The organism is Kytococcus sedentarius DSM 20547 (assembly GCF_000023925.1).
In the GTDB taxonomy this organism is placed as follows: domain Bacteria; phylum Actinomycetota; class Actinomycetes; order Actinomycetales; family Dermatophilaceae; genus Kytococcus; species Kytococcus sedentarius.
Genome location: NC_013169.1, coordinates 168,951 through 280,434, shown reverse-complemented (window position 1 = coordinate 280,434; position 111,484 = coordinate 168,951). Strand labels below are relative to the sequence as shown.

Annotated in this window: 114 protein-coding genes, 6 pseudogenes and 1 riboswitch (2 of these 121 only partly in view); of the genes and pseudogenes, 71 read left to right on the top strand and 49 right to left on the bottom strand. The window is 72.0% G+C overall.

What is annotated here, in order from left to right; all coding sequences use genetic code 11:
• Positions 1-216: the start of an ABC transporter ATP-binding protein gene (locus KSED_RS01385; RefSeq protein ID WP_012801785.1), read on the bottom strand. It extends 1,626 nt beyond the left edge of the window; only the first 216 of its 1,842 coding nucleotides appear in the window; its start codon is at positions 214-216; its stop codon lies beyond the left edge, outside the window.
• A 70-nt stretch (positions 217-286) separates the two neighbouring features.
• Between KSED_RS01385 and KSED_RS01380 the strand changes: the two genes are divergently transcribed.
• From KSED_RS01380 to KSED_RS01365, 5 genes and pseudogenes are all read left to right on the top strand, one after another.
• Positions 287-760, top strand: coding sequence for a MarR family winged helix-turn-helix transcriptional regulator (locus KSED_RS01380; protein ID WP_012801784.1), 474 nt, complete (start codon positions 287-289; stop codon positions 758-760).
• Between the two features lie 8 nt (positions 761-768).
• Positions 769-1,986, top strand: a complete 1,218-nt coding sequence (locus KSED_RS13305; RefSeq protein ID WP_169307765.1) for a sensor histidine kinase — start codon at positions 769-771, stop codon at positions 1,984-1,986.
• A pseudogene (locus KSED_RS15600) lies at positions 1,983-2,279 on the top strand (response regulator); the annotation flags it as partial. The gene KSED_RS13305 and the pseudogene KSED_RS15600, both read left to right, overlap by 4 nt.
• A gap of 86 nt (positions 2,280-2,365) precedes the next feature.
• Positions 2,366-2,599 (top strand): response regulator transcription factor, encoded by a 234-nt coding sequence (locus KSED_RS15595; RefSeq protein ID WP_308699672.1) that lies wholly within the window; start codon positions 2,366-2,368, stop codon positions 2,597-2,599.
• 153 nt (positions 2,600-2,752) lie between these two features.
• On the top strand, positions 2,753-3,217 hold the full coding sequence (locus KSED_RS01365; protein ID WP_012801782.1) for a small multi-drug export protein: 465 nt from the start codon (positions 2,753-2,755) through the stop codon (positions 3,215-3,217).
• 54 nt (positions 3,218-3,271) lie between these two features.
• Here the strand turns inward: KSED_RS01365 and ctlX are convergent, their stop codons facing one another.
• The 6 genes from ctlX to KSED_RS01335 all read right to left on the bottom strand — a co-directional run bounded on the left by ctlX (position 3,272) and on the right by KSED_RS01335 (position 9,056).
• Complete coding sequence (ctlX, locus tag KSED_RS01360) at positions 3,272-4,294, bottom strand: citrulline utilization hydrolase CtlX (protein ID WP_012801781.1); 1,023 nt, start codon at positions 4,292-4,294, stop codon at positions 3,272-3,274.
• A gap of 93 nt (positions 4,295-4,387) precedes the next feature.
• Positions 4,388-6,850, bottom strand: coding sequence for a phosphoketolase family protein (locus tag KSED_RS01355; protein ID WP_012801780.1), 2,463 nt, complete (start codon positions 6,848-6,850; stop codon positions 4,388-4,390).
• A 39-nt stretch (positions 6,851-6,889) separates the two neighbouring features.
• A complete protein-coding gene (locus tag KSED_RS01350) occupies positions 6,890-7,180 on the bottom strand; it encodes a GNAT family N-acetyltransferase (RefSeq protein WP_012801779.1) in 291 nt (96 codons plus the stop codon).
• Positions 7,181-7,247: 67 nt separating this feature from the next.
• The gene (locus tag KSED_RS01345) at positions 7,248-7,661 is read right to left on the bottom strand and encodes a GNAT family N-acetyltransferase (RefSeq protein WP_012801778.1); all 414 of its coding nucleotides are present in this window, start codon (positions 7,659-7,661) and stop codon (positions 7,248-7,250) included.
• A gap of 13 nt (positions 7,662-7,674) precedes the next feature.
• Complete coding sequence (locus tag KSED_RS01340; RefSeq protein ID WP_012801777.1) at positions 7,675-8,328, bottom strand: FMN-binding negative transcriptional regulator; 654 nt, start codon at positions 8,326-8,328, stop codon at positions 7,675-7,677.
• Positions 8,328-9,056, bottom strand: coding sequence for a B3/B4 domain-containing protein (locus KSED_RS01335; protein WP_012801776.1), 729 nt, complete (start codon positions 9,054-9,056; stop codon positions 8,328-8,330). The genes KSED_RS01340 and KSED_RS01335 overlap by 1 nt, the downstream gene beginning before the upstream one ends.
• 116 nt (positions 9,057-9,172) lie before the next feature.
• Between KSED_RS01335 and KSED_RS01330 the strand changes: the two genes are divergently transcribed.
• Positions 9,173-9,655, top strand: a complete 483-nt coding sequence (locus tag KSED_RS01330) for a glutathione peroxidase (protein WP_012801775.1) — start codon at positions 9,173-9,175, stop codon at positions 9,653-9,655.
• Positions 9,656-9,716: 61 nt separating this feature from the next.
• Here KSED_RS01330 and KSED_RS01325 read toward each other — a convergent pair whose 3' ends face one another.
• Positions 9,717-10,211 carry a lamin tail domain-containing protein gene (locus KSED_RS01325; RefSeq protein WP_012801774.1) on the bottom strand — a complete coding sequence of 165 codons (495 nt, stop codon included), beginning with the start codon at positions 10,209-10,211 and terminating at the stop codon, positions 9,717-9,719.
• A 248-nt stretch (positions 10,212-10,459) separates the two neighbouring features.
• Here KSED_RS01325 and KSED_RS13300 point away from each other — a divergent pair, with 248 nt between their 5' ends.
• Both KSED_RS13300 and KSED_RS01315 read left to right on the top strand, forming a co-directional pair.
• Complete coding sequence (locus KSED_RS13300) at positions 10,460-10,885, top strand: hypothetical protein (protein WP_012801773.1); 426 nt, start codon at positions 10,460-10,462, stop codon at positions 10,883-10,885.
• Positions 10,886-11,132: 247 nt separating this feature from the next.
• Complete coding sequence (locus KSED_RS01315) at positions 11,133-12,260, top strand: serine hydrolase domain-containing protein (protein WP_012801771.1); 1,128 nt, start codon at positions 11,133-11,135, stop codon at positions 12,258-12,260.
• Between the two features lie 46 nt (positions 12,261-12,306).
• Here KSED_RS01315 and KSED_RS01310 read toward each other — a convergent pair whose 3' ends face one another.
• Positions 12,307-12,804: an SRPBCC domain-containing protein gene (locus KSED_RS01310; protein ID WP_012801770.1), complete on the bottom strand. Its 498-nt coding sequence runs from the start codon at positions 12,802-12,804 to the stop codon at positions 12,307-12,309.
• A 105-nt stretch (positions 12,805-12,909) separates the two neighbouring features.
• Between KSED_RS01310 and KSED_RS01305 the strand changes: the two genes are divergently transcribed.
• The gene (locus KSED_RS01305; RefSeq protein WP_012801769.1) at positions 12,910-13,452 is read left to right on the top strand and encodes a YbaK/EbsC family protein; all 543 of its coding nucleotides are present in this window, start codon (positions 12,910-12,912) and stop codon (positions 13,450-13,452) included.
• Positions 13,453-13,523: 71 nt separating this feature from the next.
• Here KSED_RS01305 and KSED_RS01300 read toward each other — a convergent pair whose 3' ends face one another.
• The 3 genes from KSED_RS01300 to KSED_RS13295 all read right to left on the bottom strand — a co-directional run bounded on the left by KSED_RS01300 (position 13,524) and on the right by KSED_RS13295 (position 16,027).
• Positions 13,524-14,336, bottom strand: coding sequence for an NAD-dependent epimerase/dehydratase family protein (locus KSED_RS01300; RefSeq protein ID WP_012801768.1), 813 nt, complete (start codon positions 14,334-14,336; stop codon positions 13,524-13,526).
• On the bottom strand, positions 14,336-14,767 hold the full coding sequence (locus KSED_RS01295; protein ID WP_012801767.1) for a VOC family protein: 432 nt from the start codon (positions 14,765-14,767) through the stop codon (positions 14,336-14,338). Before KSED_RS01295 ends, KSED_RS01300 begins: the two co-directional genes overlap by 1 nt.
• A gap of 66 nt (positions 14,768-14,833) precedes the next feature.
• Entirely contained in the window at positions 14,834-16,027 is a 1,194-nt protein-coding gene (locus KSED_RS13295) for a neutral zinc metallopeptidase (protein ID WP_012801766.1), read from the bottom strand.
• A gap of 332 nt (positions 16,028-16,359) precedes the next feature.
• On the opposite strand from KSED_RS13295, the gene KSED_RS01285 reads away from it, so the two are divergent.
• From KSED_RS01285 to KSED_RS15720, 6 genes and pseudogenes are all read left to right on the top strand, one after another.
• Positions 16,360-17,319: a DMT family transporter gene (locus tag KSED_RS01285; protein WP_012801765.1), complete on the top strand. Its 960-nt coding sequence runs from the start codon at positions 16,360-16,362 to the stop codon at positions 17,317-17,319.
• Positions 17,320-17,469: 150 nt separating this feature from the next.
• Entirely contained in the window at positions 17,470-17,946 is a 477-nt protein-coding gene (locus KSED_RS01280) for a glutathione peroxidase (protein ID WP_012801764.1), read from the top strand.
• A gap of 391 nt (positions 17,947-18,337) precedes the next feature.
• Positions 18,338-18,988 carry a carbamoyltransferase C-terminal domain-containing protein gene (locus KSED_RS01270; protein ID WP_049758276.1) on the top strand — a complete coding sequence of 217 codons (651 nt, stop codon included), beginning with the start codon at positions 18,338-18,340 and terminating at the stop codon, positions 18,986-18,988.
• Positions 18,975-20,336, top strand: coding sequence for a GDSL-type esterase/lipase family protein (locus KSED_RS01265; protein WP_012801763.1), 1,362 nt, complete (start codon positions 18,975-18,977; stop codon positions 20,334-20,336). The genes KSED_RS01270 and KSED_RS01265 overlap by 14 nt, the downstream gene beginning before the upstream one ends.
• 43 nt (positions 20,337-20,379) lie before the next feature.
• The gene (locus KSED_RS13290) at positions 20,380-21,528 is read left to right on the top strand and encodes an aminotransferase-like domain-containing protein (RefSeq protein ID WP_012801762.1); all 1,149 of its coding nucleotides are present in this window, start codon (positions 20,380-20,382) and stop codon (positions 21,526-21,528) included.
• Positions 21,525-21,875, top strand: a pseudogene (locus KSED_RS15720) (hypothetical protein); the annotation flags it as partial. The gene KSED_RS13290 and the pseudogene KSED_RS15720, both read left to right, overlap by 4 nt.
• 93 nt (positions 21,876-21,968) lie before the next feature.
• Here KSED_RS15720 and KSED_RS13985 read toward each other — a convergent pair.
• A pseudogene (locus KSED_RS13985) lies at positions 21,969-22,364 on the bottom strand (transposase family protein); the annotation flags it as partial.
• Positions 22,365-22,458: 94 nt separating this feature from the next.
• Here KSED_RS13985 and KSED_RS15515 point away from each other — a divergent pair.
• From KSED_RS15515 to KSED_RS01235, 6 genes are all read left to right on the top strand, one after another.
• The gene (locus KSED_RS15515; protein ID WP_115306804.1) at positions 22,459-22,581 is read left to right on the top strand and encodes an Ltp family lipoprotein; all 123 of its coding nucleotides are present in this window, start codon (positions 22,459-22,461) and stop codon (positions 22,579-22,581) included.
• A gap of 43 nt (positions 22,582-22,624) precedes the next feature.
• Positions 22,625-23,287, top strand: a complete 663-nt coding sequence (gene lplB, locus KSED_RS13285; protein WP_012801761.1) for a lipoate-protein ligase small subunit — start codon at positions 22,625-22,627, stop codon at positions 23,285-23,287.
• 28 nt (positions 23,288-23,315) lie between these two features.
• Positions 23,316-23,945, top strand: coding sequence for an HNH endonuclease (locus tag KSED_RS13980; protein ID WP_237699549.1), 630 nt, complete (start codon positions 23,316-23,318; stop codon positions 23,943-23,945).
• Between the two features lie 35 nt (positions 23,946-23,980).
• Positions 23,981-24,322 (top strand): DUF2200 domain-containing protein, encoded by a 342-nt coding sequence (locus tag KSED_RS01245; RefSeq protein WP_012801759.1) that lies wholly within the window; start codon positions 23,981-23,983, stop codon positions 24,320-24,322.
• A gap of 49 nt (positions 24,323-24,371) precedes the next feature.
• Positions 24,372-25,031 carry a maleylpyruvate isomerase family mycothiol-dependent enzyme gene (locus KSED_RS01240; protein WP_012801758.1) on the top strand — a complete coding sequence of 220 codons (660 nt, stop codon included), beginning with the start codon at positions 24,372-24,374 and terminating at the stop codon, positions 25,029-25,031.
• Positions 25,032-25,149: 118 nt separating this feature from the next.
• Entirely contained in the window at positions 25,150-25,920 is a 771-nt protein-coding gene (locus KSED_RS01235; protein WP_012801757.1) for an HNH endonuclease family protein, read from the top strand.
• Positions 25,921-25,924: 4 nt separating this feature from the next.
• Here the strand turns inward: KSED_RS01235 and KSED_RS01230 are convergent, their stop codons facing one another.
• Both KSED_RS01230 and KSED_RS14810 read right to left on the bottom strand, forming a co-directional pair.
• Positions 25,925-26,317 carry a type II toxin-antitoxin system VapC family toxin gene (locus KSED_RS01230; RefSeq protein ID WP_012801756.1) on the bottom strand — a complete coding sequence of 131 codons (393 nt, stop codon included), beginning with the start codon at positions 26,315-26,317 and terminating at the stop codon, positions 25,925-25,927.
• Complete coding sequence (locus KSED_RS14810) at positions 26,314-26,562, bottom strand: type II toxin-antitoxin system VapB family antitoxin (RefSeq protein WP_041290823.1); 249 nt, start codon at positions 26,560-26,562, stop codon at positions 26,314-26,316. The genes KSED_RS01230 and KSED_RS14810 overlap by 4 nt, the downstream gene beginning before the upstream one ends.
• Before the next feature lie 61 nt (positions 26,563-26,623).
• Between KSED_RS14810 and KSED_RS01220 the strand changes: the two genes are divergently transcribed.
• A complete protein-coding gene (locus KSED_RS01220; protein ID WP_012801754.1) occupies positions 26,624-27,436 on the top strand; it encodes a spermidine synthase in 813 nt (270 codons plus the stop codon).
• Between the two features lie 34 nt (positions 27,437-27,470).
• Here KSED_RS01220 and dnaB read toward each other — a convergent pair whose 3' ends face one another.
• Positions 27,471-28,793 carry a replicative DNA helicase gene (dnaB, locus tag KSED_RS01215; RefSeq protein ID WP_049758591.1) on the bottom strand — a complete coding sequence of 441 codons (1,323 nt, stop codon included), beginning with the start codon at positions 28,791-28,793 and terminating at the stop codon, positions 27,471-27,473.
• Between the two features lie 450 nt (positions 28,794-29,243).
• Between dnaB and KSED_RS01210 the strand changes: the two genes are divergently transcribed.
• The 4 genes from KSED_RS01210 to KSED_RS01195 all read left to right on the top strand — a co-directional run bounded on the left by KSED_RS01210 (position 29,244) and on the right by KSED_RS01195 (position 32,202).
• Complete coding sequence (locus tag KSED_RS01210) at positions 29,244-29,558, top strand: hypothetical protein (RefSeq protein ID WP_169307763.1); 315 nt, start codon at positions 29,244-29,246, stop codon at positions 29,556-29,558.
• Positions 29,555-30,799 (top strand): cupin domain-containing protein, encoded by a 1,245-nt coding sequence (locus KSED_RS01205; protein ID WP_012801751.1) that lies wholly within the window; start codon positions 29,555-29,557, stop codon positions 30,797-30,799. Before KSED_RS01210 ends, KSED_RS01205 begins: the two co-directional genes overlap by 4 nt.
• Positions 30,796-31,704 (top strand): ferredoxin family protein, encoded by a 909-nt coding sequence (locus KSED_RS01200; protein WP_012801750.1) that lies wholly within the window; start codon positions 30,796-30,798, stop codon positions 31,702-31,704. Before KSED_RS01205 ends, KSED_RS01200 begins: the two co-directional genes overlap by 4 nt.
• Positions 31,705-31,776: 72 nt before the next feature.
• Positions 31,777-32,202, top strand: a complete 426-nt coding sequence (locus KSED_RS01195) for a ChaB family protein (protein WP_012801749.1) — start codon at positions 31,777-31,779, stop codon at positions 32,200-32,202.
• Between the two features lie 42 nt (positions 32,203-32,244).
• On the opposite strand, the gene KSED_RS01190 is transcribed toward KSED_RS01195, so the two are convergent.
• From KSED_RS01190 to KSED_RS01175, 4 genes are read right to left on the bottom strand one after another with little or no spacing between them, the layout of a single operon-like run.
• Complete coding sequence (locus tag KSED_RS01190) at positions 32,245-33,222, bottom strand: hypothetical protein (RefSeq protein ID WP_012801748.1); 978 nt, start codon at positions 33,220-33,222, stop codon at positions 32,245-32,247.
• Positions 33,219-34,337: a GNAT family N-acetyltransferase gene (locus KSED_RS01185; RefSeq protein ID WP_012801747.1), complete on the bottom strand. Its 1,119-nt coding sequence runs from the start codon at positions 34,335-34,337 to the stop codon at positions 33,219-33,221. The genes KSED_RS01190 and KSED_RS01185 overlap by 4 nt, the downstream gene beginning before the upstream one ends.
• A complete protein-coding gene (locus KSED_RS01180; RefSeq protein WP_012801746.1) occupies positions 34,327-34,839 on the bottom strand; it encodes a hypothetical protein in 513 nt (170 codons plus the stop codon). The genes KSED_RS01185 and KSED_RS01180 overlap by 11 nt, the downstream gene beginning before the upstream one ends.
• Complete coding sequence (locus tag KSED_RS01175) at positions 34,836-36,491, bottom strand: phenylacetate--CoA ligase family protein (protein WP_012801745.1); 1,656 nt, start codon at positions 36,489-36,491, stop codon at positions 34,836-34,838. Before KSED_RS01175 ends, KSED_RS01180 begins: the two co-directional genes overlap by 4 nt.
• Positions 36,492-36,633: 142 nt before the next feature.
• Here KSED_RS01175 and KSED_RS15590 point away from each other — a divergent pair, with 142 nt between their 5' ends.
• On the top strand, positions 36,634-37,389 hold the full coding sequence (locus tag KSED_RS15590) for an MATE family efflux transporter (RefSeq protein WP_308699671.1): 756 nt from the start codon (positions 36,634-36,636) through the stop codon (positions 37,387-37,389).
• Entirely contained in the window at positions 37,383-38,036 is a 654-nt protein-coding gene (locus tag KSED_RS15585; RefSeq protein WP_308699670.1) for an MATE family efflux transporter, read from the top strand. Before KSED_RS15590 ends, KSED_RS15585 begins: the two co-directional genes overlap by 7 nt.
• Positions 38,037-38,126: 90 nt before the next feature.
• Here KSED_RS15585 and KSED_RS01165 read toward each other — a convergent pair whose 3' ends face one another.
• Both KSED_RS01165 and KSED_RS13280 read right to left on the bottom strand, forming a co-directional pair.
• Positions 38,127-38,489, bottom strand: coding sequence for a hypothetical protein (locus KSED_RS01165; RefSeq protein ID WP_012801744.1), 363 nt, complete (start codon positions 38,487-38,489; stop codon positions 38,127-38,129).
• Positions 38,490-38,519: 30 nt separating this feature from the next.
• Positions 38,520-38,634, bottom strand: a riboswitch (SAM riboswitch).
• 143 nt (positions 38,635-38,777) lie between these two features.
• Complete coding sequence (locus KSED_RS13280; RefSeq protein WP_237699548.1) at positions 38,778-39,341, bottom strand: HNH endonuclease signature motif containing protein; 564 nt, start codon at positions 39,339-39,341, stop codon at positions 38,778-38,780.
• 409 nt (positions 39,342-39,750) lie between these two features.
• Here KSED_RS13280 and KSED_RS01155 point away from each other — a divergent pair.
• Positions 39,751-41,008 (top strand): annotated as a pseudogene (locus KSED_RS01155) (IS256 family transposase).
• A 4-nt stretch (positions 41,009-41,012) separates the two neighbouring features.
• On the opposite strand, the gene KSED_RS01150 reads toward KSED_RS01155, so the two are convergent.
• The 6 genes from KSED_RS01150 to hisC all read right to left on the bottom strand — a co-directional run bounded on the left by KSED_RS01150 (position 41,013) and on the right by hisC (position 48,908).
• Entirely contained in the window at positions 41,013-41,834 is an 822-nt protein-coding gene (locus tag KSED_RS01150; protein ID WP_012801742.1) for a hypothetical protein, read from the bottom strand.
• 306 nt (positions 41,835-42,140) lie between these two features.
• Complete coding sequence (locus KSED_RS01145) at positions 42,141-43,352, bottom strand: MFS transporter (protein WP_012801741.1); 1,212 nt, start codon at positions 43,350-43,352, stop codon at positions 42,141-42,143.
• Positions 43,353-43,505: 153 nt separating this feature from the next.
• Positions 43,506-45,395 (bottom strand): dihydrolipoyl dehydrogenase family protein, encoded by a 1,890-nt coding sequence (locus KSED_RS01140; protein WP_012801740.1) that lies wholly within the window; start codon positions 45,393-45,395, stop codon positions 43,506-43,508.
• 21 nt (positions 45,396-45,416) lie between these two features.
• Positions 45,417-46,406: an alpha-ketoacid dehydrogenase subunit beta gene (locus KSED_RS01135; protein WP_012801739.1), complete on the bottom strand. Its 990-nt coding sequence runs from the start codon at positions 46,404-46,406 to the stop codon at positions 45,417-45,419.
• A gap of 4 nt (positions 46,407-46,410) precedes the next feature.
• On the bottom strand, positions 46,411-47,616 hold the full coding sequence (gene pdhA, locus KSED_RS01130; RefSeq protein WP_012801738.1) for a pyruvate dehydrogenase (acetyl-transferring) E1 component subunit alpha: 1,206 nt from the start codon (positions 47,614-47,616) through the stop codon (positions 46,411-46,413).
• A 179-nt stretch (positions 47,617-47,795) separates the two neighbouring features.
• Entirely contained in the window at positions 47,796-48,908 is a 1,113-nt protein-coding gene (hisC, locus tag KSED_RS01125) for a histidinol-phosphate transaminase (protein ID WP_012801737.1), read from the bottom strand.
• Between the two features lie 103 nt (positions 48,909-49,011).
• On the opposite strand from hisC, the gene KSED_RS01120 reads away from it, so the two are divergent.
• Both KSED_RS01120 and KSED_RS01115 read left to right on the top strand, forming a co-directional pair.
• Entirely contained in the window at positions 49,012-49,440 is a 429-nt protein-coding gene (locus KSED_RS01120) for a phage holin family protein (RefSeq protein WP_012801736.1), read from the top strand.
• 98 nt (positions 49,441-49,538) lie between these two features.
• Positions 49,539-51,314: a S8 family peptidase gene (locus KSED_RS01115; protein WP_012801735.1), complete on the top strand. Its 1,776-nt coding sequence runs from the start codon at positions 49,539-49,541 to the stop codon at positions 51,312-51,314.
• Positions 51,315-51,523: 209 nt separating this feature from the next.
• Here the strand turns inward: KSED_RS01115 and KSED_RS01110 are convergent, their stop codons facing one another.
• Together KSED_RS01110 and KSED_RS01105 are read right to left on the bottom strand one after the other, a co-directional pair.
• Complete coding sequence (locus tag KSED_RS01110) at positions 51,524-52,342, bottom strand: fructosamine kinase family protein (RefSeq protein WP_012801734.1); 819 nt, start codon at positions 52,340-52,342, stop codon at positions 51,524-51,526.
• Entirely contained in the window at positions 52,339-52,842 is a 504-nt protein-coding gene (locus tag KSED_RS01105) for a low molecular weight protein-tyrosine-phosphatase (protein WP_012801733.1), read from the bottom strand. The genes KSED_RS01110 and KSED_RS01105 overlap by 4 nt, the downstream gene beginning before the upstream one ends.
• Before the next feature lie 147 nt (positions 52,843-52,989).
• Here KSED_RS01105 and KSED_RS01100 point away from each other — a divergent pair.
• Positions 52,990-53,802: pseudogene (locus tag KSED_RS01100) on the top strand (M14 family zinc carboxypeptidase); the annotation flags it as partial.
• Positions 53,803-53,937: 135 nt separating this feature from the next.
• Complete coding sequence (locus KSED_RS01095; protein WP_012801731.1) at positions 53,938-54,945, top strand: pirin family protein; 1,008 nt, start codon at positions 53,938-53,940, stop codon at positions 54,943-54,945.
• Between the two features lie 8 nt (positions 54,946-54,953).
• Here KSED_RS01095 and KSED_RS01090 read toward each other — a convergent pair whose 3' ends face one another.
• Positions 54,954-56,279: an MFS transporter gene (locus KSED_RS01090; protein ID WP_012801730.1), complete on the bottom strand. Its 1,326-nt coding sequence runs from the start codon at positions 56,277-56,279 to the stop codon at positions 54,954-54,956.
• A 75-nt stretch (positions 56,280-56,354) separates the two neighbouring features.
• On the opposite strand from KSED_RS01090, the gene KSED_RS01085 reads away from it, so the two are divergent.
• Entirely contained in the window at positions 56,355-57,302 is a 948-nt protein-coding gene (locus KSED_RS01085) for an ArsR/SmtB family transcription factor (protein WP_012801729.1), read from the top strand.
• A gap of 94 nt (positions 57,303-57,396) precedes the next feature.
• Here KSED_RS01085 and KSED_RS01080 read toward each other — a convergent pair whose 3' ends face one another.
• The gene (locus KSED_RS01080; RefSeq protein WP_012801728.1) at positions 57,397-58,113 is read right to left on the bottom strand and encodes a M50 family metallopeptidase; all 717 of its coding nucleotides are present in this window, start codon (positions 58,111-58,113) and stop codon (positions 57,397-57,399) included.
• Between the two features lie 65 nt (positions 58,114-58,178).
• Between KSED_RS01080 and KSED_RS01075 the strand changes: the two genes are divergently transcribed.
• The 7 genes from KSED_RS01075 (at position 58,179) to KSED_RS01045 (ending at position 63,215) form a co-directional block, all read left to right on the top strand.
• The gene (locus KSED_RS01075) at positions 58,179-58,511 is read left to right on the top strand and encodes an NIF3 1 (RefSeq protein WP_012801727.1); all 333 of its coding nucleotides are present in this window, start codon (positions 58,179-58,181) and stop codon (positions 58,509-58,511) included.
• Between the two features lie 11 nt (positions 58,512-58,522).
• Entirely contained in the window at positions 58,523-59,197 is a 675-nt protein-coding gene (locus KSED_RS01070; RefSeq protein WP_012801726.1) for a class I SAM-dependent methyltransferase, read from the top strand.
• Positions 59,198-59,248: 51 nt separating this feature from the next.
• Positions 59,249-60,055 carry an aquaporin Z gene (gene aqpZ, locus KSED_RS01065; RefSeq protein WP_115306684.1) on the top strand — a complete coding sequence of 269 codons (807 nt, stop codon included), beginning with the start codon at positions 59,249-59,251 and terminating at the stop codon, positions 60,053-60,055.
• Positions 60,056-60,259: 204 nt separating this feature from the next.
• Entirely contained in the window at positions 60,260-61,108 is an 849-nt protein-coding gene (gene kynA / locus KSED_RS01060) for a tryptophan 2,3-dioxygenase (protein ID WP_012801724.1), read from the top strand.
• Between the two features lie 76 nt (positions 61,109-61,184).
• A complete protein-coding gene (locus KSED_RS01055) occupies positions 61,185-61,472 on the top strand; it encodes an antitoxin (RefSeq protein ID WP_143827321.1) in 288 nt (95 codons plus the stop codon).
• Positions 61,469-61,882 (top strand): type II toxin-antitoxin system VapC family toxin, encoded by a 414-nt coding sequence (locus KSED_RS01050; RefSeq protein ID WP_012801722.1) that lies wholly within the window; start codon positions 61,469-61,471, stop codon positions 61,880-61,882. Before KSED_RS01055 ends, KSED_RS01050 begins: the two co-directional genes overlap by 4 nt.
• A gap of 55 nt (positions 61,883-61,937) precedes the next feature.
• Positions 61,938-63,215: a kynureninase gene (locus KSED_RS01045; protein ID WP_012801721.1), complete on the top strand. Its 1,278-nt coding sequence runs from the start codon at positions 61,938-61,940 to the stop codon at positions 63,213-63,215.
• A 6-nt stretch (positions 63,216-63,221) separates the two neighbouring features.
• Here KSED_RS01045 and KSED_RS01040 read toward each other — a convergent pair whose 3' ends face one another.
• Positions 63,222-63,494 carry a hypothetical protein gene (locus tag KSED_RS01040; protein ID WP_143827320.1) on the bottom strand — a complete coding sequence of 91 codons (273 nt, stop codon included), beginning with the start codon at positions 63,492-63,494 and terminating at the stop codon, positions 63,222-63,224.
• A 164-nt stretch (positions 63,495-63,658) separates the two neighbouring features.
• Here KSED_RS01040 and KSED_RS01035 point away from each other — a divergent pair, with 164 nt between their 5' ends.
• Entirely contained in the window at positions 63,659-64,966 is a 1,308-nt protein-coding gene (locus KSED_RS01035; protein ID WP_012801719.1) for an ISL3 family transposase, read from the top strand.
• A 262-nt stretch (positions 64,967-65,228) separates the two neighbouring features.
• Here KSED_RS01035 and KSED_RS01030 read toward each other — a convergent pair whose 3' ends face one another.
• The gene (locus KSED_RS01030) at positions 65,229-66,536 is read right to left on the bottom strand and encodes an ISL3 family transposase (protein WP_012801719.1); all 1,308 of its coding nucleotides are present in this window, start codon (positions 66,534-66,536) and stop codon (positions 65,229-65,231) included.
• Between the two features lie 80 nt (positions 66,537-66,616).
• Entirely contained in the window at positions 66,617-67,408 is a 792-nt protein-coding gene (locus tag KSED_RS01025) for a hypothetical protein (RefSeq protein WP_143827319.1), read from the bottom strand.
• Positions 67,409-67,649: 241 nt separating this feature from the next.
• Here KSED_RS01025 and KSED_RS15715 point away from each other — a divergent pair, with 241 nt between their 5' ends.
• Positions 67,650-67,943 carry a kynureninase/PvdN C-terminal domain-containing protein gene (locus KSED_RS15715; protein WP_373419161.1) on the top strand — a complete coding sequence of 98 codons (294 nt, stop codon included), beginning with the start codon at positions 67,650-67,652 and terminating at the stop codon, positions 67,941-67,943.
• Positions 67,944-67,949: 6 nt separating this feature from the next.
• Here the strand turns inward: KSED_RS15715 and KSED_RS01020 are convergent, their stop codons facing one another.
• Together KSED_RS01020 and KSED_RS15580 are read right to left on the bottom strand one after the other, a co-directional pair.
• Entirely contained in the window at positions 67,950-68,402 is a 453-nt protein-coding gene (locus tag KSED_RS01020; protein ID WP_143827318.1) for a hypothetical protein, read from the bottom strand.
• Positions 68,403-68,480: 78 nt separating this feature from the next.
• A complete protein-coding gene (locus KSED_RS15580; RefSeq protein WP_012801716.1) occupies positions 68,481-69,680 on the bottom strand; it encodes an NUDIX domain-containing protein in 1,200 nt (399 codons plus the stop codon).
• 214 nt (positions 69,681-69,894) lie between these two features.
• On the opposite strand from KSED_RS15580, the gene KSED_RS14800 reads away from it, so the two are divergent.
• A complete protein-coding gene (locus KSED_RS14800; protein WP_012801715.1) occupies positions 69,895-70,473 on the top strand; it encodes a helix-turn-helix domain-containing protein in 579 nt (192 codons plus the stop codon).
• Positions 70,474-70,482: 9 nt separating this feature from the next.
• Positions 70,483-71,757 carry an MFS transporter gene (locus KSED_RS01005; RefSeq protein WP_012801714.1) on the top strand — a complete coding sequence of 425 codons (1,275 nt, stop codon included), beginning with the start codon at positions 70,483-70,485 and terminating at the stop codon, positions 71,755-71,757.
• On the opposite strand, the gene KSED_RS01000 is transcribed toward KSED_RS01005, so the two are convergent.
• Positions 71,751-72,293 carry a DinB family protein gene (locus KSED_RS01000; RefSeq protein WP_012801713.1) on the bottom strand — a complete coding sequence of 181 codons (543 nt, stop codon included), beginning with the start codon at positions 72,291-72,293 and terminating at the stop codon, positions 71,751-71,753. The two genes, KSED_RS01005 and KSED_RS01000, sit on opposite strands and share 7 nt — an antisense overlap.
• Before the next feature lie 42 nt (positions 72,294-72,335).
• The gene (locus KSED_RS00995) at positions 72,336-72,992 is read right to left on the bottom strand and encodes a TetR/AcrR family transcriptional regulator (RefSeq protein ID WP_012801712.1); all 657 of its coding nucleotides are present in this window, start codon (positions 72,990-72,992) and stop codon (positions 72,336-72,338) included.
• 75 nt (positions 72,993-73,067) lie between these two features.
• Here KSED_RS00995 and KSED_RS00990 point away from each other — a divergent pair, with 75 nt between their 5' ends.
• The 10 genes from KSED_RS00990 to KSED_RS00945 all read left to right on the top strand — a co-directional run bounded on the left by KSED_RS00990 (position 73,068) and on the right by KSED_RS00945 (position 78,925).
• The gene (locus KSED_RS00990; protein WP_012801711.1) at positions 73,068-73,823 is read left to right on the top strand and encodes a VOC family protein; all 756 of its coding nucleotides are present in this window, start codon (positions 73,068-73,070) and stop codon (positions 73,821-73,823) included.
• Positions 73,823-74,626 (top strand): VOC family protein, encoded by an 804-nt coding sequence (locus tag KSED_RS13275; protein ID WP_012801710.1) that lies wholly within the window; start codon positions 73,823-73,825, stop codon positions 74,624-74,626. Before KSED_RS00990 ends, KSED_RS13275 begins: the two co-directional genes overlap by 1 nt.
• Positions 74,623-74,997 carry a VOC family protein gene (locus KSED_RS00980; RefSeq protein WP_012801709.1) on the top strand — a complete coding sequence of 125 codons (375 nt, stop codon included), beginning with the start codon at positions 74,623-74,625 and terminating at the stop codon, positions 74,995-74,997. Before KSED_RS13275 ends, KSED_RS00980 begins: the two co-directional genes overlap by 4 nt.
• A gap of 2 nt (positions 74,998-74,999) precedes the next feature.
• Positions 75,000-75,353 carry an SRPBCC domain-containing protein gene (locus tag KSED_RS00975; RefSeq protein WP_049758262.1) on the top strand — a complete coding sequence of 118 codons (354 nt, stop codon included), beginning with the start codon at positions 75,000-75,002 and terminating at the stop codon, positions 75,351-75,353.
• A gap of 86 nt (positions 75,354-75,439) precedes the next feature.
• A complete protein-coding gene (locus tag KSED_RS00970; protein WP_012801707.1) occupies positions 75,440-76,132 on the top strand; it encodes a dihydrofolate reductase family protein in 693 nt (230 codons plus the stop codon).
• A gap of 3 nt (positions 76,133-76,135) precedes the next feature.
• A complete protein-coding gene (locus tag KSED_RS00965; RefSeq protein ID WP_012801706.1) occupies positions 76,136-76,636 on the top strand; it encodes an alpha/beta fold hydrolase in 501 nt (166 codons plus the stop codon).
• On the top strand, positions 76,633-77,280 hold the full coding sequence (locus tag KSED_RS00960) for a maleylpyruvate isomerase family mycothiol-dependent enzyme (protein ID WP_012801705.1): 648 nt from the start codon (positions 76,633-76,635) through the stop codon (positions 77,278-77,280). The genes KSED_RS00965 and KSED_RS00960 overlap by 4 nt, the downstream gene beginning before the upstream one ends.
• A complete protein-coding gene (locus tag KSED_RS13270) occupies positions 77,280-77,717 on the top strand; it encodes a DUF1428 domain-containing protein (protein WP_012801704.1) in 438 nt (145 codons plus the stop codon). The genes KSED_RS00960 and KSED_RS13270 overlap by 1 nt, the downstream gene beginning before the upstream one ends.
• A gap of 40 nt (positions 77,718-77,757) precedes the next feature.
• A complete protein-coding gene (locus tag KSED_RS00950) occupies positions 77,758-78,081 on the top strand; it encodes a VOC family protein (RefSeq protein ID WP_143827317.1) in 324 nt (107 codons plus the stop codon).
• 424 nt (positions 78,082-78,505) lie between these two features.
• The gene (locus tag KSED_RS00945; protein WP_012801702.1) at positions 78,506-78,925 is read left to right on the top strand and encodes a hypothetical protein; all 420 of its coding nucleotides are present in this window, start codon (positions 78,506-78,508) and stop codon (positions 78,923-78,925) included.
• Between the two features lie 78 nt (positions 78,926-79,003).
• Here KSED_RS00945 and KSED_RS00940 read toward each other — a convergent pair whose 3' ends face one another.
• Positions 79,004-81,352, bottom strand: coding sequence for an excinuclease ABC subunit UvrA (locus tag KSED_RS00940; RefSeq protein ID WP_041291037.1), 2,349 nt, complete (start codon positions 81,350-81,352; stop codon positions 79,004-79,006).
• A 327-nt stretch (positions 81,353-81,679) separates the two neighbouring features.
• On the opposite strand from KSED_RS00940, the gene KSED_RS00935 reads away from it, so the two are divergent.
• The gene (locus KSED_RS00935; protein ID WP_012801700.1) at positions 81,680-83,254 is read left to right on the top strand and encodes a DUF222 domain-containing protein; all 1,575 of its coding nucleotides are present in this window, start codon (positions 81,680-81,682) and stop codon (positions 83,252-83,254) included.
• Between the two features lie 164 nt (positions 83,255-83,418).
• Here KSED_RS00935 and paaN read toward each other — a convergent pair whose 3' ends face one another.
• On the bottom strand, positions 83,419-85,167 hold the full coding sequence (gene paaN, locus KSED_RS00930; protein ID WP_012801699.1) for a phenylacetic acid degradation protein PaaN: 1,749 nt from the start codon (positions 85,165-85,167) through the stop codon (positions 83,419-83,421).
• A 157-nt stretch (positions 85,168-85,324) separates the two neighbouring features.
• Between paaN and KSED_RS00925 the strand changes: the two are divergent.
• The 8 genes and pseudogenes from KSED_RS00925 (at position 85,325) to KSED_RS00890 (ending at position 96,074) form a co-directional block, all read left to right on the top strand.
• Positions 85,325-86,005: pseudogene (locus KSED_RS00925) on the top strand (flavodoxin family protein).
• Between the two features lie 149 nt (positions 86,006-86,154).
• Positions 86,155-87,516, top strand: coding sequence for a 3-hydroxyacyl-CoA dehydrogenase NAD-binding domain-containing protein (locus tag KSED_RS00920; RefSeq protein WP_012801698.1), 1,362 nt, complete (start codon positions 86,155-86,157; stop codon positions 87,514-87,516).
• Complete coding sequence (locus KSED_RS00915) at positions 87,513-88,112, top strand: hotdog fold thioesterase (protein WP_012801697.1); 600 nt, start codon at positions 87,513-87,515, stop codon at positions 88,110-88,112. Before KSED_RS00920 ends, KSED_RS00915 begins: the two co-directional genes overlap by 4 nt.
• 249 nt (positions 88,113-88,361) lie before the next feature.
• On the top strand, positions 88,362-89,801 hold the full coding sequence (locus KSED_RS00910; protein WP_012801696.1) for a cytochrome ubiquinol oxidase subunit I: 1,440 nt from the start codon (positions 88,362-88,364) through the stop codon (positions 89,799-89,801).
• A 37-nt stretch (positions 89,802-89,838) separates the two neighbouring features.
• Positions 89,839-90,900, top strand: coding sequence for a cytochrome d ubiquinol oxidase subunit II (gene cydB / locus KSED_RS00905; protein WP_012801695.1), 1,062 nt, complete (start codon positions 89,839-89,841; stop codon positions 90,898-90,900).
• Between the two features lie 10 nt (positions 90,901-90,910).
• Complete coding sequence (gene cydC / locus KSED_RS00900; RefSeq protein ID WP_012801694.1) at positions 90,911-94,507, top strand: thiol reductant ABC exporter subunit CydC; 3,597 nt, start codon at positions 90,911-90,913, stop codon at positions 94,505-94,507.
• 131 nt (positions 94,508-94,638) lie between these two features.
• Positions 94,639-95,034: a BlaI/MecI/CopY family transcriptional regulator gene (locus KSED_RS00895; protein ID WP_012801693.1), complete on the top strand. Its 396-nt coding sequence runs from the start codon at positions 94,639-94,641 to the stop codon at positions 95,032-95,034.
• A gap of 50 nt (positions 95,035-95,084) precedes the next feature.
• Positions 95,085-96,074 (top strand): M56 family metallopeptidase, encoded by a 990-nt coding sequence (locus tag KSED_RS00890; RefSeq protein WP_012801692.1) that lies wholly within the window; start codon positions 95,085-95,087, stop codon positions 96,072-96,074.
• Positions 96,075-96,109: 35 nt separating this feature from the next.
• Here KSED_RS00890 and KSED_RS00885 read toward each other — a convergent pair whose 3' ends face one another.
• The gene (locus tag KSED_RS00885; protein ID WP_012801691.1) at positions 96,110-96,559 is read right to left on the bottom strand and encodes a hypothetical protein; all 450 of its coding nucleotides are present in this window, start codon (positions 96,557-96,559) and stop codon (positions 96,110-96,112) included.
• Between the two features lie 146 nt (positions 96,560-96,705).
• Between KSED_RS00885 and KSED_RS00880 the strand changes: the two genes are divergently transcribed.
• From KSED_RS00880 to KSED_RS00855, 6 genes are all read left to right on the top strand, one after another.
• Positions 96,706-98,088, top strand: coding sequence for a hypothetical protein (locus KSED_RS00880; RefSeq protein ID WP_012801690.1), 1,383 nt, complete (start codon positions 96,706-96,708; stop codon positions 98,086-98,088).
• A gap of 2 nt (positions 98,089-98,090) precedes the next feature.
• Positions 98,091-99,530 (top strand): adenylosuccinate lyase, encoded by a 1,440-nt coding sequence (gene purB / locus KSED_RS00875; protein WP_041290818.1) that lies wholly within the window; start codon positions 98,091-98,093, stop codon positions 99,528-99,530.
• 110 nt (positions 99,531-99,640) lie between these two features.
• The gene (locus KSED_RS00870) at positions 99,641-101,041 is read left to right on the top strand and encodes an ATP-binding protein (RefSeq protein WP_198479772.1); all 1,401 of its coding nucleotides are present in this window, start codon (positions 99,641-99,643) and stop codon (positions 101,039-101,041) included.
• A 340-nt stretch (positions 101,042-101,381) separates the two neighbouring features.
• A complete protein-coding gene (locus KSED_RS00865; protein ID WP_012801687.1) occupies positions 101,382-102,638 on the top strand; it encodes an IS256 family transposase in 1,257 nt (418 codons plus the stop codon).
• Between the two features lie 443 nt (positions 102,639-103,081).
• Entirely contained in the window at positions 103,082-103,558 is a 477-nt protein-coding gene (soxR, locus tag KSED_RS00860) for a redox-sensitive transcriptional activator SoxR (RefSeq protein WP_012801685.1), read from the top strand.
• Between the two features lie 218 nt (positions 103,559-103,776).
• Entirely contained in the window at positions 103,777-104,283 is a 507-nt protein-coding gene (locus KSED_RS00855; protein WP_012801684.1) for a short-chain dehydrogenase, read from the top strand.
• A gap of 9 nt (positions 104,284-104,292) precedes the next feature.
• Here the strand turns inward: KSED_RS00855 and KSED_RS00850 are convergent, their stop codons facing one another.
• Genes KSED_RS00850 through KSED_RS00840 form a run of 3 tightly spaced genes read right to left on the bottom strand, consistent with a single transcriptional unit; the run spans position 104,293 to position 106,240 of the window.
• Positions 104,293-104,922, bottom strand: coding sequence for an energy-coupling factor transporter transmembrane component T family protein (locus KSED_RS00850; RefSeq protein WP_012801683.1), 630 nt, complete (start codon positions 104,920-104,922; stop codon positions 104,293-104,295).
• Positions 104,919-105,575, bottom strand: a complete 657-nt coding sequence (locus KSED_RS00845; RefSeq protein WP_041291032.1) for an energy-coupling factor ABC transporter ATP-binding protein — start codon at positions 105,573-105,575, stop codon at positions 104,919-104,921. Before KSED_RS00845 ends, KSED_RS00850 begins: the two co-directional genes overlap by 4 nt.
• A 50-nt stretch (positions 105,576-105,625) precedes the next feature.
• Entirely contained in the window at positions 105,626-106,240 is a 615-nt protein-coding gene (locus KSED_RS00840) for a biotin transporter BioY (RefSeq protein ID WP_012801681.1), read from the bottom strand.
• A gap of 206 nt (positions 106,241-106,446) precedes the next feature.
• Here KSED_RS00840 and KSED_RS00835 point away from each other — a divergent pair, with 206 nt between their 5' ends.
• A complete protein-coding gene (locus KSED_RS00835) occupies positions 106,447-108,519 on the top strand; it encodes a P-type ATPase actuator domain-containing protein (protein WP_041290817.1) in 2,073 nt (690 codons plus the stop codon).
• 39 nt (positions 108,520-108,558) lie between these two features.
• Here KSED_RS00835 and KSED_RS00830 read toward each other — a convergent pair whose 3' ends face one another.
• From KSED_RS00830 to serS, 4 genes are all read right to left on the bottom strand, one after another.
• Positions 108,559-109,212 (bottom strand): VOC family protein, encoded by a 654-nt coding sequence (locus KSED_RS00830; RefSeq protein ID WP_012801679.1) that lies wholly within the window; start codon positions 109,210-109,212, stop codon positions 108,559-108,561.
• A gap of 64 nt (positions 109,213-109,276) precedes the next feature.
• On the bottom strand, positions 109,277-110,092 hold the full coding sequence (locus KSED_RS00825; protein ID WP_012801678.1) for a TrmH family RNA methyltransferase: 816 nt from the start codon (positions 110,090-110,092) through the stop codon (positions 109,277-109,279).
• Positions 110,089-110,916: an HAD family hydrolase gene (locus KSED_RS00820; RefSeq protein WP_012801677.1), complete on the bottom strand. Its 828-nt coding sequence runs from the start codon at positions 110,914-110,916 to the stop codon at positions 110,089-110,091. The genes KSED_RS00825 and KSED_RS00820 overlap by 4 nt, the downstream gene beginning before the upstream one ends.
• A protein-coding gene (gene serS / locus KSED_RS00815) for a serine--tRNA ligase (protein WP_012801676.1) crosses the window boundary here: on the bottom strand, positions 110,913-111,484 show its 3' end. 709 nt of this gene lie beyond the right edge of the window; the window shows 572 of its 1,281 coding nt (coding positions 710-1,281); the start codon falls outside the window, past its right edge — the gene reads right to left on this strand; the stop codon is at positions 110,913-110,915. The genes KSED_RS00820 and serS overlap by 4 nt, the downstream gene beginning before the upstream one ends.

The window sequence follows — 111,484 nt, the reverse complement described above, 5'->3', positions numbered from 1 at the left end:
GGCCATCGCCACCGCCGAGGTGAGCACGATGATGGCGGTGACCACGGCCAGAGTGCGGCCGTGGGGGCGGAAGAGCGCGACCACGCGCCCGTACTCCACGGGCCGCTGCGCGAGCTGGGCGCGGTCGGCGCGGCTGATCTTCTGCGGTCCGCGGCGCCCGGGGCCACCACCGCCGGTGGGGCCCATCGCGTGCATGGGGGTGACCGTCACGGGCATCCCTCCGTTCCTGAATTGCTGAGGCTGACTCAGTATGAGGCAACATCAGCATCGGCGCTAGCATTCCCCCATGACCACCCCTCGCGATGCAGAGCCCGTCCCCCCGCGGGCGCGCCCCGGCACCGGCCCCGACAGCCCGGATGCCCTGGGGGAGGTCTTCCTGAGCACCTCCCGGCGCCTGCGCCACCACATCGCCCACTCGTTGGCGCCCACAGGCATGGTGCCCCACCACGCCCGGGCGCTGCGCATCGTCGACCGGGACGGCCCGATGCGGCTGGGCGAGCTCGCCGCGGCCCTGCACGTGGTGCCCCGCAGCGTCACCGACGTGGTGGACGCCCTCGCTGATGCCGGGTGGGTCACCCGCACCCCGGACCCGGCCGACCGGCGGGCGACCGTCATCACCACCACCGCCGCGGGGCGGGCCCGGGCCCGCGAGGTCGAGCAGGTGCGCCGGGCGGCCGGCGACGACTTCTTCGCGAGCCTGCCCGCGGCCGACCGGGCCACGCTGCGGCGCATCCTGCAGGCGCTGGGCGAGGAGGCATGATGGGGGCCGTGTCCCGCGTGAGCTCGTCCCGCGCGCCGGCCCCGCACTTCGCCGCCCCCACCGAGAAGGCGGTGCACAACTTCTCGCTCTACTCGCTGGTGTCGGTGGGCTTCGTCCTGGCGTCCTTCCTACTGCTCGACGGCGCGATGCTCTGGGTCGGCCTACCCACCCTGCGGTGGGTGGGCATCCCGCTGCTGCTGGTCTTCTTCGTCCTGGGGCTGGCACTGACCCGGGGCGCGCTGCCCCTGGGGTCCGGTGAACAGGACAGCCCGGCCGCCGCACCCTGGTGGATGGTCCTGGCCACCACCGGCGTGGCCACGGCGCTGGCCGGGCTGCAGGTCTGGCAGGAACCGGCGTCGGGCGCCAGCATGAGCGCGTACACGATGCTCGTCCTGAGCATGGTGCTGGGCCTGTCCGTGCGCATCCGGCCGGCGAGCCTGCTCACGGCGCTGGCGGCGGGAGTGGTGACCTTGGTGGTCGCCGCCCGTCACCCGGAGCACGCCGTCGTGGTCGCACCGGGCATGCTCCTGGGGTTCGTCGGGCTGGCCATCGGCTACTTCAGCGCGTGGTCCATGGAGGTGGTGCGTCAGCAGGCCCGCAGCCGCCACCTGCTGGCCGACCTCGCCGTCGCCGAGGAGCGCCTGCGCTTCAGCCGCGACCTGCACGACACCTTCGGCCGCACGCTCTCGGTGGTCTCCCTCAAGGCCGAGCTGGGGGCCGAGCTGGCGCGCCGCGGGCGCACCGAGGAGGCCGCGGCGGAGATGGACGGGGTGCGGCAGGTGACGCAGGAGGGCGCGGCCGAGGTGCGGCGCGTCGTGAGCGGGTACCGGAACCTCGACCCGGCAGCGGAGTGGGCCGGCGCCCGGGCGGTGCTCCGCGCAGCCGGCATCGAGGTGGAGGCCACCGGCAAGGAGCTCCTGGAGCGGTGCGCCGCCTGGTCCGACACCGCCCGGGAGGCCGTGGCCTGGACCCTCCGCGAGGCCGTCACCAACATCCTGCGCCACTCCGACGCCCGGCAGGTGCAGCTGGCGCTCGGCGAGCACGACGGCTGGGTGGAGGTCGAGGTCGCCAACGACGGTGGCCACCCCGCCGTCCCGGGACACCGGGGCACCGGCCTGCAGGGCCTGCAGGACCGCGTCACCGCCGCCGGCGGGCACCTCCACCACGAGTCCACCAACGGCAGGTTCGTCCTGACCGCCTCCATCCCCAGTCAGGAGATCCCGTGACCGACAGCCCCATCCGCATCCTGTTGGTCGAGGACGAGACGCTGATCCGCGAGGCCCTCGCCTCCCTGCTGGCCCTGGAGGACGACCTCGAGGTGGTCGTCCGCGCCGGCTCGGTGGCCGAGGCGAAGGCCGTGCTGCGCTCCACCGAGGTGGACGTCGCCCTGCTGGACCTGCAGCTGCCGGACGGCGACGGCATCGACCTCGCGGTGCACCTGGGTGAGGTGCAGCCGCAGGCGGCGAGCCTCATCATCACCAGCCACGGGCGCCCCGGGTACCTGAAGCGGGCGCTGGAGTCCGGCGTCCGGGGGTTCCTGCCCAAGACGGTGGGACGCCGGGCGCTCGGCGAGGCGGTGCGGACCCTCGCGGAGGGGGCCGGTACGTGGACCAGGAGCTGGCGGCCGACGCCCTGGCCGCTGGCGCCTCCCCGCTCAGCGCCCGGGAGGCCGACGTGCTGGAGCTCTCGGCCGACGCCGCGCCGGTGGAGGAGATCGCCCAGCGGGCCCACCTGTCGGCCGGCACGGTGCGCAACTACCTGTCGGCGGCCGTGGCGAAGACCGGCACCTCCAACCGGCACGAGGCCGCGCGGGTCGCCCGGTCCAAGGGCTGGATCTGAGGGCATCCCGCCGGTTCGGCGCGGCCCGTATGACATCCGTCATCCCGAGGGGGTGAGCTCCGGGCAGTGCTTCGGTGGCCGGACTCACCGGGTGCGCGGCCACATCGGGGGCAGGGTGGAGTCATCAGCCAGACCACTCCCCCGGAGGACACCATGTTCGAGAGCCTGCAGAACTTCACCGACAGCCTGCCGGAGGCCCTGCAGTGGGCCGGCGTGGCGCTGATCAGTGCCATCCCCTTCGTGGAGAGCTACTTCGGCTCCACGATCGGCATCCTGGCCGGGATGCACCCGGCCGTGGCCATCCCCGCCGCGATCGTGGGGAACATCGTCTCGATGGTGGTGATCGTCTCGCTGGCAGGCAAGGGCCGCGACCTGGCCGTCGGCGAGAAGGAGGACTCGCCGCGGCGGGCCAAGCTGCGCCGGACCTTCGACCGCTGGGGCGTTCCCGGTGTCTCGTTGCTGGGCCAGACCCTGCTGCCCAGCCAGATCACCTCGGCCATGATGGTCGGCTTCGGCGCGGACCGCCGGCAGGTCATCCTCTGGCAGTGCCTGAGCATCGTGCTCTGGGGCGTGGCCTTCGGGATGCTCGCCGCCGCGGGCGTGCAGTTCATCCGCTGAGTCGACGGTGCCACGGCGCCGCACCGGTGGAGGGGCCGGGGCGGCGCCAGGGCCTCAGTCGTTGCGGACCTCCAGGCCGTCCAGGCTGTGCGGGTGCTCGTCGATGGCCTGCACGGCCTCGGTGAACGGGCGCTCCACGTCCCGGCGCTGGTCCAGGTGGATGCCGGCGATCATGCACCGCACCGACCCACCGGCCAGCTCGATGGTGGGGATGTCCACCGCAACGATGCGGCAGGACTCCTCGATGGCGGCCACCTGGGCGTCCGTGAGCGAACGCAGCGCCCGGGCCGACATGGCCATGATCCGCTCCGGGTTGCCCTCTCCGTCCTTGCCCATCAGCTCGATGGCGTTGCCGGCGAACTCCCGCACCTGCTCCTCGGTGATCTCCACGATCTTGCGCCCGTTCACCGTGAGGCGCTCCCCCACGGCCCAGCGACGCTGCTCGTCGGCGATCATGTCCAGGGCGAACAGGGCCACGTCCGTACCGATCGTCGCGATGACGTTGGTGTGGTAGACCGGCACGCCGGCGGAGTCGACGGCGTCGAAGGCCATCGGCTCGTAGTTGAAGTCCGCACAGAAGCGCTCCAGCACCGTGGTGTCCGCCCGGTGGCTGCGCGCCGTGTAGGCGACCCGCGAGACGTGGTCGAGCACCATGGCGCCGGTGCCCTCCAGGAAGATGCCGTCGGGCTCCAGGCCGGAGTAGTCCACCACCGTCTGCACGCGGTAGGTGCTCTTCAGCATCTCCAGCACGTCGGTGCGGCGCTCCAGGCGCCGGTTGGAGGCGTACATCGGGTAGACCGCCACGTACCCCCCGGCGTGGGTGGAGACCCAGTTGTTCGGGAAGACGCTGTCGGGACGGGTCTGCTCGTCGTCCTCGAAGACGTGGACGGTCACGCCGGCCTCACGCAGGGCGTCGGCGAGCGCGTCCATCTCGGCGATCGCCCGCCGCGAGACCTCGGCGGGCTCCGTGCCCGCCTCCACCTCGGACTGGAAGGCGTTGTCCGCCGCCGTCGAGGGGTTGGGCGTGAAGTTCAGCGCGCGGATGAGGATGACGCTGGAGGGGGCCTGTGCACTCATGGGGCGAAACCTACCCACCCTCGGGCCGGCGGCCCAGCCGGGTCCGGGGCGCGTGCACCCGAGCGGCTGGGCCGTGGCCGGCGCCGTGGGCTCTCAGACGTTGTCGCCGCCGGTGTCCTGACGCACGCTGCCCTGCTGGGCATCGGCCTCGTCCTGGGCGTCACCCCACTGCCACTGGGCGACCTCGGGCAGGTCCTCCCCGTGCTCGTAGGCGTGGGCACGGGCCTGCAGTCGCTTGTCCTCCATGCGCTGGCGGAGCCGGGCGTAGCGCGAACCCAGGGCCGGCACGCGGTCGATGACGTCGACCACCAGCTGGTAGCGGTCCAGCTGGTTGCGCATCACCATGTCGAAGGGCGTGGTGGTGGTGCCCTCCTCGGTGTACCCGCGCACGTGGAAGTGTGATGCGGTGTCGTGCCGGTAGACCAGGCGGTGGATCAGCCACGGGTAGCCGTGGTACCCGAAGACCACGGGTGTGCCGGCGGGGAAAAGGGTGTGGAACTGCGTCTCGGACAGCCCGTGCGGGTGGGCCTTCTCGTCCTGCAGGCGCATCAGGTCCACCACGTTCACGACCCGGAAGGTCAGCCCCGGCACCTCCTCGCGCAGGATCTTCGCGGCCGCCAGGACCTCGATGGTGGGGATGTCGCCCGCGCAGCCCAGCACCACGTCGGGGTCGTCACCGTCGGACTCCGTCCCGGCCCACGGCCAAATGCCGATGCCGCGCACGCAGTGGGCGATCGCCTCCTCCATCGTCAACCACGTGGGGTTCGGCTGCTTGCCGGCCACCACCACGTTGACGTACTGCCGGGAGCGCAGGCAGTGGTCCACCGTCGAGAGCAGGGTGTTCGCGTCCGGCGGCAGGTACACCCGCACGATCTCCGCCTTCTTGTTGACCACGTGGTCGATGAACCCGGGGTCCTGGTGGGAGAAGCCGTTGTGGTCCTGCCGCCACACGTGCGAGGAGAGCAGGTAGTTCAACGAGGCCAGCGGGCGCCGCCACTCGAGCTGGTTGGTGACCTTGTACCACTTGGCGTGCTGGTTCACCATCGAGTCGACGATGTGGACGAAGGCCTCGTAGGAGTTCAGCATCCCGTGGCGCCCGGTGAGCAGGTAACCCTCCAGCCACCCCTGGCACTGGTGCTCCGAGAGCATCTCCAGCACCCGCCCGGCGCGCGCCATCGGGTCCTCGGCGTCGCTCGGGTGGTACTCGGCGTTCCACTGCTTGTCGGTGACCTCGTACACGGCCTGCAGGCGGTTCGACGCCGTCTCGTCCGGCCCGAACAGGCGGAAGGTCTCGGGGTTCCTGCGCATCACCTCCCGCAGGTAGCCCCCCAGCACGCTCGTCGCCTCCGAGAAGGGCTGGCCGGGTGAGGTCAGCTCGACGGCGTGGTCGCGGAAGTCCGGCAGCATCAGGTCGCGCAGCACGCTGCCGCCGTTGGTGATGGGGTTGGCCGACATGCGCTTCTCGCCCTGCGGCGCCATCGCGGCGATCTCGGGCAACAGGGCGCCGTCCTGGGCGAAGAGCTCCTCCGGCCGGTACGAGCGCAGCCAGTTCGCGAGGACCTCCAGGTGCTCGGGGGTGTCACGGGCGTTGGCCAGCGGCACCTGGTGCGAGCGCCAGTGACCCTCGGTCTGCTTGCCATCCACCTGCTCGGGGCCGGTCCACCCCTTGGGGGTGCGGAACACGATCATCGGCCAGGCTGGGCGCGGCGAGTCCGGCCCCGCATCGGCCTTGATCTGCGCGATGAGGTCGAGCGCCTCGTCCAGCACGGCGGCGAACCGGCGGTGGACGGAGAGCTCGTCCTCGTCGTCGAACCCGGCGGTGAACAGCAGCGGCGTGTGGCCGTAGCCCCGCATCAGGGAGACGAGCTCCTCCTCGGGGATGCGGGCCAGCACCGTCGGGTTGGCGATCTTGTACCCGTTGAGGTGCAGCACCGGCAGGACCACCCCGTCGTGCTGCGGGTCCGAGAACTTGTTCGCGTGCCAGGAGGTCGCCAGCGGCCCGGTCTCGGCCTCCCCGTCACCGACGACCGTGAAGGCGATCTGGTCGGGGTTGTCCAGCATCGCCCCGTAGGCGTGCGAGAGCGAATACCCCAGCTCCCCGCCCTCGTGGATCGACCCCGGGACCTCCGGCGCCACGTGGGAGGGGATGCCGCCGGGGAAGGAGAACTGCTTGCACAGGCGCTGCAGCCCGTCGAGGTCCTGCCCCACGTCGGGGTAGGTCTCGGTCCAGGTGCCCTCGAGGTAGGTGGCGGCCACCAGACCCGGTCCGCCGTGGCCGGGCCCGGTGACGTAGCACGCGTTCAGGCCCCGCTGGCGGATGGCGCGGTTGAAGTGCGCGTAGAGGAAGGTCAGGCCCGGGGTGGTGCCCCAGTGGCCCAGCAGGCGGGGCTTCACGTGCTCGGGCGCGAGCTCCTCCCGCAGCAGCGGGTTGTCCAGCAGGTAGATCTGCCCCACGGAGAGGTAGTTCGCCGCGCGCCACCACGCGTGCAGGCGGCGGGCCTCCTCGTCGTCCAGGGGCGTGGCGGGGTCATCGGGCCAGGCGGGGACGGTGATCATCGGCACTCCCGGTGCGGGTGGTTCGGCTGTTGGCGGGTGTCAGCGCTTCTCGGCGAGCAGGTCCTGGTAGTCGGGGTGCTCGCTGATCCAGTTCTCCACGTACGGGCAGGTCGGGATCACCGACAGCCCCTTGGAGCGGGCGTCGTCCAGGGCCGTGCGCACCACCTGCCCGGCGATGCCCTGGCCCTGGTGGCCCGCATCGGTCTCGGTGTGGGTGATCTCCATGGTCTGTCCCGCCAGGCGGTAGTCGGCCAGACCCACGACCTCGCCGTCGAGCAGGGCCTCGTAGCGGCTGGTCTCGGGATTGCTGCGGATGGTCACCTCGGACATGGGTCCTCCTGCGGAAGTCGGTTGGTCCGGCACCGGGTGCTCCCGGCCCCGTCCAGCCTAGGGGCGATCACGGCCGACCGCGCGTCATCCACTGTCCGGGCTCGGGCAGCACCTGCCAGCCGTACCGCTCGTACAGCCCGTGGGCGTCATGCGTGGCCAGGACGATGCGGTTGAGACCCATCGGCTCGCACTCGGCCAGCATCCCCTGGACCAGCTGGTGGGAGATGCCCTGCCCGCGCACGGCCGGGTCGACGTACACATCACACAGCCAGGCGAAGGTGGTGTGGTCGGTGACCAGCCGGGCGTAACCGACCTGCTGTCCGTCCTCGTCGTAGGCGCCGAGGTTGAGCGAGTGGGCGATGGTGGACTCCACCGTCTCCCGCGACCGCCCCCGTGCCCAGTAGGTGTCGGTCGACAGCCAGTGGTGGATGCGGTCGACGTCGAGCAGCGCCGGGTCCGTGGAGAGCGTCACTGTGATCATGGGCACCATCCTGTCAGCGCACGTGGCGCTCCCCCACCTCGCGCAGGCGACGACGCTGCTGGGCGGCCGCCCCCGCATCGGACCCACGCCCTCGCTCCTCCAGGTGGGCCGCGACGCGTTCCCGGTGCTCGGTCGGCTTCTCGTCGTCGTACTTGAACGAGGCCACCACCTCCCGCACCGGCAGGCGCAGGGCGCGGATGGCCGGCAGCATCCGGGCGTAGGGACCGTCGGTGGGCGAGACCTCGGCGTGGCCCCCGTCGGGCTGCAGGTCGGCGAACTGCCAGGTGAGCACCTCGGCGATGCCGGCGGGGTCGTCCACCACCTGCACGCCGCAGCGGAACTGCACGCTGGCGTAGTAGCTGGTCGGCACCCCCTCGGCCGGGGGCACGCCGGGCTTCGCGCGCCAGTCGTTGCGCACGTAGGCGCTGTCGCCGGTGACCACGAAGCGCACCTCGGTGGCGGCCTCCAGGTGCTTCCAGACGGGGTTGACCCGTGCCAGGTGCAGCACGACCTCGTCCCCGGTCAGGGTCGCGTGCGCCGGCACCACCAGCGGTGCCCCCGCGGGGTCGGTGTTGTTGACCGCAAGCGCCCCGAACATCTCGGGGCCCTCCAGCCAGGTCCGCCACTCGGCGGCGTCCACGGGGGCGTTCTCGGGGAAGACCAGCATCAGGCGGCGCTCCTCGTGACGAGGCGACGGGCGGTGCGGATGTCCGGGCCCAGCCGGCCCAGGCGGAGGATGAGGTCGTCGGCGGCGGCGGTGAGCTCCGCATCGGTCAGGGGGTCCAGCGCGTCGAGGATGAACAGCGCCGCGGTGGTGCCCTCGTGCAGGGCGGTGCGGGGGCCCTGGCGCCAGTTCCAGCGGCGGCAGGTGACGCCCGCGTCGTCGCACCACACCACCTCGCCGGGGCGTGGGTGCTCCACGGCCTCCTCGCCACCGGAGACCACGGTGAACGGCTCGTCGCCGGTGGCCCGCACCAGGCGGGCGGTGCCGGCGTAGCGGTCGAGATCCTCACCACCCAGCGGCATGCCGTGCAGCACCGAGACCGCGTTGTACAGGTCGGTGAGCCGGTTGACGCGCGGGAGGCCGTCGGCGGCCGCGCGGCGGAGCAGGGACTCCAAGCTGTTGCGCGTGCGCTGCGGCTTGGCCCCGAACGCACGGTAGGCCCCGCGCCAGGCGGCGACCAGGGGCAGTTCCTCCACCGGCGCGGCGGACAGCTGCTCGGCCGCGTGCGCGTCGGCGCGGGCGAGGAGCTCCTCGGCCTCGGCGTCGGTGCCGCCGGGCTCGATGCCGTCGACCGCCACCAGCATGGCCCGGTAGTCCGGGCGCAGGGCGAACACGTCGTCGTCCACGGAGCACTGCTCGAGGAAGGCCTGCAGCTCGGTCTGGTCGCGCACGGGGTTCCTCCTGGGTCGCGGGGGCCTGCGGGCGCGGGCCCGGTGGGGCGCCGGCCCGATGGCGCGGGCTCACCCCATCCTCCCCGGCGCGGCCCTGCACCCGCCACACTGGGGTGATGACGACCCTCGCGGACTTCTCCGCCACCGCGCTCGATGGCACCGACCAGTCCCTCGCGCAGTACGCCGGACAGGTGGCCCTCGTGGTCAACACCGCCAGCAAGTGCGGGTTCACCCCGCAGTACCGGGGCCTCGAGGAGCTCTACCAGCAGCACCGGGACGCCGGGTTCGTGGTGCTCGGGTTCCCGTGCAACCAGTTCGCGCACCAGGAGCCGGGCAGCGCGGAGGAGATCGCGGACTTCTGCTCGGTGAACTACGGCGTGAGCTTCCCGATGTTCGCCAGGGTGGACGTCAACGGTGCCGGTGCGCACCCCCTGTGGCGCTGGCTCAAGCAGGAGAAGGGCGGTCTGGGGGTGAGCACCGTCAAGTGGAACTTCACCAAGTTCCTGGTGGGGAGGGACGGCCGCGTGATCCGGCGCTACGGCCCCGCGACCGCGCCGGCACGGATCGGGGCCGACATCGAGCGGGCCCTGGCGACCTGAGCCCCGCCCACACCAGAGCCGCCCCGGGCCGGTGGCCCGAGGCGGCTGGAGGGGCAGCGCGTCAGCAGGCGACGGACTTGATGCTGTCCTTGGTGCTCTTGTCGGTGTACTTGCAGGTGTCCACCAGCGAGCCGGCACGGTTGCGGAGGGTGGCGGTGTCGCCGGTGTTGTTCCACACGTAGCTGGTCTTGCCCCAGTAGCGGTGGCCGGGTGTGGTGGCCCCGCGGGCGTTGGTGTTCGTGCCCTTGCCGGTGTGGATGCGGACCGTTCCCTTGGCCGGGATGGTGGTGGTGGGCAGCGTGTAGCGGAAGCCCGTGGCGTCCTTCACGGTCCAGCCGGTGACGGTGCGGGACACCGAGGTGGTGTTCTTCAGGACGATGTACTCCGCGTTGAGGCTGCGGGTGGAGTAGTCGTCCTTGGTGGCCCCGAAGGAGTCGTAGACGATCTGGCTGATCATGACGGCGGGAAGGGCCTCGGCGGCTGGGGCGATGAGCATGGCAGGGGCCAGGAGAGCGGCCGAGGTAAGGCCCCCCAACATGCGAGAGTGACGGTTCACGTACCCAGTCTGCCCTACGGCGGGCCCCCCGGCGACCAGGAACGGTCAGGCCGCCCGGGTGCCGCCGGCGTCCACGATGCCGCGGGCTGTCGCGTCGTCGGCGCACACCCCCATCGGGGAAGGTGCGCGGACACCCCCCCCGCCCGGATGAGGGGGGCTGGCAGAGTGACCGGCACGCACCCCTGCCGGGGCGCGCCGGCCCGGGTGGCCCGTGCGACCGACAGGGGCCGGACGACAGGAGGATCCGCATGGGGCGGATGGGTGGCGTGACGGAAGGCGACGGGTCGGAGCTGACGCCGGTGACGGGGTGGCAGTCGCTGTGGCGGGGGCAGTACCTCACCACCACGCACGGTCACGAGTACGCGCTGGACGTGGACTTCTTCGACGTTGGGGAGAAGCTGCACCTGTACCGCGATGGCCGCCAGGTGGCCGTGGGGCGCACCCAGGCGGTGTTCTTCTCGCTGACGGTGCTGCTGGTGGCCCTGGGGCTCGAGCTGCCGCAGCTGCTGCAGGCGTTCACGCGAGCGGACTGGTGGCAGGAGCTCACCGGGTGGACCTTCCGCTCCCCCATCGAGCTGCCCGAGCAGGTGAACACCGGCCTGTCCCTGGCCGGGGTGCTGGCGGGCCTGGAGCGCGCCCTGCGGATGCAGCACAACGCCCTGCTGGACGAGTGAGCGAGGGGCGTCCCGGCACCAGGTCCCACGCCCTCCCCGGCTGACGGAGGGGGTCGACAGGCCCTCGCACCCGCCCTAATGTGGACGGTGTTCACATATCTCGAGGTCCGTCATCGGACGACCCACCGGAGGCGCCCATGCGCATCATCGTCACGCAGAACATCACGTTGGAGGGCCGCGCGTCCTCGGGCGGGGTCACGGACACCGCCCCGGAGGTCGCCGAGGCCGTGCCGTCCGGCGGCGCCGCATGAGCGCGCTGACCGAGCGCGTGCAGCAGGTGATCGACGCCAGCACGATCCCCGGCGCGGTCACGCTGGTCGCCCGCGGCGGGGACGTCCGCATCGCGGCCCAGGGGGCGATGGCCCACGGTGGTGCGCCGATGCCCGAGGACGCGATCTTCCGCATCATGTCCATGACCAAGCCGGTGCTCACGGTCGCGACCCTGCGCATGGTGCAGTCCGGCCGGCTGGGCCTGGACGACCCGGTCCAACGCTGGCTGCCGGAGCTGGCCGACCGCACGGTGCTGCGCACGCCCACCGCCGCCCTCGATGAGGTGGAGCCCACCCGTCGCCCGATCACCGTGCGGCACCTGCTGACGAACGGCTCCGGCTACGGCATGGAGATGGCCGACACCCCGCTGGCCCGGGGGTACGAGCAGGCCGGCATGGCCGCCGGGCCCGAGCCCATCTCCCCCGGCGCCGACGCCTGGCTGTCCCGCCTCGCGACGCTGCCCCTGGCCCACCACCCCGGCGAGGGCTTCCGTTACCACCACTCGTTCGCAGTGCTGGGGATCCTGCTGCAGCGGGTGGCCGGGGTGGCGCGCCAGGCGCTGCTGGAGCGCGAGGTGCTGGGCCCGCTGGGCATGGTGGACACCGGCGAGCGCGTGGGCCCGGACCAGGCCCACCGGTTGCCGGCTGCGGCCACCTGGCGGGGTGAGGAGCTCGTGGAGCTCGAACCGGCCGGGGGTGGCTTCCACGTGGGGCCCGCCCCCTACGACACGGCCCACGGGGAGCTGGTCTCCACCGCCGCGGACTACCTGCGGCTCGCGCGGATGCTGGCCGACGGCGGCCACGTGGACGGCCAGCCCTTCCTGGACCCGTCCCTGGTGGCCGGGATGCTGCGTGACCAGACCCCTGCCGTGGCCAAGACGCCGGAGAGCTTCTTCCCGGGGTTCTGGAGCGGCACCGGGTGGGGCTGGGGCGGCGCCGTGGTGCTCGAGGGGCACCACGCCGGGCGCTACGGCTGGTCCGGCGGCCTCGGGACGGACTTCTTCGTCGACCCCGACGGCACCATCGGCCTCCTGCTCACCCAGGTGGAGATGGGCGAGCGCACGATGCCCCTGTTCAGCGCGTTCAACGATCTCGCCCGCAGCTGAGTTCCCGGGTGCCCCGCCGCCCGGGCACCGCGGCGCCGCGCCCGCATCAGGCCAGGTCGAACTCGCGGACGTACTCCGGGGTGAGGCCCGCGTACCCGCCCCACGCGATGGTGGACGGGTGGCCCGTCTCGATCGACTCCTGCAGGCGGTCCAGGTAGTACTCCCACCCCGGCCCGACGTCCCGCACCATCTCGCGATTGCTCAGGGGCTGGCTGAAGGTCAGCGCGGTCCCCGGCTCGGCCTCGGTCAACGCGACGTCGATGGTCCACACCTGCGTGGGGTCCTCGTGGACGTTGCGCGCCCGCAGGTGGTGGGGCGGGTCGCACTCCTCGATGACGTAGGGCTCGGTGGGCATGTCCTCCTCGAAGGCCCAGGTCACCTCCACCTGTCCCGATGCGGGGTCGCCCGCCCACGTGGCGAACCACAGCCCCAGCCGGTCGGACTCGGTGAACGCTGCCCACACCTCCTCGACGGGGGCCTCGATGCCGCGCCGCAGCACGAGGTGGTCGGTGCCGTCGATCTGCTCGTGCCGTCCGGTGATCATGTGTCCTCCTGGTGGACCTGCTGGCCTTCCCGGCGGGAAGCTCCTCCAGCCAACTCCTCGGCGGCCGTGGTGTCCACCCCCGCGCCGGTTGCTTACCGTGGGGTCATGGCGACTGCACAGGGAACCCTTGACTGGAAGCCGCTCGGCGAGCACCTCGACCTGGTGGCACCGCCGGTGGCGGACGCGTTCGGCGCCGGCGCCCTGCCGACGGCGCAGGTGTGCGAGATCGACCCAGGGCTGGCCGACACCGCGGCCTTCTGCGAGACCTACGACGTCCTGCCCGAGGCCTCGGCCAACTGCGTGGTCGTCGAGGGGCGCCGCGGGGAGCAGACCACCCGTGCGGCGGTGCTCGTGCTGGCCACCGACCGGGCCGACGTGAACAAGACCGTCCGCAAGCACCTGGGGGTCCGCAAGGTCTCGTTCGCCGACCAGCCCTCCACCGAGGAGGCCACCGGCATGACCTCCGGCGGGATCACCCCCATCGGGTTGCCGGGCGAGTGGCCGGTGCTGGTGGACCAGGCGGTGGCCACGGCCGAGTGGGTCGTCATCGGGGGCGGTGTCCGCGGGTCGAAGCTGCTGGCCTCCGGTGCCGAGCTCGCGGCCCTGTCCGGCGCCGAGGTGCTCGACCTGACGATCCCCGCTGCCTGAGTCGGCCGCCCAAGCCAGCAGCGAGGCCAGACCGGAGGGTCGGCCCCCAGGCCCCCAGGCCGCCAGGGCCCTCAGTCCTCGGGGGCGTCCCCGAAGGCGGGTCGGTTGCTCTGGTCCATCGCGAAGGGACCGCCCACGTGGCGCCCCTCCGCCGCGTCATGCGGGCGGGCCTCGATGCGGTCGGCGTACGCCTCCGCATCGTCCTGCGGCGCGTAGCCCAGGGCCTGCCCGGGCGCCAGGTCCCACCAACCACGCGTGTTCGCACTCACGCCGTAGAGCACCGCGAAGCCGGGGTCCGGGGCGGTGAGGCCCGCCTGCACCATGCGCACCGCATCGGCCGGGGAGAGCCAGGTCGACAGCGCGCGCACGGACGTGGGCTCGGGCAGCATGCTGCCGATGCGGCAGGCCACCGCCTCGACCCCGTACCGGTCGACGTACAGGCTGAGCAGGGCCTCGCCGGCCACCTTGCCGACGCCGTAGAAGGTGTCCGGGCGCGGGGGGGTGTCCACGCCCAGCAGGTCGGTCCGGGGAGTGCGGCCCACCGCGTGGTTCGACGAGGCGTACACGATGCGGCGCACGTCATGGGCGACCATCGCCTCGAGCACGGCGGCCGCGGTGTGCAGGTGCGAGGTGAGGATGGTCGGCAGGTCCGCCTCCACCGGGTGGGCGGCCAGGTGCACCACCGCATCGAGTCGCTCGGCGGAGAACACGTCGTCCACGGCGACCGGGTCGGCGCAGTCGACCGTGTGCCAGGCGACGGCTGCGGGCAGGTCAGCCGGTGCGTCGGCGCGGTCCAGGCCGACCACCTCGTGACCCAGGTCGAGCAGCCCGTGGACGACCACCCGCCCGACCTTCCCCGCTGCCCCGGTGACGAGCACCCGCATCAGGCGCCCTGCCCCGCATCGGCCTGCTCGGCCCCTCCCGCCTCCACCTCGTGCGGCGAGCGCAGGATGCAGAACTCGTTGCCCTCCGGGTCGGCGAGCACCACCCAGCCGGTGCCGGTCCCGTGGATGCCGCGGCAGTCCTCCACCTGGGTGGCCCCCAGCGTGAGGACGCGCTGGACCTCCTCGTCGCGCGTCACCCCATCGCGCGGCCGCAGGTCGAAGTGGATGCGGTTCTTGACCGCCTTGGCGTCGGGGACCTCGAGGAACAGGATCACGTGCCCGGACTGCGGGTCGTGGATGGCGCACTCCTCGTGGCCGGGCTCGTTGGGATCGTCGACGTCCATCTCGTAGGCCAGGAGCTCACGCCAGAACTCGGAGAGCTCGTAGGCGTTGCGGCAGTCGACGGACGTGTGGGAGACGAAACAGGTCATGCCCACATGATGACGGGGATCCCCACCGGGTACCAGTGGGAATCCCCGTCGGGGTGCGGGCGTGGATCAGGCGTCGGGCGCCAGGATCTCCGGCAGCACCGCCCGGAAGGTGTCGCTCACGAACTGGGCCGGGTGGATGTGGCCCTTCTTGCCCTTGGCGTTGGCCAGCTCGTCCGCCCAGCGGGCCGAGGCCTCACGCTGGTTGGGCGTGCCGTGGTGCCCGTCCGAGGTGAACGAGCAGTCCCCCACCTCGCCGAAGGACTCGATGAAGTCCACCACCCGCTGCTGACGCAGGCGCTCACCGCGAGGGTGGCTCAGGTAGTAACCGGCCATCGCGTCGGCCTCGAGCTCGGTCTCGCGGGTGGCCTCGGCGTCGCGGGCGTGGTCGTCGAAGAGGCCCAGCTCGTACTGCACGTGGTGGCCGTACTCGTGGGCCAGGATCCCGCGGGGGCCGACGTCGCCCAGGCCGAGACCCTCCATCGCCTCGATGATGCCGTCGCCCATGATGATCTTGTCCGGCAGACCGAGCTGCTCCTCCTCCGGCGACGGGGCATCGGAGTAGGCGAACGCGTTCAGCGTGAAGATCGGGTGGTCACCGCCCTCGAACTTGGGGTCGGCGAGGAGCTCCTGCACCAAGTCGGCCATCTCCTGGGCATCCGCCTCGGACACCCCATAGAGGACGGTCAGGAAGGGCACGATGCGGGCGTCGTCCATGAGCACGTCACCGTGCATGGCACCCAGCTGGATGTCGGAGCCCTCGGTGTCCCAGAACTTCTGGAGCTTGCCGAAGGTCTTGGTCATCTCGTGGGTGCGCTCCCCGTCCTCACCGAAGGTCTGGGGGCCGTCGGGCTGGAAGAGCAGGGCCTCGTACATCGGCCAGTCCAGGGCCCCGGTGAGCTGCAGGATCAGGATGTCGAAGAGCTCCCAGTCGGCCAGCTGGGCGTCCACCCAGACGTTGAGCTCGGTGGGCCCGCACTCGTACTGGGATCCGTCGATGGCCCGCTGGAGGGCGGCGGCGCGGGCATCGGTGTCGATGTGGAGGCGCTCGGCGAGGGCGTCGGCCTTCGGCGTCTGGGCCGGCACCAGCTCCTGGAGGCGCTCGAGGATCGCCTGCTTGCGGGCCTCGCTCGGGCCGTTCTCCGCGGTCGCCGCAGCAGGGGCCGGGGCGGTGGCGTCGAGGGGCGCGGCCGTCACGGCCGTACCCGTCATGCCCATGGCCAGGGAGAGGCCGAGGGCGGTGGTCATCCACGTGGAGCGCATATGTGTGTGTGTTCCTTTCAGGGGGGCCCACCCGTGCGTGGGCCGGTCCCTTGAGGCCACCACGGATGTGATCTTCGACACAACCAGGCCCGGGGACTTCATACGGAATCGTTACCTGGGACGACTCAGCCCTGCGGTTCGCCGGCCGACCCGACGCCGACGTTGCACCCGCAGTCATGTCGAACTTGTCGGTCAGGTCGCCGTGCATGGAGGCAGGACGCGGCGGGTGGCCGGCGCAGCAGCAGCGCCGATCGGGCGCGTCCCCCTCGTCGACCCCTGACGGCCCTCTGACCCTCCGCCGCCCCGACGAAGCGGTCGGAGACGATGAGGCCATGACCACCCAGGCGACCGCTCCCCCATCGACCACCTCGGGCGCTCCGGGAGGGCGCGCCCTCACCGTGGCCGTCCTCTCCCTGATGGGGGCGACGCTCTTCTGGGCGGGCAACTACGTGGTGGGTGCGGCGGCGGTGGAAACGATCGACCCGGTGAGTCTGGTCTGGCTGCGCTGGGTGATCGCGGTGGTGCCGCTGCTCGCGCTGGCCCAGTGGTTGGAGCGTCCCGACTGGCGCGCGCTGCTGCGGCAGTGGCCGTGGATCGTGGGGCTCAGTGCGTTGGGGATGATCGCCTACACGTGGCTGCTGTACGTCGCACTGGAGTACACCCCGCCCTTCAACGCCTCGCTCATCAACGCGTTCAACCCGGCCCTCATCGTGCTGATGGCGGTGCTCCTACTCGGTGACCGTATGACCGCGCGCAAGGTCGTGGGCGTGGCGCTGGCGCTGGTGGGGGTGCTCGTGGTGATCAGTGGCGGCGACATCGCGGCCGTCTTCAGGACCGGCGTGGGAACCGGAGAGCTGTTCATGGTGTCTGCCGTGTGCGTGTGGACGGCGTACACCATCGCTGGGCGCATGTCCCCGACGCTGCCGCCGGTGAGCTCGACCGCGCTGCAGGCGGTGGTCGCGGTGGTGGTCATGGCACCGGTGACCTTCGCGATGGGGGGACCGACGCTCCCGCCGAGCTCCGGGTCGCTGTGGGCGTTGCTGTTCATCGCGGTCTTCCCCTCAGTGCTGTCGTACCTGTTGTGGAACCGGGCACTGGAGGTGATCCCCGCCAGCAGTGCCGGGGTGTTCATGAACCTGGTGACCGTGTACGTGGCGGCCTTCACGGTGCTCAGCGGTGGGCGGATCACGGTGCCCGAGGCGGTCGGGGGCGTGCTGGTGATCACCGGCGTGGTGCTGACCAACGTGCAGCGGCGGATCCGGCCGGGGGCGGCGACGACGAGGCCGGGCTGAGCAGCGCGACCACCACCCGGAGCCGCGAGGAGTGGTGGAACTCCCCCTCAGCGGGAACTCACCTACTTCTTGGCGACATGGTGGTGAAACTCCCCGCCGGCTGGACCGCCGCCGCCTGACGCGCGCCCGCGACCACGGCAGACTGGGGCCATGAGTACCCTCAAGGACTTCAACGCCACGACCATCGACGGCACCCAGCAGGACCTCGGCGAGTACGCCGGACAGGTCGTGCTGGTGGTCAACACTGCCAGCGAGTGCGGCCTGACGCCGCAGTACGAGGGCCTGGAGCAGTTGCACCAGCAGTACGCCGACCGGGGCCTGGTGGTGCTCGGCTTCCCGTGCAACCAGTTCGGCGCCCAGGAGCCCGGCAGCGACGAGGAGGTGGCTGCGTTCTGCCAGAAGAACTACGGGGTGACCTTTCCGATGTTCAGCAAGATCGACGTGAACGGCGAGGGGCAGCACCCGTTGTTCGCATGGCTGAAGGAGGCCTCGGGCGACACCTCCGACATCGCGTGGAACTTCGGCAAGTTCTTGGTGGGGCGCGACGGGCGGACGGTCACCCGCATCGGGCCGCGGACGGAGCCGGCCGAGCTGACCGAGGACATCGAGCGGGCGCTGGGCGCCTGAGGGCGCTCCCCGCCTCGGCGCCCTTCCCGGCCGCCACCAGCGCGGCGCCGACCACGAGCGCACCGGCCGCCTCGACCACGCAGGAACCGCCTGCGCCGGCCCCGAAGCTGACGACGGGCAGTGCCTCGGCACCCGCCGAGCCCGAGCCGACCACGGCGAAGCCGGCCAAGCCCTCACCCACTGCCAAGCCGTCGCCCAGCACGACCGCGCCCCAGCCGCCGGCGGCTCCGGGGTCCCTCACAGCGGAGCAGGAGAACGCGGCAGCGCAGGCGAGGAGTTATCTGGCTCATCGCAGTTGAGGGTGTAGTTGTGGTCTGAAGCCGCCTGCTTCGAGGAGCGATCGGGCGATGTAGTGGGTCAGGTTGCGGAAGCCGAGAGCGGAGCCACGTAGGTGTTCGAGACGGCCGTCGGCGAGCGGATTCGCTCGACCGCCTGGGGTCCCAAATTCGACGACGACATTGTCGCGAGCACACTGGACCGCTGCGGCATCGCCTACGAGCCGCTCGGGAACGAGGTCGCCGAGGTGACCGCGGCCCATCTCGCCGCCGGCGAGGTCGTCGGCTGGTTCCAGGGCCCAACCGAGGGCGGGCCGCGCGCGCTGGGCGGGCGCAGCATCCTCGCGGACCCTCGCTCGGTGGACCTGCGTGACCACGTGAACCGCGACGTCAAGAGGCGTGAGACTTGGCGGCCCTTCGCCCCGAGCATGCTGTCCTCGGAGGCTGAACGGTTCGTGGACCGGCCGTGGGATGCTGACTTCATGATCGTCGCCTACCTAGCCTCGGAGCAGGCTCGCACCGAGGTGCCGGGTGTCGTGCACGTCGACGGCACGATGCGCCCCCAGTTCGTTGACGACGACGCCGACACCCCGTACGCGCGGGTGCTCGGGGTGTTCAAGGAGCACACCGGCGCCGGGGGCCTACTCAATACGAGTTTCAACAACGAGGCTGAGCCGATCGTGTCCTCCCCGCTCGACGCCATCCGCACCTTTTTCTCCACCCCCTTGGACGTCCTCGCCATCGGAGGTTGCCTTGTCCGGAAGTGATCAAAGCCAGGACGTCGCCGAGCAGCTGCGGTCCAGATTCGGCGACCGAATCGTCGTCGGTGAGGGGTGCACGTTCGAGGAGGGCGTCACGATCGAGGTCCACGAGCGGGGCATGCTCGTGCTCGGCCGGGGCGTCGCTGTCCGGCGGGGGACCACCGTGGAGGTCGGCCCCGATGCTGTGTGCGTCATCGGCGACCACGTCACCATCGGCGAGAACGTCTTCATGTACGTCATGTGCGGCGTGCTGGTCGGCGAAGGCTGTGGCATCTCCAACATGGTCGATATCCACGACCACAACCACCGCGAACGACGGCCCGAGAACCTGCGGACCGGCGCACTCACCCCGTGGGACAGCGGGTTCGACGCCGCACCGGTCGTCATCGACCCCGGGGCCATCATCTCCAACAAGGTGTCGCTCGTCGCCGGCGTGCGCGTCGGGGCCAACACCATCGTCGGCGCCAACGCGGTGGTGTCCCGCTCGCTGCCCCCGAACTCGGTGGCGGTTGGGGTCCCGGCACGGGTAAAGAGCCGGTTCGAGGCCGACGTCGTACTGGGTCTCGACTCGGCGCAGGTGCGCGTCGGCTTCGTCGGGACGAGCATCATGGAGCATTACGAGGCCTACGCGCCGCGGATGTTCCAGCAGTGGAACCTGCCGGCAGTAGGCGAGAGCGTGACGGTGGAGTCGCGGCGCAACCGCGGGTACCCCGAACGGCTCGTCACCGGGCTGGCCGCCGCGTACCCAGACGTGCGATGGAGCACGGTCAACGCCAGCGTCGGTGGCGCGACGTCCCGGGACCTCGTCGCGGTGGCGCGCGATCTGGCCGGGCGTGACCCCCACCTGGACGTGACCTTCGTCGGCTGCGGCGTCAACGACGTTTGGCGGGGATTCCAGGGCCGCTTGCAGGACGCGGTGGGGCTGGAGGAATACCGCGAGAACCTTGAGGAGATCCTGGAGAGCCTCGAGAGCGTGTCGCACCGCTGCGTCGTCATCGGGGAGACGCCCTTCGGCCCCTCCTTGGACCCCAGCGGGGAGATGAACGCGCAGCTCGTGGAGTACGGCGAAGCAGCCCGCGCGATCGCGGCCCGGCACTCGGCCCCCTACATCGACCTCGCCGGGCCCTTCCGGCGGGCTCTCGCCGCGTCGGGCGGGCGGCTCGCTGAGGCAGACGACCTGTGGGGCGACGGCGTCCACCTCAGCGACCTCGGGGACGAGCTCGTGCTACAAGTTCTGCGCGACTGGGACCTCGCGCAGGGTGGGTTCTTCGAGGGTCTGCTCACGGCACCGACGCTCGACCAGCACGACGCGAGGGCGTGGTACCGGCACCGCACGCAGACGTGGACGCCGTGATGAGGACAGTCCACGGGCCCTACCCCCCCCCGCCGCCGTCGCGGTGTCCTCGGGGTTCAGCCCCATACCGCTGCCCGGGGACGGGGGTGCGCCGCTGCACGGCGGCCTGCCGGCCGCCGAGGCCCTACCGGTCGCCGCCCTCCAGGACTCCTTCGCGCAGGCCCTTGCTCGGGGATCCCTCCCGACCGACGAGCTGCAATACGGCACCCCCGCCGGACGGCCCGAGCTGCGCGAGGCGCTGGCGCTTCGGGAGCGGACGAGGACGGGCCGGGTCAGCGTCACGAACGGGGGGCTGCATGGGCTGCACCTGGTGACGCGTTCCCTGGTGGCCCCGGGGGACCTCGTGACCGCCGAGACCCCCACCTACCCCCTGGCCGCAGGGGTATTTCGGGCCGCCGGGGCGCGCACGGCCGTGGTGCCGACCTGCGCAGAGGGCATCGACCTGGACGCGCTCTCCCGGCAGTTGCGCGCCGGCGAGGTCCCCACGTGTGTGTACGTCGTCCCGTACTTCCACAACCCCACCGGGGTCTCGGCCACCGGCGAGGTCCTCACCGAGCTGCACCGACTCGCGGTCCGATACGGGTTCGTCGTCGTCGCCGACTGCGCCTACCGCGACCTCGCCCCGGACCCCACCCGTCCCGAGGCGGTGGCGGGATCGGACCACTGGGTTGAGCTCGGCTCGTTCTCCAAGACCCTCGGGCCGGGGCTGCGTATCGGCTGGGTCCACGGACCCGAGTGGCTCGTCGAGCGGGTCACGGCGGTGCGCGGGGTGGAGGACCAGCACGGCAGCGGTGTCACGCAGGCGGCGGTTGCGCATCTCCTGTCCACACCCGGCCGCTACGACGGCGCCGTGACCCGGGCGGCCGCGCTGTACGCCGAGCGGACCCGTTACGTCGCGCGGCTCGTGGCGGACTCCGACCTGGGCGCTGCCGTCGAGCTCGACCCGCCGGCAGGTGGACTATTCCTCTGGCTCACCTTCCGTGACCCCGCGGTCGACGTCCTGCTTCTCGCCGAGCTCGCCGCGCGGCGTGGTACGAGCTTCACCCCTGGCACCGACTTCGACCCCACGGGCACGGGGCACTACTCAAGTTCCCTACGGCTCGGGGTCGGTAACCAGCCGCGATCGGAGCTGGAGACCGGCGTACGTCGGCTCCTGCAAGCATTCGACGATCTGCGAGGTGTGACCCGATGACGACTGAGACTTTGACTGCCACGGACAACGTGCCCGCTCTGGAGATCGCACAACGGGGTCCGGCCCGGGTGCTGCTCGTCGGCTGCGGGCCGCACGCGCGACGCATCTACCTCCCCGCGCTGCGCGGCGCCGGCGCCGTGCTCGCGGGGGTGGTCGAGCTTGAGAGCACCCGCCAGCAGACCATCGCGAAGGTCGAGGAGTACTTCCCCACGCCGCAGTTTGTGTTCACGACGCCCTTCTCGGACGCGCGGATGCCCGAGGAGTTGCAGGCACGCCTCGACGCGCTGGTGGCGTCCGAGCGCATTGAGGCGGTCGTGATCTCGACCGAACCGCTTGCGCACGTGCCCTATGCGCGCTGGGCGGCGAGCCGCGGGCTGCATGTCCTCATGGATAAACCCATCTCGATGTACAAAGACATGAGCCACTCGCCTGAGGCCGTGCTCCGCTCGGTGGCGGACTTTGAGGTGCTGAATGACCAGGCTGGTCAGGGCCCAGCGCACCGCCGCCCTGGAGAGTTTCGCCCGCGGCTCCGCCGCGGTCGACGTGTCCTGACGCCACACCCGCAGGCAGGTCGCGCAGCGGTAGCGACGCACCCGGACCAGCAGAGTCGTCGGCCGCCACCCGAACGGCTCGTGCGCCAGGCGTCGGGTCACCGTCCCCCGTGGCACGCCTTCGGCGCCGCACCTGCGGCAGAACGCGTCGTCATCGCGGGCGACCACACGACACTCGAGCACCGCCCGGTCGGGTTCCAGGCGCTGCCCAGCCACGACGAGACCGAGCTCGTCCAGGCGCGCGAAGGTCGTCAGATCAGGAGCATCGAAGGTAGCGTCAGGCACGTCGAGGTCTTCCGGATGGGCAGTGTGAGAACTTCCATCCTGGGGGCCTCGGCCCGTCCCCGACCAGTTCAGCCAGCCCGCACTACACCCTCATCTGCGAAGAGCCAGTTATCTCGACGTCTCGGCCTTCTCGCGCTCCGCCCTCATCCAACAGCTGGTCCACGACGGCTTCACCCAGAAGCAGGCCGCCCACGGGGCCACCCAGGCTGGCCTGTAAGGGCCCGCTGCCCGGTACCTGCCCACGGGCATAGGCTCACCGCATGCGTGGTGAATACAAGGTGCCGGGCGGCAAGCTGGTCGCCGTCGAGATCGAGACCCAGGGCGGGGGCACGGGAGACCGCATCACCGAGGCGTTCGTCTCCGGCGACTTCTTCCTCGAACCGGACGAGGCGCTGGAGGACATCAACGGCGCCCTGCTGGGTCTCGGTGTCGACAGCTCGGTGGACGACATCGCCACCGCCATCCGCCAGCGACTCAGTGACGACGTCTCCCTCATCGGCTTCTCCCCGGAGGCCGTGGGCATCGCCGTGCGGCGGGCCCTGGGCAAGGCCTCCAGCTGGGAGGACCACCACTTCGACCTCATCGGCCCGGTGAGCATGGACCCGCGCATGCACGTGGCCCTCGACGAGGTGCTCGCACGCAAGGTCGCCCGCGGCGAGGCCGGCCAAGGCCGCCGGGGACGAGCGGAGCCTGAGCCAACTGCGGAGCGACCTGCACCTCGACCTGCTGCTGGTCGGTCAGCTGCCCTCCGGGAGGGCGCCGGGCCAGGTCGTGGTGCCTGGACAGGTCGTGGTGCCTGGCGGTGCCGATGCAGCCGGCGAGAGCGCCGAACCGGCGGCCCCCGCGACGCCCCAGGCACCGCCGGTGTGCACGAGCTGCGGCGCGGTCTCCAGCGACTACTTCCCCTACCCCACTGTGGGTGACCCTGTCCTTCCTCCCGCCCACTGCACCGTGGTCGTCGGGCTGGACGTGCTGGTCGAGGACGCCCGAGGCCCGACCGACCCGCCGTCGGGCGGCCCGCCGGGCAGCAGCGGGAGTCCGCCTGAGCAGACGGGAAGCCCGCCGGCGGAGATGGGACGCCCGCCGGCCAGCAACGGAAGCCCGCCGGATGAGCCGGGAAGTCCGCCGACCGGCCGCGGCAGCGCCTTGGGCTGGATGCCGGGGTTCGGCTACCTGGATCCCGACCACGTGCGGAAGATCGCCATCCGGGAGGGTTCGGTGTGGCAACGCCTCGTCGCAGACCCGCTGTCCGGGCACGCAGTGAGCGTGTCCCCCTTCACCTACCGCCCCACCGCCAGCCTCGCGCGGTTCGTCAGGGCGCGCGACGGGGTGGCCAGGGATCCCGGTTGCGGGAGCTTCGGTGCCACCGAGGCGGAGCGGTGCGAACTCGACCACATCGTCCCCTTCGATGTGGGCGGCACCACCACGGCCGACAACCTGCAGGCGCTCTCCCGCCGCGGTCATACCCGCAAGACCAAACGCCAGTGGGAGGTGACGGGTGATGCGGGCGGCAGCCTCCGGTGGACCAGTCTGGCCGGCAAGCGCTACACCAGCGATCCCCTGGACTACCGGGACTTCTGAACTGCACCCACCCGCCCGCGAGTACCGTCGGCCCCATGCACAAGATCTTCGCCATGCCCGTCGCCGAGGTGTACCCGCACTACGTCACCAAGGTCGAGAAGAAGGACCGCACGGTCGACGAGCTGCACCAGGTGATCGAGTGGCTCACCGGCTTCGACGAGGCCCAACTGGCCAAGCACCTGGAGGACCGGACGAGCTTCGAGGACTTCTTCGCGGCCGCCGAGCTGAACCCCAACGCCTCCCTGATCACCGGCAGCATCTGCGGGGTGAAGGTGCAGGAGGTGGAGGACCCGCTGATGCAGAAGATCCGCTATCTCGACAAGCTGGTCGACGAGCTGGCCAAGGGGCGCCCGATGGAGAAGATCCTGCGCGCCTGAGGTCCGCGAGCACCGACGGGCGTCCCCCACCACCTGTAGCCTCGATGGGGTGGACCCCCTCAGCTTCCCCCTCCCCGAGGCACGTGACCTGTTCGCAGCCCAGACGCGTCAGCTCCTCGATGCGGTGCACAGCCTGTACGAACTCGACCTGTTGACCCCCTCCCTGTGCGCCGGGTGGTCCCGACTGGAACTGGTGGAGCACCTCCGCATCGGCCTCGACGAGATGGCCGCCGCCGCCTGCACCACCACCGACACCGCCCCGGACCACGACGCAGCCAGCTACTGGGGCAGCTTCGCCCGCGCCGAGGACGAGGACCCCGTCCCCGGCATCATGTGGCTGCGCCGCACCGCCTCGGCGAGCGCCCGCCCCGCCGGTGCCGTGGAGCGCCTGACCGAGGCGGCCGAGCGCGCTCTCGCAGCCGTCACCAGCCAGCGAAACCACCCGGTCCCCTTCCAAAGCAAGGTGTTGGCGGCCGGGGACTTCGTCGGCAGCTGGGTGGTCGAGCTCGCCATCCACCAGTGGGACCTGGACCTGGGCACCCACCCCGCCCCGGTCGGCGCAGTCTGGGCCCGCCGCACACTGGAGGCCCTGGCGGGGTGCCCGCTCCCCGCATCGATGCCGGATGACCTCGCCGTCCTCGCGGGGATGGGGCGTCGCCCCTGGCCCGATGGCATCGAGCGTCCCGCGGCCTTTCCCGTGGCGGTGTGAGCTCACACCCGCGGGACAACACGACGCCCCTGCCCCGTCCCCCGCACCCCGGTCTGCATCCGGCCCCTCGGCGAACCGCACCCTGACGCGCGCAGCCACCGGCCTCACCGTCCTGGTGATGGCGCACTCGCCCGTCACCACCTCGGCCGTCCCGGTTCCCGCCGAGGCCCCCACCAGCGCAGCCCATGTGACGAAGGCGCCCGCCACGCTCGGCGCCACCACCGTCGGGACCGCCACGCTCAGCACCGCGCCCCTGGAGGCCACCCCCATCACGTCGGGCATCAACCCGGACATGGCCACCGTGGCCGGCGCGCGGTACAGCGCCCCGCTGCGCACCGCCATCCGACGCCTGCCCGTGGCCAGGGAGAACAACTCCGGGTACAGCCGCGACCGCCAGTTCGGCACCTGGATCGACGCCCACCGCGACTGCCAGAACACGCGCGCGGAGGTGCTGCTCAGCGAGACCCGCCGCACGGCCACCTATACGTCGACCAAGCGCCGCTGCACGGTCAAGTCCGACCGCTGGGTGACCAGCCTCGACAACCGGGTCCACAGCTCGGCCACCACCGTGCAGATCGACCACCTGGTGCCGGTGGCGGAGGCCTGGGGGTCGGGCGCGCGCCACTGGACCAAGGCCAAGCGTGTGCGCTTCTACAACGACCTCGGCGACGCCCGCACGCTGAGCGCCCAGAGCTGCGCGGTGAACCAGTCCAAGGGTGCCCGCGGACCCGAGGCGTGGATACCGCGCGTCAACAAGTGCCGCTACATCAACGAGTGGGTGGCCGTGAAGATCCGCTGGAACCTGAAGGTGGACGCCACCGAGAAGGCGGCCCTGACCCGGTATGCAGCGAAGTGCCCCAACGTGACCCTGCGGGTGACGAAGGCCTGACCGCTCAGCGGGCAGGCGTGACGTCCGTGTGGATGAAGTCGTCACCCGTGAACAACAAGGGGACCCCATCCTGGACGGCGGCGGCGTAGCTGAGGCAGTCCCCGAAGTTCAGGCGCGCCGGGTGCCCACTCCCCCGGCCGAAGTCCCGGTGCGCCGCCCGGGCGACACGGGCCTGCTCGGCCGTGGTGTCCACCACCTCGATACCGAGGGCCTCCAACAGGGCGTCGTACTGGCGAGAGAGGACCGGGTTTCCCCGCCCGTCCACCACCATGCCCACCTCGAGGTAGGAGGCCGCGGTCATCGCGGCCTCCGGGGCCTGCTGGATGGCCTCGAGGAGGGCCTGGCGCTCCGGCTCTGCCAACAGGATGGCCACGAGGGCCGAGGAGTCGACGATCACGCGGGGAGCCCCCGTTCGTCGTAGAGGCGATCGAGCTCGACGCGCATCGCGGCAGCATCCCCCGGGGCAAGGCTGGCGTCGATGCGGGCGAGCACCTCGTCCACGCGCCGCCCCACGGGCTCGGCATGGTCGGCCAGGTATCGCTCCAACGCCTGCTCGATGACGGACACCTGGGACTGTCCCGAGCGCTGCGCCGCCTCGCGGGCCAGGTCGCACACCCTGTCGTTCTTGATCGTGAGTGCCATGCAAGCATGGCACCTCCTCCCGGTACCCCGGTACCACCGGGACGTGCACCAGACTGGCCCCATGCCCGCCGACCCCGCCGCACCCCCGCCCACCCGCACCATCCAGCTGGGCACCAGCGGACAGCAGGCCCGCATCGAGGCGGACGAGTTGGGCGGCCACGAGCTGTTCATCGGCGGGCACGTGCAGTCCCACGTCGACCTGGCCGACCCCACGCACGTCCGGTACGAGTACCTGCGCCGCATCGCCACTGTCATCGATGAGGTGACGCCCGCGGGCGCCCCGCTGGCGGTCCTGCACCTGGGCGCCGGGGCCCTGACCCTGGTGCGCTACGTGCAGGCGACGCGACCCGCATCGGCCCAGGTGGTGGTGGACATCGACCGTGAGCTGGTCGACTTCGTGACCACCACGCTGCCGCTTCCGGCGGGGACGGACCTGGAGGTCGTGGTGGGCGACGCCCGGGAGGCCGTGGCCGAGCTGGCTGGCGAGCGCTTCGACGTGGTGGTGCTGGACGTGCCGAGCAACACCCCCGAGACCGACCACCTGGCCGGCCCGGACTTCCACCTCGAACTGCTGGACCTGCTCACCGAACAGGGTGTGCTGCTGGTCAACGTGGGGGACGACGACGGGCTGGAGTTCTTTGCCGGACAGGTCCGTTCGCTGAAGGAGGCCGCTACCACCGAGGGGCACGACGGCTGCTGGGTGCTGGCCGATGCGGGCATGCTCGACCACCTGGCGCTCGGCAACGCGGTACTTGCCGTGGGGTCGGGCCTGCGGACAGCGCAGGCCGCGTTGGCCGCCGCGGGGCCGCACCCGGGCGCAGTGCTCGACCCGGCCGGCGCGGCGGCACTGGCCGACCGCATCGAACAGTGCTGAGGCCCGCCCCCGGGCTGGCGTGGACCGACGGGACTCAGAACCCCTGCGCCATGTCCTTGAACCGGCTGAAGTGACCCTGGAAGGCCACCGTGATGGTGTCCGTCGGGCCATTTCGATGCTTGGCGACGATGAAGTCCGCCTCGCCCGCTCGAGGTGATTCCTTTTCGTATGCCTCTTCGCGATGCAAAAGGATGACCATGTCCGCATCCTGCTCGATTGATCCACTTTCTCTCAGATCGCTCATCTGCGGTTTCTTGTCCGTGCGCTGCTCCGGCCCACGGTTCAGCTGCGAGATGGCGATCACCGGCACCTCGAGCTCCTTGGCCAGCAGCTTCAGCGCACGGGAGAACTCCGAGACCTCCTGCTGTCGGCTCTCCACCTTCTTGCCCGAGGTCATCAGCTGCAGGTAGTCGATCACCACCAGCCGCAGGTTGTGCTGCTGCTTGAGCCGCCGCGCCTTGGCCCGGATCTCCATCAGCGACAGGTTCGGGCTGTCGTCGATGAACAGCGGCGCCACACTCAACCGCCCCTGGGTCTCGGCGATCTTCGCCCAGTCGTGCTCGTCCACCTCACCCTTGCGCAGCTTCTGCAACTGGATGGACGCCTCGGCCGAGAGCATGCGCATGACGATCTCGGTCTTGCTCATCTCGAGGGAGAAGATCGCCGAGGTGAGCCCGTGCTGGATGCTCGCCGACCGGCAGATGTCCAACCCCATGGTGCTCTTTCCCATGGCCGGTCGCGCCGCGAGCACGATCATCTGCCCACCGTGCAGGCCGTTGGTCAGCGCATCGAGGTCCGCGAACCCGGTGGGCACACCGATCATCTCGCCGGCACTGCCCGAGGCGTGCTCGATCTCGTCGACCGTCGCGTCGAAGATCTCGCCGATGACCTGGTAGTCCTCGGCGCCCCGCTTGTCGGAGACCGCATACACCTCGGCCTGGGCGGCGTTGACGACGTCCTCGACCTCGCCCCCACCCTGGCCGTAGCCCATCTGCACGATGCGGGTGCCCGCCTCCACGAGGCGGCGCAGGATGGCCCGCTCGGCCACGATCTCGGCGTAGTACCCGGCGTTCGCGGCGGTGGGCACGGCCTGCATCAGCTGGTGCAGGTAGGCCTGCCCGCCGGCCCGCTGCAGGTTGCCGCGCTTGGTCAGCTCGTCGGCCACCGTGATGGCGTCCGCCGGCTCCCCGCGGCCGAACAGGTCCAGGATCGCGTCGTGGATGAGCTCGTGGGCCGGCCGGTAGTAGTCCACCCCCCGCACGAGCTCGAGCACGTCGGCGATCGCGTCCTTGCTCAGCAGCATGCCGCCCAGGACGGAGCGCTCGGCATCGACGTCCTGCGGGGGCATGCGGTCCATGCCCGGGCCGTCGTCCGGCGGCGGTTCGTACTCGTGGTCGCTCACTGGCCATCTCCCTCGTTCGCACCCTCGACAGACCCCCGTCCTGCGGGCGCGCACACAAGGTAAGCCCCACCATCGACAGGGACAAGACGGCCTGTGGACGAACTTGTGGGTACGCCTGTGGATGACCGGTGTGCGTCTCCCCACAGGCTGTGGACGAGCCTGTGGGGAAGCGCGTGGACCACCGGCGCCTTGGGGCTGAGAACCCTTCTGCGACCTGCGCAGACGCCCACGGAACGCTGTGCACGAAAACTCGTGGCCCTCGAGGGCCGTCCCGCTGTTGAAGCTGTCGGTGCCCTGCACCAGACTGGGCGCCTGGCCCCGAGACGCGGGGCCGTCGAGAAGGAGGAACCATGACGGACGCCCCGAAGAACGACGAATTCGACCCGACTCTGGCCGCTGGCGACGGTGGCGCAGACGGTGCTGCCGGCGACGGTGCCGCTGGCGACGGTGGCGCAGACGGTGCTGCCGGCGACGGTGCCGCTGGTGACGGCGGTGCAGACGGTGCTGCCGGCGACGGTGCCGCTGGTGATGGCGGTGCAGACGGTGCCGCTGGCGACGGCGGCGCGGCCGGCGACGGTGCTGCCGGCGACGGCGGCGCAGACGGTGGCGCCGGCCCCGGCGGTGACGGTGGCGCAGACGGCGGCGCCGGTGACGCGGGCGCGGACGGCGGTGCCGACGGTGGCGCCCACGGCCCGGCCGACGGCGGCGCGGTCTGAGTGACCACCCCACCCGCCGGGTCCGCCCCGGCCTCCCAGGACCGCTCGACACTCGGCCGCCTGCTCGCTGCAGCCCCGGCCGACTTCGCCGAGCGGTCCTGGGGCACCACCCCCCGGCACGTCCCGGCCACCGACCGCGCCGGGGACACCTTCACCGACCTCTTCTCCCTCGATGCGGTGGACGATCTCCTCACCCACCGCGGCCTGCGCACGCCCTTCATCCGCATGGCCCAGGACGGCACCACCCTGCCCGAGAACCGCTTCACCCGCGGTGGCGGCACGGGCGCCGGTGCCAGCGACCAGGTGGACGAGGACCGCGTGCGCTCCCTCTTCGCCGGCGGCGCCACCATCGTCCTGCAGGGCCTGCACCGCACCTGGCCGCCCATCGCCGAGTTCGCCCGCGAGCTCGGTGACGAGTTGGGCCACCCGGTTCAGGTGAATGCCTACATCACCCCGCCGCAGAACCAGGGCTTCTCCGCCCACTACGACGTGCACGACGTGTTCGTCCTGCAGGTCCACGGCACCAAGCACTGGACCCTCCACGAGCCCGTGGTCGCCCACCCGCTGCGCGACCAGCCGTGGGACACCGTCCGCGAGGCGGTGGCCCACCGCGCGGCGCAGGACGCTCCCCTCATCGATGCGGTGCTGGCACCGGGCGACGTGCTCTACCTGCCGCGCGGCACGATCCACGCCGCGGCCGCCCAGGGCGAGATCAGCGCGCACCTGACCATCGGCGTGCACACCTGGACGCCCGACCACGTGACCGGCGCCGTGCTCGATGCGGTGCGCTCCCGCCTGCGCGACCAGCCCACCGTGCGGGCGAACCTGCCGCTGGGGGCCCGCCCCGACGACGCCGCCGTCGTCGGCCCCACGCTGGAGCAGCTGCGCGGCGCCCTGCATGAGGCGATCGACTCCCTCGATGCGGAGGAGCTCGCCCGGTACTTCCGCCCGCAGGTGCGCGTCACCCGGCGCCCGGACCCCGCGCCCCCACTGGCCCAGCTGGCAGCTGCCGAGGGTCTCGGCACGGCCAGCACCGTCGCCCTGCGCGGTGGGCTGGAGCTCGGTGACGACCCCGCCCGTCCCGACCGTCTGCACACCCGACTGGGCTGGTTCGACCTGGACGAGGACGCCCGCGCGGTGGTGACCGCGCTGCAGGACGGCCCGCGCCGCCTCGACGCGCTCCCCGCCCCGCTGACTGTGGTGCAGGACCTCGTGCGCCGGGGCCTGGTGGAGGTGCAGCCGTGAGCCCCTCCCCCGCCTTCCGCTGCTCCGACGGCGCACGCGAGCGCGGCGACACGATGGTGGGCACCGCCCCGCCGGCCCGACGCTGGTTCCTGGTGGAGCAGAACGGTGACTGGGGCCGTAGCGCCTGGGAGGGCCTCGACTGCTACGACCGCGCCAAGGAGGAGCTCCGATCCCGCCTGGAATCCGCCGGCGCACGCCTGATGCTGATCCGCCGCCCGGGGGCACGCCCCGAGCCCGGCCACCCCACGCGCCGGTTCTGCCTGGTGGATACCGACCGCCCGCGCCCCCTGCTCTGGGGGACCGCGCACAGCGACGGTGACCTGGTGCGGGCCGTGGAGTCGTTCAACACCTGGCCCGATGCGGAGGCGACCGTGCCGCAGGCCGGCGAACCCGGCATCGTCATGGTCTGCACGCACGGGCTGAAGGACGTGTGCTGCGCGGTCCGCGGCCGGCCGGTGGCCGCTGCGCTAGCCGAGGAGTGGCCCGAGGCGGTGTGGGAGTGCACCCACACCGGTGGCGACCGGTTCGCCGCCAACGTGGTGCTGTTGCCCGACGGGGCGATCTACGGCGGTAGCGACCCCGCATCGGCCACCGCCGACCTGCGCGCCCACCTCGCCGGCGCCGTGGACCCCACCCGCCTGCGGGGCCGCTGCGGGCTGACCCCGCCCGCCCAGGCGGCCGTCGCCGCATCGATGCGGGAACTCGGCCCGATGGGGTGGGGCGAGGTGGTCATGACCGGCCAGTCCGGCAGCGAGGGGGCCTGGCAGGTGGATCTGGTGGTGCGTGGTGAGCCCGTGCAGGTCACCGGCCACACCGTGACCACCGAACCGCACCAGCTGACCTGTCGCGCTGCCGGTCCTGCCCCGATGCGCCTGCCGGTGGTCAAGGACGTTCGCGCCGGCTGAGGACACCCACGGCGCCGGTCAGGCCCGAGCCACCCGTCCCGACCCGTCACCCACGAGAGCCAGGAGGACACGATGCCGAAGACCGGCAAGGACGACCACGCGAAGGACAGCGAGATCCCCGACACCTTGGAGCGCTCTGACCAGAAGGCCCAGGACACCTTCGCCAAGGCCTACGACTCCGCGGTGGAGCAGTACGACGACGAGTCCCGCGCCGCCCGGACGGCCTGGGCCGCGGTGAAGCAGACCCACGAGAAGGTCGGCGACCACTGGGAGCCCAAGCCCGAGAACGGCCCCTCGGACGAGGCCTCCGAGGAGGGCGGCCCGGACCCGCAGGGCGACACCGCCGGCGGTGTGGACGCCAACGCCTCCAAGGAGCACCTCTACGAGCTGGCCCAGGAGCTGGACGTCGAGGGCCGGTCCAACATGACCAAGGACGAGCTGGTCGAGGCACTGCAGAAGGCCAGCGAGCGCGAGACCCGCAAGGCCCGCGAGGACTGAGTCCCCCGGCGACCGGGAGCCTGCCGAGCACCCGGGCGTGCGTCAGCCGAGCGTTCCGGGCCGGGCGGACAGCCGGGCGCTGCGCACCGGACGGGACGCGGGGCGTCCGAGGCGGAAGACCGCGTACGGGGCGGCCCCGAGCGCCCCACCCAGAGCCTCCTGCGTCTCCGGGCAGTCCAGCAGCTGGCTGAGCGGGTGCGCACTCCACCTACTGCGGTCGGCGACCAACCACAGCCGCAGCAGCCTCCGCCCGAGCTCGGCCAGCTCTTCGTCGGACAGGTCGGCCGGGTCAGTGAGCGCCACCACCGTCCCGACCGGGCGCACCGTCGCCTGGCGCGCGAGCACCCGCATCGCCCCGGTGCGGCGCAACCACGGCGCGATGCGGGGGTGCATCGCCCAGCGCAGCCCGGCCGCCTCCGGGCGACTGAGCTCCAGCGCCCGGTCGCTCAGCCCGTCCTGCACGTACCGGGGGTCGGCGCGGTCCAGCCGCAGCCACTGGGCCAGCTCGTCCGCGGCCGGACCCTCCATGCTCCAGCGGTCGGCGACCGGCAGGAGCTCGTCGACGAGGGCGCCGGGTAGCACCACCGCGTCCACCCCCGCGGTTCCGGCCAGCGCCTGTACCTCGTCGGCCGAGGGGTGCTGCACGTGCTGGCCACGGGCGGTGCGCCGCTCCCGCAGGGCCATCAGGAGCTCCCCGGACAGAAGGTCCGCGGACTGGTCGGCACCAGTCAGCACCACGGCGCCGGCCCGGCACGCAGCCCGGTCGACGGCCCAGTCCACGTGCGCGGCGAACCCGAGGTCGGCCGCCACCACCGCGAGCGCCTCGGCCACGCACCCGAGCGACAGCATCAGGTCCCGTCCGGTGGGGTCCCCCAGCGGCAGGGTGCGCGCGGCGTCCCACCCGATGACCAGACGGGCGTCGCCGGTGACGGTCACCGTCCAGGGCTGGGTGTTGTGGGCGCTCGGGGCGCGCTGCCAGTCGGCGCGGCGCGCCATCAACCGCGCTGCGGGAGGCTTCACGCCAGCTCCTTGCGGTAGAAGCACACGTCGTGGAGCGGCCGCCCACCCATGGCCCGAAAGGGCGCCGCGGAGGCCTCGTTTCCCTGCCCCACCTGCGTCACCCGGAGGGTCTCGTAGCCACCGGCCTGCAGGTTGGTGAGCAGCTCGCGGTGCAGCCACCGCATCAGTCCCCTCCCGCGCGCCTTGGGGACCGTGCCCTTGATGATGAGGATCGCCTCGCGCCGGTAGTGCGACCGCGCCACCAGCAGGCGCAGCTGCTGGTACCAGGGCAGGCGGCCACCGGTGTGCTGCACGAAGTGCGAGATGTCGGGCACCACCAGCACGAACGCGACCGGCCTGCCCGCATCGGTCAGGTACATCAGCAGCGACTCGTCCAGCAGGTGCGCCAGGCCGTCGGTCGCGGCCTCGAGCTCCGCGGCGGAGATCGGCGTGTAGTAGGGCAGTTCGGCGAAGCTCGCGTTCAGCATCTGCCGTAGCACGGGGAGCTGGTCGGCTAGGTCGCGCCGGCTGCCGTGGTGCAGCTCCACCCCGGCCGGCAGGGGCACAGCAGCGCCCAGGTCGGCGGTGGCGTCCCGGCGCTGGAGGCCCTCGCAGATCCACGTGGCACCGGGCCACAGCGGGGTGAACCCACAGGCCTCCCAGGCGGCGGGGTACCAGTCGGGATTCCACGGGGAGTCGACGAAGCCGCGCTCGTCGTGGCCGGACGTGATCACACCCCCGGTCTGGTTGGGCAGCAACGAGACCGGCCCCAGCAGCACCGAGCGGCTCTCCTGCTCGGCCCGTTCGGTCGCGGCCCCCACGAGCGCCCGCAGGGCCTGTTCGGTGGCGAACTCCGTCGCCCCCAGCAGCGTGGCCGCAGCCCCCAGGCGGGCGTCCATGCGGTCGTCGGTGTGGACGGTGGTGCGGCCCACCACCGTTCCGGCGGCGTCACGCGCCAGCAGCAGCTCCACCTCGCCGTGGTCGGCCTGCGGGCCCTCTCCCCGGTGCCACGAGCGCACCGTGCTCTCCAGCAACGGCACCGCGAGCTCCCGCGGGTGCAGGTCCACCGGGAAGTCGCAGAAGGCACGCAGGGCGCTCCGCGAGCGCACCGGATCGACGCGCACCTCAGCGCTCACCGGCACCTCCCGGCTCGATGGCGGTGCGCGGCTGACGCCGCACGGCCTCGTCGTCGCGCGGCTGGCGCCGCACGGTGGGCCCTTCGGTCTCGGATGCCACCGGGGTGAAGTGCTCGATGTGGTCCATCAGCCCGTCCTCCGCGCGCCACACACCGTTGGAGTACCCGTGCGGGTCGACCGTGTAGAGGCGGATCCATCCACCCGTGGCGTTGCGCGTGCCGTCGGTGGCCCACTGCATCATCTCCCGGTGGGTGCCGGTGCGGGCGAAGCGCATCATGTCGTCGCGGGTGGCGAACCAGCCGATGGTGCCCAATGTCCACGGCGCCTCCCAGAAGACCTGGTGGCCGCAGTAGCCCGGCATGCGCTTCATGTCCCGCACCATCGCGAGCCACTTCGGGGTCAGGCGCGCCCAGGCCAACGGCCCGTTGTAGCGGGTGGCGCCGATGAACATGGCGGAGGCTTGCGCCTTGGTGGGCGCGGCGCTGAAGTCGGTGGTCCTCATCGGATCTCCTCGGTGGGCTCGGCGGAATCTGTGGGCTCGGAGGGGTCAGCGGGCTCGGTCGGCTCAGGCGCAGCGGTGCGCAGGTAGCGCCGCTTGATGCGGCCGCCGGTGTCGGCGAAGAGGCCGGTCCCCGCATCGTGCACCTCTACGGCGATCTCCCCGGCGCGCTCGCTCTCCTCCAGCGACTCGGCGAAGTCGCGGCTGACGCGCGCCAGGTAGGCCACCACGCCGGTGCGAGCCGACTCGGCGAGGGCCTCCCGCTCCGATGGGGGCAGCTCGGCCCCCTCGCGCAGCTCCAGGTGCAGGACGGGGCGCTGCGCCACCGCGTCGCCGGGCACGGGCTCCAGACCGACGGTGAAGGCTGCGATGGCGGCGGCCCGCTCGGAGTCCTCGTACAGGCCGTTCTCCACGTCCTGCGGGTAGATGTTGGCACCCATGAAGGAGACCGTGGAGTCCGCCCGACCGTAGAGCAGCAGGAGGGGCAGCTTCATCGGCGCCCGCTGGAAGGCCTCGCCGGCCGGCTCGGACCAGCGCGGGTGGCGGCGCAGGATGCGGCGCAGGTCGTGCCAGTCCAGCAGCTTGGCCTCGTCGCCGATGTCGTAGCGCAGCTTCGGGCTGAGCACCGCCGTGGAGGTCAGCGTGCACACCAGGTGGCCGCGGTCGTCCACCTCGAGAAAGGTCTCCAACGGGTTGTACTGGAAGATCATCGGGGTGCGGTCTTCGCCGGGGCCCAGCACGGCCTCGCGGAGCTCGGGATCGTCCACCAGGGCACGGCGCAGCCAAACGGTCAGGTCGGTCTCCCCGCCGATGCCGATGGTCAGGTCCGAGGCGCCGTAGCCCGAGCGGACGGTGGCGAAGCGCTCCTCGCAGTAGTCGCGCAGCCCCTCGGTCATCCCCTCGCCGCCGACCAGGCCGTGCAGGGTATGGGCGTCCCAGTCGAAGCCGTCGGCGTCCAGCCGGTCGCGCAGGTCCTTGAGGAAGGGCGGGTAGGCCGCCACCAGGTAGGTGTAGCCCGGGCCGAAGTGCTCGATGGTGTCGACGATCTTGTCCAGGTCCGGCCCGGTGTTCTTCACCATGCCGATCTTCGCCATCGCGATGCCGGTGTTCGTGCCGGTGGCCCACGCCCCCATCGAGTAGGCGTTGAGGACGAACAGGCGCTCGCCGCGGTGCATCATCGCGGTGAACCCGGCCAGGTTGCGGTGGATGTCGGCCAGCTCGTTGCGGCCCCGCACCCAGTTGAACGGGCGCCCGGAGGAGCCAGAGGATTCGTCCACCAGGGTGCCGAGCATGGCCAGCTCACCGTCGCGGCAGCGGGAGGCCTCGTCGAAGCGCACGACGTAGGAGTCCTTGTCCGTCACCGGGTAGTTCTCCAGGTCCCACCAGCGAAACTCCCAGTCGTGCTCGGCCAGGTACTGCTGGTAGGCCGGCACCCGCAGGTAGCCCATCTGGCAGGACATCCAGGCGTGGAAGCGGGCAAAGTCCCCCATCCACGGCTGGTAGTTGGTGGCCGTGAGGCGCCACGCCGCCGGGTGCACCTTGTAGAGGCTGTAGGTGCGGGTCAGGGCGGCAGCGCCGGCTCGCAGGGTCCCGCGACGGACGGCGGTGGCGGGCGCGGAGAACCACGCCTTGCTGGCAACCTCGCGCACTGACATGACTACTCCTGTCCCGGGGCCGCCGGTCGGCCCGCCCCGGTGATCATGGTCGGCCCGGTGGCCGGGGACAACAGGCCCCCAGGATGACGTGTCCCCTGCCCCGGCGCCCCGAGGTCCTGCCAGGGGGTGGGATCATGGGGGAATGCCTCCGCCCGCCGACGCCGCCGCACCCTCCTCTGGCGGCCCGGCTTCCTCGGGTGGACCGGCCCGCACGACGAGGCCGACGGGCCGGGCCCAGTCCCGGGAGATCCTGGCACTGGCAGTGCCCGCGTTCTTCGCCCTCATCGCCGAGCCGCTGTTCCTGTTGCTCGACACCGCGATGATCGGGCGGGTCTCCACCGAAGCGCTCGCCGGCCTGGGCGTGGCCAGCGCGGCCCTGATGACGGCCGTGGGGCTGTTCGTCTTCCTCGCCTACGGCACGACGGCCGTGGTCTCGCGCCGCCTGGGGGCGGGCAACACGCGCGGGGCGCTGGCCGCCGGCATCGATGGGGTGTGGCTGGCCCTCCTGCTCGGCGGCGCCACCGCCGTGGTCACCGCGGTGTGGGCCCCCGGCATCATCGGCCTGTTCGGGGCGTCCGGGGCTGCCACCAGCGAGGGGGTCACCTACCTACGCATCTCGGCCCTCGGCATCCCGCCGATGCTGGTAACCCTCGCGGTGACCGGCGTGCTGCGGGGTCTGCAGGACACGCGCTCGCCGTTGGTGGCCGCGGTGCTGGGCTTCAGCGCCAACGCGGCGCTGAACGCGTGGTTCATCTTCGGCCTGGGGTGGGGCATCGCCGGGGCCGCGTGGGGCACGGTCATCGCACAGTCGGGGATGGCGGTGGGCCTGCTGGCCCTGGTCTGGCGCCACGTCCGCATCCACTCGGCGCCCACCTCGTTCACGCCCCGGGAGTGCTGACCGCGGCGCTGGGTGGGGTGCCGCTGCTCATCCGCACGCTGAGCCTGCGCGGGGTGATCCTGCTGACCACCTGGCTGGCGGCCGGGTTCGGGGACGTCTCGCTCGCGGCGCACCAGGTGGCGATGACCTTGTGGGGCTTCCTGGCCTTCGCGCTAGACGCCCTCGCCATCGCTGCGCAGGCGCTGACCGGCAAGGCACTGGGCGCCGGGGACACGGCCGGCACCCGTGCGGCCACCCGCACCATGACCCGCTGGGGCGTGTGGGGCGGTGTGGTCCTCGGGCTGCTGATGGTGCTGGGCAAGGACGTCCTGCCGCCGCTATTCACCGACGACCCCGACGTCCAGCGGACCCTGTCCACCGCCCTGGTGCTGGTGGGGCTGGCCACCCCGGTGGCGGGGATCGCGTACGTGCTCGACGGGGTGCTGATCGGCGCCGGTGACGCCCGGTGGTTGGCGTGGGCGCAGACGGCGGTGCTGGTGGCCTACCTGCCGATCGTGTGGGCGGTCCACGAGCTGCCGCCGGCGGGCATCGACCCGGCCACCGCGATGTGGTGGCTCTGGGGGGCGTTCGCCGCGTTCATGGTGATGCGGTCGATCACACTGCTGTGGCGAGCCCGGGGGACGGCGTGGATGGTGACCGGGGAGTAGGTCCCGGCACGGGGCGCCCGCACCGGGACCCCGGGGCGCGGTGCGGGCACACCGCATCGCGCCCCGGGGGTGGGGCCCCGGCTCACCGCATCAGGCCGCCCACTCCACGTGGACGTGCTCGGCGTCGGTGAAGTGCACCGCGCGCACCCGTGGGTCGCAGTCCGGGATGCCGCCCGGCGTGCGGACGACGATCCCGGCCGTGCGCCACACGTCCATCAGCGCGTTCCAGGTCCATCCCGGGAAGTGGCGGTCCACGTAGTCCGCGGTGAGGCCCCGTCGCACCGGGATGATGTGGCCGTAGTGCAACAGGCGGGAGATCTCCTCGCCGGTGCGGCTCTCGGCGTACCCGTGGCCGGACGTGCCGGAGCCGCCGGGCTGGCCGGACGTGCCGGAGCCGCCGGGCTGGCCCGAGCCGGGCGCATCAGGGGTGTGGGGTGTGTTCGAGGTGCTCATGTCAGCTCCCTGGGGAACGGGGGCACACCAGTGCCCGTCTTGACCCCACCGGTTGGCGGGGCCCAGGTCTTCTCCGGAGGGCACCGTGTCGAGCGACGCGGTTGCCGGCCACCACTGTCCGAAGGCGTGGGTGACTCTCTTGACCTGCCCACAGTCTACGGACAGCCACCGACAACCTCCCGGTGAGCGTCGAACCCGGGGCGACCCCTCATCGGACCTGCCGGGATCGCCGAGCCCGGGGCAGCCCCTCATCGGACCTGCCGGGATCGCCGAGCCCGGGGCAGCCCCTCATCCGAGCTCCCGGTAGTCGAACGGGTGGGTGGTGTACCTCCGGCCCGTGAGCGAGGTCCACTCCACCACCCCGTCGGGAGTCATCGAGGCGTCCCACTGCCCCTTGGTCTTGCGGGTGTGGCCCCGCGTGGAGAGGCACTGCAGGTTCTCTGCGACGGTCTGCCCGCCCTCGTCGAACGGGACCACGTGGTCGATCTCGCAGGAGGCAGCACCGACCCCGGACCCCGGGTCCCGAGCCATCCCGTCACGGGCCCGCACGAACCGGGCCACCGATGCGGTCGGGCGATAGGTGTGCGGCGAGACCGCCATCGCATGACCCGACACCGGGTCGGCCACCAAGCGCTGCCACACCGACCCCTCCCGCACCGCGACCGCACGCACGTGCTCAGGGTCCAGGTACCCGAACCCCGGCACCCACCCCAGCGGAGCACCCCGCATCCCCGGCGGAGAGGCACCCGCCGTCGGCGGACTCCCACGGTTCACACCCGCGGGGTCGTCCAGCAGAACATCCAGGCCCACGACCACCGTGACCCGGGCCGGCGGCAACACGGGTTCACCCACGGGCGGCAGCGGGAACCAGTCACTCGAGACCACCCCACACGCTGCACACACCGGGGGCGCCTGGCCGTCGGCGCACTCGCCATCCGAGCACTGACCACGGGAGCCCCCGCCGTCCGCGCCACCGCTACGGGATCCCGCGCCATCCGGGCCCTGGGCAGACGCCACCGCGGCGCCACCGAAACAGCTTCCCGGCAACTGGCCAACGAGCAACAGGTCCAGGTGGAGGTCCGAACGCAGCTGGCTGAGGGTCCGGGGGTCCCCCGCGGCCTTCGCCCGCCGCGCGGCGGAGTTGAGTCCCGCATAGTGGTGTAGCGCGGTGGCCCCGTCGTGATCGTCGCGGACGTGGGCGCGGCCACCGTGTGATCCTTCGAGTGAACCTCTCACAGCACTCTCGAACGGAGTCATCACGATGACCGCTCCTCACATTGTCGACCCTTCCGGCCTGCTTGGTGAAGCCTTGGCCGAGGCGTCCCCGGATCTGATGCGCAGCCTGCTGCAGGACGTGATCAATGCCTTGCTCTCCGCGGACGCGGACGCTGTTGCCGGCGCGGAGTACGGCCGGCCCAGCGCTGGCCGTTCTGCGCAGCGCAACGGCTACCGCCACCGCGACCTCGACACCCGCGTCGGCACGATCGACGTCGCCGTCCCCAAGCTCCGCTCCGGCACCTACTTCCCCGAGTGGCTGCTCGAGCGCCGCAAGCGCGCCGAGTCCGCCCTGGTCACGGTCGTCGCCGACTGCTACCTCGCCGGTGTCTCCACCCGCCGGATGGATAAGCTCGTGAAGACCCTCGGCATCAACAGCCTGTCGAAGTCGCAGGTCAGCAGGATGGCGGAGTCGCTGGACGAGCACGTCGAACAGTTCCGCCACCGCCCCCTGGACGAGGCCGGCCCCTTCACGTTCGTCTCCGCAGATGCCCTGACGATGAAGGTCCGCGAGGGCGGCCGGGTCATCAACGCCGTCGTCCTGCTGGCCATCGGCGTGAACGGTGACGGGCACCGCGAGGTGCTCGGCATGCGGGTCGCGACCAGCGAGACGGGAGCAGCGTGGAACAGCTTCTTCGCCGACCTCGTCGCCCGCGGCCTCGCCGGGGTCCGCCTGGTCACCAGTGACGCGCATGCGGGCCTGGTCGAAGCGATCGCTGCGCACCTGCCCGGCGCGGCCTGGCAGCGGTGCCGCACCCCACTACGCAGCGAACCTCATGGCCGTGACGCCCAAGAGCATGTGGCCGGCGGTCAAGGCGATGCTGCACAGCGTCTATGACCAGCCCGATGCAGCAGCGGTGAACGCGCAGTTCGACCGGCTGCTGGACTACGTCAGTGAGAAGCTCCCGGCCGTGGCCGAGCACCTCGACGCCGCCCGCGCGGACCTCCTCGCGTTCACCGCGTTCCCCAAGGACGTGTGGGTGCAGATCTGGTCGAACAATCCCACCGAGCGTTTGAACAAGGAGATCCGCCGCCGCACCGACTCCGTGGGCATCTTCCCCACCCGCGAGGCGATCGTCCGTCTCGTCGGCGCGGTCCTGGCCGAGCAGACCGACGAGTGGGCCGAAGGACGACGGTATCTCGGCCTCGACGTCCTCGCCCGGTGCCGCCTCAACCTCGTCCCCGACACCAACACCAACACCGAGGAGGTCACCACCAGTTCCCTGCCCGCCCTGACCGCCTGACCAATCAACGAAGGATCGCTACACCACTTCCCGGGACTTGACCCGCGGCGGCATCCAGCCGAGCCGACGCAGCCGACACCCTCGTGGCCTCACCGACCACCGTCAGGCTCCCGGTCCCGTCGTCCCGCGAGGTCGTCCACGAGCCCCGCTGATTGATCGCCTCCGCCCGACGTGCCGCCGCCGTGCGATCGGCCGCATCCGCGGCGCGCACCCTGCGACCGAGAGCCGCCCGGAACGACGGCCCCGACCGCGGCGCACCGTCGGCGCCCCGGGTCAGTACCGCCTCCCCGATCGCGACCGCGTCGTCCGACGACAGGTGGGCGGTCGAGCTGTGCCACTCCAGGACCCGCGACAGCGAGGCCCGGCCGTCGAGGATCGCCGACCGGCCACACTCCGCGACCTCGGCAGCGCGGGTCACCAGACCCACCACCCCGTAGGCCAGCGCCTGGGACTCGCCCGTGGCCGCCACGAACTCATCGACGACGACCGCGGCAGCGTCACCGGGGCGGTAGACCCCGGGCTCGCCCTCGTCCCGCCGACGCTCCAGGTACGACGTCACCTCGCGGTGCAGGGCCGCCATCCCGTCCAGGAGATCCACCTCTGCCCGACGCGACGCGTCCAGTGCCGCGACCACCCGGTCCAGGGCCCTCGATGCGGCAGCGGTGGCCCTGTCAGCCACGGCGCTCCCGGTGTCCATGGCGCTCGGGTTGTCGAGGAGGCCCCCGTCGACCGCGAAGGCACCCGACCCGCCGCTCCCGGTCCTCGCCCGGGCCGCGCCGTCAGCGCCGCTGGGGGCCGCCCTGCCGCCTGCATAGTCCTGCAGCACGCCATCCACCCCCTCGAGCGCCTCGACCCTGTCTTGCGTACATCATCTTGTCCGCCCCTTCCTCGAACTGATGTATTTATGATGCACCAGACCACCGACAACCTCGTCCGCTCATCCACAGGTTCGGACAACACGTTGGCGCACAAGAATTTCGCGCGACTCGAGGGGCGAGGGACGGGGGGCGCGTGCGACGCAGGGGGCGCGTACGACGCAGGGGCGCGTGAACCCGACGTGGGGCGCGGACACCCGACGAGGGGGTGAGCGGTCCACGCGCCGAGCTCCCAGCCCGGCACCGAGTACCCCGCCTCAGCCCGGCCGCCCCCGGGGCACCCACCGGGCGAACGCCGCCGACGCCCCGAACCCGAAGCACGCCGCCACGACGATCGCCGCCCCGAGCCCACCGAGGACCGTCACCCCCGAGATCACCAACGGGCCCGAGGCGTTCCCCCCGTCGGCCAGGGTGCGCATCACCGCGAGGAAGGAGGTCCGCCCCACCTCCGGCGCCACGTCTCCCGACAGGGTCATCACCAGCCCCGAGCCCAGCCCGTTGCCGAATCCGATGACCACCGCCGCCAGCGCCAGGGTCAGCGCCGAGCCGGACAACGGCACCAGCGCGATGCCGGCCCCCAGGATGGCCATGGACGGGATGGCGTTCGCCCGCCGCGAGACCCGGTCCATCAACACCCCGGCCGGGTAGAAGGTCAGCGTCTCCAGCAGCCCGGCCAGTCCCACGATCAGCGAGATCACGCTGTCGTCCACCCCGATGTGGTGCCCCCACAGCGGCATGATCACGGTCCGCGAGCCCCGCGCCGCCGCACACAGCACCACCCCGACCCCGAGCGTGGTGAAGGTGCGCCAGTGCCCGGTGATGACGCCCCGCATCGGCGGTGGTCGGGTGGCCTTCGATGCGGCCTCGCCCGGCAGGCGGGGCAGCCACAGGGTGGTGAGGGTGAGCACGAGCAGGAGGGCCAGCGAGACCGCCACCGGGCCGCGCACGCCCACCTGCCAGATGGCCAGCGCCCCCAGCATCGGACCGACGAAGAAGCCAATGCGGGCCATCCCCCCGAGCGTCGACATTGCCCGCGCCAGCTGCCGCCGCGGGAAGGCCGAGGTCAGGTAGCTCTGCCGGGCCAGCATGAACACGCTCGTCGAGCAGCCCAGCATCACCACCCCCAGGGACAGCACGGCCAGCGAGCTGGTGGTGAGCACCAGCAGCATCGCCAACGCGCTCAACGCCCCCGCGCCGGTCATCGCGCGGCGCTCCCCGATGCGCTCGGTGGCCATGCCCGCGGGGATGCCCACCGCCATCGCCGCCACGCCCTGCAGGGCCACGATGAGGGCGGCCTGCCCCGCTGTCGCACCCAAACGCATCGCGATGAGGGGCAGCACCGGCAGCGTCCCGGCCAGCGCGACCGACCACAACAGCATCGGCGCGTAGGCCGACAAGGCGAGCTGGCGCAGCGTGGGCCCGCCGGGCGTCAACGGGGTACCCCAGTTCTCCAGGCGGGCTGTGGACACCGCGCGGCTCACCAACCCACCACGCTCTGCGCCCGCTGCATGCCCGCAGGCTACGCCGCGGGAGCCCCCACGCGCCGAGCGGGCCCGCCCTCCTCGGACGGACCCGCTCGCAGCGCTCCGGAGGTGGGGCTCAGCACACACCTCCGGTGGGCGTCACCAGATGAAGGCCTTGCCCGGGTCCTCCAGCAGGGCGGCCACGTCGGCCAGGAAGCGCGACCCGAGGTCACCGTTCACCAGGCGGTGGTCGAAGCTCAGGGCGAGCTCGGTCACCCAGCGCGGCTCGATGGTCTCGTTGCCGTCGGCGTCGGTGACCACCCACGGGCGGCGGTTGATCGCGCCGAAGCACAGGATCGCAGCCTCCCCCGCGTTGAGGATCGGCGTGCCGGAGTCGACGCCGAAGACACCCACGTTGGTGATCGTGATGGTGCCGCCGGACATGTCTGCCGGCTGCGTCTTGCCACCGCGGGCGGTGGAGATCAGGTCACCCAGGTCGTTGCCCAGCTCGACCAGCGACTTCTCCTGCGCGCCCTTGATGTTGGGCACCATGAGGCCACGCGGGGTGGCAGCGGCGATGCCGAGGTTCACGTCCGCGTACTGGACGATCTCCTGGTTGGCCTCGTCCCACTTGGCGTTGATCTCCGGGTTGCGCTGCGCGGCGATCACCACGGCCTTGGCCACCAGGAGCAGCGGCGTGACCTTGATGTCCTTGAACTCGCGGTCGGCCTTCAGCTTCTCCACCAGCTCCATCGTGGCGCTGATGTCGAAGGTGATGAACTCCGTGACGTGCGGGGCGGTGAACGCGCTGTTCACCATCGCCTGCGCGGTCACCTTGCGCACGCCCTTGATGGGGGTGCGCTGCTCGCGCTCACCGGCCGACGCGGCGGGCGCACTAGCGGCGGGCGCTGCCTGCGCAGCGGGGGCGGCCGCTGCCACCTGGCCACCGGCCTGCGCGCCGCCGGCCAGGGCCTGCTCGACGTCCTGCCGGGTGATGATGCCGCCGGGCCCGGTGGGGGCGACGGTCCGCAGGTCGATGCCGTTGTCCTTGGCGAACTTGCGCACCGGCGGCTTGGCCTTGGGGCGGTCGCCACCGGAGGCCGCGTGGCCCACGGCGCCGTGCAGCTGCTGCCCGGGGCGGCGCTCGGAGCCCTCGGCGACCATGCGCTGGCCGTAGCCACCCTCCCCCGGCGCACCGGAGAGGGACTCGCCTGCAACCGGGGCCGATGCGGTGGACGCACCCGGCCCGCTGCCGGAACGACGGCGGCGGGTCGTCGAACCGGCGACCGCGCCGTAGCCCACGAGGTTCGCGACGCGCTCCTCACCGTCGTCACCCGCAGCGGCGTCACCGCCGGCTGCCTGGTCACCGCCGGCGGCGGGGGCGGGGGCGGTCGCGTTGCCCGTGCGGACGGCGATGATCGGCGCGCCGACCTCGACCTCCTGGCCCTCCTCGGCCAGCAGCGCGTCGACCACGCCCGCGAACGGGATCGGCAGCTCGACCAGGGACTTGGCGGTCTCCACCTCCACGACGACGTCGTTGACCTTGACCTCGTCGCCCACCTTCACCTTCCAGGCGACGATCTCGGCCTCGGTCAGCCCCTCACCGGGGTCCGGCAGGACATAGTGCTCCACGCCCGACCCGGCGGCGTCGGAGCCGGCTGCGCCCACCTCGGGCGAGGCCGGGTTGCCGGCAGTGGCCTGGGAGGTGGACGACGCACCGGCGGGCGAGTCTGCGGACTGGCCGCTCCCCTCATCGGCACCCATGGAGGACGCACCACCGGAGGCGGCCGGGGCGGACGAGCCACCCTGACCGTCGTCGATGGCGATGATGGGCGCGCCCACCTCGACCTCGTCGCCCTCGGCGGCGAGCAGCTCGACGACGGTGCCGGCGAAGGGCACCGGCAGCTCGACGAGCGACTTGGCGGTCTCCACCTCGACGACGACGTCGTTGACCTTGACCTCGTCGCCCACCTTCACCTTCCAGGCGACGATCTCGGCCTCGGTCAGCCCCTCACCGGGGTCTGGCAGGACATAGTGCTGAATGCTCATATCCGTGGCTCCCTCCCGGCGTCAGTGCGCCAGGACCTCGTCGACGTGGAACAGGATGCGGTCCAGGTTGGGGAGGTACTCCTCCTCGAACCGGCTGGGCGGGTAGGGGATGTTGTACCCGCCACAGCGAGCCACCGGGGCCTCCAGGTGGTAGAAGCACTTCTCGGTCACCTGCGCGGCGATCTCCGAGCCCATGCCCAGGAAGGTCGGGGCCTCGTGCACCACGACCACGCGGCCGGTCTTCTTGACCGACTCGACCACCGGGGCCAGGTCCAGCGGGTTGAGCGTGCGCAGGTCGATGACCTCCAGCGAACGCCCCTCCTCCGCGGCCGCGGCGGCGGCCTGCATGCAGGTCTTCACCATCGGGCCGTAGGTCACCAGGGTGACGTCCGAGCCCTCCTTCACGACGCGGGAGGCGTGCAGGTCGGTGGTCGCCTGCCCGTCGGTGGAGAACTCCACCTCGCCCTTCTCGTGGTAGCGGCGCTTGGGCTCGTAGAAGACCACCGGGTCGTCGCTGGCGATGGCCTGCTGCATCATCCAGTAGCCGTCCTCCGGCGTGGCCGCACAGACGACCTTCAGGCCGGCGGTGTGGGCGAAGTAGGCCTCGTTGGACTCGCTGTGGTGCTCCACGGCACCGATGCCGCCGCCGAAGGGGATGCGGATGACGATCGGCATCTTCAGCTGGCCCAGCGAGCGGGCGTGCATCTTGGAGACCTGGCTGATGATCTGGTCGAAGGCCGGGTACACGAAACCGTCGAACTGGATCTCCACCACCGGGCGGTAGCCGCGCAGGGCCAGGCCCACCGCGGTGCCCACGATGCCGGACTCGGCCAGCGGCGTGTCGATCACGCGCTCCTCGCCGAAGTCGTCGACCAGGCCCTCGGTGATGCGGAACACGCCACCCAGGCGGCCGATGTCCTCACCGAGCAGCACCACCTTGTCGTCATCGGTCATGGCCTTGCGCATGCCGGCATTGAGTGCCTTGGCCAGCGTCATCTTCTTGGCGCTCATCGGTTCAGTTCCCTTCGAAGCCGGCGTGGTACTCGACGAACTCGCGACCCTCGTCGTTCAGGGGGGCGTGCTCAGCGGCGTAGGTGTGGTCGAACATGGTCCCCAGCTCGGGGTCCGGCATGGTCTGGCAGGCCTTGCGGACGCGGGCGGCCATCTCGCCGGCCTCGGCGTCGATCGCGGCGAAGAACTCGTCGTCGCCAATCCCCTGGGCCACCATGTGCTTCTTCAGGCGGTCGATGGGGTCCTTCGCGCGCCACGCCTCGACCTGCGAGTCCTCGCGGTACTTGGTGGGGTCGTCGGAGGTGGTGTGCGCACCCATGCGGTAGGTGAAGGCCTCCACCAGCACCGGGCCCTTGCCGGAGCGGGCGTGGTCCAGCGCCCAGGCGCCGACCGCGAGCGAGGCGAGGATGTCGTTGCCGTCCACCCGGACGCCCGGGAAGCCGAAGCCGGCGGCACGCTTGAAGGGCTCCACCACGAAGTTGCGGTGGGTGGGCTCGGAGATGGCCCACTGGTTGTTCTGCACGAAGAACACGCACGGCGACTTCGCGACGGCCGCGAACACCATCGCCTCGTTGTAGTCACCCTGCGAGGTGCCACCGTCGCCGGTGCACGCGACCACGGCAGTGTCGACGGTGTCGTCACCGGTCGCCCAGGCGCCGTCCAGCTGCACGCCGCGGGCGTACCCGGTGGCGTGCAGCATCTGGTTGCCGATCACGATCGTGTACAGGTGGAAGTTGTTCTGTTTGGAGTCCCAACCGCCGTGGTTCACGCCGCGGAACATGCCCAGCAGGTTCTCCGGGTCGACGCCCTTGGTCCAGGCCAGACCGTGCTCGCGGTAGCCGGGGAAGACGTAGTCCTGCGGCTTCAGGGCGCGGCCCATGCCCACCTGGGCGGCCTCCTGGCCGAGCAGCGAGGGCCACAGGCCCAGCTCGCCCTGGCGCTGCAGGGCGAAGCCCTCGGCGTCCACGCGGCGCACCAACACCATGTCGCGCTGCATCGCCTTGATGGCCTCGGCATCGATCGACTCGAGGTAGCGCGCGTACGGAGCGTTCAGCTCGGTCTCGATGCGCTCACCCTCGGGGGTCAGGAACTGGACCATCTCGGGCCCGCCGTCGGTGACGTCGACCGGCTGGGCGCCGGCGTCCTCCGGGGCGCGGCTGGCGCTCTCCTGCAGCGCGTCCTGCGCGGCCTCGACGTTGGGGTCGCTCACGGTGTCTCCTTGGTGTACAGCGGCGCGCGAACGCGCCGGTCGGACCGCGGGATCACGGTCGTCTGTGGCTCAGGTCACGCTACTACGTGGGCAGCGTGGGTCATCGGGCCCTGCCGGTGGCAGGGCACGACGTCGGTCAGTCGGTCGGGATTGCGCGCAGCGCCCGCGGGATGGGTCGTTCAGGCGGTGCGCTCGCGCCACTGCCGGCAGAGGTCGATGAGGCGGACGTTCGCCTCGTCCTCCCCGATGGTGACGCGCGCGCCCTCCCCGGCGAAGGGACGCACGACGAGGCCGTTCTCCCCGGCGAAGGCGGCGAAGTCCATGGTCTGGTCGCCCAGCGGCAGCCAGACGAAATTGGCCTGCGACTCCGGGATCTCCCAGCCCTGCTCGGTCAGCGCGTCGACCACCTGGCGGCGCTGTATCTTCAGGGCGGCCACGCGCTCGTCCAGCTCGTCCATCGCCTCGAAGCTCGCGAGCACGGCGTCCTGCGCCAGCTGGCTCACCCCGAAGGGGACGGCGGCCTTGCGCAGCGCCTCGGCCACGCGCGGCGAGGCCACGGCGTAGCCCACGCGCAGGCCGGCCAGCCCGTACGCCTTGGAGAAGGTGCGCAGCACCACCACGTTCGGGTGGGCGGCCTGCACCGCGAGCGCGTCCGGGGTCTCGTCGGACTCGTTGAACTCGAGGTAGGCCTCGTCGATGACGACCAGCACGTCGGTGGGCACCTTGGCGAGGAAGGCGTCGAGCTCGTCCGCGCGGACGCTGGGGCCGGTGGGGTTGTTCGGCGTGCACACCAGCACCAGGCGGGTGCGGTCGGTGATGGCGTCCGCCATCGCGTCGAGGTCGTGGCGGGCCTCGGCGTCCAGGGGCACCTGGACGCTCTGGGCGCCGGCCAGCCCGATCACGATGGGGTAGGCCTCGAAGGAGCGCCACGCGTAGACGACCTCGTCGCCCGGGTCGCAGGTGATCTGCACCAGTTGCTGCAGCACCCCCACCGAGCCGGTGCCGATGGCGACGTTCTCCGGCTGCACACCGCAGTGGTCGGCGATGCCGGCCAGCATCGCGGCCGCGCCCATGTCCGGGTAGCGGTTGAAGGTCTGGGCCGCGTTGGACACGGCGTCCTGCACGCTCGGCAGCGGCGGGTAGGGGTTCTCGTTGGAGCTCACCTTGTAGGCGGTCAGGCCCTCGACGGCCGGCGCGGGCTTGCCGGGCTTGTAGGCCGGCAAGGCGTCCAGGGCGCCGCGGAGACGCACCTGGTCGGAGGTGGAGGGGGCCTGCGAGGTGGGGTCACTCATGGCGTCAATCTATCCGTGACGGCGGCCACTGCCCGACCGGGTCGCCACTCGCCCGGTCACGCCGGTGCACGGCGGAACGCCACGGGGGTGGGACGCTGGTCCCATGCGCCAGTTCTTCCTGAAGACCGTCGTCAACGGCATCCCCCTGTGGGTCGCCGCCCTCGTGGTGCCCGGCATCGCCATCGGCAGCCAGGCAGACGGGTTGGGCACCCGCCTGCTCAGCGTGGTCCTGGTGGCCCTGCTGTTCGGCGTCATCAACACGCTGGTGAAGCCGCTGGTGAAGCTGTTCAGCTTCCCGCTGATCATCCTCAGCCTGGGGCTGTTCACGTTCATCATCAACGCGGCCATGCTCTCGCTGCTTTCCTGGGCCTCAGGCGCCCTGGGTCTGGACTTCCACGTCGACTCGTTCTTCTGGTCGGCCGTCCTCGGGGCCGTGGTGGTGACCTTCGTGGCGATGCTGCTGAACCTGCTGCTCCCGGACGGCGAGGACGACCGGGTCGTGCTGGCCGGCGGCCAGCACCGTCGTTACTGAGCGAGGCGCGAGGAGGTGTGATGTGGGTCACGGGCGAGTACCGTGACGCGGGTTCGTGTTGCGCCCGACCCGGGCGCCCCGGCCCGAAGGAACCCCTCATGTCACACACCACCCGCCGCATCGGCGCCGCGCTCGGCGCCATCGCCCTGACCGGGACGCTGGTGGCCTCGAGCCCCAGCACCGCCGTCCCCACCACGGCCGACCCCGCACAGGCGACCACCGGCGCCGGCACGCAGCGCCACCTGGTCCTCGCCGCCGAGGGCGCCGACGACGCCTCCGTGCGCGCCGCCATCGAGGCCGCGGGGGGTGAGGTGGCCCAGACGAACGAGGCCATCGCCCTCTACACGGTGAACGGACCGGTCGACCTCGCTGCCCGCCTGGCCGGCTCCACGGTCATCGAGGGCACCATGGCCGACAAGGTCATCGGCTACACGCCCGGGAGCGACCTCGCCGACAAGGTCCGCCGCGCCGACGAGGTGGAGAAGGTGCGCTCCCAGCGTCCCGCGCACCCCGCATCGGACCGCGCCCACGAGCGCGCCACCAGCGAGGGGCACGGCAGGGGCAAGGGGAAGGGCAAGCCTCAGCCCGGCCCGGTGCCGGCCGGGGACTCCCTCAGCGACCGCCAGTGGAATATCGACATGATCGACGCCCCCGATGCCCACCGCACCGCCACCGGCAAGGGCGCACGCGTCGGCGTGATGGACACCGGCGTGGACGGCGACCACCCGGACCTCGCGGCCAACTTCAACGCGGCCCTCTCCCGCAACTTCACCACGGACATCCCCGAGATCGACGGGCCCTGCGAGGAGGCGGACTGCAAGGACGCCAACGACGTCGACGAGGGCGGGCACGGCACCCACGTCGCGAGCACCATCGCCTCGGCGCGCAACGGCCACGGCATCGTGGGCGTGGCCCCCGACGCCGACCTCGTGAACCTGCGCGTGGGCCAGGACAGCGGCTACTTCTTCCTTGAGCCCACGCTGGAGGCCCTCACCTATGCCCCGTCCGCGGGCGTCGACGTGGTGAACATGAGCTACTACATCGACCCGTGGGCGTTCAACTGCCCGAACAACCCCGCCGACAGCCCCGAGGAGCAGGCCGAGCAGCGCTTCACGATCGAGGCCACCAACCGTGCCCTGGGGTACGCGCGATCGCACGGCGTCACCCTCGTGAGCTCGCTGGGCAACTCCGCCCTGGACCTCGGCAAGGTGACCACCGACGACTCGAGCCCGAACTACCCCGAGGGGGAGGTGCGGGAGCGCGAGATCGACAACTCCTGCCTGGACCTGCCCGTCGAGGGCGACGGCTCCATGGGCGTCTCGGCGGTCGGCCCCTCCGGCCTGAAGTCGTACTACTCGAACTACGGCGTGGCCGAGATCCACGTGGCAGCCCCCGGTGGCGCGTACCGCGACTTCGAGGACGGGTCCATGACCGCGACCCCGGAGAACCTGATCCTGGCGGCGGCCCCGAAGGGCGTCCTGGAGGAGTCCGGCGACCTCGACGAGAACGGGATGCCCACCAGCGACTTCGTGGTGCGCGAGGAGCTCGCTGGCGGCGAGGTGGCCTACTACCAGTACATGCAGGGCACTTCGATGGCCTCGCCCCACGTCACCGGCGTGGCCGCGCTGGTGATCGAGGAGAAGGGCCAGCCGGACAACCGGCTCGGCGGCCGCAAGATGCAGCCCAAGCGCGTGGAGGGTGCCATCACGACCTCGGCGCACGAGCGCGACTGCGACGCCGAGGTGTTCTCCTACCCGGGCCTGTCCGACCGCTACACCGCCACCTGTGAGGGCGACGCGGACTTCAACGGCTTCTACGGGCACGGCATCATCAACGCCGCGAGCGCCGTGAGCAAGACCCCGCACAAGCACTGAGCCGGACCCCCGCCGACGGCGTCACCCGCACGGGTGGCGCCGTCGTGCGACGTCGGAGTGGACCGCGGCGGGGCGAGGGGGCTGGCACCGGGGTGAGAACGATTCCTCTTCGCGCGCATTCTCTCGGCCATGCGAACCATTCTCAAGAACCCGTATGCCACACGGCACGCGGGCCCCTCCGTGCACCCAGGACCACCGGCGGGCGCGCCTCAGACCACGCGGCGGAGCACCGTCATCGTCTGCTGCCCGTAGCCCCCGCCGAAGAGGATCGCGTGCACCAGCAGGGGAACCAGCTGGTAGGTGCCGATGCGGCTGCGCCACCCCTGCGCCGGCGGGTACGCCTCGCAGTAGGCGCCCAGCTCGGCCTCACTGAACCCGCCGAAGAGCTGCATCATCGCCAGGTCTTGCTCCCGGTGCCCGTACTGGGCCGAGGGGTCGATGAGCCAGGACCGCCCCGCGCGGTCGACCACCCGGTTCCCGGCCCACAGGTCGCCGTGCACGAGCGTCGGCGGCTCCTCGGGCCCCAGGTGCTCGGGGCCCAGCCGCCCCGCCAGCTCCACCGCGGCGGGGTCCAGGGCGCCCTCGTCCACCGCGCGCCGGGCCAGGGAGAGCACCCGACGCTCCAGCAGGCTCTCGGCCCACGTGGCACAGGGCGTGAGGTCGATCTCGCAGGCCCCGAGCCACCCGGCCGGGTCGCCGTCCACCGCCCCGTACCCGGTGACGCCGGCGTCGTCGACCACCGCCGGGGCCGCCGGTCGCGTGGTCCGATGCAGGGCAGCGAGCTCGCGCCCGAAGTCACCCTCCGCCGCCGGGCGCCCGCTGCCGGCCCCCGGGACGAGCGTGGTCACCAGCTCAGTCCCTCCGAGGTGCAGCACCCGCGGCACGCGCGCCCCCGCATCGGCCAGGGCTCGCAGCCCGACTGCCTCGAACTCGAGCAACCGGTGCGGCGGGGACGGGTGGCGCTTCACGAAGACGCGCTCGCCGTCGCGCTCCTCGGCGCCGGTGCTGCCGGTGGCCGCGGCGCTCACCGTGCGGCGCGCTCCACGACCTGCCGCCAGCTGCCGTCCTGCACCGCGGCCACCAGGCCCTCGCAGGCCGGCTCGATCTGGTCGTACATCGCGGTGAAGGCCGCAGCGTCCTGCCCGTAGGGGTCGGGGACCGGCTCGGGGTCGGCCGCATCGGCGCCCGGAGCGAAGGCGCCCAGGGCCACCACCTTCGCCGCGTCCTGCGGCGTGGGGGCGAGCCCGCGCAGGTCCTCGGCGTTCTGCTCGTCCATGGCCAGCACCAGGTCCGCACCGGCGAAGTCACCAGGCGCGATCTGCCGGGCCACCGTCTCGAAGGTGTAGCCGCGACGCTCCCCCTCCTGGCTGCTCAGGTGGTACGGGTCCTGACCCACGTGCCAGTCGCCGGTCCCGGCGGAGGTGACCGTCACCTCATCGAGGCCGGCCTCCGCGAACTTCCGGCGGAGCACCGCCTCCGCGGCGGGCGAGCGGCAGATGTTCCCCAAGCAGACGCATTCGATGTGCATGACCCCAGTCCACCAGACGCGGCCACGGTCGGCGCAGCGCGGGGCACAGCACGGTCGGTGAAAGGTCACGATTCCCCCAAGAGACCTTGTGCGGCAGCGCAGCCCGGGGTTACCTGAGCGAACCCCCACCCACACCAGGAGCAGGCCAAGGAGCTGCGCGAACAGGTCACCATCGTGGCCGTCCCGCAGCTGAACCCGGACGCCAGCGAACTCGACCGCCGCGCGAACGACCGCACCTGGGACGAGGTGGTGGCCGACTTCCCGCAGCTGGCCGGGGCGAACGCGCCGTGGAACTACTACACGCAGCCGCGCCAGGGAGACGACTACGCCTCCCAGCCGGGCTTCGACGTCAACCGCGACTTCCACCCCGACCTGGACTACGTGCCCTCCGCGCAGGACTTCCCCGGCACCTCGGCCGACCCGGGCTGGTACATCCACCCCGAGAGCCAGAACATCCGGGACCTGTACACCGACCTGCAGGCCGAGTTCGGCACGGTGGACACCTTCGTGGACCTGCACCACCAGGGGCCCTGCTACCTGGTGGGCGACACCGGCGAGGAGGTGACGCTCTCGCTCTCCGGTAAGTTCGTCGACATCGAGAACCACGCCCAGTACGACAAGGGCTACGACCTGGAGTACTCCAAGCGCTTGAACGTGGCCGCCCTGGACGCCCTTCAGGCCCGGGGCAACTCGCCGTTCGGCAACATCTCCCTCTACGACCAGGAGGTCGACCTGCCGGGCACGGCCCTGGGCTCGTTCGCCCTCAACGGCTCGGGCACCGTCCTCTTCGAGGTCCGGGGCCAGACCCAGTCGTGGGGCGCCAAGAAGAAGGGACAGTTGGTGAAGGCGGTCGAGACCGGTCTGATGGGGATCGTCACCTCCGTGGCGGACGACTCGGTCGACGAGCTCGACCCCACCCGCTACGACGACATCCCGCCGACCACGTACCCGCGTAACTGACGACCACACCGATGTGCGCCCGGGAGGAGCTCCTCCTGGGCGCACTCGCGTGTGTGGGGGGGCCGGGTCCAGCCGCTGGCCCCCCACCTGACCCGACAGGCGTGGTGGACTGGGGCGAACGACCCCGGAGGCACCATGAGCAACCCGGACCCGCACCCCACCGAGACCGTCTGCGAGAACGACTCCTCCCAACCCGAGCTCCTCGCCCCGCGCGAGGTACCGCTCGGCGGGCCGCGGGCGATGACCGTCCGGCGCACCCTGCCGCAGCGGGCGCTCTCCCTCATCGGCGCCTGGTGCTTCCTCGACCACTACGGGCCCGATGAGGTGACCCCCACCTCGGGCATGAAGGTTCCCCGGCACCCACACACGGGGCTCGCGACGGTCTCCTGGCTGTTCGACGGAGCGATCGACCACCTGGACTCCACCGGCGGCGAGGCCCGCATCGAGCCCGGCGACCTGGCGCTCATGACGGCGGGGCGCGGCATCACCCACCAGGAGTTCTCCACCGAGGACACGCACCTGCTGCGGGGCGTCCAGCTCTGGTACGCGCTGCCCGATGCGGAGCGCCACGGCGAGCCCGACCTGCAGACCTACCGGGCGCCCGACGTGGGCCTCGACGGCGGGACGGCGCGGGTCTTCATCGGGTCGTTGGCGGGCTCGACCTCCCCGGTGCGGACGCGGACCGCCGGGCTGGTGGCCGCCGAGATCGTCCTCGATGCGGGGAGCGAGGTGGTGCTGGAGCTCGACCCGGCGTTCGAGTACGGGGTGCTGGCGGACTCGGGCACCCCCGTGGTGTGTGACGAGTCGATGCCGGTGGACCACCTGCGGTACCACGCGCCGGGTCACACGCACCTGGTGCTGGGCGGCGGGCCGGACGGGGCACGGGTGGTGCTGGTCGGCGGGGTGCCGCTGGGCGAGCAGATCGTCATGTGGTGGAACTTCGTGGGCCGTTCGCACGACGAGGTGGCGGCCTACCGGGCGCGCTACCAGCGGGAAATCGGGGCGGCGGACGGCGACCCCGCGTCGACCCCGGTGGACGAGGTGGACGACGACGCGGAGCTGTTCGGTCCCTGGCCCAACGGAACGCCGGACCCGATCCCCGCGCCGGTCCTGCCGAACGCGCGCCTGCGCCCGCGCGGGTAGGCGCGGGGCTAGGGGGCCAGGTACCGGCGGCCGGCCGTGGCCAGCCAGAGCGCCCCAGCCAGCCCGACCGCCACGGTCACCAGCACCGATGCGGTGAGAGACGCCCGCTGTGTGAGCGCCACCAACCCCGGAGCCACCACCGTGCCGACGGTCGCCAATGCCATCCAGCGGCCGAGGAACCGCGGCCGCCCGACGGCCGGCGCGAGGATCAGCCCGAGGGTCTTCACGATGCCGGAGCCCGTCCCGCCCGCGAGGCCCAGGACCACGATCGCCGGCCAGAACCCCCCGGGCACCAGCAGCAGCGCGAACCCCGCCGTCAAACCCACCAGGCAGGTCAGAGCCACCGGCAGCGGACCCCATCGGTCCAGGGCGGCACCCGCGGGCAGGAACAGGGCCAGCTCCAGCGCCATCCACACCCCCATGGCGAAGGAGACGCGCGCATCGGGCAGGTGCACCACGCCCGCGGCCCACAGCGGCAGCAGCACCTCCTGGTTGATCCGCAGCGCCGAGAGTGCGAGCACCGACAGGCCCACCACCCAGAAGCCCGCCCACACACCGGCCGGGATGCGCGGATGTCCTGCCGGGCGCGACGGGGTGGCCGACGGGACGCTCGATGGGGCGGCCGCCGCTGCGACCGTTTCCGGCGCGCGCCCGGCCTCGGGCCGGGGCTGGGGCAGGGGGCCATCGGGTTCCGGGGCAACCGGCGCCGGGGCGGTCAGGATGGCCACGCACCCGATCACCGCGGCCAACGCGAACACCACGAAACCCGCCACCGGGCCGACGGCCAGGATCAGGGCGCCCGCCACGAACGGCCCGACCAGCCGCCCCACCCGTTGCGAGGCGCCGTAGGTGTTGACCGCCCGCCCGCGGACGGCGGCCGGGATCCACTGCGCCATGAGCTCCTGCCGCGCGACACCCCACACACCGTCGGTCAGGTTGAACACCGCGAGCGCCACCAGGTAGGCGGGCAGCTGCCCCATGCCCGTGGCCACCGCCACCACCAGGGCCGTCACCGCCAGCACGGCTGCTGCGGTGGATCCCACCAACGCGGCCCGCTCACCCCATCGCTCGACGACGGGGCCGGTGGCGGCGGTACCGGCCACCATCACCACCCCGGAGAGGGTCAGGGCGAGCGCGACCTGTCCGGCATCGAGGCCGATGGAGAGCCCGACGAGCACCTGGGCGGGGATGGCCGCACCGGTGCCCACCGAGTAGAGCGCGCTGGGCAGGTAGAGCGGGCGCATCAGGCGACCGATGACGGCGCGTGCCGAATCAGCGGCCGGACCGGGCGACCGCCCGGCGACGGTGGAGCGGGGGGTGGAGCTGGCGGGCACGGGGCCTCCTTCGCGGGCGTGCCACCAGCCTGCGTGCTGGGGCGGTCACGCACCACCGATGTAGCGTCCCGCTACATGGTTGTCTTCCACCTGCCCGACGCGCGGGTGGCTGACGTGCGCTTCGCCATCAGCCCGTTGGTGGAGACGGCCCTGTCGTTGCGGGTACTGGCCGCGCCCGAGCGGTTCCCCCTGCAGGTGCCGTGGGAGCGCCGGGCTCGGCAGCGCATGGGCGAGGTGGACCTGCCGGTCCTACGGGCGCTGTTGAACCGGCACGGCCACACGCCGGATGCGATCACCCCGGCGCCGCGGACCCTGCACGCGACGGCGGCCCAGGAGTGGGAGTGGCTGCGGGCCACCGATCCGGCCGTGCTGGCGCAGGACATCCGGGCGGTGACCGGGCACGTGGACCCCGCCCTGGGGCGCGGAGCGGCCATGGTGACGCGTGTCGCCGATGCCCTGGAGGGTTACTGGGAGGCCTGCCTGGCGGCTGACTGGCCCCGCATCCGCACCGTGATGCAGGCCGACCTGGCACACCGCGGGCACGTCATCGCCCGCCGGGGCACGCCGGCTGCGCTGAACGACCTCAGCCCCACCGTGCACCTGACCGGCGACACGCTCGAGGTGGTGAGCCGCCACGGCATCGACCACGAGGTGGACGTCGGCGACCGGCCCCTGTGGCTCGTGCCCACCCTGTTCAGCACGCGGGCGGCCTACCCGGGGTCGCCCGACCATCCCCCGATGGTGATGTATCCCGCCCGGGGCCAGGGCGGCATGTGGGGTGCTCCGCCGCCGGTGGACGCCGATGCGGTGAGGGCCCTCCTGGGCGGGCCCAGGGCGCGGCTGTTGCGGATGCTCGCCGAGCCCGCATCGACCACCGTGCTGGCAGCTCGGCTGGGGGTCACGGCATCGGCCGTGAACCAGCACCTGCAGGTGATGCGGGCCGCGGGACTGCTGCGTGCCGAGCGGGCCGGGCGGCAGGTGCTCTACGCGCGCACCGAGCTGGGTGAGCAGCTGGCGGGCTGAGGCGGTCGCCGGCCCCAGCGGGTCCCCCGCCCGGCACCTCGCGGTGTTCGGCGCTCCGGTTGCTGGAGGGGGAGAAGGGCGCCCGGGGCGGGGGTCACCGCACAGGCAGGGCGAGCCACAGGGCCGCGGCGAGGCAGGCCAGGCAGACCGCCCCGAAGAGCACCACCCACACCGCGCCGGGCACGCCGGTGAGATCAGCCAGCTGGTCGGCGTCACCGGCCTGACGGCGCCCCGTGGCACGCGCCCGCTGCCGGCCGTGGTGCAGCGAGAGCACCGCCCGGGGGGCGGCGAGCAGCAGACCCCAGACGGTGACGTGGGCGGTGGCGGTGACGGCCCAGCCCGGCGCCCACCATGACAGCGCCCCGACCACACCCCCGATGCCGACCACCACCAGGAACCCGTAGCCGTTGCGGATGAAGACCAGCATCCCCAGGCACAGGGCCACCAGCAGCCACAGCCACGCCGCCGAGTACCCGGCCCCCAGCACGGCGGACCCGGCCAGGCCCAGCAGTGCCGGCGTGGGGTACCCGGCCAGCAGGGTCGCCACCATCCCGGGGCCCCGTGGCCGCCCGCGGGAGACGGTCACCCCCGAGGTGTCGCGGTGCAGCGTGATGCCGGAGAGCCGGCGCCCCACCAGCACCGCCACCACGGCGTGCCCGGCCTCGTGCACTATGGTCACCAGGTGCCGCACCACGCGGTGGCCAGCGGGGCTCCAGGTGACCGCGAAGGCCAACCCCAGCAGAGCCAGGGCGGCCACCGGGTGCAGGGGCGGCTGGGTGGCGCTCACCCGGATCCAGAGCTCGTCGATCACGCAGGTCAGGGTGGCACGGTCGGCTGGGAGGGGGCGGAGCCCGGACCCGCTGCGACGATGGGGGCATGACGACGCACCAGAGCTCCCGCATCGACACCCTCGTCTTCACCGTGCCGCGCGACGACGCGGACGCCGTCCTGGCCGCGCTCTTCGCGGCTGGTGCGGGCCGCATCGGTGACTACACCGAGTGCGCCTTCACCGTCGACGGCGTGGGACAGTTCCGGCCCGTGGGTGACGCCGACCCCACGATCGGCACGGTGGGCGAGATCGAGCGCGTCGAGGAGCGCCGCTGCGAGGTGCCCTTCACCGCCGCGGAGAAGGAGGCCATCCTCGCCGCGCTCGTCGCGGCCCACCCCTACGAGGAGCCGAGCTACTTCGTCATCGCCAACGCGGCGTGAGGGGGCGAACAATGAGCACTCAGCGTGGCGTCGCCACCATCGACCCCGCGGGCGTCCGCGCCGCCTACGACGAGGTGGCCGACACCTACGCCGACCACTTCACCGCAACCGAGGCCGAGTCCCCGCTCGAGCTGGGGATGATCGACCTCTTCTGCTCGCTGCTCGAGGGCCAGCGGCGGGTGCTCGACGCCGGCTGCGGCGCTGGGCGGCTGCTGCCCCATCTCGCCGGGCGAGGCTGCACGGTCGAGGGCGTCGACCTCTCGCCCGGGATGGTCGCGCGCGCCCGGGCCGACCACCCGGAGTTCCCGGCGCAGGTGGCGTCGCTGGACGATCTCCCGCACGCCGACGACACCTTCGACGGGGTCTTCTCCTGGTACTCCACGATCCACACCGGCGATGCCGACCTGCCCGGGCTGATCACGGAGATGCGACGGGTCCTGCGCCCCGGCGGGCTGCTGCTCCTGGCCTTCCAGACCGGCACCGGCGTGCGCGACATCGCCCAGGCCTTCCGGGAGCACGGTCATGAGGTGGAGCTGCTCCGTGCTCACCGGAGCCTGGAGGAGGTCGGCGCGCGGCTGACTGAGCAGGGCATGACCTCGGTGGCCCGCTTCGACCGCCTCCCACTGGGCACCGAGCGCGACCGCCAGGCGGTCCTCATCGCACGCGAGCCGGCCCCGGAGGCCTGACTCACCCGCACCCGGCGCCACGCACTTCCACACCCTTGAGACACTGGGCAGATGAGTACTGTCGAAACCCACGCCCTCGAACCCACCCCCAGCCTCCCCGCCATGCCGAAGCGCCTGGCCGCCGAGGCCCTGGGCACCTTCTGGCTGGTCTTCGGCGGCTGCGGCTCGGCGATCTTCGCCGCCGCCAGCATGGGGGAGGCTGCTGGCGAGCCCATCCACGTCGGCATCGGCTACCTGGGCGTCGCCCTGGCCTTCGGGCTCACCGTGGTCACCATGGCCTACGCCGTCGGTCATGTCTCCGGCGGGCACTTCAACCCGGCCGTGACGGTCGGCCTGGCCACCGCTGGCCGCCACCCGTGGAAGGACGTGCTGCCCTACGTCGTCGTCCAGGTCATCGCCGGTCTGGTGGCTGGTGGTGCGCTCTACGCCATCGCCACCGGCAAGGCCGGCTTCGAGGCGGTCGGCAGCATGGCGGCCAACGGCTACGGCGCGAACTCGCCCGAGGGCTACTCGATGATGGCCGTCCTGCTGGCGGAGGTGATCCTCACGGCGTTCTTCCTGTACGTGATCCTCGGCGCCACCGACGACCGCGCCCCCCAGGGCTTCGGCCCCCTGGCCATCGGCCTGGCGCTCACGCTGATCCACCTGATCTCCATCCCGGTGTCGAACACCTCGGTGAACCCCGCCCGGTCCACCGGCGTGGCCTTCTTCCACGGCGACGGTGCCCCGGCCCAGCTTTGGCTCTTCTGGCTGGCGCCCGTCCTCGGCGCGGTCATCGCCGGCATCAGCTACCACGCACTGCTGGGCGAGGAGAAGCGTTCGGCCATCCGCGAGGCCGCCGCTCACGACGCCGCCTGAGCATGCCGGGCGCGGCGACGAGCCAGTCGCCGCACACCGGACCACGATCGCTGTCGGGCCGATGCGGGACTCACCGCATCGGCCCGACGAGTGCCCGGGGGGGGCCCACGGCCGAGGCCCCCGGCCTCCCCTGGCCCCGTTGCACCTCCGGCTGCACCCCCAACACCTAGGGTGGCCACACCCATCCGCACCCCAGGAGGACCCGTGGCGAACACCCGTGACGTCGAGGCCGGCATCCACACCGACTTCCGCGAGGAGATGAGCTACGGCGGCTACCTGGACCTGGACCGGCTGCTCTCCGCCCAGCACCCGGTGAGCACGCCGCCCCACCACGACGAGATGCTCTTCATCATCCAGCACCAGACCTCCGAGCTGTGGCTGAAGCTGGTGCTGCACGAGATCCGCTCGGCCATGGAGCTGCTGGCCGCCGACGAGATGCGCATGTCACTCAAGCGCATCGCCCGGGTGAAGCACATCCAGAAGACGCTCACCGAGCAGTGGAGCGTCCTGGCCACCCTCACCCCGAGCGAGTACATGGAGTTCCGCGACTTCCTGGGCCATGCCAGCGGATTCCAGTCCTGGCAGTACCGCGGGGTGGAGTTCGCGCTGGGCAACAAGAACGCCGCCATGCTGCCGGTGCACGAGGCCGATCCCGAGGCCCACGCACTGCTCACCGAGCTGCTCGAGGCCCCGAGTCTCTACGACGAGTTCATCCGCTGCCTGCACCGCCGCGGCATCGAGATGCCCGCCCACGTGCTGGAGCGGGACGTGACCGTGGCCCACGAGCAGGACGCCGAGCTCACCGCGGTGTTCACCCACATCTACGAGAACGCCAGCGACCACTGGGACGTGTACGAGGCCTGCGAGGAGCTGGTGGACCTGGAGGACAACTTCCAGCTCTGGCGCTTCCGCCACCTCAAGACCGTGCAGCGCGTGATCGGCATGAAGACCGGCACCGGCGGGTCCTCGGGGGTCGGCTTCCTGCAGCGCGCGCTGGACCTGACCTTCTTCCCCGAGCTGTTCGCCGTGCGGACCGAGATCGGCACGGCCTGAGGGGGCCGATGGGGTGAGCCCCGCCTCGCGGTGGGGCCACGCACCTCATGCACATGCACATGTGTATGCTGTGGTCATGAGTGCACTGGAGCACCGTATGCAGCTGCTGCTCGACGAGCGCCGCATCACCTTGCTGCGCGAGCGCGCGACCGAGCGTGGGGTGTCCGTCTCCACGGTCGTGCGCGACGCCATCGACGCCTCGTTCGAGGACGACGACATGGCTCGCCGCGCACAGGCGGCCCGCGATTTCTTGGCGCTGACGGCTGACAACGCGCGGCACGAGGCAGCCGAGCCCGCGGACCTCAAACGTGCAGTGCACGACGCGATGGATGCAGAGCTCATCGCCAAGTTGGAGCGCTTGTGACCGCCGTCTTCATCGACTCCACGATCCTGCTCCACGCAGCAGGCGGTGATCACGCCATGAGGGCACCGAGCCGTCGGTGGCTGGAGGCCGCAGCGTCCGGCGGCATGGCGCTCCACGCCAGCGTCGAGGCAGGGCAGGAGTTCCTCTTCCACCGCCTGCGCAAGTCCACACCCGAGCAGGCCACGGCACAGTTCGGCCTGATCGACGGACTCATCACGTGGCACCCCTTCGACGAGGAGGTCCTCCGCCGTTCGGTCGCCCTGGCCGCTACCGGCGCCCTCGGCGGGCGTGATGCCATGCACGCCGCGACCGCACTCGCCGCCGGCTTCACCGAGATCGTCTCCGCCGACCGCGACTTCGATAAGGTCCCGGGACTGGCCCGCCGCGACCCCGGCGACCTGCCCGACTGACCACGCCGCGCCCATGCGCCCGCCGCCGCCGACGGCCGCCATCCAAGGGGGACCGATGACCTCGCTCAACACACCCGATGCCGTGCGCGCCCGCGCCGCGGAGCTCGACGCCGCCGACGAGCTGGCTCACCTGCGGGAGCGCTTCGTGCCCATGGACGCCTGCGGCACCGTCGGCGGCGCCGTGCTGTCCTACCTGGACGGCAACTCGCTGGGGCGCCCGCTGAAGAGCGCGGCGGAGGCGCTCGACCGCATCGTGTCCGAGGCCTGGGGGACGCGCCTCATCCGCTCCTGGGACGAGCAGTGGATGGAGCTGCCGCTGCGGCTGGGTGACCGGCTGGGCGAGGTGGCGTTGGGCGCGGCCCCGGGGCAGGTGGTGGTGGCCGACTCGACCACCGTCATGCTCTACAAGCTGCTGCGCGCCGGCCTGGCCGCGGCGCAGGCTGCCGATCCCGCGCGCCGCGAGATCGTGGTGGACACGGGCAACTTCCCCACCGACCGGTACGTGGCGGAGGGCATCGCCGCGGAGTGCGACGCCGAGCTGGTGTGGATCGAGGCCGATGCCGGCACCGGCGTGACCACCGAGCAGGTCCGCGATGCCGTGGGCTCCGCCACCGCCGCGGTGGTGCTGAGCCACGTGGCCTACCGCTCGGCGTACGTGGCGGACCTGCCGGCCATCACGCAGGTGGTGCACGAGGCCGGCGGGCTGGTGCTGTGGGACCTGTGCCACTCGGCCGGCGTGGTGCCGGTGGACCTGGACGAGCACGAGGTGGATCTGGCGGTGGGTTGCTCCTACAAGTACCTCAATGGGGGGCCTGGGGCGCCGGCGTTCGGGTACGTGGCCGCCCGTCACCAGGAGCGCATGACCCAGCCGATCCAGGGGTGGATGGGGCACGCCGAGCCGTTCGTGATGGGGCCGGGTTACCAGCCTTCGCCGGGCATGCGGCGCTTCATCTCCGGCACGCCGCCGGTGCTGGGCATGGTGCCGCTGGGCGAGATGGTCGAGCTCGTGGCCGACGTGGGGCTGCCCGCCCTGACGGCCAAGGCCACGGCGCTGACGGAGTTCGCCATCGAGGTCACCGACGGCCTGCTGACCCGCCACGGGGTGAGCGTGGACTCCCCCCGGGACCCGGCCCAGCGCGGCGGGCACGTCACCCTGGGCCACCCGGCGGCCCGCGAGGTGATCGCCGCCCTGTGGGAGCAGGGCGTCATCCCCGACTTCCGTGAGCCCGATGGGGTGCGCCTGGGCATGTCCCCCGCCAGCACCTCCTTCGCAGAGGTGGCCGAGGGTCTCCTGTTGCTGGACGCGGAGCTCGAGCGCGCCGGCCGCGGCTGAGGCCGGTCAGTCGCTGATGAGCACCACGGCGCGCTCGGTCACCACAGGGATCTCCACGGTTGTCACCCTCCCGTCGCACTCGACGCGGAGGAATACGGACTCGACTGAATCCTCCGGCTCGGCACCCAGCACACCATCCCCAACGGTTGCGTCGGACGGCGCGTGGGAACTGCTCTCCCAGTCATCCGCTAGGCGACAGTCCCCCGACGGGAAAGAGAAGCGTTCGGCATAGAATTCACGGGATCGCTGATCATCCTCCTCCACAGGAACCGTGCCCACCACCATTCCTCGTGCAGCATCTCCATCGCCCCTCTCCACACGGTGGTAAAAGGGCTCTTCACGAACGAGGGTGTAGTCGGTTGAGCGCGTCGGTGGCCGGGTAGGGGTCGAGGTCTCCCGGATGATGGAAGTTCTTCACGCTCGCCATCCCGAAAGACCTCGACGTGCTCCACCCTACTTTCGCGACCCCTGACCTGACCACGTTCTGCCGCCTCGACGAGCTCGGCCTCGTCGCCGTCGGCCAGCTGATCGAGCCGGATCGGGCCACGATCGAATGCCGCGTCGTCGAGGACGACCCGCGGTGTCGGAAGTGCGGTGTCGAGGGCGTGCCACGGGACACGGTGACGCGCCCGCTGGCGCATGAACCGTTCGGGCACCGGCCGACGACCCTGCTGGTGCGGGTGCGCCGGTACCGGTGCGGACACTGCCGGCGCACGTGGCGGCAGGACATGACGCGGGCAGCGGCGCCGCGTGCGAAGATCTCCCGCGGCGGCCTGGAGTGGGCGCTGCGGGGCATCGTCATCGACCACCTCACCGTCACCCGCGTCGCCGCAGGTCTCGGGGTGTCCTGGAGTGCCGCGAACGCCGCCGTCCTCGCGGAAGGCAAGCGGCGCCTGATCGACGACCCCGCCCGGTTCGACGGGGTCACCACGATCGGTGTCGACGAGCACGTCTGGCGACACACGAGGCTGGGCGACAAGTACGTCACCGTGATCATCGACCTCACGCCCGCGAGGAACAAGACCGGGCCGGCGAGGCTGCTGGACATGGTCGAGGGCCGCTCCAAGGCGGTGTTCAAGCAGTGGCTCGCCGCCCGCCCCGCGGACTGGGCGAAGCGGATCGAGGTGGTCGCGATGGACGGCTTCGCCGGGTTCAAGACCGCTGCCGCCGAGGAACTCCCCGACGCCGTCCCCGTCATGGACCCGTTCCACGTGGTCCGCCTCGCCGGCGACGCGCTGGATGTCTGCCGGCGTCGGGTCCAGCAAGACACCACCGGTCACCGCGGGCTCAAGGGCGACCCGCTCTACAAAGCCCGCCGCACCCTGCACACCGGGGCGAGCCTGCTCACCGACCGGCAGCGGGCACGCCTGGACGCAGTGTTCGCGAGCGAGGAGCACGTCGAGGTCGAGGCGACCTGGGGCATCTACCAGCGCATCGTCGCGGCCTACCGGGAGCCCGACAAGAAGAAAGCGAAGGCGATGATGCAGGAGGTGATCGCTGCGATCAGCAGCGGCGTTCCCGCGGCGCTCGTCGAGGTCCGCAAGCTCGGCCGGACCATGAAGCAGCGGGCGGGCGACATCCTCGCGTTCTTCGACCGCCCCGGCACCAGCAACGGCCCGACCGAGGCCATCAACGGGCGACTCGAACACCTCCGCGGCTCCGCCCTCGGCTTCCGCAACCTCACCCACTACATCGCTCGGTCGCTGCTCGAAGCCGGAGGGTTCAGACCCGCGCTACACCCTCGTTCGTGAAGAGCCGCATTACTGCCACGTCTTTTTTGGGGGACCGACGCACTGGGAGCCTGACTACAACATGGAATCGTGGCGCCCCTATGCGAGTTGGTGGCGTCAGGCTCAGAACAAGTGCAACCCGTGATGGCCAAGATGAGGACGATTAAACCGCTTTTCGCGATGATGTGTGTCAGTATGGCCGTCTCGGGATGCTCGGGGGTCGGAGCCCCGCACCCACGGGAGGGTGACAGTGTGTCCACGGCCGCCGCCTTTTACCGGCTCTTCACGAACGAGGGTGTAGCGCGGGTCTGAACCCTCCGGCTTCGAGCAGCGACCGAGCGATGTAGTGGGTGAGGTTGCGGAAGCCGAGGGCGGAGCCGCGGAGGTGTTCGAGTCGCCCGTTGATGGCCTCGGTCGGGCCGTTGCTGGTGCCGGGGCGGTCGAAGAACGCGAGGATGTCGCCCGCCCGCTGCTTCATGGTCCGGCCGAGCTTGCGGACCTCGACGAGCGCCGCGGGAACGCCGCTGCTGATCGCAGCGATCACCTCCTGCATCATCGCCTTCGCTTTCTTCTTGTCGGGCTCCCGGTAGGCCGCGACGATGCGCTGGTAGATGCCCCAGGTCGCCTCGACCTCGACGTGCTCCTCGCTCGCGAACACTGCGTCCAGGCGTGCCCGCTGCCGGTCGGTGAGCAGGCTCGCCCCGGTGTGCAGGGTGCGGCGGGCTTTGTAGAGCGGGTCGCCCTTGAGCCCGCGGTGACCGGTGGTGTCTTGCTGGACCCGACGCCGGCAGACATCCAGCGCGTCGCCGGCGAGGCGGACCACGTGGAACGGGTCCATGACGGGGACGGCGTCGGGGAGTTCCTCGGCGGCAGCGGTCTTGAACCCGGCGAAGCCGTCCATCGCGACCACCTCGATCCGCTTCGCCCAGTCCGCGGGGCGGGCGGCGAGCCACTGCTTGAACACCGCCTTGGAGCGGCCCTCGACCATGTCCAGCAGCCTCGCCGGCCCGGTCTTGTTCCTCGCGGGCGTGAGGTCGATGATCACGGTGACGTACTTGTCGCCCAGCCTCGTGTGTCGCCAGACGTGCTCGTCGACACCGATCGTGGTGACCCCGTCGAACCGGGCGGGGTCGTCGATCAGGCGCCGCTTGCCTTCCGCGAGGACGGCGGCGTTCGCGGCACTCCAGGACACCCCGAGACCTGCGGCGACGCGGGTGACGGTGAGGTGGTCGATGACGATGCCCCGCAGCGCCCACTCCAGGCCGCCGCGGGAGATCTTCGCACGCGGCGCCGCTGCCCGCGTCATGTCCTGCCGCCACGTGCGCCGGCAGTGTCCGCACCGGTACCGGCGCACCCGCACCAGCAGGGTCGTCGGCCGGTGCCCGAACGGTTCATGCGCCAGCGGGCGCGTCACCGTGTCCCGTGGCACGCCCTCGACACCGCACTTCCGACACCGCGGGTCGTCCTCGACGACGCGGCATTCGATCGTGGCCCGATCCGGCTCGATCAGCTGGCCGACGGCGACGAGGCCGAGCTCGTCGAGGCGGCAGAACGTGGTCAGGTCAGGGGTCGCGAAAGTAGGGTGGAGCACGTCGAGGTCTTTCGGGATGGCGAGCGTGAAGAACTTCCATCATCCGGGAGACCTCGACCCCTACCCGGCCACCGACGCGCTCAACCGACTACACCCTCGTTCGTGAAGAGCCAGTAATGCTGCTCCCTGATTGACCCCGTATACCAATTGGCCCTGGCCCCGAGCTGTGAGCGGACTTCGTCCTTGTGGTAACTGAACGTGGCTCGACCAGTCCACGTCCTGCCCCAAGCCGTCACGAACGCGTTCACCTTATACCGCTGAGGAGTGCCTGTGACCGTCGACTTGTGGTACAAGCGCTTTCCCAAGTAGGGGTCCGTCACCACGGGGTAGTCGGCGGGCCGCAGCCCAACCTCCTCGACCTCTTGCGTGAGCACGTTCTGCTTCTCATCCCAGGAAAACCTCGTCAGCAGCGAATTTCCCGAACTGGTCACAGCCCAAGCTGGCGCCACGCCTGCAACCAGTTGCCCTCGCTCGTCCTCGAAAGCCACGCCCTGATTGCCCGGGAGAACCTCCACCCTGAACGACTTGGGCATGCTGATCTTGTACTCCGTCTCGAGGTCACCGGGGCCGTTGAACTGTGATAGAAGCTGCATCTCACCCCCCGGTCGCTCTACGGCAGCAGCCATCTCGCCTCCCTTCTTCCGCAGCCTGACTGACGCTCGGTCATCGAGATCCTGATCGCCAAGGTCGTCGACTCGCCTGACAACAATGCCACCCTGCCCCGGCACCGGCAGAAACGCTTCCACCTCCGCGTCACGGCCCCCGGGGCCCGACATTGAACCTCGACCACTACTCGTCGCCAAGCCCTCTTCACCCTCTGGAATGAACCATCCAGAACTGGAATCATGCATACCCCCGCCCTCAGCAACCACGACGTTGCGGCCCCCTCCGTGCGCGCGCACATCCCCCTCTGGGCGCACCGCGATCTCACCCCCATGACCAAACTCAGCGATATCCCACCGAAAACCCTCTTCTTCCCCCCCCCCATCGCTAGACTGTGGGGGACAGACAATCCCACCAGCACCGATACAGCAAGCGCCTTGCACGCTCTCATGCTCCCCCCCTGAGTATTTGGAAAAACCAGTCGCAGCACGTTCACACACCGGGGGGACAGTGTCAAGGCCCGCCTCGGGAGTCGGTCTTCGCGCCCACAACCGGCGCGCCGTCCTCGTGTTGCCTCCATCATCTACCGGGAGGGCAGGGCCTTACGCTGCCTCGCTTCGAGGTGACGGCCATCCGGCTGCGCGCGAGGTGATCGCCGAGCTCTGGGAGCAGGGCGTCATCCCCGACTTCCGTGAGCCCGATGGGGTGCGCTTGGGCATGTCGCCCGCCAGCACCTCCTTCGCCGAGGTGGCCGAGGGGCTGCTGCTGGTCGATGCGGAGCTGGAGCGCGCCGGCCGGCACTGAGGCGGGTCAGTCGCGCCCCATCCGCGCCTCGTTTTCTGCCACCCAGTCGAGGCCACGCCAGTCGGTGGTGGGCTCGCCCTCCCGGAGGGGGCCCTCGGTGGGGACCTCACCGGAGACGCTCCAGAACAACCCGTCCACGGAGCCCGAGCTCACACCCCCCGCGCAGGTTTCCGCATGCTCCTGGGGCACCACACACCATCGGGCAAGGCCAGACGGGCTGCGGTTGATCTGCATCGCGAACCGCGTCACCCCGTCCTCCTCCACCTGGGAAGCCCAGGAGACGAAGGCATCGTCCGGGATCCCGGCAGGTACCAGGAGCGGCCCGTCCGCCTCGGCCTCAGCCAGCGCGGCGGTCAGGTCGATCGGCTCAGGATCCTCCGGAGCGATGCACGCCCTCAGCATCACGCCGGCGGACACCACGCAGAAAAGACGCGCGGCACCTCGGCGGGCACGATTCATCGCGCCACAGTAGCACTCAGTATTCATATCTGAACAGATTTGGCTGATTTCACGTCATATCTGAAAAGTCCGAGACCCTCAGGATCCTGGCGTTGACGTCTGGAACATCCCCGCGTAGACCTCGAGCCAGGCGGTGTGCACGTGGTGCCAGTGCGGGGAGTCCGGGTCCACCAGGTCCGCGTGGTGGGCGCCGGGGACGATGCGGGAGGGTGCCGGGAAGTCCTCCGAGTGCGCCGGGGGAACGGTCGCGTCCTCGGACCCGTGCACGAGCATCACGTGGTCGCGCCCCGCATCAGGCCACAGCAGCCGGGGGTCGAGCTCGGCGTAGGCCTCAGGCGCCTCCTGCGGCCGCGCCCCCACCCAGTCGACAGCCGCGCCGTGCCCCAGGAACTCGGTGGCGGTGCGGGTGAGGTCGTGGGCGCCCGCCAGCGACAGCACGCCCACGGGGGTGCGGCCGGGCTGCAGGCCCCGCAGCATCGCCAGGTGCCCGCCGGCGGAGTGCCCCACCCAGATGCCGGCCACGGGCGCGTCGTACCAGCCGTCCGCTGCCAGCAGGTCGTCCACGGCGAGCAGGTCGTCGAGCGCGGCCCGGGGGTTGCCGGGCTCGCGGCGGTACTCCGGAAGGGCCACGAGGAAGCCGTGGTCGGCCAGCACGTGGGCCGCCGCGCGCAGGTGGGTGCGGTCGATGGTGGGCCGCCAGAAGCCGCCGTGCACGAGCACCGTCACCGGGCGCACCCCATCGGGGCGGCCGCCGAAGGTCTCGACGACCAGCCCGCCGGTGCCGATGTCCTCCCCCGGCTCTGGCGCGGTGTCCACCAGGCGGGCGATGGCTGCTTCCTCGGCCCGGGCGGTACGCAGGATCGGCAGCACGTTGTCAGCCAGCATCGGGGCCAGGAACTCGGGGGAAATCTCGGCGTCGAGCGCGCCGGCATCCACCGGGAGCCAGCGCAGCTCGTCGATCTCGGCGGCCGCCCGCGGCTCCCCCTCGGGACGGGCGTGGAAGACGGTGCTCTCCAGGAGGCGGCCCGGCTCGTTGGCCGCCGGGCCGGAGAACGCGCCGAGCAACTGCATCGATGCGGGGTCCACCCGCAGCCCGAGCTCCTCACCCAGCTCCCGCGCCCCGGTCTGCGCCGGCGACTCCCCCGGCTCCGGCTTGCCGCCGGGGAGCATGAAGCGCTCGGTGCCGCGCTTGCGGACGGTCAGGACGCGCCCCGCATCGTCCTGCACCACCACCCCGGTGACGACGATGGGCGGCTGGTCGGCGGACGTCGCAGTCATGGTGGGCAGGGTAGCGACGTGGGCCGGTCGCCGCCGGTTCGTCGCGGGTGGGCAGACTGGCGATCCATTCGTCGCCCGTGGGGCCTTCACAGCTCGTTTCGCCCCAATCGCGACGAACCGATGGGTGCGGCCCGGCCAGGGCAGACGGATCGGACCTGACCACGTGGCCAAAGGAATGTTTGCAAAGTTTCCTTTGCACGGTTACGGTCACGGCATGACCCCGCCCGAGATCAGCACCCCCGGCCCCGAGGGGCTGCGAGCCCTCTCCCACCCGGTCCGCCTACGGCTCCTGGGACTGCTCCGCACCTCGGGCCCCAACACCGCCACGGGTCTCGCGCAGCACCTCGGCGTCAACAGCGGTGCCACGTCCTACCACCTGCGACAGCTGGCACAGCACGGCTTCATCGAGGAGGACAAGGGCCGCGGCTCCTCGCGCGAGCGCTGGTGGCGGGCGGTCCACCGCTCCACCCGCACCTCCTCCAAGGGGTTGACCCCCCAGGAGCGCGAGACCTTCGGGGCGTACCAGCAAGCCGTGGCGGTGGTCTACTCACAGCAGCTGCAGCAGGTCGTGGAGCAGGCCGAGACACTGCCTGCCGCGTGGCGACGAGCCGGCACCACGAGCGACTGGATGCTGCGCCTGACCCCCGAGCGTGCGCACGCGCTGCGGGACGCCCTCATCGAGGTCATCACGTCCTGGCCCGAGGAGGACGTGCCGGAGGCACAGCCGTACTGGGTCAACCTGAACGCGGCGCTATCGCCCCACGCGATGCCCCCCGCCCCGGACCAGACCTGAGGAGCCAGCGTGAGCGCCCTACCCCTGCGAGGACTGCTGACGGCCGAGACCTTCACGATCACGGCCACCCGGATGAGCATGGTGGTGATCCCGTGGTTCGTCCTGGTGACCACCGGCTCGGCCACGCAGACCGGCCTCGTCTCGGCCGCCGAGCTGCTGCCCCTGGTGGTCTTCAAGGTGCTGGGCGGACCGTTGACCGACCGGCTCGGCCCACGCCGGGTGGCGTGTGTCTGCGACCTCGGGTCGGCCGCCGTGTTCGGACTGATCCCGCTGCTGCACCTGCGCGGCGCGCTGCCCTTCTGGGCCCTGCTGCTGCTCGTCGCCGCCGGGGGCGCGCTGCGGGGGCCTGCCGACGGGGCCAAGCAGGCCATGATCCCCGGCGTCACGGAGCTGGCCCGGGTGCCCCTGGAACGCGTGACCGGCTACCACGGCGCCATCGACCGCGGTTCCGCGATGGCGGGCGCGGCCGCCGCGGGCCTGCTCATCACCCAGCTCGGCGCGCCCCGCACCCTGTTCGTGGTGGCGGCCTGCTTCGTCCTCGGCGCCGCGGCCCTGGGGGCGACCACGGCCGCAGCGTCCCGGCCGAGCGCCCAGCGCGACACGCGCGAGCCGTACCTGCGCTCCCTGCTGGGCGGGTGGGACTTCATCCGCCACGATGCCGTGCTCCTGGGCATCAGTGGGATGGTCGCGGTCACCAACCTACTGGACCTGGCCTGGTCGGCCGTGCTGTTCCCGGTCTGGGCACGCGAGACGGGCGCCGGCGCGGCCGGCATCAGCCTGCTGCTGACGGTCTTCTCGGCCGCCGCCACCGTCAGCTCCCTGGCCGCCGCCCGCTGGGCCCATCGGCTCCCCCGGTTCCGGACCTACGTCATCGGCTTCCTCGTCACCGGACCGGTGCGTTTTGCCGTCCTGACCCTCGGCGCACCCCTGTGGGTGGTGGTCACCGTCTTCGCCGTCACCGGCGCGGCGTCCGGTTTCCTCAACCCCATCCTGGGAGCGGTGATCTTCGAACGGATCCCGGCCGGGCTCACGGGGCGCGTCTCGGCGTTGAGCGCCTCCCTGGGCTGGTCGCTCATGCCACTCGGTGGCCTGCTCGGCGGCCTCCTGGCCTCGGGGCTGGGCTGGCGGTGGGCCCTGTGGGCGCTGGCTGGGGCCTACCTCGTGGCCACCCTCGCCCCGCTGGTGGTGCCCAGCTTCCGGGAGTTCGACACCCGACCCGCGCCGCCCGTGTTGTCCGACCAGGCCGATGCCTCCTGGCCGGCGCAGGAGCCCGCCGCTCAGTAGCCGGTGCGGCCGTCGACGACCTCGCGCAGCAGGTCCGCGTGCCCCAGGTGCCGGGCGTACTCCTCGATGAGGTGCGCGTACACCCAGCGCAGGTTCACCGGGTTCCCGTGGCGGGTGCCGGCGACGGGGGCGTCGAGGTCGGTGACCCCCGCACACCAGGCGCGGGCGCGGTCCACCGCATCGGAGAAGGCGGCGACATCCTGTACGGCGGTCGCGGCCTCGGCATCGAGGAAGTCCCCCTCCGGTGAGGCGGGGGTGAAGTAGACGTCCGGCACCTCCGCACCCGCGACGACCTCACCGCACCAGTACAGCTCCACCTCGGTGAGGTGGCGGACGATGCCCGCCAACGACAGCGACGATGGGGGGACCGCGCGCTGGGCGAGCTGCTCGCCGGTGAGCCCGCCGACTTTGAGCGGCAGGGTCTGTCGGTACAGCTCTACCCACCACTCGAGGTTCTCCCGGTCGCCGGCCAGGAAGGCCTGGTCGGGACGGGTGTCCGGCGGGTCGGGGGTGAGGTTCTGCGCTGCGGTGGTCATGGGGCGAGGCTCGCCGCTGGGGCGCTGCCGGTCAATCGGGTTTCACGGCGCCTGGGTGATGCCGAGCACGGCGGTGGCCACAGTGCGCGCGGCCAGGGCGTCGACCACCTCGGCCGGTGCGCTGCGCAGCGGGCCGGAGACGACCAGCATCGAGAACCCGTGCACGGCCGACCAGCACGGCGCCTCGGCGCCCTCGCGCAGCTCAGCGGCCAGCGAGCCGTCGGCGACCATGCGGTCGAGGGCATCGGCCAGGTGCAGGAAGGGGGTGAGGCCCGAATCGCCAGCGGCCCGGGGGTCGGCGGAGAGCTCGAGGTCCGCCGGCTCGGTGAAGGCCGTGCGGAACAGCCCGGGTTCGGCCCGTGCGGCCTCGATGTAGCTGCGACCCACCGCGGTGAGGTGCGCGGCCCCATCGGCCCGGGCGGGCAGCGCGGCGCGGGCGGCGTCCATCGCGCGGGCCATGGCCGCCTGGCCCCGGAAGGTGACCTCCTGCACCAGGGCGGCGCGGTCAGCGAAGTGGCGGTAGGCCGCGTTCGCACTGACGCCCACCTGGCGGGTGAGCGCCCGCATCGTCAGTGCCTCCGGACCTTTCTCCCGGGCCACGGCCTCTGCCTGCTCGATGAGGGCGGCGCGCAGGTCGCCGTGGTGGTAGCCCCCGCGCGGGGCGGGGTTCTCACCGGGATCGGATGGGGGGCTTGGCACGGGACTCCTTGATGTGTACGGTGAACACATCCTACATGTGGACACCGTTCACATTCCTCTGAAGGGACCTGCACCATGACCGCACGCACCACCACCCAACACCCCGGGACACCCGTGTGGCGCGACTTCTGGACCACCGACCCGGAGGGCACGGCGCGTTTCCTCACCGAGGTGCTCGGCTGCACCATCCGTGAGAACGGTCCCGAGCCCGGGTACTCCGTCGCCGAGCTGCCGCAGGGCGCGGTGTGCGGCATCGGGCCGGCCACCGCCGAGGAGGCGCCCACCGACATCGCTGCGCTCTTCCTGGCGAGCGACGACGTGGACGCGACCCACGCGCGGGCGCTCGAGCTGGGCGCCACAGAGGCGATCGCGCCGATGGACGCCGGCCCCACCGGGCGCTTCTCCACCGTGGTCGACCCCACCGGGGCGCTCGTCTCGTTCTGGCAGGCGGGTGAGCAGACCGGCTACGCCGCGGTGGACGAGGTCGGCTTCCCCTGCTGGCAGACGCTCTACTCCACCGATGCGGATGCAGCACGCCGCTTCTACGGCGAGCTGTTCGGCATCGAGTTCGGGGACGACATGCCCGGGTACCCGATCGGTGGGTTCGGCGAGGACGCGCTCTTCGGCATCGGGCCAGAGGCGTCCTCCTCGCACTGGATGCAGTACGTGATGGTGGAGGACCTCGACGCGACGCTCTCCACGGCCGTCGCGCTGGGCGCCACCGAGACGCACCGTGACAGCGCGCCCTTCGGTGCGTGGATCGACCTGCGGACGCCCGGCGGAGCGGCCTTCGGGATCTTTCAGACGACCGACGAGCAGGGAGAGAACTGATGACCGCACGGACCAGCACCCAGCGACCCGGAACGCCCATCTGGCGGGACTTCTGGACCACCGACCCGGAGGGGACGGCCGAGTTCTTCCGGCAGCTCTTCTCCCGGGAGGTCGAGCCCGGACTGATCGCCATGGACATCCCCGCTGGTGGCCCGGAGATGGGCGGATACACCACGGCCCAGATCGACGGGCGCCATGTATTCGGCATCGGCCCGGCACTGCCGTGCGGGGTCGACGTGGCCGCGGTCTTCTTGGCCACCGACGATGCCGACGTCACGCACGCGAAGGCCCTGGAGCTGGGGGCGACCGAGGAGATTGCGCCCACCACGGTGCCGGACCATGGACGTTTCTCGGCGATCGTGGACCCCGCCGGGGCTCTGGTGGCCTTCTACGAGAGCCACGGGATGCTGGGCTACGGCGCCGTGGACGAGCTGGGCTTCCCCTGCTGGCAGGACCTGCTGACCCCGGACGTGGCGGCCGCCGAGGCGTTCTACGGCGAGCTGTTCGGGTTCAGCTTCGACCACCAGATGGCGCCCTACTCGGTGGCGCAGCTGGGTCAGGACGGGATCTTCGGCATCGGCCCGCTGGAGGCCGGCGAGGAGGCGCTGTGGGTGCAGTACACGCTGGTGCCGCAGCTGGACCCGGTGCTGGCGAGGGCGCGGGAACTCGGTGCCGGGCAGGTGGGTGAGGTGATGGACCTCGGCTTCGGCCGCTCGGCGCACCTGACCACCCCGGCGGGTGCGGCGTTCGGGCTGTTCGAGGGATCCGAGGAGATGCAGACCCAGATGGAGGCCGGCCAGTGACGCAGCCGATGGAGGTGACCACGGTCTTCGTCACGCGCTACGTGGCCGACCACGACGAGATGGCCCAGTGGTACGCCCGGTTCCTCGGGCGCACGTGGGACGCCGAGCCGATGCTGAGCTGCCGCGAGTGGCACCTGGGCCAAGAGGTGTTCTTCCAGGTCATCCACGACCCGGACCGCGCTGGGGAGACCAGCTTCGCCTTCGGGGCCCGCGATCTCGCGGGCGAGGGTCGACGCCTGACCGAGATGGGGCTCGACCCGGCCTCGTCCGGTGACGTCGCCGGCTTCGACGACCTGCGGTGGATGCCGCTGACCGACCCCGAGGGTGTGGAGACCGGCGTGCTGAACGCCGGCGGCGTGCGGGAGGGCTGATCGTGAGCACCTGGTCCTGTGGTTACACGGTGTACGTGGACGCCCCCGCCCAGCGGCTGTGGACCGCCCTGACCGATGCGGAGGAGACGGCCATCTGGTGGCGGCACTCGTCGGTGTCGGACTGGCACGTCGGATCAGACTGGCAGCACGTCCGGGTAGACGGTAGCGGCACGGTGGACGGCACCGGGACCGTCCGGGAGGCCTCGGCACCCCATCGATTGGCGTTCACCTTCCCGAACGCGGGTGACTCACGGGTTGCCTTCGACCTCGCCGAGCACCAGGGCATCACCAGGCTCACTCTCACCCACACCGTGCTGCCTTCCGAGCACCTGCGCGATGCCGTGGCCAGGGTGTGACCGGCCATCCTGTCCAACCTGAAGACATGGGTCGAGACCGGCTCACCCATGTCCGTCTTTCCCCTCGACATGCCGCAGGAGGGGGCATGACGCAACGCACTCGCATCCACAACCTGCACGTCTCGCTCGACGGGTACGCCGCGGGCACCTTCATCACCCGGGAGAAGCCGTTCGGCGACGCGCTGGAGCTGATGGCCGGATTCGATGGCCGCTTCATCCACGGGATGAGTGACGTGGACGCGCCGCTGACCCTTGAGCGCGCGATGACGACCCTCTGGAGCCAAGGCATCGGCGCCGAGATCATGGGCCGTGGCAAGTTCACGCCGGAGACTGGGCCGTGGACCGACGAGGGCTGGCGTGGGTGGTGGGGCGAGGAGCCCCCGTTCAGCACGCCGGTGTTCGTGATGACCCACCACCCTCGGGAGTCGATGGAGTTCGCGAACGGGACGGTGTTCCACTTCGTCAGCGGACCTCCGGCCGAGGTACTGGACCAGGCCAAGGGTGCTGCAGGGGGTCTCGATGTCCGCATTGGCGGCGGACCCACCTCCGTGAGGTCGTTCCTGGCGGACGACCTGGTGGACGTCATGCACACGGTGACCGTGCCCGTCGTACTCGGCGAGGGCACCCCGCTGTGGGACGGGCTGGGAGGACTGCAACGGCGCTTCAGCATCGAGGCGGTCGGTTCATCGGACGGGGTGGTGCACCACCTGTGGAACCGGTGGCCCCGCGGGGTCGAGAACGCCTCCGGTGAAGCGACGCCGCGCACCGGAGGGACCTGAGCCATGCAGATGCTGTTCCTGCACGGAGCCGGTGGGTTCCAGGAGGACCGGGAGCTGGCCGAGCGGCTGACTGGCGCAGTCGGGGCTGAACTGCAGATGCCCGAGTGCCCAGACGAGGACATGTCCTTCGAGGCGTGGGCATCGGTGGTGCGCCCGGCCGTGGGATCCCTGGGCGCGGACGATCTGGTGGTGGGCCACTCCTTTGGCGGATCGATCCTTCTGGGTGTGCTGGCCGAGGCGGCGCCTGAGGTGCGGCGCGGGCTCGTGCTCGCCGCGCCCGACTGGGGTGTCAGCGGGTGGGACGTGGCCGAGTACGCCCCCTCCGGGCCACCGCAGGGCGTCCGGTTGTCGCTGCACCACTGTCGGGACGACGAGGTGGTTCCCGTGGCCCATTTCGCGGCCCTCGCAGAGTCGGTGCCCGGCGCGGCAGCGCGCGTGCACCCCATCGGAGGGCACCAGTTCGCGGGGCTGGAGGGCGACCTGATGAGGGAGATGACGCGGTGACGACACGACGTGAGGCCCCGCAGGCGACGTGGCCGATGGTGCACGCGGCACGCGGCGCGCTCGTGAGCGACCTGGAGCGACTGCAGCCCGCACAGTGGGGTCATCCCACCCTGTGCGACGACTGGGACGTGCGCCACGTGACGGCACACCTCACGGCGGCCGCGTCAACCGGGCGCTGGTCCTGGCTCCGGAGCATCGCTGCCGCCCGCTTCCGGCCGGACGTCCACAACGACCGGCGCCTGCAGGAACACCTGGGCGGGTCGACGGAGGACACCTTGGGACGCTTCCGAGCCGTCGTGGACGCCACGGTCGCGCCAACCGGCGACATCGCGGCATGGCTGGGAGAGGTGGTGGTGCACGCCGAGGACATCCGCAGACCACTCGGCCTGGAAGACACGAGTGACGCCGATGCCGTTGCTGCCGTGGCCGCCTTCTTCGCCGCTCGCGACTTCGCCGTCCCGAGTCGCAGCCGCACCAAGGGGCTGCAACTCCATGCAACGGACAGCCCTTTCCACAGCGGCACGGGACCGTTGGTCGAGGGCCCGACCCTGTCCCTGGTGATGGTGATGGCTGGGCGACGCTCGCACCTGGACGGGCTCACCGGCGCGGGGGTCGATCAACTGGCCGGCCGGTTGGAGGACTGATGACGAGCGACATCCGCAGTGGACGGGGCGGCCCTCAGGGCGCTGCATGTGCGGACGTGACCATGGTCCCGGTGGCCGTGAACCAGCGCGAGGCCTACCTGGCCTTCGAGAAGCGGATGGCCGAGGTCTACCGCGACCACGGAGCCACGCAGGTGACCCACTACTGGCACTCCGGGCCGCCCGCGAGGCAGGAGGACTTCCATGCCACGGGGGCCTCCCCCGCATCGGCCTCCCCCGGCCTTGCGGGTGTGGTCGGGGCAGGCCCCGGAGAGGCGGTCGTCGTGACGGTGACACAGTGGCCCTCCAGGGCGGCACGGGATCGGGGGACAGCCGCGGCCACGAGCGACCCGCGCGTCCTGGCGACCCTGGATGAGGAGCCGGTGTTCGACGGGCGCCGCGTCATCGGGGAGACCTTCGAGGTCGTGAGTCGTCCCTGAACCCCGTCGTCCGATGGAGTGTGACGGCTAGCATCGCGGCGTGCCCGACCACCACCCTGCCGGCGTGATGCCGCTCGGCGTGCCCTCTTGGCGGGCAACGGAATCGATGCCGCAGCTGGGTCAGGACGGCATCTTCGGCATCGGCCCGCTGGAGGCCGGCGAGGAGGCGCTGTGGGTGCAGTACACGCTGGTGCCGCAGCTGGACCCGGTGCTGGCGAGGGCGCGGGAACTCGGTGCCGGGCAGGTGGGTGAGGTGATGGACCTCGGCTTCGGCCGCTCGGCGCACCTGACCACCCCGGCGGGTGCGGCGTTCGGGCTGTTCGAGGGCTCGGAGGAGATGCGTGAGCAGATGGAGCAGGGCTGAGCCATCCGCATGCTCTTCGCCCACGGCGCCGGCGGGTACGACGAGGTGAAAGGCCGGGCGCTGGGCGTGGTGGCGCGGCGTCGCCGCCGCGCGCTTCCGCCCGGACGTCCACAACGAACACCGACTGCGTGAGCACCTCGATGGGTCCCCGACCGAGACGCTGGACCGCTTCCGGCAGGTGATCGACGCCACCGTCGCCCCCACGGGTGTTCTCGGAGCCTGGCTGGGTGAGGTGGTAATGCACTCCCAGGACATCCGCCACCCCACTTGCCCCCCCTCGCGTGGCTCTATGCTCCACTGACTGGGGCTCACTCATACGACACTCCTGCGCCTCACGGCGACCCTCACCCCCCCAGCAACATTAGGTGGAGCAAACATCGCGATGGGCGCTCCACCCCGAGGATCGACATGAAGGATGGTGCGCATGAGCCGCAAGACCGGTGTGAGAGATCTGTTGGCGCTGGGGGTCGTGACGACAGCGGTCCTGGCAGGGTGCTCGCAGGACGACTGCCAGGCCGGGAGGGAGACCCCCACGGAGGTGGTCTCCGCGCTGCTGACCGAGACGGGGCCCGAGGCCACGGTGGAGTCGGTCTGTGAGTACTCCGGCGAGGGGTTCGAGTCCAAGACCAGCGACTGGTTGAACGCCGTGCGCGAGCAGGCCGGGGGCGCTGACGCGGCCTCGGATCTCACGGTCCGCGAGCTGACCGGGGAGCAGATGGCCCGCAACCACCAGGTACAGGTCAGCGACGCCGACGGCCCGGTCGCGACGGTGACCGTGTGGGACGTCAGCGAGGACGGCGACCGCTACCTCGTGCAGCCCCACGACGAGGACATCCCCCGCTGAGCAACGGCCCCAGCGCCCCTCGAGGCCTTGTGGTCCCCCACCCGGGGCGGCCGGGCCTCGTTGGCCACGCTCACCCCATCAGGACGACGTGGCCGCCTTCAACGCGCGGCCCGTGGCCGTGTCCGCGGCAGTGAGCTCGGCGGGGGTGCCGGTGAAGACCACCTCGCCGCCCTCGTGGCCGGCACCCGGCCCCACGTCGATGACGTGGTCGGCCTGGCTCACAACGTCCAGATTGTGCTCGATGGCGATGACGGTGGCCCCGCCCTTCACCAAGCCCTGCAGCATGTCCACCAGCTTCGCGGTGTCGGCCATGTGCAGACCAGAGCTCGGCTCGTCGAGCACGAAGATGTCCGACTCCTTGAGCTGCGCCGCCAGCTTCAGGCGCTGACGCTCACCACCGGACAGGGTCGGCAGCGGCTGGCCGAGCCGGATGTAGCCCAGCCCCACGTCCAGCAGGCGCCGCAGGAGCGTCTTGGCCTTGCCCGTGGTGAAGACCTCCACCGCCTCGGCCACCGACAGGTCGAACACGTCGGCGATGCTCATGCCCCGGAACGCGTACTCCAGCACGTCGTCCCGGAAGCGCCGCCCGCCGCACACCTCACACGGCGTGGGTGCCGCGTTCTGCAGCGCGATCTCGGGGTAGATCACGCCAGCCCCCTTGCACTCGGGGCAGGCGCCCTCGGAATTCGGGCTGAACAGGGCCGGCTTCACGCCGTTGGCCTTGGCGAACTCGCTCCGGATCGGGTCGAGCAGACCCGTGTAGGTCGCCGGGTTGGAGCGCCGCGAACCCTTGATGGGTGACTGGTCGATCACCAGCACGTCGCCCCGCTTTCCAAGACTGCCGTGGATCAGCGAGCTCTTGCCCGAGCCCGCCACCCCGGTCACGGCCACGAGCACCCCGGTGGGCACGTCCACATCGACGCCCTTGAGGTTGTTCGTGGACGCCCCGCGGATCTCCAGGTGCCCACTGGGGGTGCGCACCTCATCGCGCAGGGTGGGGCGGTGGTCCAGGTGCTCGGCGGTCACGGAGTCGGTGCCGGCCAGGCCGTCGAGGGGGCCGGCGTAGACCACCTCACCACCGGTGGTGCCCGAGCCGGGGCCGATGTCGATGACGTGGTCCGCTGCCGTGATCACCGCAGGCTTGTGCTCCACGACCAGGACGGTGTTCCCCGCATCGCGCAGGGAACGCAGGAGCCCCACCATCTGCTCGATGTCGTGCGGGTGCAGGCCGGCCGTGGGCTCGTCGAAGACGTAGCTGATGTCGGTCAGGCTGGACCCCAGGTGGCGCACCATCTTGATGCGCTGCGCCTCGCCGCCGGAGAGGGTCGACGAGGTGCGGTCCAGCGAGAGGTAGCCCAAGCCGATCTCGACCATCGCCTCGAGCATCCCGGTCAGCTTGGCCAGGGCCGGAGCGAGGCTGGGCTCGTCGAGCTCCTTGACCCACTGCGCCAGCTCGTCCACCTGCATCGCCGTGGCCTCAGGCAGGGTGATGCCGTGCACGGTGGCGGTGCGCGCGGCCTCGTTGAGGCGCGTGCCGTGGCACTCCGGGCAGGGGGCGGTGGTGGCGATGGCGTCCTTGTAGGCCTTGATGTGCGCCTGCTTGGGCTCGCGGTCGCCGAACCAGGTGCGGCGGATGCGGGTGACCATGCCCTCGTAGGTCATGTTGATGTCACCGATCTTCACCTTGGTGGCGTCCTGGTACATCAACCAGGCCCACTCGTCATCGGAGTAGTCGGCGACCTTCTTCGCCGGGTCGAGCTTGCCGCTCTCGGCGAAGATCCGCCATCCCCAGGAGTCGACGGGGTAGCCGGGCACCAGGAGCGCCCCCTCATCGAGGGAGAGGGAGCGGTCGACGATGAGGTCCTCGTCCAGGCTGGCGACGGTGCCGATGCCCTCGCACGCCGGGCACATGCCACCGATGACCTCGAAGGTGGCCTTCTCGCCCTTCTTCGTCTCACCCTTGGCGTTCTTCTTGTCGACCGTGAGGATGCCGGAGCCCGAGGCGGAGGCGACGTTGAAGCTGAAGGCCTGGGAGCCGCCGACGTGGGGCTCGGACAGGTGGCTCCACACGATACGCAGGAGCGCGGCCGCATCGGTGGCGGTACCGACCGTGGAGCGCGAGTTGGCGCCGATGCGCTCCTGGTCGACGATCACGGCGGCCGAGAGGTTCTCCAGCGAGTCGACGTCCGGGCGCGGGTTGGCGGGCATGAACTGCTGGACGAAGGACGGGTAGGTCTCGTCGATGAGGCGGCGGGACTCGGCGGCGAGCGTGCCGAAGACCAGAGAGGACTTGCCGGAGCCGGACAGGCCCGTGACCACCGTGAAGCGGCGCTTGGGGATGTCGACGTCGATGTTCTTGAGGTTGTTCACCCGGGCGCCGCGGGCGCGGATGGTGTCGTGGCGGTCGGCGGTGTGGTTCTCGGTCACGGAGCCAGCGTAGGGGCGGGCGGCGACAACCTCGCGGGCGACGCTCACCGCATCAGGGCAGCGGGCGCTTCATGCCCACGGGGGAGGAGGTGGTACGGGTCGGCGTCGATGCCTGCGAAGGCGGCCTCGTAGGGGCGGGGTCGTCGGCCTCGCGGGTGGCACCGAGGGGGGTGGGTTGTCCACAGCACGGGGTGGGGTCCCGGGGGCCCGTGAGCACTCGTCCACATGTTCTATTTCGGGCTTGCATTGTGTCGGTAGTGTGTACTAGAGTGGGGGTAGTTGGTCGGACAGGAGGTTCGGCCGCCGAGGCGCTGAGGGGGTGCGTCCATGGACCTGGTCGACGGGATCGGCACTCGGGGTGCGCCCACCACGAGTGGTGCGGGTGACGGGCTCCGCGGGGCCGGGGGTGTGGTGGGCGACCCGCACGCCGTGGTCCGGGTCGCGCTGGAGCAGGCCAACAGCGCGGCCGACCGGCTGATCGATGCGGTGGCCCAGCTCGGCGCCCACCCCGAGGCCCTGGACGCGGCCACCCTGGAACGGTTCGTCCAGGACGTGCAGCGCCTGGTCAACCGGCACGACCGGGTGCGGGTGCGCGCTCTGGACGTCGTGCGCCGTACCCGGGAGGCGGGCCACGCCCACCACGACGACGATGCCCAGTACACCTCCGGACGCACCCGTACCGACACCCGCCGGACACACCACGACAACACCCTGGCCCGGGCCCTCGGCAACCAGCCGCGCCCGCCCGCTGCCGGGCTGCCGGGTGGCGCGGATGGTGGTGCGGGGTCCGGGCTCGGTGACGATGCGGGGGCGGCGCCCCAGCTCGGTGACGGCGCGGGCGCGGGGTCGGCCCAGTCCCCCACCGCACAGGCCTGGGACGACGGGCTGATCAACCGTGATCAGGCGCTGATCATCACCCGCGCCCTGGACGACCTTCCCGACCACCTGTCCACCGAGCAGCGCCTGGCCGTGGAGACCGGCCTGGTGGCCAAGGCGCAACGCATGAGCCTGACCCGGCTGCGCAAGGCCGCCCAGCGCGCCCTGGGCGAACTCGACCTGCCCCAGGAGCAGGTCGATGCCCACCACAACGAGCTCGTGCGCAACGAGGAGAACGCCGCCTGGGAGGCCGCGAACTTCTGGATCACCGACCGCGGCGACGGCACCATGTACGGCCAGTTCACCCTCCCGGTCCTCCAGGGACGCATGCTGGAGAAGGCCCTCCACGCCCTGACCTCACCCCGCCGGCTCGCCCACAAGAAGCGCGCACGGGCCGAGGGGACCGGCCTCGAGGGCGCCTCGTGGAAGGACACCCAGATCGACTGGGCCCACGAGCGCGGCAAGGCGCTGGCCGAGCTCATCAACCACCTCCCCACCGACAAGCTCGGCTCCAAGGTCAACGCCATCCTGCTGGTCACCACCGACCTGGAGACCCTCCGCGGGGAGACCGACCGGGCCGGCGTCACCGACACCGGGGACGCCGTCTCCGCAGAGCAGACCCGTCACCTGGCCGCGAACGCCGGGATCATCCCCCTCGTGATGGACGGCGCGTCCCAACCCCTGGACCTCGGCAGGCAACGGCGGTTCTTCACCGACACCCAACGAGCAGCCCTGGCCACGAAGTACACCTCCTGCGCCGAACGGGACTGCGATCGGCCCTTCGCCTGGTGCGAGATCCACCACGACCGCCCCTTTCACCCCCGCCGCGGACCCGACGGGGAACTCCTCCATCGCGGTGGAGGCAGAACCGACCACGCCAACGGAATCCCCCTGTGCGGTCCACACCACCACCGCACGGAGGACCCCCGCTACACCTACACCACCACCCGCGATGAACGGGGCGCGGCCACCGTCACCTTCAGGCGGCGACGCCCCGGAGACCCCGGGGAGGCGGTGACCCGATGACCCTGGGGACGGGACCCGCCACGAGCACGGCGAGGACGCACGCCCGAACAGCCGCCTGCTCGGACGGGGCCGGCACACACGCGGAGGACGCCCCGTGTGGGACGCCCTCCGGTGCTCGGCGCCGCGCCGGCTCACCCAGCGCGGCGCGGGGTCACCGCCGCAGCTCAGACGTGGCGGCGGGTGGTCACCACGCGGAAGCGGTTGCTGATGAAGGCCGCGTCCGCGTAGGCGGCGTTCGCGGCCGGGTTCGCGCCCGTGCCGTGGAAGTCGCTGAACGCCGCGGTCTGGTTGACGAAGACCTGGCCCTGCAGGTTCTCGCTGAGCGCGACGCCGGCATCGGCGGCGGCCTCGCGGGCGTCGGCCAGCACCTCCTCGTCGGTGGAGTACACGGCCATGGTCATGGCGCCGTGCTCCTGGATGGTGTCGGTGGCGATCCGCAGGGACTGCTCGGTGGAGTCGGTCTTGATGACGAAGACCACCGGGCCGAAGCACTCCTGGCTGTACGCGTCGCGCTGGTCGGACTCCAGCAGGATGATGCCGGGCGTGCGGACCACGGCCTCCGGGAAGGCCGGGTGCTCCACCTCGCGCGGCTCCAGGACCGGCGTGCCGCCGAGGCGGCTCGCGAGGCCGGTGAAGTCGTTGGCGCGGCCGCGGACGTCGTCGTTCACCGTCGCACCGAGGATCTCGACGGCCTTGGCGTCGTCCTTGTTGAAGGCGGTGATGGTCTGGCCGAGCTTCTCGGCGAATTCCTCGGCGGTCAGCTCACCCTCGTCGGTGCTGATGCCGGAGGCCTTGACGTACACGTTCTGCGGCGCCGTGCACATCTGGCCGGAGTAGAGGGAGAAGGAGAACGCGAGGTTGCCGGTGGCGGCACGCATGGTTTCCACCGAGTCGACGATCACCGTGTTCAGGCCGGCCTTCTCCGTGTAGACGAGCTTGCCGGCGGCAGCGGCCTCGGTCTCCAGCCAGTGGCCGAATCCCGGGCCGCCGGTGTAGTCGATGATCTTCACGGCCGGGTGCAGGGCCAGGTCCTTGGCCAGCGTGCCACCGGTCTCCTCCGGCGCCAGCTGGACGAGCGCCGCATCGAAACCGGCCTCGGCGAGCACCTCACGGGCGACCTCGACGGTGATGGCCAATGGGAGCACGGCCTGCGGGTGCGGCTTGACGACCACGGGGTTGCCGGTGGCCAGCGAGGCGAAGATGCCCGGGTAGGCGTTCCAGGTGGGGAAGGTGTTGCAGCCGATCACCAGGCCGACGCCGCGGCCGATGACGCGGTAGTCCTTCTGCATACGGATGGGCTCGCCCTTGGCCGGCTTCTCCCAGATGACGGACTCCGGGACCTTCCGCTGCTCGGCGAGCGCGACGGTCACGGCCTCCAGCGCGCGGTCCTGCGCGTGCGGGCCGCCCGCCTGGAAGGCCATCACGAACGGCTGGCCGGAGGTGTGCATGACGGCCTGGGCCATCTCGAAGCCGCGGGCGTTGATGCGGTCGATGATCTCCACGCAGACGGCGGCGCGGGCCTCGGGCCCGGCGTTGCGCCACGCCTTCTGGGCGGTGGTCGCGGCCGCCATCGCGGCGTCCACGTCGAGCTGCGGGTAGGAGGCACCGAGCTCGGGGCCGTAGGGGGACTTCTCGCTGCCCACCCACTGGCCTGTGGACGGCTGGGACTCCAGGGCGGAGAACTTCTGGCCGAGGTGGGCCTCGTGCGCCTTCAACCCGTTGGGGGCAGCGTCCTCGCCGTGCACCTTCGGGGAGGGCGACTCGTTGTAGCGGCTGTGGAACGAACGGGCCTCGAGGGCAGCGGTGGCGGCGGTCAGGGCGTCGCGGTGCTTCTCGACCAGGGCCGTGGCCCCCTCGGGGACGATCGCCGGGGTGGTCGTGGTGGCCTGGGTGGGCGCGGTCGTCTCAGTCATGGGGCCAGACTAGTGATCCGGCTCACCGCGCCCAACCGGCGTCGCGGAGGGCCTGGCCGGCCCGCGCGGCCCCGGGCACGCGACGTCGGGCCGGCCGGCTCCTCCCGGAGCGCAGCGCCCACCTGCGCCTTCGGGAGCGAGGCGCCAGACTGGACGCATGGCCCCCACTGCGCAGACCCCCGGCGCCGGACGGTTCTCGGACCTCAGCGCCCTGTTCATCAACTGCACCCTGAAGCCCGGCGACCAGACCTCGCACACGCAGGGCCTGATGGACGTCGCGATGCAGCACATGCGGGACCAAGGCGTCTCGGTCGACCTGGTGCGAGCGGTGGACCACGACATCGCGCCGGGTGTGCAGCCGGACATGCGCGAGGAGGGTCTGGCCTCGGACGACTGGCCCGCGCTGACCGAGCGGGTGCTGGCAGCGGACATCCTCGTGCTCGGAACGCCGATCTGGCTGGGCGACAAGTCCAGCGTAGCGACGCGAGTGGTGGAGCGGCTCTACTCGCTGTCCGGATGCTTGAACGACGAGTAGCAGTCGGTCTTCTACGGGAAGGTCGGCGGGGTGATCGTCACCGGCAACGAGGACGGCATCAAGCACGTGGCCATGAACGTCCTCTACTCCCTGGGTCACGTCGGGTACACGATTCCCCCGCAGGCCGATGCGGGGTGGATCGGCGAGGCGGGCCCCGGCCCGTCCTACTTGGATGAGGGCTCCGGCGGGCCGGAGAACGACTTCACGCAGCGCAACACGCGGATCATGGCGTGGAACCTCATGCACGTCGCCTCGATGCTGAAGCAGGCCGGCGGGATCCCGGCCGAGGGCAACACACGCTGAGCCGCGAGGTGCCGGTTGGCAGGAGGCCCGGGGGCTGGCGCCCCTCCGCTCCGCGCCGCTGGCCGGTTGGTAGGGAAGCCCGGTGACTGGGACCGGACGGCCGGGTGGGCCGGACGGCCGGGTGGGCGGCGGGCTGCTTGACTGGCCCCATGAGTTCGACCGAACAGACCGGCACCCCCCAGGCCCACACCGACCCGTCAGGTTCCCAGGACGCCCCGCGGTACGCCGTCGCGGTGATCGGTGCCGGGTCGATGGGGGCCGGCATCGCCCAGGTGGCCGCCCAGGCGGGACACGAGGTGCACCTGGTGGACGTGCGGGACGGTGCTGCGGCGCAGGCCGTCGAGAAGCTCGGCGCGACGCTGCGCAAGCTCGCCGGGAAGGGCAAGATCTCCGAGGCCGACGCCGAGGCTGCCATCGGGCGACTGGTCGTGGGGCCGGCCGCCAACGGGGACCTGGCAGCCCTGCCGGCGATGGGCCTGGTGATCGAGGCCGCCGTCGAGCGCCTCGACGTGAAGCAGGAGGTCTTCTCCACGCTCGCGGAGCACCAGGGAGCCGACACGATCCTGGCGAGCAACACCTCGAGCCTGGACATCGCCGCCATCGCCGAGGGGGTGGCCGAGCCGGGGCGCGTCATCGGCCTGCACTTCTTCAACCCGCCGCCGCTCATGAAGCTGGTGGAGGTCATCCGGGGTGAGCAGTCCTCCCTCCAGGTGCTGGACGCCGCGACCGAGCTGATGCGCTCCTGGGGCAAGACGCCGGTGCGCTGCACGTCCACGCCGGGCTTCATCGTGAACCGGGTGGCCCGGCCGTTCTACGGCGAGGCGCAGCGGATGGCGCAGCGGGGCAGCGCGTCCCCGGCGGACCTCGACCTCGCACTGACCGAGTACGGCGGCTTCGCGATGGGGCCGTTCCGGTTGACCGACCTCATTGGGCAGGACGTGAACTACGCCGTCGGCCACAGCGTGTGGCAGCAGACCGACCAGGACCCGCGCTACGAGCCAACCGGTTTCCAGGACGACCTCGTGCAGGCCGGCGCCCTGGGCCGCAAGACGGGCCGCGGCGTCTACACCTACGACGACCAGGGGAAGCCGACCGATGCCGAGGGCGACCCCTTCGCGGCACGGGCGCTGGCCCGGGGGCCGGTCGAGACGAACGTGGTGGCCCGCACCATCGCGATGCTGGTGAATGAGGCGGTCGACCTGGTGCACCGCGGGGAGGCGTCGCGCCGGGACGTGGACACCGCGATGAAGCTGGGCACGAACTATCCCAAGGGGCCGTTCGAGTGGCTCGAGGAGCTCGGCGCCGAGAAGGTGCTGGCCGACCTGCGGGTCATGGACGCGGCGTACCCGACCGGGCGGTACCGGCCGAGTGAGGCGCTCGTGGCGATGGTCGACGCCTCAGAGCGCGGGGCCGGGGATCGCGAGACGGGGGGCCCGGCGGCCGCGGGACGCGGGGCCGGGGATCGCGAGACCGGGGGACACCACACCGACGAGGAGAGAGAGCGCGCATGACCTGGCACGACGGACTGCGGAGCACGGCGAGCGACGGCACGGACCTGGGCCACGTGCGGGGCATGTGGGAGGTCGACGGGGCCTCGCGACACATGGGCATCGAGGTGCTCGACCTGGACCGCGTGGACGGACTCGGACAGTCGGTGGCCAGCATGACCATCACGGACACGATGGTGAACGGCCACGGCACCACCCACGGCGGCATGGTGTTCACCTTCTGCGACAGCGTCTTCGCCCTGACCTGCAACAGCTCCGGTGTGACCACGGTGGCGGCACACTGCGACATCGACTTCCTGGCCGCCACCCAGCTCGGGGACGTGCTGGTGGGGGTGGGCACGGAACGGTTCCGGTGGGGCCGCAACGGCATGACCGACGTGGTGGTCCGGCGCGCTCCGCGGGCAGGCGAGCGCCCCGCGGGGTCGGCGGCCACGGGACAGGGCGCGGCTGACGGGCAGGGCGCGGGCGACGGGCAGGGCACGGCCGACAATGCGGCGCCCACTCCCCTGCGCGGTGGTGGCCCGGTTCCGACGGACCTCGAGACCTGGCCGGTCGTCGCGGTCTTCACCGGGCGGAGCAAGGCGCTGCCACCACGCTGAGTGCGGGACGAGGGCGCGGGCGACGCGCCGCATCGTCGACCAGCGCGGCTGAGGCCCGAGCCGGACGCCGGCCACCCCCGAACCGGACGCCACCCACCCCGGAGCGCCGCCGGCCGAGGACCTCCGATGGGGTGAGGCTTGCCTGACCCGCAGAGCAACTACGAACCGTCGTAGTATTGCCCCGTCAGGGGCGCCACGCGGCCAGCACGGACCGCGCAGGCCCATGGGTTCTCGCCGCTGGGAGCAGGCATGGACGCACTCGAACTCGCCCGTTGGCAGTTCGGCATCACGACCGTCTACCACTTCTTCTTCGTCCCGATCACGATCGGGCTGAGCTTCGTGGTCGCACTGATGCAGACGATCTGGATCCGTACCCGCAACCCGGAGTGGCTGCGGCTGAGCAAGTTCTACGGCAAGCTCTTCACCATCAACTTCGCCCTGGGGCTGGTCACCGGCATCGTCCAGGAGTTCCAGTTCGGCATGAACTGGTCGGACTACTCGCGCTTCGTCGGTGACATCTTCGGCGCCCCGCTGGCCATCGAGGCCCTGCTGGCCTTCTTCCTGGAGTCCACCTTCCTGGGCCTGTGGCTGTTCGGCTGGGGCCGCATCCCCGAGGTGCTGCACAACGCCGCCATCTGGCTGGTGCACATCGGCACCGCGCTGAGCGCCTACTTCATCCTGGCCGCCAACTCGTTCATGCAGAACCCGGTGGGTTACGAGAACAACCCTGAAACCGGGCGCGCGGAGCTGGTGGACTTCTGGGCCGTGCTCACCAACAAGGTGCAGCTGGTGACCTTCCCGCACGTCATGGCCGCGGCCACGATGACGGGCGCCGGCCTGGTCGTGGCCGTCGCCGGCTGGCACCTGTGGCGCAAGAAGTTCCCCAAGGACGCCGGCATGTACCGCAAGGCCCTGCGCCTGGGCGCGTGGATGCTGCTCATCGGCGGCCTCGGCACCGCGGTGACCGGCGACATCCAGGGCAAGATCATGACCGAGGTGCAGCCCATGAAGATGGCTGCCGCCGAGGGCCTGTACGAGAGCGACGAGCACTGCGCCGACTTCTCCATCCTCACCATCGGCACCCCCGACGGCGAGCACGAGAAGTTCGCCATCACCGTCCCCTGCGTGCTGAGCTATCTGGCCACCGGTGACTTCAACGGCGAGGTCAAGGGCATCAACGAGCTCAAGGAGATCTACGCCGAGCAGTACGGCAACTCCGGCGAGGCCCGCCTCGAGGTCAGCGACTACACCCCGAACATCCCGGTGACCTACTGGTCCTTCCGCTGGATGATCGGCATGGGCATGATCGGCGCCGCCGCCGCGGCCGCCCTGCTGTGGGCCACCCGCGGTGACCGCACCCAGCTGAACAGCAAGTGGTGGTTCCCCGCCACCCTGCTGGCCCTGTTCGGACCACTCCTGGCCAACAGCCTCGGCTGGATCTTCACCGAGATGGGCCGCCAGCCCTGGGTCGTCTTCGGTCTGATGAACACCGAGGACGGCGTCTCCCCCGGCGTCGGCGCCACCGAGGTGCTCATCTCGATGCTGGTCTTCACCCTGCTCTACGGCGCCCTCGCCCTGGTCGAGGTCAGGCTGATGGTGAAGTACGCCTCCGCCGGTGCCGAGCACGTGGACGCCGAGAAGGCCCAGCGCCTCACGGCCGACGACGAGCCGCACGTGTTCGCCTACTGAGCACGCCCACGAGACTCACGGAAGACACGGAATCGCCATGGAACTCTCCATCATCTGGTTCGTCCTGATCGCCGTCCTGTGGATCGGCTACTTCGTCCTCGAGGGCTTCGACTACGGCGTGGGCATGCTCGTGCCCGTGCTGGGCCGCGATGCGGACCCGGCCGTCGCGGAGCGCAAGCGCCGGCAGGTGCTCAACACCATCGGCCCGCACTGGGACGGCAACGAGGTGTGGCTGCTCACCGCCGGTGGTGCCACCTTCGCGGCCTTCCCGCACTGGTACGCCACCCTGTTCAGCGGCTTCTACCTGCCGCTGCTGATCATCCTGGTGGGCCTGATCCTGCGCGGCATGGCCATCGAGTACCGCCACAAGCAGGACGACGACACCTGGCGCGCCCGCTGGGACAAGGCCCTCGTGGTGGGCTCGTTCATCCCGGCCCTGCTGTGGGGTGTGGCGTTCACCAACATCGTGGTGGGCGTCCCCATCGACGCCGACATGGAGTACACCGGCACCCTGTGGACGCTGCTGAACCCGCTGGCGCTGCTGGGCGGCCTGGCCACGCTCACGGTCTTCCTCACCCACGGCGCGCTGTTCGTCGCCCTGAAGACGGTCGGCGAGGTGCGCCACCAGGCCCGCGGGATCGCCCTCAAGGTGGGCCTCGTGGCCGCCGTGCTGACGCTGGCCTGGATGGTCTGGGTCATGAGCCTGACCGGCGACACGTTGAGCTGGGTCCTCGCCGTGGCCGGCGCGCTGGTCTTCGTGGCCGGCCTGGCGCTGGCCGCCAAGAGCAACGAGAAGGGCGCCTTTTGGTGCAGCTTCGTGGCCATCGCCCTGGTGGTGACCGCACTGTTCGTCGCCCTGTTCCCCGACGTCATGCCCTCCTCCACCAACGCGGCCTGGTCGCTGACGCACGAGAACGCCTCGTCCTCGCAGTACACGCTCACGATCATGACCTGGGTGGCCGTACTGCTGACCCCGGTGGTGCTGGCCTACCAGGCCTGGACCTACTGGGTGTTCCGCAAGCGGATCAGCACCGACGACATCCCGGAGCCTGCCCCCATCGGCACCGAGGCCACGCGCGAGCTGGCCGAGAAGGGCTGACCACCGGATCGTGAAGCCGTTCGACCCGCGACTGCTGCGTCTCCTGCCCGGAACCCGGAAGGAGGTCGCAGCAGTCGCGTTCCCGGTGGTGCTGCAGGGTGTCGTGGCCGTCCTCCAGGCCCTGGCCGTCGCGTGGCTGGCCACCGCCGTCACCGCGAGCGTCTACGCCACCCTGACCGGTCGCCCCACCCCACCGGCAGGCCTCCCGGACGACCCCGACCCCACCCTGGGCCAGCTCGGCCCGTTCGTCGTCCCCTCCTCCCTGTCCACCGGGTCCGATGCGGGGAGCGTCACCTCGTTGCTCGCGCCCGCCCTCGCGGTGGCGGCGCTGCTGGCCGTGCGCGGCCTGCTCGCAGGGTGGGTGCACCACCGCTCGGCCGTAGCAGGCGCCCGGGTGGCCGGCGAGCTGCGTGAGGCTCTGGCTGCGCGCTGGCTGGCGGGTGGGCGGGGGCGCTCCAGCACGCAGCTGACGGCCGGCGTGGGCCAGGTGGAGCCGTACGTGGCGAACTTCCTGCCCTCGTTGGTGGCCGCCGCCGCGGTGCCGGTGATGGTCTGGCTGGCCCTGGCCTGGGTGGACCTGTTCAGCGCGGTGGTGGTGCTGCTGACGCTGCCGCTGCTGCCGGTGTTCGCGGCCCTCATCGGGTCGTCGACCGCGAACGAGACCGCGCGCCGCTGGAGGGCCCTGGACGCCCTGGCCGGCCACTTCCTGGACGTGATGCGGGGGCTGCCCACCCTGGTGAACCTGGGCCGCGCCGAGAAGCAGGTGCGCACCATCGAGGAGGTCGGCCAGCGACACCGCCGCGCGACGGTGACCACCCTGCGCACCGCGTTCCTCACCACCGCGGCCATGGAGCTTCTCTCGACCATCTCGGTGGCGATCGTCGCGGTGTTCGTGGGCCTGCGGTTGGCGCACGGCGACATCGGCCTGATGGTGGGACTGGCCGCGATCCTGCTGGCCCCGGAGGCGTACTGGCCGGTCCGGCGGGTGGGGGCGGACTTCCACGCCGCGGCCGACGGGGTGGAGACGCTCGATGCGGTGCTGCCGCTGCTCGAGGAGCCGGTCCGGCCCCGTCACCCGGACGCGCAGGGCGCGGCGGACGCTCCCGCTCGCGCCACCGGTGACGCCCCGGTCCGCGCCGAGGGGGTGAGCCTCACCCACGCCGACGGCCCCACCATCGCGCTGGCCCAGGGGTGGTCGCTGCCCGCAGCGGGCCTGGTCGCGGTCACGGGCCCGTCAGGGGCGGGCAAGTCGACGCTGCTGTGGCTGCTCGCCGGGCTGGTGGAGCCGACCCGCGGGCAGGTGGTGGCGCCGCACTCGCACCTGGTGACGCAGCGGCCGTACCTGCCGCGCGGTGGCGTGGAGGCTGCCCTGCGGATCACCCCGGCCGCCGCGCGGGCCACGGACGCGGAGCTGCACGGCGTCGTGGAGCGGGTGGGGCTGCTGCCCACCATCGAGCAGCTGCCCCGGGGGTGGGAGACCGACCTGGGCGACGACGGCCAGGGCCTCTCGGCCGGCGAACGCGCCCGGCTGGGTCTGGCCCGGGCGCTGCTGGACGACGCCCCGGTGCTGCTGCTCGACGAGCCGACCGCCCACCTCGACGCCGACACCGCCGAGCTCGTGCACCGGGTGCTGCTCGAGGAGTCCGCGCGGCGGCTGGTGGTCGTGGCCACGCACCGCGGGGAGCTGGCGCACCTCGCCGCGTGGCAGGTGGAGGTTGCTGCGGGCCGCGTCGCCCTGCCGGTGCGGGGTGCCGGCACGGGGACGGCGCAGACCCGGCCCGAACCGGTCGCAGCGCTGGAAGCCACCCTGCCCGTGGCCACCGCTCCGGAGGGCGCGGCGCACGGCGGGGGGCGCACCGCATCGGAGCCGGTTCCGGAGCGCGCTCCGGAGCAGGTTCCGGGGCGCGACGGCGAGCGCACGCCGGTCGTCACCACCACCCCGAAGCTCTGGCGCGCCGCGCTGGTGGGGGCGCTGTCCTCGCTGGCGGGCGTGGCGCTCACCGCGACCTCCGGGTGGCTGATCGTCCGTGCCTGGGAGCAGCCGGTGGTGCTGATGCTCATGGTCGCGATCGTCGGCGTGCGCACCTTCGGCCTGGCGCGGCCGGTGCTGCGCTACGCCGAGCGGCTCGACAGCCACGACGTGGCGTTGGACCAGCTGGCCCGACGTCGCGCCGAGACCTACCGCCGCCTGGTGCCGCTGACCCCGGCGCGGCTGGGACGGCGGGGCCGGGCCCGCGTGCTCACCGGAGTGGTGGCCGACCTCGACGACGTGGTCATGGCCGCGGTCCGCTGGTGGGTGCCCCTGGTCGGTGCCCTGCTGACCGGGCTGGTGGCCGCCGCGCTGCTGGCGGTGCTGTCGCCCCTCATCGGCCTCCTGGTCGCGCTGCAGACGCTGCTGGTGGTCGGGGGTTCGGCGCTGGTGGAGCGGCGCACAGCCGGCGCGCAGCAGCAGGAGCTCGCCGCCCGCGGACGCGTGTGGGAGGCGGCCCACACGGCTGCCGACCGGTGCGACGAGCTGCGAGCCGTCAACGCCGGCGGCACCGCGCTGCAGACGGTGGTGGCGGCGGACCGGGACGTGGTCCGCTGGGTGCGCCGCCGCGCCGCGGGGCAGGCCGCCGTGCGTGCCGCCAGCTGGCTGTTGGCCGGTGTGGTGGTCGCGGTGGCGGCGGTGCTGGCGCCGTCGGCCGGGTGGGGCGGGCCGCTCGTCGCGCTGCTGGTGCTGACCCCGCTCGCCCTGGCCGACGTGCTGGGGGGCGTGCCCGATGCGGTGAGCGCCCACTCCCGCGCCCGCGCCGCCACCGAGCGGCTGGAGGCCCTGCTGCGTCAGGAACCGGCCGTCGCGCAGGCGGGCGGCCCGACGCAGGCGGGCGGCCCGACGCAGGCGGGCGGCCCGACGCAGGCGGAGGACAGCGCGCAGGCAGAGGCCGACGCCCCGGTCAGCGCCCACCCGCACCTGGAGCTGGCCGACCTCACCGCACGCTGGTCGGGGCAGGCCGCCCCCACCGTGGCGGGGCTCGACCTGGACCTGGCCCCCGGCGACCGGGTGGCGCTCACCGGGCCGAGCGGCGCCGGCAAGTCCACCGTCCTGGCCGTGCTGGCCCGCCACCTGGACCCGTCCGGCGGCGACTACACCCTGGACGGGGTGGACGTGCTGGACCTGCCGCTGGCCGTCACCCGGGGCACGGTCGCCTTCCAGGACGACTCCCCCCACGTGTTCTCCTCCACCCTCCGGGAGAACCTGCGCACCGCGCGCCCCACGGCCACCGACGCCGAGCTGGAGGCCGTGCTGGCCGATGCGGGGCTGGGCGACTTCCTCGACTCCCTCCCGGACCGGCTCGACACGATGCTGGGGGCCGGCCACCGGACGGTCAGCGGGGGCGAGCAGGCCCGCATCGGGCTGGCGCGGACGCTGCTCTCCGAGCGCCCGGTGGTGCTGCTCGACGAGCCGGTCGCGCACCTCGACGGCCCCACGGCACGCGCGGTCATGCAGCACCTGGGGACCGCCACGGCGGGCCGGTCGGTGGTGCTGGTCAGCCACCGCACCGAGGGCCACGAGTGGTGCGACGCCGAGGTGCGGCTCGAGAGCCTGGTCGACGCACGGCGCTGAGGGGCCTGGTCGATGCACGGCCCTGGGGGGTCCGGCGGGTCACCACCCGGGCCCGCGTCTGTCAACGATCGGTGGCAGTACTATGCTGCGTCGTGGCCGATCCCGGCCGCTGAGCACCGTGGGAGACGATCATGCCGAACACCGCATCCGGACTGGGTGACCTCGAGCAGGCCATCATGAACCACCTGTGGGACACCCCCGCGCCGCAGGCGGACGGCTTCACCGTGCGCGACGTGCACGAGACCCTCGGCGCCGACCGGGACATCGCCTACACCACGGTGATGACGGTGATGGACCGCCTCTCGCGCAAGGAGTTTCTCACGCGCACCAAGCAGGGGCGGGCCTACGTCTACCGGGCCGCGACCTCCCGCGAGGACTTCGTCGCCCGGCTGATGCGGGAGACCCTCGGCGACCTGCGCCCCACCGACCGCCGTGCCGCCGTGCTCGCGTTCGTGGACGACGCCGGCGCCGACGACGTGGCCGCCCTGCGCGAGGCGTTGGACCGCCTCGAGAGCCCCACCCGCTGATCTTTCCTCACCCACCGCGCACCTGATGGCGTGGCCCTACCCTTGACCTGATGTCCCCCACCCTGGTCCTCGCGGTGCTCGCCGTGCTGTTGACCCTCGGAACCCCGGCCCTGCTGCCGCTGCTGCCCGGGCTCCGGCGCACGCCCGCGGCGGGCCTGCTGCTGTGGCAGGGCTGCGCCGTGGGGGGCTTCTCCGCCATCGTCCTGCTGCCGGTGGTCGCGGCCCACGAGTTCGGCGGACTCTTCACGGCCAACGACACGGTGCACCCGTGGCTGGTGGCCGCCGCCGCGGCGCTCTCGGTGGCCCTCATCGCCCGCCTGCTCCTCGCCGCGCACACGGTGGGGACCGACCTGCGGACCCTGCGCCGGCGCCACCAGGAGGCGGTGGACCTGCTCGACCCCCGCCACCGCGAGGGCGACCGCCTGCGGGTGATCGACTCCCCCAGCCCCGTGGCGTGGTGCCTGCCGGGGAGGCGCGCCCGCATCGTCATGTCCCGGGCGGCGCTGGAGGACCTCTCCGTCGAGGAGCTGCACGGGGTCTACCTGCACGAGCGCGCCCACCTGCGCCACCGGCACGACCTGGTGGTCGAGTTCTTCACGGTCATGGACGCGGCCGTCCCACGCGCGCTGCGGCACCCCCGCGCCCTGGCCGAGGTGGGCCTGATGGTGGAGCTCCTCGCCGACCGCGCGGCGGCCCGGGAGGTGGGGCCGGTGACGATGGGGCGGGCGCTCGCCCACCTGGGGGCCGGCAGGGCGCTCGGGCGGGGGCGCGGACCCGGTCAGGCGCGGGACGACGACCCATGCGACGGGGACGACCGCGGGCGCGGCGCGGGGTCCGTGGCGACCCGCGCCCCCTCCCCGTCGGCAGGAGTCGCGCTCACGGCGGGCGGGCACCTGCGGGCCACGGTGGTGCGGGTGACTGCCCTGCAGGAGGCCCGGCGGCCCCATCGGGCACAGGCAGCCCTGGTGACGACGGCCGCCGTCGTCGCTGCCCTGGGTCCGGGCGCGGTGGCCGTCACCGCGGCGGTCACGGGCGCCTGAGGGGGCGCGGGGCGGCTCAACCGGCACGGGGAGGCTCAACCGGCGCGGGCGGCGCCCCGGGTCATGCCGGCCAGGGCCCACTCCAGGGCGATCACGTCATCGAGCAACCCGTGGCGGTGGTGGTCGGGCACGACATCGTCGTCGCACACGAAGAAGTCCAGGGCGGCGAGCAGCAGGCGGATCCGGGTCAGGTGCAGCGTTCCCTGCTGCTCGGGGGTGAGCCCTCCCCGGGCCACCTCCCGGGCGTGGTGCCGCACCCACGCGGTGCTCTGCTGCACCGCATCGGCCAGCCGGTCCGCGGGGACCCCCGGCGGCTGGTCACCGGGCAGGGCCGCCAGGTGGTCGTGGGCGAGGGCGCACAACCGCTCCATCGCCGCGGGGTCCCCAAAGACCAGGGCGCTGCGGGACCGGGACCGGGCGAAGGCCGCCGAGCCGACCACGCGGGAGAGCAGCGCGTCGTGCAGCGCGTGGGGCCGAGGGGTCATGCGGGAAGGCTAACCCCGCGGGTGTCGGGGGCGGCGTCTAGGCTGGGGCCACTGATCGCGGTCGCCCGCTCACAGGGCACCCCGCCCGGCGGCGTCCGCGGCCACTGGACCGAACGACCGACTCGACAGACGTTGGAGGAACCCGCATGGGCGAATGGGGAGCACTGGAGTGGGTCGTGGCCCTCGTGCTACTGGGACTGGTGGTGGGCATCGTCTGGTTCATGACGCGGGGCGGAGCGGTCCAGGACCGCCTGTCCGGCCGTGGCCAGGACCACCCCGAGATCGATGAGGGCGACGGGTACCTCCCCGACGAGGAGGGTTCTCGCTACGACGCCGGCGGCCAGGATGCCGCGGAGGTCGCCGACGAGGGCGACCGCGCCGACGACGACCGCGCCGTGGCCGCCGACCGGGACCGCCGACGCGACCGTGACCGGGCGAACCGGCCCGGCAAGGACGCGCGCCGCAAGAGCGCCGCCAGCCGCGAGAAGACCACCACCGAGCGCGAGGCCACCGAGCACCCGGCGACCGACCTGTTCGACCAGGAGAGCGACGGCCCGACCACGGCCACTGCGGCGGGCACGACCGCGGGTGCCGCCGCCGCCACGGCCGGCGCGCACGCCCTGGGCGAGGACGAGGCCGCCGACGCCGGGGACGACGCGCTGGTGGGCACGGACGCGACCACCGCCCCCGAGGGCGACACCTCCGGTCCGCTGGGCTCGGTGACCGACAGCGACGCCGAGGTCGAGGCCGGCACCGTGGACGAGGGCGACCTCAGCGGCTCCACCGGGCTGCGCGAGCAGGACGTGCTCGACACCACCGCCCAGGACGCCGAGAAGGGTGCCGAGACGGGCGCCGAGCAGGACGACCCGAGCGACATCGAGGCCGGCACGAGCTCTGACCCCGGTGAACTGCACAGCATCGAGGCCGAGGACCCCGACGACGTCGCGTTCCCCGGCTACGAGGAGCAGGGCGCCTCCTCGCACGAGGACGAGGCCGACCCGGCCGATGACCAGGGTGTTCTGGGCCACGACGCCGAGCTCGACGCTGCGGCGGACGAGGACGAGACCACCGAGGTGCAGGACCACGAGCACCTGTCCGACTTCACGGGCCCCGGGTCCGACGGCAGCGACCGGCTGCCCGCGGACAGCTCCGGAGGCCGGCCCTTCGCGGTCGACGAGGTCGACGGCGACGAGGCCGACGGCGACGAGGACACCTCCGACACCTGGGACGACGTGCAGCCGGCCACCGGTGCGGGCACCGTCGTGGAGCCCGGCACCGTCGAGCCCCCCGAGGCCGACTTCCCCGCCGATGACGAGGTGCCGGACGTCGCACCTGCCCCGTGGTCGGACGACGAGTCGGACCACGACGAGCCGGGGGGGCCCGCCCCGGACGAGGACGAGTCCGGCGACCAGCAGGCCCCCGGCGTCACCGCCACCTCCACGCAGGAGTGGCTGGGGCGCGGCGAGATCCCGGCCGACATGAACACCGACAACCTGGACCCCTACTCCACATGGCAGCAGGGCCGGTGAGCATGGTCGACCTCTCCACGCTGCAGCCTGCCCTCGCGCTCGGCCCGCTGGACGGGCGGTACCGCCGCCAGACCGCTCCCCTCATCAACCACCTGAGTGAGGCCGCGCTCAACCGGATGCGGCTGCACGTGGAGGTCGAGTGGCTGCTGCACCTGACCGACGCGCGGATCTTCGCCGGCATCGAGCCGCTCGACGACACCGAGCGGGCGGGGCTGCGCCGCATCGTGGAGGACTTCGACGGCGACGACATCACGGCGCTGGCGGAGATCGAGAAGGAGACGGTCCACGACGTCAAGGCCGTGGAGTACCACCTGAAGAAGCACCTGGCGCAGGTGCTCGCCGGCCGTGGTGAGGAGCAGGTGGCCAGGACCACCGAGCTCGTGCACTTCGCGTGCACCAGCGAGGACGTCAACAACCTGGCCTACGCGCTGATGATCCAGGGGTCCGTGCAGCAGGTGTGGCTGCCGGCCGCATCGGGCGTGGTCGACCAGGTGGCCGCGATGGCGCGCGAGCTGCGCGACGTGCCGCTGCTCTCGCGGACCCACGGGCAGACCGCCACCCCGAGCACGATGGGCAAGGAGCTCGCGGTGCTGGCCCACCGGCTCGGGCGGCAGGTCCGCCGCATCGAGGGTGCGGAGTATCTGGGCAAGATCAACGGCGCGACCGGCACCTACGGGGCTCACGTGGTGGCGGTGCCGGGCGCGGACTGGCCGGAGCTGTCGCGGACCTTCGTCGAGCACCTGGGGCTGACGTGGAACCCGCTGACCACGCAGATCGAGAGCCACGACTGGCAGGCCGAGGTGTACGCGGACATCGCGCGCTTCAACCGCGTGCTGCACAACCTCTGCACCGACGTGTGGACGTACATCTCGATGGCGTACTTCGCCCAGGTGCGCGGGCAGGGCACGGTCGGGTCCTCGACCATGCCGCACAAGGTGAACCCCATCCGCTTCGAGAACGCCGAGGCGAACCTCGAGGTGAGCAACGCGCTGCTCGACGTGCTGGGCACCACGCTCGTGACCAGCCGCCTGCAGCGTGACCTCACCGACTCCTCCATGCAGCGGAACATCGGTGTGGCGCTGGGTCACTCGCTGCTGGCGCTGGACAACGTGCGCAAGGGCCTGGACGGGCTGGACGCCGCGCCCGAGCAGATGGCCGCCGACCTGGAGGCGAACTGGGAGGTGCTCGGCGAGCCCGTGCAGTCGACCATGCGGGCGCTGGCCGCCCAGGGAGTGCCCGGCATGGAGCAGCCCTACGAGCGCCTCAAGGAGCTCACCCGCGGCCGCCGCGTGGACGGCGACGCGATGCGCGAGTTCATCCGCGGGCTCGGCCTGCCGGCCGAGGACGAGGCGCGGCTGGTGGCGCTCACCCCGGCCACCTACACCGGCCTGGCGAGCCAGCTGGTGAACCACCTGGTCACCCCGAGCGAGGCCGGCCGATGAGCGCCATGGCTCGGCTGGTGCGGGGTCTGCTGAGGTGGCTCGGCATCCTCCGCTGAGGCGGGGCGTGTGGAGCACTCACACATCTACTCTCAAAACGTTAGAGTAGTTTCGTGAGTGTTCCACCCCCTCCCTCGTCACCCTTGAGCGCCGAGCGGATCGCGGCTCTCCTCTCGCGAGGCGAGGACCAGTGGTTCGAGCGGAAGTCCGGTCGCATCGCACCCCGTGATCTCGCCGAGACTCTGGTGGCTCTGGCCAACGCCGAGGGCGGGACCGTGGCTGTCGGTCTGCACGCGGGCCAGGTGGACGGTGTGGCGGACGACCGCGCCAACCCCCTGCGCCAGGCGGCCCAGGACTTCACGGTCCCGGTCGTACGGGCCGAGGTCGAGGAGTTCCAGGATCCCCAGGGTGCCAGGATCCTGGTCTACCGGGTGGCCCCGTCCCAGCGCGTCCACGAGACGGCGAAGGGCGACTGCTTCCTCCGCGTCGGAGACGAGTCGGTGCGCCTGCGCTTCACCCAGCGGCAGGAGCTCGAGCACGACCGGGGCCCTGAACCCTTCGACGGCACACCCAGCGGAGCGGGCCTCGAGGACCTGGACCCCGCTCAGGTCGAGAGCTACCGAACCACTCTCGGCGCCTCCACACCCGAGGGGCTGCTGCGCGCGCGGAACCTGCTGACCCCTCGCGGGGAGGTCACCGTGGCGGGATACCTCCTCCTCTCGGAGCACCCTCAGGAGCGCTACCCCAACGCGCACGTCCGAGTGCTCCGCTACCTGGAGGACGAACGGGGAACCGGTGCAGGGCAGTCCCTGGCCGCTGACGGCGACATCCGCTGCGAGGGGCCCCTCCCCCAGCAGATCGAGCAGGCCACGAGGACCATCGCGCAGATGATGCCGGCTCGCCGCGCGCTCACCGAGAGCGGACGTTTCGAGGCGCTGCCCCTCATCCCGCGAGACGTGTGGCTCGAGGGTCTGGTCAACGCGGTCGTGCACCGGTCCTACAGTCTCGCGGGTGACCACGTCCGGGTGGAGATCTTCCCGTCGCGTATGGAGATCACGAGCCCCGGACGATTCCCCGGCCTCGCCGACCCGAGCGATCCGCAGTCCATCGGCCGGCACGCGAGGAATCCCCGGATCGCCCGGGTGTGCGCCGATCTGGGGATCACCCAGGAGCTGGGCGAGGGCATCCGCCGCATGTTCGTCGAGATGCGGCGCCGTGGCCTCACGGATCCGCTCTACACCCAGTCCCCGTCGGCGGTTCGCCTGGTGCTCTCCTCGGCGGATTCCGTCCCGGAAGCGGTCCGGTCTGCTGTCGGGAAGGGTGCCTTGGCCACGTTGGACGCGATGCGGCTCGCGGGTCGGCCGCTGGGGACGGGCCAGGTTGCCGAGCTGACGGGCCGGAGCCGCCCCACCGTGCTGCGGCACCTGCACCGTCTCCGTGAGGAGGGCCTCGTGAGCTGGGAGGGCGAGTCCGCCAAGGACCCCCGAGCCCGGTGGGCAGTGCGGGGAGTGTGAGCGAGCGCCCTTCGGCCGCCTCGGACCAGACCCGCTCCGCCGCCGCACCATCAGCTTGACTCCGTGACACATGTCTTCCGGATGCGGAAGGTATGTGTCACGCAGCGGTGGCTCCATCGATCTCCGCCCGGAAGTTCCGCCCCACCTCCTGGCCCTGCCCGAAGTAGTGGCGGAAGGTGTAGAAGAGCGGCACCCAGCGGGTCGTGTCGACCCGACCCAGTTGAGTCCCGCATAGTGGTGTAGCGCGGTGGCCCCGTCGTGATCGTCGCGGACGTGGGCGCGGCCACCGTGTGATCCTTCGAGTGAACCTCTCACAGCACTCTCGAACGGAGTCATCACGATGACCGCTCCTCACATTGTCGACCCTTCCGGCCTGCTTGGTGAAGCCTTGGCCGAGGCGTCCCCGGATCTGATGCGCAGCCTGCTGCAGGACGTGATCAATGCCTTGCTCTCCGCGGACGCGGACGCTGTTGCCGGCGCGGAGTACGGCCGGCCCAGCGCTGGCCGTTCTGCGCAGCGCAACGGCTACCGCCACCGCGACCTCGACACCCGCGTCGGCACGATCGACGTCGCCGTCCCCAAGCTCCGCTCCGGCACCTACTTCCCCGAGTGGCTGCTCGAGCGCCGCAAGCGCGCCGAGTCCGCCCTGGTCACGGTCGTCGCCGACTGCTACCTCGCCGGTGTCTCCACCCGCCGGATGGATAAGCTCGTGAAGACCCTCGGCATCAACAGCCTGTCGAAGTCGCAGGTCAGCAGGATGGCGGAGTCGCTGGACGAGCACGTCGAACAGTTCCGCCACCGCCCCCTGGACGAGGCCGGCCCCTTCACGTTCGTCTCCGCAGATGCCCTGACGATGAAGGTCCGCGAGGGCGGCCGGGTCATCAACGCCGTCGTCCTGCTGGCCATCGGCGTGAACGGTGACGGGCACCGCGAGGTGCTCGGCATGCGGGTCGCGACCAGCGAGACGGGAGCAGCGTGGAACAGCTTCTTCGCCGACCTCGTCGCCCGCGGCCTCGCCGGGGTCCGCCTGGTCACCAGTGACGCGCATGCGGGCCTGGTCGAAGCGATCGCTGCGCACCTGCCCGGCGCGGCCTGGCAGCGGTGCCGCACCCACTACGCAGCGAACCTCATGGCCGTGACGCCCAAGAGCATGTGGCCGGCGGTCAAGGCGATGCTGCACAGCGTCTATGACCAGCCCGATGCAGCAGCGGTGAACGCGCAGTTCGACCGGCTGCTGGACTACGTCAGTGAGAAGCTCCCGGCCGTGGCCGAGCACCTCGACGCCGCCCGCGCGGACCTCCTCGCGTTCACCGCGTTCCCCAAGGACGTGTGGGTGCAGATCTGGTCGAACAATCCCACCGAGCGTTTGAACAAGGAGATCCGCCGCCGCACCGACTCCGTGGGCATCTTCCCCACCCGCGAGGCGATCGTCCGTCTCGTCGGCGCGGTCCTGGCCGAGCAGACCGACGAGTGGGCCGAAGGACGACGGTATCTCGGCCTCGACGTCCTCGCCCGGTGCCGCCTCAACCTCGTCCCCGACACCAACACCAACACCGAGGAGGTCACCACCAGTTCCCTGCCCGCCCTGACCGCCTGACCAATCAACGAAGGATCGCTACACCACTTCCCGGGACTTGACCCCGACCCTGCGGGGTGACGAGATCCCCGGCGACGTGCACCCGGTGCACCCGGACGTGGAACGAGGCCGCCCCCTCGACGACCGGGTGCACGGCCTCGAGGGTGGTCTCGATCTGCACCGGGCACTCCGCCACCCGCTCAGGGCTCCGCCCACCATGCCGAAGAGGAGCCGCGGTGCGACCTGGACGGCTGCGATTCCTGCCGTCCAGGCCGCTGACTGCGTGAGCTGGTAGGCGAGCACGGTGAACGCGAGGCCGGCGATGGCGTCCCCCAGCCCGGAGAAGGCCGTGGCGGTCAGCAGGAGTGCTTCTTCCCGGTTGGGGCGGGTGCGGGTGCGCATGCCCGGAGGCTCAGTGTTCAACCTAGGTTGAACTCAACTCAGGAACCAGTGAGGATCGGGCGGTGATCACTCCCCATGACGAGCTGACGATGTCTGAGGTGGTCCGGCGTTCAGGTGTGAGCGCGTCGGCGCTGCGCTTCTACGAGGCACGCGGGCTCATCAAGGCCGAGCGGACCGCCACGAACCGTCGGATCTACCAGCGACACGTGCTGCGTCGCCTGGCGGTCATCCGGAGCGCACAGGCCATCGGCCTGTCGCTGTCGGAGATCCGCGCCGGGTTCGCCTCGGTGCCCACGGACCGGGCCCTGACTCGCGAGGAGTGGCAGGACCTCTCGGCGATGTGGCGCGAGACGCTCGAGGAGCGGATCGCCGCCCTCGGTGAGCTGCGCGACCGTCTGGACGGGTGCATCGCGTGTGGCTGCCTCTCGCTGGACACGTGCCCGCTGCGCAACCCGGAGGACGAACGCCGCGCAGAGGGACCGGGCCCGCGCGCGATGCCGGCGGTTCTGGCCCTCATGAACGGCACATCCGCAGACTGATCCACCATGCGCATCATCATGTCCGCCATTCTCAGCCACCCAGTGTCAAGACCAGCCGTCCCGGAGCCTGAAACGTAGCTTCAGGGCAGGCTGGTTCGTGCGGGCGCACCCGGTGCGGCCAGTGCTGCTCACCCCGGAAAGAGCCGCTACCCGTGGGGACACACGGCCGCCCCTGTCTGGAAAACTGCCGCCACAGACAACGCCACCCAGGAGGTTGCATGAGGGTCCTCGTCGTCGGCGGCACCGGGATGCTGCTCAGCACGGTCGAGGGGCTCCTGGCCGACGGGCACGAGCTGTGGGTGCTCGCCCGGCGCGCCCCGGCGCTGGAGCACCCGCGCCTGCACCCGCTGCTCGTGGACTACGGCGACGCCGCGGCGCTGGACGCCGCCCTCGTGGCCGTGACGCAGGAGGACGGCCTCTTCGACGGCGCCCTCGTGTGGGCCCACTCCTCCGCACCGCACGCCCCGGAGGTGGTAGCCCGCCACGTCAGCGGGTCGTTCCTCCACGTCCTGGGCAGCGCGAGCGCCGACCCGTCCCGCCCGCACCCCACGCCCGGCTGGGCCGGGGAGGGTTACCGCACCGTGGTGCTCGGCTTCGTCGCCGAGGGTGGCCGCTCCCGCTGGCTGACGAACACCGAGATCGCTGCCGGGGTGCTGGAGGCCTGGCGCCGCCGCGCGGCCCGCACCGTCGTGGGCACCGTCGAGCCCTGGTCCGCGCGGCCGTGAGGCCGCCCCTCAGCCCCGGCGCTTCCCCTGCCGCCCCTGCGGCTCGTAGCCGCGGGCCAGCAGGGCGTCCCCCAGCATCTCGGCGGCCCGCAGCGCCCGCACGACCAGGGGGATCGCGAAGCTCGTCACGCTCAACCCCCGCCCGCGGGCGATGCGGGCCTCGTTGGTGGACTGCGCCGCGGCCACCATGAGCGGTACCGAGCGCACCGCCATCGACACCACCAGCCCCCAGTGGTCGGTGTCCACCCCCAACCGCCGCAACGGCGACAGCACCGCCTGCAGCACCCGCATCATCGCGCCCACCGGAGTGGTCAGCGAGACCGTCCACGCCAGCACGATGGCGCTGCCCACCCGCCCGGCCGCGCGCAGGGCGTGCTCGGCGTCGACGAACGCCCACTGCACCACACCGAGCACCACGGTGAGCAGCAGCACCATCCGCAGGGGCAGGCGCACGGCCTCCCACGGCAGCCGTGCCGAGGCCAGCACCAGCAAGGACACCGCGAACGCACCCAGCGCCGCCCGCCAGTCCCCCAGCAGGTACATGCCCAGCGTCGCGACCGCCAACCCGCCGACCTTCCACCCCGCAGGCAACCGGTGCAGCCACGAGTCCCCCGGCACCGCGACGCCGATGGCGCTCACGCCATCAGCCGCTCGTAGAAGGGAATCGAGACCTCCGGGCGGTCGTCGCACACCACGCGCCCCTCATCGAGCACGACGACGCGGTCCACCCCCTCGATGAGGTCCAGGTGGTGCGTCACGAGCACCACCTGCTGCTCCAGGGCCATCAACTCTGCGGCCACCCGGCGGCGGTTGCGCAGGTCCAACAGGGTGGTCGGCTCGTCGGCCACCAGGACGCTCGGCCCGGCCATCAGCACTGCCGCGAGCGCCAGCAGCTGCTTCTGCCCGCCGGAGAGCAGGTGGCAGGGGTGGTCCGCGTGCCCCTCGAGCCCGGCGCGCACCAGGGCGGCGTCCACCGCATCGGCCCGCTGCGCCGCCGACCACCCACGCCGCCCGGCGGAGAACTCCAGGTCCTCGCGCACGGTGGGCATGACGATCTGGTGGTCGGGGTCACTGAACAGGAAGCCCACCTCGCGCCGCACCACCCTGGCCTGGCGCCGCACGTCGAGACCGTTGACCTCCACCCGCCCGGCGGTCGGTTTGTCCAAACCGATGATGCAGCGCGCCAGCGTGGACTTGCCCGACCCGTTGGCGCCGATGAGGGCGACGCGCGGCTCGGTGAGGGTCAGGCTCACCCCCTCGAGTGCGGTGCGGCCCTGCCGGGTGAGGCTCACGTCCTCGAAGCGGATCACGGGGCCCGGGCCGGACACGGTCTCGGGTGCGCTCAGCGGTCCGACGGCAGGGTGTCGGGCAGGGCGCGGGCCACCGCGGCGATGATGACCGCGGCCAACCCGGCCTTCAGCAGGTCGCCGGGCACGAATACCGCGGCGCCCAGCTGCCAGGCGGAGCCCCAGGGCATGCCGGTGGCGAACTTCAGCCACGGCACCCCCACGGCGTAGAACACCGGTAGGCCGGCCAGGCCGGCGACGAAGAGCCACAGACCCACCATCCGGCCGCCGCGGCGCATCGCGAGCCGGGCCAGCGCGCCGATCACCACGGCGCCCAGCACGAAGCCCACCAGGTAGCCGCCGGTGGGGCCGGTCAGCACACCCAGGCCGCCGGCGCCGCCGCTACCCACGGGCAGACCGATGGCGATGAGCGCCAGGTAGATGAGCACCGCCGCGGCACCCGCCCACGGGCCGAGCGCCAGCGCCGCCAGCGTCACCCCCAGCGTCTGCAGGGTCACCGGGACCGAGCCACCGAAGATCAGCAGCCCCGGCACTACGGCCAGGGCGGCGATGAGGGCGGCGAAGACCGCCACCTGCGCGCCGGAGCGCACCGTGGACTCCGAGCGGTCGGCGTGGTCGGCGTGGTCGGGCGCGAGCGTGTCGGCCGGCATGGGCACCTCCGTCGGGGGCTGGTCGGGCGCGGGTGACCGCCCCCTCGGGCCACCGGCGGGCCATTCAAACACGGGGAGCACGCCACCCCGTGGGCACCCGGGACGCCGGGTACCGGGTGCTCGGGGGCCGGGGGCTCGCGGGGCCCGGGGGCGGGTACCCGGTCGCACGGCGCCGAGGAGAGTGGGCCAAGTACCGTAGCCACATCATGGCCGAGTCCTCCCGCCCCGCAGCCGAGACCGACCCCCGCGACGTCCTCGGGAACTCGTCCACGCCCCGGACCGACGAGCGTGCGCCCACCACCCGCCGGTCCACGGACCGCGGCGTGTTCGCCGCGGTGGCCACGGTCCTGCTCACACTGGTGGCACTGGCGGCCGCGTTCCTGGTGGAGGCCGGCCCTGCCCCGGCGGTGCTCACGGCCATCCCGGCCCTGGGAGCGTGGGCGCTGGCCGCCCCCCACGCCGTGGCGGACCTGCGGGCCTCGTGGCGCTCGGTGCTGTGGCTACCGGTGGCGGCCGGCGTGCTCTCGGCCGTGCACGGCATCGCCGAGCTCGCCACCACGGGTCACACCACGGCCTTCGTGGGCACCACCGCCGCCGCGGCCGTGCTGGCCGTGGTGCCGTGGGCCGTGCGCTGGGCCCGCGGCCGACTGCTCGTGCGCCTGCTGCGGATGCGGCGCACGCTGGGGGTGACGGCCACCCGCATCGTGGAGTCCGGGGGCGCCCGTCGCCGCACCACGGTGCCGCGGGCATCGCTGGAGCCCGGCGACGAGGTGCTCGTCCCGGCCGGCGCGGTGGTCCCAGCCGATCTGCTGGTCACCGACGGCGAGGGCCTGGTGACCCTGCAACGCCTCACCCACCGCGCGGACGCCCACCCGGTGATCCCCGGCGACGTGGTGGTGGCCGGCGCCGTGCCGCGCAACGCCCTGGTGGGGACCGTCGTGCGCGCGGGGGACGACACCGCCATCGCACGCGTGCTGCGCCCCGCCCAGGCGGCCCTGCGGCAACCGTCCGGGCCGGTGCTGCCGGTCCCCCCGGCCCCCGACGCCCCGGTGCGGGCCGGTGCTCCCGCGCGCTACCGGGAGGGTGTGCCGCGCCTGCCCATCCAGCGCACCACCGACAAGGCCGCCTGGTGGGCCGTGCCGCTGGTGCTCGGCGTCGCCACCGTGGCCGGCCTGGCCCACGGACTGCTGACCGATGCGGGCGCCGGCGCCCGGGTGGCCACCGCCGTCCTGCTGGCGGCCTCCCCCGCCGCCGTGCTGGCGGCCGTGCCCACGGCCCTGCGCGCCGCGACCCTGCGCGGCGCGCTGCTGGGGCTACGCATGAAGGGCGCCCGTCCGTTGCAATCGGCGCGCGACATCGACCTCGCCCTGGTGGACCCCTCCTCGGCCATCGCCACCGGCCACCCACGGCTGGTGGAGGTCCTGCCGATGCCGGGTCTGGACCCCGATGCCGCGCTGCTGGCCGCGGTGTCCGTCGCGCAGGACGCCGAGGGACCCATCGCGCGGGCCCTGTCCAGCGCTGCCCGCGCACGGTCGATGACGCCCCGCCCCATCAGCGACCGCACCCTGCGGGGGGCGGGGATGACGGCCCGCATCAAGGACGTGGAGGTGACGCTGGGCACCGAGGACCTGTTCGACTCCATCCCCCCCAGCCTGCGCCCCGAGCCGGACGACGACGCGATCGTGACCTACGTGGGCTGGGGCGGGCGCCCCACGGCCATGCTGCGCTTCCGCGACCGGTTGCGCCCCGGCGCGTCCGAGGAGGTGCAGCGCCTGCTGCGGGCCGATGTGGTGCCGCACCTCATGTGCGCCGAGCCGGCCGCCGTGGCCCGTCGCATGGCAGAGCGGGTGGGGGTGCACGCCTCGGAGGTGACCGGCGGGCTGGACGATGCCGGGCGGGTGGCCCTGGTGCAGGAGATGCTCGACGAGGGGCACCGGGTGGCGCTGCTGACCCGTGACACCCCCGACGAGGCGGCGGTGCACGCCGACCTGGTGATCGCCCCCGTGTGGGCCGACGAGGACAACCGTGTCCTGGCCCAGGTGGAGACCGTGCGGCCGGAGATGGCCGCCATCGCCGATGCGGTGAGCCTCACCCGCCACACCGGCGCGGTGGTGGGTCAGAACGTGATGCTGGCGGCCGCGTACCACGCGATCGCGGTGGTGGTCGTGGTGGCGGGGTGGGTGCCGCCGGTGGGTGCTGCGGCGCTCTCGCTGGTGCCGCTGGCCGGGGTGCTGCTGGGCAGCCACCGCGTCAGCGTGGGTACCGGCACGCGGGTGTGAGCCCGCGCCCCCATCCACCAGGGCTGCGGGAGAACCGCCTCAGACGGTGACGGGACCGTTCTGCGTCTGGAAGGTCACCGAGAGCAGGCCCGGGGTGCCGTTGGGGGCCACGAAGTCGAAGCTCACCTCCGGCTCCCAGTCCTCACGGTCGGTGCCCGGCTCGCCGGACAGGCCCAGCCAGTCCCGCACCCGGCCGGGGTCACCGGCCACCTGCAGACTGGCCAGCGTCGCGGTCGAGGGGCCCACCTCGGAGGGGTGCTTCTGACCCTCGTCCCAGCGCAGGAAGAAGGGCAGCTGCGGGTCGGCGATGAGGCCCTTCACGCCGATCTGGCGCCAAGTCAGCTCCGTGCCGTCCGGACGGTGGCGGTTGCCCAGCACGGAGTCACGCCCCAGCCGCTCCTCCACCGGTGACAGGTCGTCCATCGCCACCACCCAGCCGAGCCAGCCACCACCGGCCTCGCTGCGCGCCTTCACGGCCTGGCCGAAGGGCACCTTGTCCGTCACCGGGTGCTCCAACGGCTCCACGACCTCCACCCACCGGCCGTCGGCCAGAGGCAGCACCATGTTGCGGGTGCCGAATCGGGGGTGGTTCCCACCGTCGACGACCTCGATGCCGAGGGCCTCTCCCAGACGCGCGGCAGCGGCGTCCAGACCCTCGGGGCCAGCAGCGAAGGAGACGTGGTCAATACGCATGGCGCCATCGTCGCACGGGCGGCGGCAGGGTCCGACATCGGCCTGTCCACGCGCCGAACGGGACTCAGCCGAGCCGCTGCCGCACCGCCTCGTAGACCACGATCGCCGCGCTCGTGGCGACGTTGAGCGAGTTCGCGCGACCCACCATCGGGATCCTCACCCGGTGGGTCGCGCCCTCCAGCGCCGATGCGGTGAGCCCCGTCTTCTCCGCCCCGACCGCGATCGCGACGGGGCCGGTCAGGTCCACCTGCGTGTGCAGCACCTCGGTGTGCGGCGTGGTCGCCACCAGCGTCATCCCGCGCCCGGCCAGGAAGTCCAGCACCTCGGGAGTCGGTGCGGTGGCCACCGGCACCGAGAACACCGTCCCCTTCGAGCCGCGCACCACGTTCGGGTTGCCCCAGTCGGTCACCGGGTCGGCCGCGATCACCGCATCGACCCCCGCCGCGTCCGCCGTGCGCAGGATGGCGCCCAGGTTGCCCGGCTTCTCCAGGTGCTCGGCCACCACGTACAGCCCCGGCCCGTCCGGCTGTGGCAGGTCGGCCAGCGCCACCCCGGGGGTGGGCACGACGGCCAGGAAGCCGTCGGGCCCCTCCCGGTAGGCCGCCTTCTCGAAGACGGCCCGGCTCAGCGTGACGATGCCGGCCCCCCGCTGCGAGGCCAGCTCCACCACGTCCTGCTGGGCCGCGGGGTCGGCCATCAGCTCCTCACAGAGGTACAGCTCCCGCGGGCGCACGCCGCCGGCCAGGGCGATCTGCAGCTCCTCGTAGCCCTCCACCAGCGTGCTGCCGGTGGCCTCACGGGCCCGACGGCGCCGCAACTCACGCAGCGCCTTGATGCGGGGGTTCGCCGGGCTGCTGATGTGCAGTGGGGCCGGGCTCACCGGTCCAGCACCGCCTCGACACCCTCCAGCGAGCGCAGCACCTGGGCCAGGCCGTGGTCGTCCACGTGCCCGGTCACCTCGTCGGCGGCCGCGAGCACCTCGGCGGGCGCTTGCCCCATCGCCACGCCCCGGGCGGCCCAGTCGAGCATCTCCAGGTCGTTGCGCTGGTCACCGACGGCCAAGGTGTCGCCCGGCTCCACCCCCAGCCAGCGGCGCACACCCTCCAGCGCGGAGGCCTTCGAGACGCCCTCGGGCGCCAGGTCCAGCCACGCCGTGTAACCCACCGAGTAGTTCACCCCGTGCAGGCCGATGTCGTCGATCGCGTCGAGGAACTCCTGCTCGGTGCCGCCGGGGTCGTGGAAGGTCAGGCGGGTGACCGGCTCGGAGCCCAGCTCCTCCCAGCTGGCCAGGGTCAGCTCGCCCTGGAGCAGGTCCTGGGGGAAGCCCTCGCTGATGCGGTGACCCACCCCGATCACCTCGGCCGCCACGAAGGCCCCCGGCAGGTGCTCGCGCAGCAGTGCCAGCGCCGGTCCCGGGTCGAAGGTCACCTTCTCGACGATCTCGTGGCCGTCCGGCAGCTCCGGGTGCAGGCGCACCACCACCGCGCCGTTGGAGCACACCAGGTAGCCGGTGGTCAGCTCCAGCTCACGGGCCAGCGGCAGGGTGGCCATGAGCGTGCGGCCGGTCGCGATGAGCACGGTGTGGCCGGCCGCCGAGGTGGCCAGCACCGCATCGCGCACCTCGGGGTGCAGCACGCTGTCGTAGTCGATGGTGGTGCCGTCCAGGTCGAGGCAGACCATCAGCGGGCGGGTGGCGCCGGTCATCGGCCGACGGGCTCGATGACCTCGAGGCCACCCAGGTACGGCCGCAACGCCTCGGGCACGCGCACCGACCCGTCGGGGAGCTGGTGGTTCTCCAGGATGGCCACCAGCCAGCGGGTCGTGGCGAGCGTGCCGTTGAGCGTGGCCACCACCTGTGTGCCCTTGCCACCGGCCACGCGCTCCCGCGTGCGCAGGCGACGGGCCTGGAAGGTGGTGCAGTTGGAGGTAGAGGTCAGCTCGCGGTGCTTGCCCTGCGTGGGCACCCAGGCCTCGCAGTCGAACTTCCGCGCCGCCGGGCCACCCAGGTCACCCGCGGCCACGTCGATCACGCGGTAGGGCAGCTCCATCGCGCCGAGCATCTCCTTCTCCAGGGCCAGCAGGCGTTCGTGCTCCGTCTCGGCCTCCTCGGCCGTGCAGTAGATGAACATCTCCAGCTTGGTGAACTGGTGCACGCGGATGATGCCGCGGGTGTCCTTGCCGTGGCTGCCGGCCTCGCGGCGGTAGCAGGTGGACCAGCCGGCGTAGCGGCGCGGCCCGTCGGCGAGGTCGAGGATCTCGTCGGCGTGGTAGC

Excerpts from the sequence above, each read along its gene's own strand:
- KSED_RS01380 (WP_012801784.1), top strand. The coding sequence starts at position 287 with ATGACCACCCCTCGCGATGCAGAGCCCGTCCCCCCGCGGGCGCGCCCC.
- KSED_RS01365 (WP_012801782.1), top strand. The coding sequence starts at position 2,753 with ATGTTCGAGAGCCTGCAGAACTTCACCGACAGCCTGCCGGAGGCCCTG.
- ctlX (WP_012801781.1), bottom strand. The coding sequence starts at position 4,294 with ATGAGTGCACAGGCCCCCTCCAGCGTCATCCTCATCCGCGCGCTGAAC.
- KSED_RS01355 (WP_012801780.1), bottom strand. The coding sequence starts at position 6,850 with ATGATCACCGTCCCCGCCTGGCCCGATGACCCCGCCACGCCCCTGGAC.
- KSED_RS01350 (WP_012801779.1), bottom strand. The coding sequence starts at position 7,180 with ATGTCCGAGGTGACCATCCGCAGCAATCCCGAGACCAGCCGCTACGAG.
- KSED_RS01345 (WP_012801778.1), bottom strand. The coding sequence starts at position 7,661 with ATGATCACAGTGACGCTCTCCACGGACCCGGCGCTGCTCGACGTCGAC.
- KSED_RS01340 (WP_012801777.1), bottom strand. The coding sequence starts at position 8,328 with ATGCTGGTCTTCCCCGAGAACGCCCCCGTGGACGCCGCCGAGTGGCGG.
- KSED_RS01330 (WP_012801775.1), top strand. The coding sequence starts at position 9,173 with ATGACGACCCTCGCGGACTTCTCCGCCACCGCGCTCGATGGCACCGAC.
- KSED_RS13300 (WP_012801773.1), top strand. The coding sequence starts at position 10,460 with ATGGGGCGGATGGGTGGCGTGACGGAAGGCGACGGGTCGGAGCTGACG.
- KSED_RS01315 (WP_012801771.1), top strand. The coding sequence starts at position 11,133 with ATGAGCGCGCTGACCGAGCGCGTGCAGCAGGTGATCGACGCCAGCACG.
- KSED_RS01310 (WP_012801770.1), bottom strand. The coding sequence starts at position 12,804 with ATGATCACCGGACGGCACGAGCAGATCGACGGCACCGACCACCTCGTG.
- KSED_RS01305 (WP_012801769.1), top strand. The coding sequence starts at position 12,910 with ATGGCGACTGCACAGGGAACCCTTGACTGGAAGCCGCTCGGCGAGCAC.
- KSED_RS01300 (WP_012801768.1), bottom strand. The coding sequence starts at position 14,336 with ATGCGGGTGCTCGTCACCGGGGCAGCGGGGAAGGTCGGGCGGGTGGTC.
- KSED_RS01295 (WP_012801767.1), bottom strand. The coding sequence starts at position 14,767 with ATGACCTGTTTCGTCTCCCACACGTCCGTCGACTGCCGCAACGCCTAC.
- KSED_RS13295 (WP_012801766.1), bottom strand. The coding sequence starts at position 16,027 with ATGCGCTCCACGTGGATGACCACCGCCCTCGGCCTCTCCCTGGCCATG.
- KSED_RS01285 (WP_012801765.1), top strand. The coding sequence starts at position 16,360 with ATGACCACCCAGGCGACCGCTCCCCCATCGACCACCTCGGGCGCTCCG.
- KSED_RS01280 (WP_012801764.1), top strand. The coding sequence starts at position 17,470 with ATGAGTACCCTCAAGGACTTCAACGCCACGACCATCGACGGCACCCAG.
- lplB (WP_012801761.1), top strand. The coding sequence starts at position 22,625 with ATGCGTGGTGAATACAAGGTGCCGGGCGGCAAGCTGGTCGCCGTCGAG.
- KSED_RS01245 (WP_012801759.1), top strand. The coding sequence starts at position 23,981 with ATGCACAAGATCTTCGCCATGCCCGTCGCCGAGGTGTACCCGCACTAC.
- KSED_RS01235 (WP_012801757.1), top strand. The coding sequence starts at position 25,150 with ATGGCGCACTCGCCCGTCACCACCTCGGCCGTCCCGGTTCCCGCCGAG.
- KSED_RS14810 (WP_041290823.1), bottom strand. The coding sequence starts at position 26,562 with ATGGCACTCACGATCAAGAACGACAGGGTGTGCGACCTGGCCCGCGAG.
- KSED_RS01220 (WP_012801754.1), top strand. The coding sequence starts at position 26,624 with ATGCCCGCCGACCCCGCCGCACCCCCGCCCACCCGCACCATCCAGCTG.
- dnaB (WP_049758591.1), bottom strand. The coding sequence starts at position 28,793 with ATGGACCGCATGCCCCCGCAGGACGTCGATGCCGAGCGCTCCGTCCTG.
- KSED_RS01195 (WP_012801749.1), top strand. The coding sequence starts at position 31,777 with ATGCCGAAGACCGGCAAGGACGACCACGCGAAGGACAGCGAGATCCCC.
- KSED_RS01180 (WP_012801746.1), bottom strand. The coding sequence starts at position 34,839 with ATGAGGACCACCGACTTCAGCGCCGCGCCCACCAAGGCGCAAGCCTCC.
- KSED_RS01175 (WP_012801745.1), bottom strand. The coding sequence starts at position 36,491 with ATGTCAGTGCGCGAGGTTGCCAGCAAGGCGTGGTTCTCCGCGCCCGCC.
- KSED_RS15590 (WP_308699671.1), top strand. The coding sequence starts at position 36,634 with ATGCCTCCGCCCGCCGACGCCGCCGCACCCTCCTCTGGCGGCCCGGCT.
- KSED_RS01165 (WP_012801744.1), bottom strand. The coding sequence starts at position 38,489 with ATGAGCACCTCGAACACACCCCACACCCCTGATGCGCCCGGCTCGGGC.
- KSED_RS01140 (WP_012801740.1), bottom strand. The coding sequence starts at position 45,395 with ATGAGCATTCAGCACTATGTCCTGCCAGACCCCGGTGAGGGGCTGACC.
- KSED_RS01135 (WP_012801739.1), bottom strand. The coding sequence starts at position 46,406 with ATGAGCGCCAAGAAGATGACGCTGGCCAAGGCACTCAATGCCGGCATG.
- hisC (WP_012801737.1), bottom strand. The coding sequence starts at position 48,908 with ATGAGTGACCCCACCTCGCAGGCCCCCTCCACCTCCGACCAGGTGCGT.
- KSED_RS01120 (WP_012801736.1), top strand. The coding sequence starts at position 49,012 with ATGCGCCAGTTCTTCCTGAAGACCGTCGTCAACGGCATCCCCCTGTGG.
- KSED_RS01115 (WP_012801735.1), top strand. The coding sequence starts at position 49,539 with ATGTCACACACCACCCGCCGCATCGGCGCCGCGCTCGGCGCCATCGCC.
- KSED_RS01105 (WP_012801733.1), bottom strand. The coding sequence starts at position 52,842 with ATGCACATCGAATGCGTCTGCTTGGGGAACATCTGCCGCTCGCCCGCC.
- KSED_RS01095 (WP_012801731.1), top strand. The coding sequence starts at position 53,938 with ATGAGCAACCCGGACCCGCACCCCACCGAGACCGTCTGCGAGAACGAC.
- KSED_RS01085 (WP_012801729.1), top strand. The coding sequence starts at position 56,355 with ATGGTTGTCTTCCACCTGCCCGACGCGCGGGTGGCTGACGTGCGCTTC.
- KSED_RS01075 (WP_012801727.1), top strand. The coding sequence starts at position 58,179 with ATGACGACGCACCAGAGCTCCCGCATCGACACCCTCGTCTTCACCGTG.
- KSED_RS01070 (WP_012801726.1), top strand. The coding sequence starts at position 58,523 with ATGAGCACTCAGCGTGGCGTCGCCACCATCGACCCCGCGGGCGTCCGC.
- aqpZ (WP_115306684.1), top strand. The coding sequence starts at position 59,249 with ATGAGTACTGTCGAAACCCACGCCCTCGAACCCACCCCCAGCCTCCCC.
- KSED_RS01055 (WP_143827321.1), top strand. The coding sequence starts at position 61,185 with ATGAGTGCACTGGAGCACCGTATGCAGCTGCTGCTCGACGAGCGCCGC.
- KSED_RS01045 (WP_012801721.1), top strand. The coding sequence starts at position 61,938 with ATGACCTCGCTCAACACACCCGATGCCGTGCGCGCCCGCGCCGCGGAG.
- KSED_RS01020 (WP_143827318.1), bottom strand. The coding sequence starts at position 68,402 with ATGAATCGTGCCCGCCGAGGTGCCGCGCGTCTTTTCTGCGTGGTGTCC.
- KSED_RS15580 (WP_012801716.1), bottom strand. The coding sequence starts at position 69,680 with ATGACTGCGACGTCCGCCGACCAGCCGCCCATCGTCGTCACCGGGGTG.
- KSED_RS14800 (WP_012801715.1), top strand. The coding sequence starts at position 69,895 with ATGACCCCGCCCGAGATCAGCACCCCCGGCCCCGAGGGGCTGCGAGCC.
- KSED_RS01000 (WP_012801713.1), bottom strand. The coding sequence starts at position 72,293 with ATGACCACCGCAGCGCAGAACCTCACCCCCGACCCGCCGGACACCCGT.
- KSED_RS00990 (WP_012801711.1), top strand. The coding sequence starts at position 73,068 with ATGACCGCACGCACCACCACCCAACACCCCGGGACACCCGTGTGGCGC.
- KSED_RS13275 (WP_012801710.1), top strand. The coding sequence starts at position 73,823 with ATGACCGCACGGACCAGCACCCAGCGACCCGGAACGCCCATCTGGCGG.
- KSED_RS00970 (WP_012801707.1), top strand. The coding sequence starts at position 75,440 with ATGACGCAACGCACTCGCATCCACAACCTGCACGTCTCGCTCGACGGG.
- KSED_RS00965 (WP_012801706.1), top strand. The coding sequence starts at position 76,136 with ATGCAGATGCTGTTCCTGCACGGAGCCGGTGGGTTCCAGGAGGACCGG.
- KSED_RS13270 (WP_012801704.1), top strand. The coding sequence starts at position 77,280 with ATGACGAGCGACATCCGCAGTGGACGGGGCGGCCCTCAGGGCGCTGCA.
- KSED_RS00945 (WP_012801702.1), top strand. The coding sequence starts at position 78,506 with ATGAGCCGCAAGACCGGTGTGAGAGATCTGTTGGCGCTGGGGGTCGTG.
- KSED_RS00935 (WP_012801700.1), top strand. The coding sequence starts at position 81,680 with ATGGACCTGGTCGACGGGATCGGCACTCGGGGTGCGCCCACCACGAGT.
- paaN (WP_012801699.1), bottom strand. The coding sequence starts at position 85,167 with ATGACTGAGACGACCGCGCCCACCCAGGCCACCACGACCACCCCGGCG.
- KSED_RS00920 (WP_012801698.1), top strand. The coding sequence starts at position 86,155 with ATGAGTTCGACCGAACAGACCGGCACCCCCCAGGCCCACACCGACCCG.
- KSED_RS00915 (WP_012801697.1), top strand. The coding sequence starts at position 87,513 with ATGACCTGGCACGACGGACTGCGGAGCACGGCGAGCGACGGCACGGAC.
- KSED_RS00910 (WP_012801696.1), top strand. The coding sequence starts at position 88,362 with ATGGACGCACTCGAACTCGCCCGTTGGCAGTTCGGCATCACGACCGTC.
- cydB (WP_012801695.1), top strand. The coding sequence starts at position 89,839 with ATGGAACTCTCCATCATCTGGTTCGTCCTGATCGCCGTCCTGTGGATC.
- KSED_RS00895 (WP_012801693.1), top strand. The coding sequence starts at position 94,639 with ATGCCGAACACCGCATCCGGACTGGGTGACCTCGAGCAGGCCATCATG.
- KSED_RS00890 (WP_012801692.1), top strand. The coding sequence starts at position 95,085 with ATGTCCCCCACCCTGGTCCTCGCGGTGCTCGCCGTGCTGTTGACCCTC.
- KSED_RS00885 (WP_012801691.1), bottom strand. The coding sequence starts at position 96,559 with ATGACCCCTCGGCCCCACGCGCTGCACGACGCGCTGCTCTCCCGCGTG.
- KSED_RS00880 (WP_012801690.1), top strand. The coding sequence starts at position 96,706 with ATGGGCGAATGGGGAGCACTGGAGTGGGTCGTGGCCCTCGTGCTACTG.
- purB (WP_041290818.1), top strand. The coding sequence starts at position 98,091 with ATGGTCGACCTCTCCACGCTGCAGCCTGCCCTCGCGCTCGGCCCGCTG.
- KSED_RS00865 (WP_012801687.1), top strand. The coding sequence starts at position 101,382 with ATGACCGCTCCTCACATTGTCGACCCTTCCGGCCTGCTTGGTGAAGCC.
- KSED_RS00855 (WP_012801684.1), top strand. The coding sequence starts at position 103,777 with ATGAGGGTCCTCGTCGTCGGCGGCACCGGGATGCTGCTCAGCACGGTC.
- KSED_RS00840 (WP_012801681.1), bottom strand. The coding sequence starts at position 106,240 with ATGCCGGCCGACACGCTCGCGCCCGACCACGCCGACCACGCCGACCGC.
- KSED_RS00835 (WP_041290817.1), top strand. The coding sequence starts at position 106,447 with ATGGCCGAGTCCTCCCGCCCCGCAGCCGAGACCGACCCCCGCGACGTC.
- KSED_RS00830 (WP_012801679.1), bottom strand. The coding sequence starts at position 109,212 with ATGCGTATTGACCACGTCTCCTTCGCTGCTGGCCCCGAGGGTCTGGAC.
- KSED_RS00820 (WP_012801677.1), bottom strand. The coding sequence starts at position 110,916 with ATGACCGGCGCCACCCGCCCGCTGATGGTCTGCCTCGACCTGGACGGC.